Raw genomic sequence first — 115,343 nt, forward strand, 5'->3', positions numbered from 1 at the left:
ACCCCGAACCCTATGACCAACTCCCCACCCGCCCGCGACGCCCTCGACGACAAGACCAACCGCATCTTCGCCGGCAAGGTGGTTCGCAAGGATCTGGTCCGCAAGGTTAAAGTCGGCGCCAACGTCCCGGTCTTCGTCCTGGAGTACCTGCTCGGGAAGTACTGCGCATCATCGGACGAGATGGCGATCCAGATGGGTCTGCAGGTGGTCAACGACACCCTGGCCGACAACTACATCCGCCCGGACGAGAGCACGAAGGCCCAGAGCAAGGTCAAAGAGAACGGCCGTCACACCTTCATCGACAAGGTGAAGGTCCGTCTGGTGGACTCCCAGTACTGGGCCGACGTGACGAATTTCGGGCACAACCACGTCCATATCCCCGACCACTATGTGCGCGACTTCGATCGGCTTCTGACCGGCGGCATCTGGGCGCAGGTGGACATGCGCTTCGAATACGACGAGGAGACCAAGGGTAAGAACCCCTTCTGGATCGACAAGCTCACGCCGATCCAGCTCGCCAGTTTCGATCTGGATGAGTACCGTCGGCTGCGCGCGGAGTTCACCACCGACGAGTGGCTCGACTTCATCCTGCGCAGCATGGGTTACGAGCCGACGGCGATGGAGCGGCGGCTCAAGCTTCTGTTCCTGATCCGCCTGATCCCGCTCTGCGAGCGTAACTACAACCTGGTGGAGCTCGGTCCGCGCGGCACCGGCAAGAGCTATGCGGTGCAGGAACTCTCGCCCTACGCCGCCCTGCTCACCGGCCCGACGACCGTGGCCAACCTCTTCGGCCACATGAACGGCAAGCAGAAAGGCATGCTGATGATCTGGGATGTGGTCGGCTTCGACGAGGTCGCCGATCTGCAGAAGATGCCCAAGGAGGTCATCACGACGCTGAAGACCTTCTGCGAGTCCGGCCAGTTCCAGCGCGGCCAGGAGGCGATGGCGGGCTATGCCAGCATCGCCATGTTCGGCAACACCCAGCAGCCGATCGACGTCATGGTGCAGACCGGTCACCTGTTCGCGCCCATGCCGGACGTGATCCGCGACGACATGGCCTTTATCGACCGGCTGCACTTTTATCTTCCTGGTTGGGAAGTGCCCAAGATGCGCAACGAGCACTTTACCGACCATTATGGCTTCGTGGTCGACTATCTGGCCGAGGCCCTGCGGGAGCTGCGCAAGCACAATTTCACCGAGATCATCGACCACTATTTCGCGCTGGGATCACACCTGAACGCCCGCGATCGCAAGGCGGTGCGGCGAACTGTATCGGGGCTGGTGAAGATCCTCCACCCGCATGGGCAGGTGTCTCGCGAGGATCTCGGCGAGCTCCTGGAGCTGGCCCTGGAAGGCCGTCGCCGGGTGAAGGAGCAGCTCAAGAAGATGGGCTCCTTCGAGTACTACCAAACCTCCTTCAGCTATCTGGTGAACGACACGGGCGAAGAGAAATTCGTCGGGGTGGCGGAGCAAGGCGGTCGAGATCTCATTTCGGCCGATCCGCTGCCGCCGGGGACGCTCTACACCGCTTCGGTCAGCGGAGACGGCACGGTTGGTCTCTACCGCGTCGAGATCACGCTCTCGTCCGGAACCGGGAAACTGAAATTCGCCGGTGGCGTGAGCGGATCCATGAAGGAGTCCGTCAACCGCGCCTTCAGCTTTCTCTGTGCAAGCAAGAGCGCCTTCGGCGTGCCGCGCGAGCTGGATACCTCCGACTTCCACGTCGAGGTCATCGATCTGCTCGGCAACAAGGTCGAGGCGGAGATCGGCGTCGCCTTCTTTGTCGCGGCCTATTCCGCGTTGCGAAAGGCGCCGCCCCAGCCTGCACTGCTGGTGCTCGGAGACATGAGCATCCAGGGCAACATCAAGCCCGTGCGCTCCCTCACCGAGCCGCTCCAGGTCGCCATGGACAACGGCGGCAAACGCGCGCTGATCCCGATCGAAAACAAGCGGCAGTTCCTGGACGTGAACCCGGACGTGCTCGAGCACGTCGATCCGGTGTTCTTCGGCGACATGCGCCAGGCGGCGTTCAAGGCACTCGGGCTCACCTGACTGCGAGGGACTCGCCTTAAGGCGATTTCCGCAAAACTCCCTACCAGTAGGTTGTGCTGACGATAGGAAGCACAACTTGCGCCGACGGTTGGTTGTGCCTCGCACAGCTCGGCACAACCTACGCCCTTGGAATAAGGGTTCCCTGAATTCGCCTAAGATCGATCGGATGAAGACGAGATCAGCGCGGTCGTGGCTGAACCCTCAGTCCGGTCCGTTTTTTGATATTCTCACGAAGGGGAAGTACCCCTAAGGCTAGCGGCAAAGTTGGAGCATCGTTGCGAACGCCGAGCCACGGCTCGGCTTGGAAGCGTCTCTACCGACGCCGGTGGTGTCGGGCTGCAAAGCCACTTGCTGATCATTGTTCAGTGTCGATACCATTAATGAGCCGAAGCCGCGGCTGCTGAAGTATCGACGCTTCGGGGGCGACGCTAATAGTCGGCAGTGAGCTCGACTTTGTCATAAACCTCGGCCATCGACAGCTCGGTGGCGAGTTCTGTCAACGGGATGCATTCACCGGGGTTGGTATAGACGGAAAGCAGCCAGTCACCGCTCTGCTGGCGCAGGAAGAGCTCGGCGCTCACCCGGTGCTGGGAAAGCAACAGATAGGCTCGCAGGCTGGGGATGGACCTGTAATAGGCGAACTTATCTCCCCGATCATAAGCCTCTGTGCTGTCGGAGAGGACCTCGACGATGAGTGCGGGGTTCGTGATGATATCGCGGCGGTCATCCAAAAATTGTCGTTCTCCGCAAACCGCCATTACGTCCGGATAGGCGCCTAGTTTGGCGGACTCGACGCGGACCTTCATGTCGCTGGTGTAAACGTAGCAGGGGCGGCCCTTGAAATGATTCCCCAGCTCCCGAAGGACGTTTCCGCAGATTAGGTTGTGCGCCTCGGATCCGCCCGCCATGGCGAAGACCTCGCCATTCAAATATTCGGTACGTCCCTGATCCGATGCACGTTCGGCGGCGAGCCAGTCTGCGAAATCAAGGTGATGTTTGGGCTGAAGAGACATGATTGGACTCCGGGTCCGGACCGAAACAACGACTGAACGAGTTTGCACGCGGATCGTGACTGGGGACTGAACATACCCCGCAATGTCTGCTCGAACAAGCATCCGATCGGACTCGGCGGTCTTTTTCGATCAACCGTCGCCGGCGATCTCGACGCGAATCGACGGCGCAATCGATTCAATGGAAGGTACACGAACCTCGAGATCGTCCATCGCGGCGAGAACAAGCGCCATGACAAGCGCATGCGCGCGAGCAACGTCCTCGGCATCGAATTGGTGGAAGCCTTGGTAGTCCGCACGCAGTCGGTCGGCCTCGAGCTGTCCGAGCGTCTTCAGGTGCTGCCGATCGAAGGCTCCGGATCGGACGAAGTGGGCCGCAAAGAGCCGCTGCGTGCCTTCATGCGTCTTCGTCTCCAACCCATGGCTGAACAAAAGGGCGCGGACTGCGTGAAACGCGGCGTAATAAAGGTTGGAGATGCATTTACGATGGACGCCGACCTGACGATTCGCGCGGAAGCTGCGCAACTCGTCGAGCAGCAGCCCCAGCTCGTCGGTTACTGCACTTAAGCGCTCGTCTTCGCCCATAGCTCGATCCCCTCTCGCATGATGTCGTCCAGCAGTCGGCGGCTCGTCCCGTCGCCGTCGCGGATGACGATGGGCCGCAGGTGAGGAAGATCCTCCGAGCCCTCTTGAGCGGACTCGGCGATGTCGGTCAGGCCTCGCGCGATCGATCGGTGCGCATCGCGCGAGACGAAGACCGCGAGATCCAGGTCCGAGTCCTCGCCACCCTCGCCCCGAGCGCGGCTGCCGAACACCAGGATACGCTCGATGGCCGCGCTGCCGAGCCGGTGCAGACTGTTTGCGACGAAGGTCGCCAACAACTGCTGCTCGCCGGGTGTAAAGGGAGCGACTTCCGGGCGAATCGTCGAGTCGAAAAGGCTTGATCGGGTGGGCATTGCGAGATTCTGCCCTCGATCGGGCTCGTCGTCGACGGCGGTCATAATGGATGTGGCCGTCACGTCGCATGCGCGACATGACGGCATCCTTTGCGCTAGGCAGCGCTTGCTTGCGGTTCCGGGTCGGGCGGGTCGCGGCTCGGTGCGACACCTTTGAACCAGGTTACATAGAGGGTCGGCAGAAAGACCAGCGTGAGCAGCGAGGCGACGGCGAGGCCGCCCATGATGGCAAAGGCCATCGAGCCCCAGAAGACCGTGGGCGCAATCGGGATCATCCCAAAAATGGTCGAGAGCGCCGTCAGCATGATCGGCCGGAAACGCGACAGGCTGGCCTCGACCACCGCATCCCAGACGCTCTTGCCGGCGTTGCGCTCGGCCTCGATCTGGTCGATCAGGATGACCGCGTTCTTGGCGATCATGCCGACCAGGGCGAGGATGCCGAGGATGGCGACGAAGCCGAGCGGTTTGCCGGAGGCCAGCAGGGCGCCGACCACGCCGATCAGGCCCAGCGGCACCAGGCTCAGGACCATGAAGAGCCGCGCAAAGCTCTTGAGCTGGAAGATCAACAGGGACAGCATGAGCAGGATCATCACCGGCACCACAGCGAAGACCGAGGCTTGCGACTCGGCGCTCTCCTCGACCGCGCCCCCCAGCTCGATGCGATAGCCCTTGGGCAGGGTCGCGTTCAGCGCCGCGATCGGCTCGGCCAGATCAGCCACCACGGTCTCCGGCAGCATCCCCGGCGTGACATCCGCCTGAACCGTCAGCGTTGGAACCCGGTCACGCCGCCACACCAGCGGGTAGTCCTGACCGTACTCGAAGGTTGCGAACTGGCTGAGCGGGATGGTGCGACCGTTGGGCAGCGACACCGGCAGACTACGCAGTGTCTCGACCGACAGACTCTGTCCCCCACGTTCGCGCGCCACCACGTTGATCAGATAGATATCGTCGCGGACCTGGGTAATGCCGGTACCCGAGATATTGGCGTTAAGCGCGGTGGCGACCGCCTGAGAGCTCAGTCCCAATTGCCGCGCCTGATCCTGATCGATACGGATATGCAGCTCGCGCCCCGGCTCCATCCAGTCGAAATTGACGCGACGCGCACCCGGGTGGCCCGCCACGACATCCGCGAGCTGCATCGCGATGTCGCGCAGCTCCGTCGGACTCGGACCCATCACGCGGTATTGCAGGGGCCAGCCGACCGGCGGTCCCAGCTCCAGCGGCGACACCCGTCCAACTACCTCCGGAAAGCGCTCCGCCAGCAGTTGTTCGAGTCGCGGCTGGAGACGTTCGCGCGCCTCGATATCCTGAGTCACGATCACGGCCTGGGCGAAGAAGGGGTTGGCCAACTGCACGTTCAGCGGCAGATAGAAGCGTATCGCGCCCTGGCCAATGTAGGTGCTCCAGCGTTCGATCTCGGGTGCGAACTCGGGGTCATCGCGCAGGATCTGCTCGAACTCGTCGACCAGACGCTCGGTCGCATGGATCGAGGCATTTTGCGGCAACTGAAGGTCGACCAGGAGTTCGGGGCGATCGGAGGAGGGGAAGAACTGGCGCGGCACCTGGCTCAACCCCACGATGGCGACAACGAAAATCACCAGCGTCAGGCCGATAGTGAACCAGCGCGCACGCATCGCCGCCGTCAGAAAGCTCCGATAGATGGCGACCGTGCGGTTCGGCTTATCGCTCGCCCCGGCCTTGGGCGGGCGCAACAGCGTCATGCCGATCAAGGGGGCGAACATCATGGCGACAATCCAGGAGGCGATCAGCGCGATCCCGACCACCGCGAAGATCGAAAAGGTGTACTCGCCCGCGGAACTCTGGGCGAAGCCGATGGGCACGAAGCCGGCGATCGTGACCAGGGTGCCGATCAACATCGCGAAGGAGAGATGGGTGTAGGCATAGGTCGCCGCGCTCAGCTTGTCGTCACCGACCGCCAGACGCCGGCTCATGGCGTCGATGGTCGTCATGGCGTCGTCGACCATCAGGGCCAGGGCGATGATGAGCGCGCCGAGCGAGACCCGTTGCAGGTCGATGTCGACGATGTCCATCATCGGAAAGACCACGGCGAGCGTGAGCGGGATGGTGATGGCCACGACCGTGCCGGCCCGCGCGCCCAGTGCGATGAAGCTGATGACGAGCACGATCGCGATCGCCTGCCAGAGCGAGGTGGTGAACTCGTTGATGGCCAGATCCACCGTCAGGGGCTGATCCGCCACCAGTCGAGGCTCGATGCCGAGCGGCAGATCAGCCTTGATGTCGGCGATGGCCCGGGCAATGTTGCGCCCCAGCGCCAGGGTATCGCCGCCGTCGCGCATGGCGATCGCCAGGGCGATGGCGGGTTCTCCATTGATGCGGAACATGGGTTGGGGTGGATCGGAAAAGCCGCGGCGCACATCGGCGATGTCGCGCAAACGCAGCATGCGGTCGCCGACGGCGAAGGTGACGTCGGCGATATCCTGCTCGGTCCCGAAGGCGCCAGAGACCCGCAACGCGATCGACTCATCGCTGGTACTGAGAACGCCCGCCGGGCTGACGAGATTCTGGGCGCGCAATGCGCCGATCAAGGTCGCGGGGTCAAACCCCAAACCGGCGAGTCGCTCAACCGAAAAGTCGATATAGATGACCTCGTCCTGGGCGCCGAGGATGTCGATCTTGGAGACGTCGGGAACCGTGAGGAGCTGGGAGCGCACGTCCTCCACCGTGTCGCGCAATTCACGATGGGTGAAGCCATCGGCGGTGAAGGCGTAGATGATCCCGAAGGTGTCGCCGAATTCGTCATTGAAGAAGGGTCCGACGATCCCCTGAGGCAGGGTGTGTCGCATATCGCCCACCTTCTTGCGCACCTCGTACCAGGTGTCGGAGACCGCCCGGCCCTGTGTGCTGCCCTCCAGATCGACAAAAATGGTGGTGGTTCCGGCGCGGGTGAAACTGCGCAGGTTGTCCAGATTCGGAACCTCCTGCAGGGTGCGTTCGAGGCGCTCGGTGACCTGCGCGATGGTCTCGTCAAGAGTGGCGCCGGGCCAGATCGCCTTCACGACCATGGTCCGGAAGGTAAAGGGCGGATCCTCCGCCCGTCCGAGCTTGTAAAAGGAGCTCACCCCGGCAACGAGCACGGCGAGCATGATGAAAATGGTGACCGAGCGGTGGCGAATGGCCCAGTCGGAGAGATTGAACCGGCTCATGGCTGGTCTCCGATCGCGTCTCCGATCGGCTCCGGACTCGCGGCTGCAGCCGGCTCACCGAGCAGACGCACGGCCTGGCCGGGGCGCAGGGTCTGAACGCCCGCCGTCACCACCAGCTCGCCCGAGTCCAGACCCTGGGCGATCAGCACCCGATCGAGCTCAAAGCGTGCCACGTCGACATTGCGCAGGGCCACGGTGCGCGTCTCCGGGTCAACCGTCCACACCGCCGGCGCGCCCTGGGACCTGCTCAACGCCGAGGTCGGGACAGCGATCCCCGTAACCCCGCCGAGCTGGATGCTGCCGGTCACGGTGGAGCCGAGCCGCATCGCCTCCGGCGGACTGGCGAGACCCACCCGAACCTTGAAGGTCCGCGTCACTGGATCCGCCTGGGGCGAGACCTCGCGGACCCGGCCGGTGGTGCTGACCTTAGGATCGGAGCTCAGCGCAACGGTCACCTCATCCTCGGCGGAGGCCGCCTCGATCACCCGCGCCGGCACGTCGAAGACCGCATCGCGTCCACCCTCGCGGGCGAGCTGCACGATCATGCGCCCGGCCGCAACCACCTCGCCCGGCTCCGCCCCGCGGGCGGTGACGATACCCGGCCCGTCGGCGATCAGGGTCGTGAATCCAAGCTGGTTCTCGGCCGTCCTGACCTGGGCCTCGGCCGCCTCCACTTGGGCTTGGGCGGCGTCGCGTGCCTCGACGGCGCGGTCGAACTGGGCGCGGGCGACGAAGCCTCGTGGCAGGAGCGGTTCGTACCGCTCCACCGTATTGCGCGTCTCGACCAGGCGCGCCATGGCTGCGGCCAGATTCGCCCGCGCCGCGTCGATCGCGTTGCGCTCGTTGACCGCGTCGAGACGGGCGACGATCTGCCCCGCGCGAACCTGATCGCCCACGCTGACGGTGCGCTCGATCAATTGTCCGCCGACCCGAAAGGCCAGGGCCACGTCATCCTGCGCCTGGACGTTGCCGGTCAGGGTCACGGTCTCGCCGCCCGGCAGCTCCTCGGCCGTGATGACCCTGACCGGGCGGATGGGCTCGGGGATGGATTGCGACTCTTCGACAGGCTGGCATGCGGTGAGCAGCGCGAGGATCGCCGGGAACACGAGTGCACGGGGCAAGGAGGCGCCGGTCCCGAAGGCCAAGCGCGGCTTGTCGCCGCGCGGGGACGAGATCAAGTTTTCCACAAGAACATCTCCGGTTGAATGGTGAACGGCGATCCCGGACGGCATTGCCGAACATGGACTGATGATCAAGGATCGTGCGGGCGCGAACAAGCGCAAAGCATGATCCTCAAACGCATCCGAGAACGAAGGGTATTCAGGACTGACGGCGTGCCCAAGCCGCCAGACTGAGCGTCGCCGCGCCAATCGCCAGGACCGGCACGAGATCCCCCGACAGCTTGCGCCAGTCGAAGGCGCCGGACATCGCCGCCGCGACGGCCCCACCCCCGTCGATGCCCAGTCGGCCAATCCCCACCAGATCGAACGGCGCGGACGGCAGCAGTCCAAGCAACAGCGCGCAGAGTGCCAACCCCAGCACGACACCCTCTTGCGCCAACCCGGGGCGTTTGTCTGGCGTCAGTGGCTGCGCCGGACGGGCCAACGCATGGCCGAGCACCCAGAACAGATAGGCGGCGGTGAGCAGCCCGCCCGCCTGCATCACCAGCCCCCACCACCAGAATCCGCTCCCGTCGGCTGCGGAGGTCAAGAGCGTCTTGGTCAAATAGCCGCCGCTCGGTTGCAACCCAACCAGCGACAGTCCGGCCAGCCCAAAGGCCAGGACGGTGATCGGCAGGACGCGACCGATGCCACCGAGGCCCTGGATCCGGTCGTGACCGAGCGCCCCGGCGATGAGGCCGGCGGCCATGAACATGGCGGCCTTGGCGCAGGCATGCGAGACCACCTGGAGCATGCCGCCGGTCAAGGCGACGGACTCGTGGCTCGCGGCCAGCGGAAAGATCAGGAACAGATAGCCGATCTGGGCCACGGTCGAATAGGCGATGAGCAGCTTGAGCCGGACCTGCCGCAGGGCGACTAGGTTGCCGAACAGGATGGCACCCGCACCCAGGACGCCGAGAATCTGGGCCCCCGGTAACGATAGGAGTCCGGGCATCAGATCGAACCAGATGCGCAGGATCAGAAAGAAGGATGCCTTGACGACCAGCGCGGACAGGATGGCGCTGGCGGCGGGTGGCGCACCGGCATGCGCCGGGGGGAGCCAGAGATGAAGCGGAAAGAGGGCAGTCTTGGCCAGCAGTCCGACAGTCATCAGGGCGGCGGCCCCGATGACGGCGGGCGGCAGTTGGTCCGCATCCGCCATCCGGTGCGCCAGCAGGGCGATGTCCAGGGCGCCGTAGGTGCCGTAGAACAGCACCGCACCCAACAGGTATAGCACCGAGCCCAGGAGCGCGAAGAGCAGATAGCGCAGGGCCGCCGCCAGGGTTTCGGCCCGTCCGTCCAGGGCGACCAGGGGCACCGCGGAAAAGGTCAGGATCTCCAGCGCGACGAACAGCGTGAAGAGATCCTGTGCCAGAAAGACCGTGTTCATCCCACTCCAGATCCCCAGCAGGAGCAGCCAGAACACCAGCGATGTCCGTGTCTCGGATGCGCCTGCGGGAGGTCGGAAGGCCCGCTGACCGTAGATCCCAACCGCTAGGATCACAACCGCCGTGGTGACCAGCATCACGGCCGAGAGTCCGTCCGCCTTGAGCGCCACGCCCAGCGGAGGCGCCCAGCCCCCGAGCTGGTAGTGCAGGGCTTCGCCGCCCGTCAGCAAGACGGCGGCGATGGCGACGGCGACCGCGAGTCCCGGCAGCATCAACGCCAGGACGACACGGCCCAGGAAGCGTCCACCAAGGATGGGCGCCAGCAGCAGACCGATTACCGGAAACAGCAGCGGGAAGAGCAGGAGCGTGCCACCCAGATCAGTCAGATCAGTGATCAGGGTGGACAGGATGGAATGGATCTCCATTAGGGCGCTCGCTCGCTTGAGGCGGTCTGATCCTTGGCGAGCACCGGTGCCTGGGTGAGCGCCGGTGCGCGCGGCTCATCGCCCTCCAGGGTCCCGCGGCAACTCGTCTCGGCGAGCCGCACCAGCAGTGCGACGGCGATGGCGGTGGCCGCGAAGGCGACGACCAGACCGGTGATGATCAGGGCCTGGGGGACCGGGTCGCCGTCGCTGCCGCTGCCGGCCAGCGCGAGCACGCCCCCGCCCCGTCTGGCGATCACCCCGAACAGCAGGAAAACGCCGCTGCCGATGAGATTGAAGGCAAGGATCTTGCGCAGGACGCCCGGTTGGCAGATGAGACCGTAAAGCCCCAGTCCGATCAGCGCGGCGGCGCAGAGTCCATACAGGGTCGGGCCAGTCACGATCGCCTCCCGGCGCGCGATTCAGCCGCCGGCGGTCCGGCGAGCAGCAGCCCCAGAATCACCGCGACAGAGAGGGTCAGGACCGCTTCGATGATCAGGATCAGCGGTTTGGCGTATCCCTCCGGATAGCCCAGGAAGGCGTCCGCGAGCCAGACGCCGGCCACGCCGATGCCAATGAACACGAGGCTGCCGATCACAACCAGGACACGCATTGGGCGATTGCTCAGGGTCGGAGGCTCACGCAGGCCGGCCATCATGATCAGCACCCACATCGCCGCCAGCACCGTGGCGCCCTGGAACTTGCCGCCCGGATGGTCGGCCCCGTTCCACACGAGGTGGATGCCGACCAGGATCCCGAAGGGCGGCAGGAGCTGAGCCAGCAGGGTCAACGCCGGACCCGGACGCGGGCGGGGCAGGAACCCCGGTTGTTCGCCCCAGGCGGAATCGGTCGCCAAGGACCAGACGCCGATCAGGGCGAGCACCAGGACCACGGACTCCAGCAGGGTGTCGATGGCGCGATGGGCCAGCAGCACGCCGGTCACCGGATTGAGCATGCCGGTGGGGGGGAGGTTCTCCGCCACCAGCGGGGCCAGAGTCGGGCCGGGCTCCGGCAGTGTCAGCACCACGGCGGCGAGCGCGGCGGCGACGGCGGCGCATAGCAGGCCGATCAGAACCCGCAACCAAAGGGCGGGGCGGCGCGCCCGTTCCGCTGCCTCGAACGGGGCTAGACGCGCCGCCGCGCCGAGCAGCAGGAGTCCGGTGAGACCGGTTCCGAGGGCAGCCTCGGTCATGGCGACGTCCACGGCCGCCAGTCGCACCCAGACGATCGCCAACAGGAGTCCATAGGCGACGAAGCCAACCACGGCACCGTAGGCCGCGCGGGCGACCGTGACCCAGACAGCCAGACCCAGAACCAGGAGCGCCAGCGCCGCATCGACCGCCAGGGTGCTAATCATGTCGAGACCCTGCTCCATCATCCCGCTGCGGCGCGCGGACCAGATCGGGCCGGTCCCAGTCGGGTGGCCGCACCGCGCCCGCCAGGAGCTGACCAACCGTGGCGCCCGAGAGGAGGGCAAACAGCCAGACCGCGAGCAGACCAAGCGCGGCCAGCGGTGAGTTGACCTGGGGCAGCAGACCCAGGACCACCAGCCCCAGCCCCAGGTTGTCCGCCTTGGTGAGCGCATGCAGCCGGGTCAGCGTATCGGGAAAGCGCAACAGCCCGACCGTGCCGGCCAGAAAGAAGATCGCCCCCAGCGAGACGGCGACAATGGTGAACAGATCCAACGCCAGAGCCAGGTTCATCCGGCGTTGTCCCGATCCGGCGTCTGGAGGGCTGGTTCGGCCGTGTCGGTCGAGCCATCCGCTGCGGCCCCATGGCGGTCGCGGCGCGTCGCGCCGGTGACGAAGGCGACCGAGGAGAAGGCGGCGAGTAAGGCCAGCAGCAGGGCGACCTCGGCCACCGCCCCCACCCCGCTGGCGACGCCCAGCAGCAGCAGGGCAGCGACGCCGCCGCTGCCGAGGAGCTCGGCCGCCAGCATGCGATCCGTGTTGCCGGGACCGCGCAGGAGCCGAATCAGCCCCAATGCGACGGTACCCAGAATGAAGACGGCCGCGCCGAGCAGAAACTCACTCATCGACGGCGCCCCGGCTCACCCAAACCCGTCTCAGCAAGGCTTCGTCGCGTTCCAGCGACGCGATCACCGGCTGATCCAGATCGAGACAGTGATAGATGAGGTTGCCATCGAGATCCGTCCCCACCGGAAGTGTTCCCGGAATCGAACCGGTGACGGCCCCAAAGGCCGCGCGCCCGGTTCCCGGCGGGAGACGCGTTGGAAAGGCCACGTAGCCGGGTTTCAGGGGGAGGCGTGGATCGAAGGCCCGGCGGGCGACGTCGATCCCCGCGAGGACGGACTGCCACATGAAATGCCCGGCGAAGCGGGTGAGCGCCCCGGCGCGGAACCGCTCCGCTGATGGCGGCAGGAGGCGCAGACTGGCCAGGGTGGCCATCGCGGAAGCCAAGAGCCCGATGCCGAGATCGGCGGCGATGCCGGCCGCAAACCCAGTGGCGGCGGTCTGGCTCAGACTGGGTCCGGAAAGCAGCAGCCAGAAGCCCATGAATCCGCAGCCGCGCGCAAAGGCCACGCGAGCCACGAGAAACACCCCCGCATCGGATCTAGCCATCGGATCGGTTCCAGCGGACTGCTCGGCAAGTCGTCACGCCTTCAGTCTCCGAACCGTATTACTGGAAACTTCCGCGCTGATGCTCGTCCACCAGCACGCCGCCGAGTGCCCCGACACCGGAAACGAGGGATGGTGAAGGGAATCAGTTTCATGTCGTTCTCCTCTCGGTCGTTCTTAGGCGATTTCCGGGAAAGGATCGACCGCCGTGTAGGGGCGAATTCATTCGCCCCGACAGTTCCGACAGGCCTTCCCGGCATGCTCGGACGGGATACCAAGACCAGGGAATCGCCTTAGGTCTCAGAAGGATCCGAACAGCGTTCCCAGCACGATCACCGCCGCCAGCGCAATGATGGCGCCGACGATGGCCACCATGACGATGTCGAGATAGCTCTCCTTGTGGGTCGCGCCGCAGACGGCAAGCAAGGTTACCACGGCGCCGTTGTGCGGCAGGCTGTCCAGGGTGCCGGCTCCGATCACCGCCACCCGGTGCATGAGGGCCGGATCGATCCCAAGCTCGGCGGCGAGCTGCACGTAGGTCGGCCCCAGCGCCTCCAGTGCAATGGTCAGTCCGCCGGACGCCGAGCCGGTGAGCGCGGCCAGGACGTTCGTGGAGACCGCGAGAGACACCAACGGACCGCCCTCGATCCCGAGCACCCAGTCGCGCACCAGCTCGAAGGCCGGCATGGCGGCAACCACGGTCCCGAATCCGACCAGACAGGCGACGCTGATCACCGGCAGGACCGAGGCGTTGAGACCGGCATCCACGGTGTCGCGCAGCCGCGGCAGACGCTTCCAATTGAGTGCAAGCAGGGTGAGGATCGCGGCCAACAGGGCGACGATCACGGACCAGATCCCACCGACGGCTGACGGCGAAGTCGGACCCCAGCGGTCTTCGGCGAGATAACTCAGATCAAGATTGGGCAGGACCAGGAAGCTCATCGCCAGATTGACCATGACGACCACCAGCAAAGGCAGAAAGGCGACGAAGGCCGGGGGCAGATCCGGGCTGACCTGACCCTGCTGAACCTCGGGCGGATCGAAGGTACCGGCAACGGTGGCGCGCTCACGCACCAGCGGATCCCCAACCGCGACGGTCACGGGCTGATCCGGGATCGCGACCGCTGCCCCCTCGTATCCGACGCCGCTGCGGCGCGCCGACGCCTCGCCCCGCCCCAGCCACCAAAGCCCGAACAGCAGCATGATCGCCGCGGCGATCAGGCCGAGACCGGGCGCCGCGAAGGGTGTGGTGCCGAAAAAAGGCATGGGGATGGCGTTCTGAACCGCGGGCGTGCCGGGGAGCGCGGTCATGGTGAAGGTCGAGGTCCCGAGTGCAATGGCTGCGGGGATCAGGCGGCGCGGGATGTTCGCATCCCGGAACAGCGTCTGGGCCATGGGCACCAGCACGAAAAAGGCAACGAACAGGCTCACCCCGCCATAGGTCACCAACGCGCCGGCGAGCACCACCGCCAGGATGGCCCGGCGTGCGCCGAGACGCTCACCCATGAAACGCGCCACGGACTGGACCGAGCCGCTGTCCTCCATCAGCTTGCCGAACAGCGCCCCGAGCAGGAAGATTGGAAAAAACTGGGCGACGAATCCGACCGTGCCCGTCATGAAGGTCTGCGTCCAGTGCGCCAGCAGCGGCTCGCCCGCGAACAGGGCGGCAACCAGGGCGGCAACGGGGGCCAAGAGCAGGACGCTCCATCCGCGATAGGCGAAGCCGATGAGGAGCGCGAGCCCCAGCAGAATACCAATGAGACCCATGGCGAGAGCGCCCTCGAAAAGCTGATCGGATGTTCGTCGCGAGTCTATCATTCTTCGCGAATCGGTCGCCAGATGAGGCGATGGTGATTACGGAAGACGAGACGGCCCGAATACACCTTATCTTCATGGCATTGGCCATCAATGCGTTTACAGTAATCAGATCGTCACGAGCCGAGTATCGGTCAATTCAATCTTGATAATTGAAGGGCTGCGAATGATCGTCATCCCGCGCCACCGTTAGCTGTCTTTCGGCGCGTCCGACGCGTATCATCACTTCATAATCAATCAAGTCTCGACTCTCACCGTGACACAACCCCCAGCGAAAAAAATCGACCTCGGTCTCCAGGGCGGCGGCGCACATGGCGCCTTCACCTGGGGCGTGCTCGACCGCTTGCTTGCCGAGGAGCGACTCGAGATCGAAGGCATCAGCGGCACCTCGGCCGGAGCGATGAACGCCGTGGTTGTGGCCGATGGCCTGGCTGCCGGCGGACGCGAGTCGGCGCGCGAGGCACTCTCGCGTTTTTGGCGCGCGGTGAGCGACGCCGGACGGAACAGCCCAATTCAGCGCACCTGGCTCGACCAGATGCTCGGCCGCTGGACGCTCGACTTCTCGCCGGGCTTCCTCACCATGGACCTGTTGAGCCGGCTGGTCTCGCCCTACGAGATGAACCCGCTCAACATCAACCCCTTGCGAGATCTGTTGGCGGCCAATGTCGATTTTGATCGCGTCAACCGCTGCGATCCGCTGAAGATCTACATCAGCGCCACCAATGTCCGCACCGGCCGTCCGCACGTCTTCAAAAAGCCGAACATCACGGTCGATTCGGTCATGGCCTCGGCCTGCCTGCCGCTGATGTTCCAGGCAGTGGAGATCGACGGCGAAGCCTACTGGGATGGCGGCTTCATGGGCAACCCGGTCCTCTATCCGCTGATCGAGGAAACCGCCGCGCGCGATCTCGTCATCGTGCAGATCAACCCGCTGGTGCGCGAGACCCTGCCCCGCACCGCGCGCGACATCCTCAATCGCATCAATGAAATCGACTTCAACTCAAGCCTGATGAAGGATCTGCGGGCAATCCTGATGCTCAAACTGCTGGGCAGCGCCCCGGAGCACCAGGACGAGCGCCTGCGCGATCTGGCCATTCATCGCATCCATGCCGAGCAGGAGCTGATTGATCTGGGTGTGTCCTCCAAGATGAACGCCGAATGGGCATTCCTTGAGTACCTGCACGACATCGGCTGGCGCACCGCCGACGCCTGGATCACCGACCACTGGGACGACCTGGGTGTGCGCTCGACCTATCCGCTGGAGCATGTGCTCTGGGGTCTGGACAGCATCATGCGGGACGCCGCCGATGCGGCGACCGCTCCGCCCGATCACGAGGCTTAAGGCAATCGACGGGAAAAGTCATGCGGACTGTGCATGCCCGGAAGGCCTGTTGGGACCGTAGGGGCGATTTTTTATTCGCCCCTACACGACGGTAGATTCTTTCTCGGAAATCGCCTTGGTCCTCCGAGCGGAGGCGGATGGTCGCACGCCTCGGGGCGCGCGATAGGCCCACTCAGAGGATATCGTTCAGGGCCATACCGATCCCGATCGTATTCTGCTTCCAGTTGTAGTCAATCAGGCTGTCGCCGTAGCCGGTGAAGGCGCGGACGTAGACACGCAAGGGTCCGAGCACTTGCGGCGACATCCAGGTCAACTGGGCGGCACCCTTGTCGGTGCTCGGATTGCCGCGCCCCATGAGGGTGAAGCTGTGATCGCGCCACTTGTAGAAGGCCGTGATGTCGCCGTAGCCGAAGTAATCCGTGATGTCCGGGTTGTCGTCGTCCGAGTCGCCTTCGTCGATGCGCACCCAGGGCCATGTCTTTACCCACATCTCAAAAAGACAATTGCTCTCACGGAGACACGGAGACACGGAGACAAAAATGAAAAATATTGATTAACAATGGTTTCATCAATAGCGACCTGGCATCACTTCGTCGCGCCATGGACCGGCCGACCGACGTCCGGCCTTGGTCACGGGTCGATCAGGCGCTGGTGTCGAGTGCCTCTTCTCCGTGCCTCCGTGCCTCCGTGTCTCCGTGTCTCCGTGAGAGAATCTCGGAAATAGGGGTAACGGGATGGAAGACGCCCGCTGGCTCGGTCGTAACAGGCGAGCCGCGCCTGATCGGCCTGGATCGCCGCGCAATCGGCGATGCTCGGCGACGGGGTATCGGCGCGGACCGGACCGCCCGGCGTCAGGGTCGCCGCCATCAGCGCCGTTGCACCGAGCCCCTTGAGCTGCTGAAACCACATGATTCGGAAATCCTCTGAAACGTCGTAGGCGTCATCACGGTCGGCATCCGATCCGGATAACGAGGCCGTTCGACAGGGCGATCGATCCGCCGCCGCCCCGCGCGGAGTTCTCGTGGTCGTGTCTCGAATCGGAAGATGTCGACCTCGAAAAGGGACAACAACACAAGCCGGCTCAAATTCTGGTACGGCTCGATCTCGGAATGCTATGGTCACGGCGTTTTCATCCTCCGTCCAGCGATTATCCATTCAGGAGTATCTCCGATGTCTGCGCCTTGCCTCGCCCGTGTCACCTGTGCCGCCCTGCTGTCGACCGGGATTGCCGCGGTCTCCATGGCGCAAGCGCCGCCCGGCGTCAGCTTCTCGGTTGCCCCGGTCGTTCAATTCGATAGCGATCTGGACTCCGGCGGCGACGCCGCCTATGCCGCGCTGCTCATGTCGCTCGGCACAAGTTGGAGACTTGACGAGCAGTCGTCTTTAGGCGTGCGGCTACGCCTCGACTACGAGGATTGGCACTTCGACAAACCACTCGGATTCGGTGGCGAGCAGCCGTGGGACAGGCTCTACCGAGCGGGCGTCTCCGTACCCTACGGTTTCACGACCGAGGGCGGATGGCGGTTGGGTCTAAACCCGACGATCGAGTCCTCCGGCGAATCCGGCGCCAACTTCTCGGACACGCTCGAATACGGAGCCACGGCCTCAGTATCGCGTGCCGTGCGGCCCGATCTGACCCTCGGACTGGGCGTGGGCGTCTTCGATAAGATCGAGGAGACGAGCGCCTTCCCCTTCCTGATCATCGACTGGCGGATCAATGATCGCTTGCGCCTCACCAACCCCTTCCCCGCCGGCCCGGCCGGTCCGGCGGGGTTGGAGCTGTCCTATGCGCTCGATTCGGGCTGGACCGCAGGTGTGGGTGCGGCCTACCGCTCCTATCGCTTTCGACTCGACTCCGACGGACCTTTCCCCGACGGCGTCGGCGAGCACAGGTTCATCCCCGTCTTCGTCCAGCTCGGGCGCGACCTGACCGAGAGCCTGAGATTCAATCTCTACGCCGGCGCGGCGACCGGGACCACCCTAAGGGTCGAGGACGAGAAGGGTCGACGGCTGTACGAGGAGGATCAGGATCCGGCGGTGATGCTGGGGGTGTCGTTGATCGGGCGTTTCTAGGGCTAAACCTCGTCCGTTGGGATATGGGGGTGCCGATGTTCGGGTTGAGGTTTGTGGATCTTTGCTGCGTTTGTGAGGACGCGGTTTAGGAGATTTTCGGATTTGGTTTGGTAAGCTTTGAGCTCTGTTGCAGGGCGACATCCGCCGGAGCGGTCCGGCGATCCGCGTCGGCCGGAAGCCCTGTCCACCATGTTTACCGGACATCAACGAAGATGGATCGCGACCATGGAGACCAACCCGCGCGTGATCGTCATTGCCGGACCGAACGGCGCCGGCAAGACCACCTTTGCCCGAGAATTCCTCCCGAACGAGGCAGGCTGCCCGGTCTTTGTCAACGCGGACCTGATTGCCGCCGGCCTCGCGCCGTTTTCGCCGGAGACGGCGGCCGTACAAGCAGGGCGCCTCATGCTCGCGGAGTTACAGCGGCATTTTTCCACACGGGTGAGCTTTGCCTTTGAAACCACACTGTCGGGCCGTGGCTATTTGCGGGCCATCGATCGATGGCAGGCCGCGGGGTACCGCGTCAAGCTCATATTTCTGCAGCTCGCCAGCCCAGAGGAATCGATCGCTCGCGTGGCGGAGCGCGTCAAGCAAGGTGGTCATGACGTTCCGGAGGCCGTGATCCGAAGACGTTTCGCACTCGGGCGTGAGAACTTCGAGCGCCTGTATTCCCAGAAAGTCGACGGTTGGGCACTATACGACAACTCCGGCGCGCGACCTGCGCTGATTGGGTGGAGCGAGAAACAATGAATCATCAACCCATCGAATACGCACGCGATGCCGACCTGCGTCTCTCCGAGGTCGCTTTACAACGCGCTGCCCGGCGCGCGCGCGAAATTGCGGCAAGAACAGGCACAAGGATCGTGATCAGTCGCAACGGCGTCATCGAGCATATGAAGCCCGAGGGGGAAACCGAGTTGGACGACGCCGCTCGGGATGACAGACGGGACGCGTCGCACGACTCGAACGAACGCGATAGGCGATGACCATCTTCACTTCGAATGCCTACCAATCGCAGCGGCTCAAAACCCTGGAGACTACTTCCAGGCGTGTCACTCTCCCGGAGGGTCGCTGCCGATTTGTGATTGTCAAAGATAAGCGCTGGGACTGGATCGATCCGCTGTTGTCCTGATCCCGGACCCGGCATCACCCCCTTTCATCGCCCCGCAAGGCATCGCGATAGCCGCGGATCGCCTGTGAGGTGGTCGGCTCGTCGATGAAGCGCATCAGGAGCGCCAGCTCCAATCCGGGCAGGAGTTGGCTCTCGTTCACCGGCTCGTAACGCTCGCCGCGCAGACAGTAGGGTTGGATGAGGCCACGGCGCCAGTACCAGACCTCGGCGACACCGAGTTGGCGGTAGATCTCGAGCTTGTCGATACGGCCGTGGGTCCAGACGACCTCGATGGCGAGATGGGGACGCTCCGCCGCCTCGGTCCCGAACACATAGCACTCGTCCGGCTCGGCACCGCGGTTGCGCGCCTTGTCAATGAGTGTCCAGGAACCATAGGTCGAGAAGACGATGTCGCGCTCCAGGCAGTAGGTCTCGACCAGGCAGCCGATCAGGGACTTGATGCTCTCGTGGGTCTGCGACGGGCTCATGATCTCGACCTCTCCTTCCAGGTAGGCAATCCGCGGGGCGGAATGATCGCCGCGCATCACGAGCAGACGCTCGTAGTCATCCCAGCTCACGCCGGAGAAGCGGATGATGTCGTCATGGGTCGGTTGATGGTCGGATTGCTGATACCGGGCTTGCATGGCCAACATGGGTTTGGGTCTCCGGTGTCGATCGGTTCAGGCTGCGTATATCGCCCCTTTGTGCCGCAGTAAAAGCGAGATTCAGGGCTGATTCCGATAGGATAGACGTTTTTCGGGTCGGAGCGCAGGGCTCCGGGACCGAGCACCACCGCGCCGGGCCCGGTCACGGCTCGCGGCGCCCAAATGGAAACGGCATGTCGCAAGACCTCCTCATCGTCCTTCTCATGCTGGGCGCCGCGATCCTGATGTTCGCGCTCAACAAGCCGCGGGTGGATGCCGTGGCCCTCATCATGATGGTGGCCTTGCCCTTTACCGGCGTGATCTCGATGCAGGAGGCGCTCGCCGGGTTCAGCAATCCCAACATCGTTCTGATCGCGGCCATGTTCGTGATCGGCGAGGCGCTGGCCCGGACCGGGGTGGCGCGCGGCATCGGCGACTGGCTGGTCAACCGAGGCGGCCACAGCGCTTGGCGCCTGCTGGTGCTGCTGATGCTCGCGGTGGGCCTTCTCGGCTCGGTCATGAGCTCGACCGGAGTCGTCGCCATCTTCATCCCGGTGGTGCTGCGGATCGCGAGCCGGCGCCGCATCCCGGCGAGCCAGTTGATGATGCCGATGGCCTATGCGGCACTCATCAGCGGCATGATGACCTTGGTCGCCACCTCGCCCAATCTGGTGATCAACTACGAGCTCGTCCGCACCGGCGCGGAAGGGTTCAACTTCTTCTCCTTTACGCCCTTCGGGTTGCCGATCCTGCTGATGGCGACCCTCTACATGTTGATCACGCAGCGTTGGCTGCGTCCGAAGACGCCCGAGGCGCCGACTGCACGGATGCGCCCGAAACTGATGCAGTGGGTCGAGCGCTACCGGCTCGCCGATCGCGAGTATCGGGTGCGCGTGCGCCCCGACTCGCCCTTGCTCGGCAAGACGCTGGACGAGCTGAACCTGCCCGCAAAGATCGGTGTGCGGATCGTCCTGATCGAGCGGGGTCTCGGGCGTGCGCGTCAATTGCTCCCGCGCACGCCGCAGACCTTGCTGCAGGCACACGACATCCTCTTGGTCGACGTCGATCTGGAGGAGAAGCGCATCGATGTGACCGAGTTCTGCGAGCGCTACGGGGTCGAACTCCTGCCGCGGACTGGACGCTATTTCGTCGATCGGTCGCAGGATATCGGCATGGTGGAGATCATGATCGCGGACGAGTCGCGCTTTGCCGGCAAGACCATCGCGGAGGCGGAGCGGATGGTCCGCTCCGAGCTGACCGTGGTGGGGATGCGGCGCGGTCCGGAGGCGCATGAACCGCACGGTCTGCGCGCGGAGACCCTCAAGATCGGCGATACGCTGTTGCTCGTCGGACCCTGGAAGACGATCCGCCGCCTGCAGGAGGATACGCGCGACGTCATCGTGCTCAATCTGCCCAAGGAGTTCGACGAATACCTGCCGGCGGCCAAGCGCGCGCCTTACGCGGTTCTGACGCTCGTCGTCGTCGTGACCCTGATGGCGACCGGCCTTGTCCCGAACGTCCAGGCCGCGCTGATCGGCTGTCTCATGATGGGGCTGTTTCGCTGCATCGATTTGGACAAGGCGTACCGCTCGATCCAGTTGAGGAGCCTGGTCATGATCGTGGGCATGATGCCCTTTGCCCTCGCCTTGGACCGCACCGGCGGGGTCGACATCGCGGCGAACGCCTTGGTGGCCTGGATCGGGGGCGCCGGTCCGCATGTCGTGCTCGGTGTCTTGTTCGCGATTACGGTGCTGCTGGGCCTCTTCATCGTGAACACGGCCAATGCGGTCCTGATGATCCCGGTTGCACTCGCCGTCGCCGGAGCCTTGGGGGCGTCGCCCTATCCCTTTGCCATGATCATCGCGCTCGCGGCATCGAGCGCCTTCATGACGCCCATCTCGCCCATCAACACCCTGGTCGCGACCGCGGGCAACTATACCTTTGCAGATTTCATTCGCATCGGCTTGCCCCTGACACTGTTGGTGATGATCATGAGCGTGCTCCTGGTGCCTTGGCTGCTGCCGCTCTATTAAACCGCGCCCGGTGCGATAGGCGTCGTGTGTTGGATTGGCTTGGCCGCGCCGGCTCCGACAACTGTCGGAGCCGGCGCGGTTTAAGTTGTAAAAAGAGACTAAGCTTAAACCGCGTCTCCACTAAGGTCGGAAATATCCCTAAGCCCAAAATAAAATGAAAGTGACGCATTTCACTCTGGACGCGGTTTAACCGATGAAGTTCCGCCGACCATCTCGCTTGGCCCGTCTCGTTCCGAGGCGGCTGGCCTCGTTCCGGTTCGCCATCCTCCTCCTCTTCTTGGTCCCAATGATGGTCACTGTGATGGCCATCGTCTACAAGATGTCGGAGCGTGCCGAGTCGGTGGTGTATCAGCTGTCGAGCCGGATCGTCGAGGAGATCGGGGAGAAGGTGGTCGCACGCGCGAGCGGGATCGTGCGGACGGCGGAGGCCCATCTCCTGTCGAATGCCGCGGTCGCGGCCGGCACGCGGGTCATCCCCGGCCAGGCCCTCTTCTCCGACCTTTTCTGGCAACAGGTGGTCTTCACCCCGGAGCTGACCGGCATCTATATCGCCGATCAGGCCGGCAACTTCGTGCAGGCCAGGACGGAGCCGGAGCCCTCGACCCGGGTGATCGATCGCGGGGTCACGCCGCCGACGGAGCGCATCATCGTCCGCGATCGCGACTACCGCCCCCTCGCGCACCTCGAGCGGGAGCCGGCATTCGACCCGCGCGAGCGCCCTTGGTACGGCAATACTCGCCCGGAGCGGCGCTTGCAATGGACCGACGCCTATCGATTCAGCGGCTCTGGCCGCTTGGGAATCACGGTCACCTACCCGCTCTTGGACGACGAGGACCGCATCCTGGGCGTGCTGGGTGCGGACGCGACGCTCGACAGCCTCTCGGCGTTTCTCTCGCGCCAGGACATCGGACCCAACAGCGCGGCCTTCCTGCTCGACGACCGCGATCGCCTCGTCGCTTATCCGCATCGCTTGGAGATTGGCGTTGGCTCGGACACTGGCTCGGGAGTCGGCCCGGCCGATATACCCAATACGCGCCGGTTTTTCGGCTTCCAGGTCGCTAAGTCACCGTCAACGGATTTGTTTCCAGCCACTAACCACTCGCCACTCACCACTGACCAGGATACAAACGACCTGCCGACGACGAGCGAGATTGCGCTGCCCTGGGTCAGGAACGCCCTGACCTCCATCGGAGCCTTTGGCGCCTCGGCCCCATCCGACCATGCCTATCGGTCCGTCACGGACGGCCGGACCTATCTCACGCACGTGATCTCTTTCGGCGAGGAGCTCGGCCTGCCGTGGCGGCTGGTCATCGTCCTGGACGAGGCGGATCTCCTGAGCGAGGCGCAGCGCGCCCTGCAGGAATCTATCGTGGTCTCGGCGATCATCGTCATGCTCGCACTCTTCGTGGTCTATCCGATGGCGGCGACCTTCGCGGAGTCCGTCGAGCAGCTCACCCGCAACACTCAGTTGCTGCGCCTTTTCCGCCCCGGCGAGGTCGTCCCGGTCAAGTCGGCGTTTCGCGAGATCCGCGAGATGGACCAGGCGATCTGCAGCATGCGCGATACCATGGTGCTCGTGGAGAGCCGTTTGCCGACGGAGGTCGTCAGAGCGCTCGCCGCCGGGACCCTCGCCACCGAGGAGCCAGAATTCATCCGCTTGTGCGAGCGGGGTTTTTCACAGTACCGTGCAGGCGCTTGGGACGAGGCGATTGCGGCCTTCAGCGGGGCTCTGGTCTATGCCCCCGACGATCGGGTGTGCGTGCTCTTGATCGCGCACTGCGAGCGACTCCGGTCCGAAGGCGCCGCTCCGCTCGACGACATGAACGGCGCTCCGGTCGGTCCCGGTGATCCGAACGACCCGATCAAGACCCGAGCTTGACGAGGACCTTTTCCTTATGGCCGATGAAGACCGCATCGACGAGGCGATTGACCGCCTGCAACGGGTCATCCGCCTGCTCGGCGAGCGGCAAGAGTTTCTCGATCGACGGATCTCGGTGCTGTCGAGGTTGGCCTTGTTCGATCTCTTCGCCGTCGTCCTGACGATCTCCCTGCTCGTCATCATCCTGTCGGTCCAGGCACCCGAGCTGCGTAATGCCGTAGCGACCATGAACATCCACTTCGGGGTCATGTCGGACGACATGTACAGTATTCGCCGCAGCATGGCCCGGATGACCGAGGATGTCGCCAGCCTGCCCGGGATCATCGCTCAGGTCGACAACATCCACGGCAGTGTCGGGCAGATGAGCGGTAATATCGGGACCATGACGGGACGCGTGGCGACCATGAATACAAACCTCGGCCATATGACCCTGCAGGTGAACGACATGAGTCTCTCCTTTGCCGTCATGGACGACAGCCTCATGCGGATGATGCAGGACGTCAATCACATGTCCAAGCCGATGCGCTTCTTCAACCAGATGAACCCGTTTCGCTGAGCCCGCTCGGATCACGGATATGCTCGACAACGCACAGACCGATCGGATCAACGAGATCCTCAAGGGCACGGAAGCGGACCTGACCCGACGCATCCGCGACCAGAAGAAGGCCGGTCGCAAGGCGGTCGCGCCCCGCGTCTTCTTCGTGCTCATCGGCATTCTGGCCCTCGCCAATCTCTATTTCGTCAATCAGCTGACAATGGAGACCCGGTCTATCATCGCGAACATGAACGAGATGTACGGCCATTTCGCCACGGTCTCGGGGCGCATGTCCGAGATTCGCGACGACATGACCCGCATGGAGCAGCAGGTTCGTCTCATGCCCGTGCTGCGCGAGCAAATGGAGGCCCTCGCGGTGAAGGTCGAGCACATGAACACGGACGTCGGTGAGATGACCGAGAGCCTGGACGAGATGGATCGGCGCGTCGGGACCATCAACGCGAGCGTCTCCGACATGGCGCTCAGGTTCAGAGGTCTGAATCAAAAGGTCGGTCAGATGGGCCTGGATGTGGATCAGATGGCGCGGCCGGTGCCCTGACGGGGCGGGGTATCGGCTATCAAACCCGTAGGTTGTGCTGACGATAGGAGGCACAACTTGCGCCGATGGTTGGTTGTGCCTCGCACGGCTCGGCACAACCTCTGCCTCCGGCATAACGGCTTCCGGAATTCGCCTCAGGTGTTCCGGGCCTGCGCAGTCGGGGTGCTGATTCCCGGAAAGCAGTTTAGGGGCGACTGGGAGACTAAAGGGCGACTAAAGTCGCCCCTACGTCGCTAAAAGGCGCCCCTTGTCGCTAAAAGGCGCCCCTTGTCGCTAAAGGGCGACTAAAGTCGCCCCTACGTCGCCCCTACGTCGCCCCTACGTCGCCCCTACGTCGCCCCTTGTCGCCCCGTCGCCCGTACGGAGTGGTCGCTCCTCCGCAGGGAAGTACTTAAAAAGTGCGCAGGAAGAACGGAATCACCATCGCATTGGTCAGGTCGATGAAGAAGGCCGAGACCAGCGGGACGATGATGAAGGCCCGGTGCGACGGGCCGAAACGCTGGGTCACCGCCGCCATGTTGGCCATCGCCGTCGGCGTCGAGCCGAGCGTGACGCCGCCGAATCCGGCCGAGACGACCGCCGCGTCGTAGTTTTTACCCATCAACGGGAACAGTACAAAGATGGTGACGGTCACCGCCAGGACGAATTGAGCCGCCAGGATGGTGAAGATGGGGCCGGCCAGATCGATGAGGGTCCAGAGCTGCATGCTCATCAGCGACATGGCGAGGAAGGCACCGAGCGAGATGTCGGCGATCAGCGCGATCGCGGGGGTACGTGTCGGCCAGGTCACCCCGCTCCATTTTGAGAAGTTTTTGGGCACCAGATTGGTGATGAGGATGCCCGCGAAGAGGCAGGTCACGAAGAGCGGCAGCATGAGGCCGGCCTCCGCAATCGCCCTATTCAGCGCGTACCCGATGATGATGCAGATGTGGATGGCGAGGACGGCGCCCAGAAAGTCCATGTGATCGACGCCTTGCTTGCGCTGATTCTCGGTCAATCCGACATCCTGAACCTCTTCGACCACCTGGGGCGCGGGCGTGAGCTTGTGCCGCGTGATCAGGAACTTCGCGATCGGGCCGCCCATGATGCTGGCGAGGATCAACCCGAAGGTTGCGCTGGCGATACCGATCTCCATGGCGTTGGAGATCCCGAAGTTCTCGGCGATCGAGGGCGCCCAAGCAATGGTCGTCCCGTGCCCGCCGATTAAGGACACGCTGCCCCCGACCACGCCGACCGCCGCCGGCAGATCGAAGAGCGAGGCGACACCGATCCCGGTGAGGTTCTGCGCGAGCATGAAGGCGATCGTGATGGCCAACAGGATCAAGAGCGGGCGGCCTCCGGCGAGCAGATCTCGTGCGCTCGCATTGATGCCGATGGTGGTGAAGAAATAGACGAGCAAGATGTCGCGCGCGCGCAGCTCGAACTCGATCGCGTGGCCGGAGGCGAAATAGAGCAGCCCGAAGAGGGCCGAGAAGAGCAGTCCGCCGGTCACCGGCTCGGGGATGCTGAACTCGCGCAGAAAACCGACCTTGGTGTTCAGCAGCTTGCCGACGAACAGCACGACGATGCCGATCGTCACGGCCAGGAATGAATCGATCCGGATGATACCGTCCAACAGCTCCATACTCGTGCCTCTTGGTTGTTGAGTGAAATGCACGCACAGGCCATCTTCATCACTCCGGCCATTTTGGCACCTGCTGCAGAGCGCCTTCGGGCATGCGTGACACCGCTGAGCGGATGTCACGAGCTGAAGGTTTCGGTGGCCGATCTAGTGATCGGGCCGCTCGCACTTGGGCGCGGCTTCGTGTCTATCTGCAAGTCCGTGCATGTGCTTTGGGGTCTGAGCCCGGCGGTACGCGTCGATTCGAGCGCGCCAGCGCCGGACTCCGTGAGTGTTCCGAATACCCGACCAGCGGATGCGGACTCATTCGAATGCAGCGGGAGGATACCTGCTTGTCCGCATTCGATCCATTGCGTGTGGCTCGGCTTCGGCCGGCGGTTGACTGCCGCTACGACCCCGGAGCACTCCCCGCGCGGCGCCCGAGCGCCGAGGGCCGGGATCGTCGCGCAGCGGCCGGGGATCCTTCTCTCGCTGTCCTCGCCTAGTAAGCCGGGCCGTCCGCGTCGTAGCGAAGCCCCTTCGCGCCGGCCTGTTCACGGATCGCATCGTAGAGTCGATGATCCAGCGAGTCCTTCGCGCCGCCTTGCTCGGCGATCTGCTGTTTCAGATAGGTGTCGCGCTGTACCGCAAGCGACTGGATCTCCTCGGACAGTGCCTTGCGCCGCTCGGCCGTTTCGTCGATCAGGGTCTGCTGCTCCTCGGGCGCCATCGCCTGCAGAGGCGCCGGGAGCGCCGCCGGGGCGATCGCCGACAGATCCACCCGACCGCTTGCGACATCCTCCACCAGCTCCTTGTCGCCGAGCAGGTTGGACTTGCCCGCATCCGTTGCGTTGAATGCGGCGCGACGTGCTCTGGACTCGACGGAAGACCCCGCGTGGAGCTTGTCCGTCGCGGCCTCTTTGCGGGCCTGCGCCGCCTTCTCGTCGGCCGTGCCGTAGTAGAGCCGCGTGTCGTCGAGCTGCGCCGAAAGCTCGGCGAGCTTGTGGTCGAAGGGCGTAGCGATGGCGACGGCGCCGCCCGCTTGGTCGACACGAAAATAGGTGCCGCCGCCAAGCTGGGCGATCCGCTGCCAATGCACGGTGGTACCTATGTCCTCGCCGCATTGAACCGCGTTGACGGCAATGCCCTTCTGTCGAGCGACAGCGATGGATTCAGCGTATTGCACGTCGTCCCGATAGTCGAGGTGCGGCGGGGCATCGCCGACCAGGAACACCACCTTGTAGGCATCGGGATCGCGGCTCCAGGAGATCCGATGGATCGCCTCGTGGAGCGCCTGGTTGACGCTCTCCGGACCGTCTCCGCCGCCGCCCGCCTCGAAGTCCATGAGTGTCGCCTGGATCGAATCGATGTCTCGCGACAGGCCGACGATCTGCGTGACGTAGGCGTCGCCGCGATCCCGATAGGCCACCAGGCCGATGCGGATCTCAGGCGCGGGCTGCGCGGAGGCCATGGTCGAGGCGATGGACCAGATCTTGTCCTTGGCGGTCTGGATGAGGCCGCCCATGCTGCCGGTCGTGTCCAGGACGAACACCAGCTCCACGAGAGGGCGTTCGTTGGCCAGGCGATCGACAGACGGGAGATCGAGGGGCGGCAGGAGGACGGGTGTCGGATCCTCGGGCGGTGTGTCGACGGCGACCGCGCCTCGGTCGGTCGGGTAGAGCGCCACCGTGCCTGCGGTGGCCGCGAAGAGTGCGAGTGCAATGAGCTTGGTCTTCATGGTCATGTCTCCGGATCGATCAGTTGGATGAGGCGTGCTTGCGCAAAGCCGCCTCGGCGATGCGGTAGGCGCGCTCGAAGGCGTCTTCGTGCGACGGCGCGCGCCCGCGCCGTCGCGCGGCCGGACCGGGCGGGATCGCGACAAATCCGGCCTGCACAAGGAAAAAGCACCAGAGTCCGAGCAGCAGACTTCCGGTCTGCAGCAGCGCCCAGATACCCGCGGCGAGGGAGAGGAGCCCGAGCGCGAGGTCTGCAAGCGCCGGCACAAGGCTCGCATGGAAGAAGAGCGCGCGAATCAGCCAGAGCATTCCGACGTGGAGCAGGAGATAGAGCGCGAGCGGCGGGGCAGCGAGCCAGAGTCCGACCGCTGCGAGGCACCACGCCAGGAAGGCCGTGAAGCGCCCGACGCGCACGGGCGTACGGGCCAGTAGATAGACCAGGTAGCCGAGCGCAAGGCCGGCGATGACCGGGCGCAGCATGCCGCCGCCCGCCACCGCGGAGAGTGCCGTGTACGCGGACGCGCCCGAGAGGCTCGCTGCGAGGGCGACTCCGACACCTTCGAGAAAGGTGGGGCGGGTCATGACCCTGCCCTCCGACTCTGCTCGCGCAGGAAGGCCACCTCGACATCGGCGTCCCCCACCGCGACCGAGGCCGTGGTCCAGTCTGCATCGGCATCCTCACCGGTCTCATCCGTGACCAGCTCGGCCCTGTGCCGGACCTCCGCAAGTCGCTGTCGATTCTCGACGATCCGGTTCCGCAGCTCGGTCAGGGTGCGCGAGAGGCCCTCCCGACGGTTTGTCGCCAGCCTTTGAAACTGCTCGGTCTCGAGCCGACGCCGAATCAGCGCACGGGCGAGGTCTTCTCGGTCCGACCGGAAGCAGAGGTCGAGCTGCTCGTCGATCTCGCGCAGGGTGCGGTCGAGGTCCGTCAGACGGTGCGTCTGCTCCTGCTGCTCGGCCTCCAGACGCCGGGCCTGCTGCTCTTCGCGGGCGAGCGCCTCTTCCATGTCAAGGACTGCTTGGCGCAGCAGCGCGGCGGGCTCCTCGATGCGGTCAAGGACTGCGTTGACATCGGCTCGCAACAGCCGGGACATGCGGGTGACGAGTGTCATGATGGCCTCCTTCGGGGCTGAGTTGCTCGGCAACTGCAGTCTAGGAAGGCGGCCGGCCCGGCCATAGGCGCGCTTGGGTAAAGATTGGGGCGGCGGATTTACATGGATTTTACGTGCCGTCGGCGGGGCGCCTTGCTACCCTGTGGTCTGATATGCATAACAAGTTCAGCCTCTTGATCGTCGAGGACGAGCCGGCCATCCGCACCGGTCTCGAGGATCTGTTCGTCTATCACGGCTATAGGGTCGAATCGGCCGCCGACGGGCACGCGGGATTGCGCAAGGCACTGACCGGCCGGTTTGACCTGATCCTGCTCGACGTCATGCTGCCGGGCCTGAACGGTTTCGACATCTGCGAGCGCATCCGCGCCGCCGACCGCGAGCAGCCGATCATCATGCTCACGGCCAAGACCGGCGACGAGGACATCGTCCAGGGTCTTCGCCTGGGCGCCGACGACTATGTCGGCAAGCCCTTCTCGGTGACCCAGCTGGTCGCCCGGGTGGAGGCTGTGCTGCGCCGCGCGCGTCTCGGTATCGAGCGTGACCGCATCGCGCTCGGCGAGGAGGTCGAGATCGATGTCCGCAACCTCGCCGGTCGTCGCGGCACGGAGACCATCGCCTTCACTCGACGCGAGATGGAGGTTCTGCAGTATCTCGGCGCCAATCCGGACCGAGCGGTCTCGCGCGAGGAGCTGCTGAACAAGGTCTGGGGCTATGCGCGCGGCCTGGACATCGAAACCCGGACGGTGGACATCCACATCGCCAAGCTGCGGCGCAAGCTCGAACCCGACCCGGCACAACCGCGCTATCTGGTCACGGTGCGCGGTGCCGGCTACCGCCTGCTGAGCGGCTGACATGCGCAGGACCGGCCTCGCCGGCTGGAACCCGCGGCGGCTGCGTCTCGTGCTCGGCCTCTTCTTCGTCGCGCTCGCGATCCCGGCCGGTCTGCTCATTCACCAAGCCTTAGGACACTTGAAATGGGCGGCCTTCCGGCAGCACCAGTTGCTGGCCGAGGAGTTGGCTGCGCGTATCGACAGAGGTCTCCGGGATAGGGTGCGTGAGGAAGAGACGCGCGTCGTCACGGACTACGGTTTTCTCGTCGCGACGGAGGACGGGACCGGCAGCCTCCGGCAGCGTTCGCCGCTCGCTCGGTTCCCCGTTTCCGGTGCGCTTCCGGGGCTCGTCGGCCATTTCCAGGTGGACGCGGGCGGAACTTTGACCACACCTCTGGTCCCGCGGCGCAGCGAAGATGGGCGGGATCTCGGGATCGCGCCCGACGAGCTCGCCGGGCGGGAAGCGCTGGAAGCGCACATCCGCGGGATCCTCACGGACAACCGACTGGTTCAGTCGGCCCGGATCGAGGCCGACGCGGTGCCTGCGGGTCGTCGCGACAAGGACAGCCCGGGACCGGTCGTCAGTGCCCCGGAGCGCGCGACGACGGAGGATGCGCGGGCGCCGCCGCAGGCAGCCTTCGACCGACTCTCCGAGATCGTTGCCTCGCCGACGCGGGAGAAGACGCAAGCACGCAGCACACTCGGCCGAATCGAGGACCTGAATCTCGATGAGCGCTTTCAGCAGGCGGCACCGGTCGCGCCGCTCACCACCGAGGGTCTTCGCCTGCGCGAGCCGCAGGACGACAGCCGACCGGAGCAGGGCCTCGCGCGCAAGGACGGCCGCGTTCCGGCCATGGCGGGTTCCGCGGCGCCGGCGCCGACCGGTGTGCCCGAGCCGACGGCAAGCGCTGCCCCGCCCGCCGTCAGTCTCTTCGAAACCGAGGTCGAGCCCTTCCGGATGAGCCTGCTCGACAGCGGTCATTTCGTGCTCTTTCGTTCGGTCCGGCAGGACGGCCAGCGCCTCATCCAGGGCGTGCTCATCGAGCAGAGCCCGTTCCTGCGCGGCGGTATCGAGGACGCCTTCCGGGGCACGCTGCTGTCGCAGACGACGGATCTCGTGGTCGCTTGGGACGGCGATGTCTTGGCCGCCTACCCAAGCCAAGCCTCGCGCGGCTACCTTTCGAGCGCCGACGAGCTGCGCGGCGCCTTGTTGCTGCGCACCCGTTTGTCCGCGCCGCTTCAGGGCATGGAGCTGCTGTTCAGTGTGGGTCGGCTGCCGGCCGCACCGGGCGCCCACCTCTTATACTGGATCGGCGCGGCACTCGTCGCGATCCTTTGCGGGGGCATCTATCTCATCTATCGGCTCGGTCTACGCCAGATCGCGCTCGTCCGCCAACAGCAGGACTTCGTCTCCGCGGTCAGCCACGAGCTGAAGACACCGCTGACCTCGATCCGCATGTACGGCGAGCTGCTGCGCGAAGGCTGGGTGCCGGAGGAGAAGCGCACGTCCTATTACGCCTATATCCACGAGGAGAGCGAACGTCTGTCGCGTCTGATCGACAACGTCCTGCAGCTCGCGCGCATGACGCGCAACGACCTGCGTCTTCGCATGCGACCGGTTTCGGCGGGCGAGCTGATGGAGTTGACCCGATCGAAGGTGACATCGCGGGTCGAGCGCGCGGGCTTTACGCTGGACATCGATTGCACCGCGCAGGCCGCAGCAGCCGTCGTCTCGGTGGACGAGGACGCCTTCAGCCAGATCCTCATCAACCTCGTCGACAACGCCGTGAAGTTCTCGGCCAACGCCGAGCTGAAGCGGGTCGATATCGGCTGCCGGCTCGCCGATCGGAGCGCGCTGGTCTTTTGGGTCCGCGACTATGGCCCGGGTGTGCCGCCGGCTCAAATGCGCAAGATCTTTCGCCTCTTCTATCGGGTCGACGGCGGACTGTCCCGCGAGACCGCCGGAACCGGCATCGGCCTCGCACTGGTGCGCCAGCTCGCCGAGGCGATGGGCGGCACCGTGGAGGTCGTGAATGGAGAGCCCGGGGCGGAGCTGCGCGTCTCCTTTCCGCGCGAGGCGGACCCATCCGCCGGTCCTCGGGCGCGGCCGGCTGTGTCGCCTTGAGGAACGAACCGCATCGCGAACATCGCTCACTCGGGCACGCTTCCATGCTGATCCTGACACTGCAGGCGATGTCGAAGCCGAGCCCGTCCGCGGAGACGCCACCTGTTCGCCGTGTTGTCGAGCTGCTCCTAAATGCCTCGTGAAGCGCCTCGCTGCAGAACCGACGCCTTGTGCCGCAGACGCTGAAGCAGCGCGCTTTGCCGCACGAAGGCGTCGGCGCCTTCCGGATGAACATGGAGCGCCCGGGCAACGGCGTCCGTGTCCTCGTCCGTAGCCACCGCGATCGCATGGGCCAGCGCCGCATCGTCGAGCGCGCCGAGGTCCGGGCGGCGACGTCGCCAGAGCTCGAGGACCCGTCGGCGGGTGGGCTTGATCAGATAGTCGGCCTGTCCGTGTCGCCAGAGAAAGCCGCCGCTCGCGTCCAGATGTTCGAGGAGATCGCGCCGGTCACGGCTCGGGACGGGCTGGAGCGGTCCGAGCCGTGCGCCCGCCGACCAGGCCCAGGCGAGCAGACACAAGGCGCCGGAGATCACCGCATAGGGTGAGGCGGACCAGACCACCGCCCCGATCCAGGGCACTTCGCGGTCGTAGAGCAGCCAAACGGTACCGCCGGGAGCGGGTGCGACGAGGTACGCCATCAAGAGTGCGTGGTCGTGCTCGCCGATCGCTGCGTTGGTCATGAAGCGATCCTCGGCGAGTACCGTGAGTGATCCGTCGCCCACGGTCAGTCGAACCAGGCGCAGTCGATCGCCAGCGATGACCGCCATTGCGGGCTCGGCGACCGTCACCAGAGCACGTTCGGCCGAGAAGGCCGCCCGAAGCGGGCGCCCCGCGCCCTCGAACGGGATCTCGGCGAGAACCTCTGTTTGACCCTCGGCCGCAGGCCGATCCGCGTCGTCGGTGCTCCTGCGGACCCCGTACCCGGCGATGATGTCGCCGTCCTCCGCGTCCCCCGTACCCGACTCGCTCGCCGTGACCACCAAGCGCCCGCCGTCCGTCATCCATTGGTCGAGTGCACGAAGCCGCTCGGGCGCGAGAGACCCCGGGTGGCGCACGACCAGCGCGTCGGTCGGGGGCGGAAGCTTGCGCAGACGCGCGCGCCCGCTTTCGCTCGTCACCGGGATCTCAAGACGCGCCAAAAAGCGCTCCGCCGCGAGGAAGGGGTTGCGCCTGGCCTCTTCCGAGGCGCCGACCTCGATCTCCAGGGTCCTCCGCTCGAGCTGACTCAAGAACACGCCGATCAAGGCGGCGACGACCACAATCAGCCCGACGACCACCAGCCTGAGAACGCGATGCTCAGGCGTCATGAGACACTCCCGGATCTCGGGTCGGCCGATGCGTCAGATCCGGTGCACGACACCAGTCGTCGAGCAGCGTGATGAGCTCGGCACCGGACGGCTGCCGATGCGCGTACGCAACGCGGCTCCAGTGCCCGGTCAAGCGGGTCATGAGACTGACGCGCGGGGCCGGCAGGGTCTGCGCCGCCAATGCCAGACAATCGCCCTCGGTCGCACCCACCGGGATCGCGACGCCCTGCCGAGCCAGCTCGGCGAGACTCGCGCGGTACAACAACGCGAGGGCCGCACGGTGCTCCCCCCGGCCGATCAAGCGGCGGACGCTCGCCGGGATGTCGTCGGGAAACGGCTCGGCGCCGAGAGGCTCGAACAGGACCGGTGGTCCGTCTCCCTGGCCTCGCGAGCCGGGTCTTGGCCCGCGTCGTCGATGCCGGTTCTGCGCCATCCCTTGAATGACCTTGAGCGCCAGCCAAACGAGTGCTGCAAACGCCAGAACAAGCAGCGACCACTTGAGGATCTCGGCAAGCAGCACCGCCGGCGCGCCGAGGTCGCCCGGCCAAGTCCAGTCCGCGACGGACTCGGCCTGGCCGAGGTCGATCGGCAGCCAGAGCGTCACCTCGCGCGTGCCTCCGAAGTCCTCGTTCGCCAGGATCTCCCGGATGAGAACCTGTGCCTCGCCCCGATCGAGCGCGACATCGAGCGCGGAATCGCGCGCTGCGAACGCCTCGGCACTGGGGCTCGGCGAGGACAGGACCAGTCCGACGGCCAAGAGACCGGCCAAGGTCAGACTCAAGGCCCCGCGAGCGGCCGCATCCTGCTCGTCGCGGGCGCGGCGAAACGCAAGCTCCAGATCCCATGCCTCCAGCTCGGTGCGACGTGTCAGATAGAGGCCGAAGCCGGCGCAAACGTAGAAGGGCGCAATCACCGAGAAGGCGACCAGATAGACCGCGGCGCTGATCCAATAGACCGGGGAATCGGACTGGGTTACGGCCGCGGTCAGATCGAGACGGGGCAGCTCCTCGGGGACCATAAAGACCAGCGCGAGCAGCACTCCGCCCCAAAGGATGGCCTCGAAGTGATAGCAGATCAGGGTCAGCCAGGTCGGCGTGCCGATGCCGTTGCTCAAGACCGCGCGACGGTGCCGAGCCGGGACACCGCTCAGACCCTCCAGAAGCGTGACCGGCATCAGGAAGGATCGGCGCAGTCCGAGTCGGCGCCACAGGAACAGGGGTAGGAGGTGTCGCGTCAAAGCGGCGCGGATGATGCCGATGCGCTCGGCGGGTTCCGGGCGCTCGCCGAGTAGGGCACGGCCTGCCCAACCCTGTAGCGGTGCCTCGAACAGCGGCTTGCACCACCAGACGGCGACCAGCCAGAGGTCCGGCCGTCCGCCGGTCAGAACCGCCAGGAGTACGGCGACCGGCAGCGCTGTGATCCACCAGAGGATCCAGAGCGACACGAACCACTGTCGCCCCAGCGCAAATCCCAGATCCACCCCCTCCCAGGGGCGACGCGGACGCAGACGCGCGCCGATGGCGTCAAGGCGCATCGTCGTCCGCTCGTCCGGCCAGCGCGAGATAGACTGCGACCAGGCCCCAGCCTATGACGCCGACGCTGTATTTCAGGCCCGCCGGAGCAGGGCCGGCCGACCAGAATGCCTCGATCACCGCGGCAAACACCAGCAGAACCGCTGCACCGCCGACGAGGATCACGGCATCGCTTGCATTCGCTCGGAGTGCGGCGAGTCGGGTGCGCTTCCCGGGGGCCAGGAGTGCCTGACCGAGCAGCAATCCGGCCGCGCCGCAAATCGCGATCGCGGTTAGCTCGTAAGGTCCATGACCGCTGACGAAGGGCCAGAAGGTGGCTCCGTGTTCCAGACGGGTCAGGTGTCCGGCCACGGCACCGATGTACAACCCGTTCACGAGCAGGATGACCAGGCTGCCGAGACCCAGGATCAGGCCGCCGGCAAAGGTGCGGAAACCGATCCCGACGTTGTTCATGACGTAGAAGCCGAACATGGCCACGTCCGTATCCGCCTGCCGCTCGCTGCCGCGTCCCGGTGTGTGCTGACCGGGGTCGTAGAGCGATTCGAGATCCGCGACCTGATCGGCATCGAGCAGGCTGTAGACGAGATCCGCATCCTGATGAACGGCGATCCCCATCCCGATCATCGGCAGAAAAAACAGCGCCGCAGCGAACCAAAAGACCGCCGAATGGCGACGCAGGGTCCGGGGAAACTGCCCGGCCATGAAGTCGAGCATCGCGCGCAACGGGGCCGATCGTCGCCGATAGAGCTGGCGGTGACCCCGCCGCACCAGCACCTCGAGCTCGGCGATCAACCCCGGGCTGTAGCGCCGACTGCGGGCCAGCGCATAGTCGCTGCACAGACGTCGGTGCAGCTGCGGAAAAGACGTCAAGGTCGGGACATGTGCTCGCCGCTGCCGCGGGTTCTCGAGTGCGTCGAGCATGGCGCGGTAATCGCTCCAGATCGGCGACGCGGCGGCCTCGAAGGCGTCTTGTTTCATCTGCGCCCGTCCGGCGCCCCGCGGGCGAGCCATGCAGCCCAGGCGTTGACCTGCGCGACGGCGGCCTCGCCCTGCCGGCTGCGCTTGTCCGCAAGGATCTCCGCAAGCTCGACCCGGCGTGCCTCCGAAAGGGCATGACCACGCTCGGCGAAGGCCAGGATCGCCTGTTGCGCCTCGACCGACAGACCCGCGGGCGGGGCTTGCGGCGCGATCTGCGGGATGGTCGGTTTCGGCGGTGGCGTATCGGCATAGACCACCAGGGTGCCGGCGGCCAGATCGCCGAGGCGGCGGAAATCGCGGTCCACCAGCATGCTGACGAGTCCGGCGCCGTAGAGCATCGGGAGAAAGTCCACGGCACGAAGCAGGTTGCGGATCAGGGAGGCTGGCAACCGTACGGGCGTTCCGTCGTCGTGCACCACCATTAGGCCCATGACCCGCTTTCCCGGCGTGGCGCCGCTGCGGACCTCGAAGACCACGGGATAGAGCCACTCAAGCCCGAAGACGGCAAGGAGGATCAGCCCGGTACCGAAACCGGTCAAGGCCGCCAACGGCAGGACGACGAGCAGGAGTGCGAAGCGGACGACGACGTCCAGGAGGTAGGCAATGGCGCGCGGAGCCGGTCCGGCGACCCGCAGCGCAAGGTCGACGCCTTCCGGGGTCTCGTGTAGCCGAACGGTATCGATGGGAGTCGGCATGATCCATGCGGGGTGAGGGCCGAGGGCCGTGAAGGCCGGATCCGGTTAGGCAAGCTCGCGCTCCCCGGCATAGAGCGCGAGCGGGAAACACTCGGTAATCAAGATCACCGGGCGTCGCTCGATGATGATGCGATAGGTTCGGCACACGGCGCGGCTGCCGTCGGAGCTCACCTCCATGCCGACGTCCAGAACCTCGCGATAGCTCTCCAGACCACTGTCGCGAATCAGTACGCCGATGCCGATCTCGCGGTCGATCAGGCGCTGGCGAAAGCCGCTCGGAATCCACTCGGTGCGAATCAGCGAAAACGCCTCGGCAAAACTCCGCCCCGAATCCGTGCCGCGCAACCGCGCATCGCGGATTAGACAGCGATCGCCGGGCACGATCTGGATCGCGGGCACGGCCTCCTCGGCCGTCTCGAAACGTTGCTCGAGGGTATCGACCGTGACGGGCTCCCAAAAATAGGCTTCCAGGATCTTGGTCACGGTCCCGTCCGTCACCAGAAGCGCACGCAGGAAGGCGGGAAGCGTCTTCAGAGCAACCGGGTCCCCGGCAGGTGCGGCGATGACGCCGTCCCGGACGAACCCGTCGCAGCGGAAGGATGCCTGCGCGGAACGTGCCTCCGGTTCTTGGGATGAACAACCGTAGTAACGGCGCATCGACATCTCCTTCGGGTCGACAAGGGCGGTCGCCCGACGGAACGTCCGCGTGATCGACCGAGCGCGATTCTGCCCCATGAGGGTGGAGTGTTCCAGTGCCGACCTACGGCAACATCGCATCTCGATCGACCGATCGCCCAATTTGGCGCTCCGGCGAGCGATGTCGATCCGCCGCCGAAAAAAACTGGCGCGTCCCGTCGTTGCGGACTTGATACGTGGCTAAATTTGCCTCAATCTGTACAGCGACCCGCGTCTGGCGCCGGCGCATTGCACTCCTCGGAGTGAGGCAAAAGCAACAAGCGCGAGATCAGTGACCTGCCCCGGCCCCGAGCGTCCCGGCACCTTCGGGCGGGGCGGGGCCGGAGGTTCGGAAAAACCCGTGATTATGTGTTATATACATAGGGCCTAGTGGCCAACTTTTGGAGATATAAATCGATGACCAAGATTGTCAAGCTCGCTTCCCTGTCCGCTGTTGCCGTTCTCGGCGTTTCCTTGCTGGGTGGTTGCACCACCGACCAGACCGCTCGCGACATGGCTCAGCAGGCCATGGACACTGCCAACAGTGCCCAGGCTTGCTGCAACGCCAACACCGAACGTCTTGACCGCATGTATCAGAAGATCATGGGCAAGTAAGACCCTCCCGAGGGACTGCGCCGGCTTCCCACGAGTTGTGGGATGCCGGTGTCCTCTTTAACCGCACGCTCTACCGCCTCCCAGTCGATCGTCACACCTTCGGTGTCCTTCACCCACTGAGGGATCGCGTCCCCCGCGCTCCGCCGCACGCTCTTCTCGCCGGTCTGGACCTCCAGGTAAAGCTCGTCTCCACGCCATCCGACCTTATAGGGTTGATCGATGATGTTCACCTGCGTGGAGATGTCGGTCAAACCATATAGTTCCTCGATTCCCTCGGGGTACATGCGGATACAGCCGCCGCTGACTTCCATCCCGAGGCCCCAGGGCTGACTGGTCCCGTGGATCAGGTAATCCGGATTGCTCAGACGCATGGCATACTCGCCCAGCGGATTGTCGGGGCCCGGCGGTACCGTCGGCGGCAGGATGTGGCCGCGGGCGGCATGGTTCGCGCGCGTCATCGGGCCGGGTGTCCAGGTCGGCTTCTCGCGCTTTTCGATCACCTTAAAGCTGCCCAGCGGCGTGCTCATCGCGTCCTTGCCGACGGTGATGGCGTAGATGCGCACCTCGTTGGGGTCATTCGGCGGGAAGTAATAGAGGCGCTTTTCGGCACGATTGATCACGATGCCGGTCCGCGGTGCATCCGGAAGCACGTAGAAGGACGGAACCATCACGGGCGTGCCCTCGCCGGGCAACCAGACATCGATTTTGGGGTTGGCTTGACGCATGTCGTCGAACCCGAGCCCGTTGTGGCGTGCGATGTCCAGCAAGGTATCCTGGGCACGCGCCTTGAAGTAGAAGGGGACCCCCACCACCGAGTCGTTCGGGTTCTCGATGCGGAAGGTCTCGGCCCCGGCACCGTCGATGGCCCCGACGCCCAACACGGAGGCGCAGACCGCTGTGGCGATCCACACGCGTTTGCGTCGGCCAAGATCAAAATCGCTCATAGACTCTCTCGCTTCTGTATCGGTTGAAATCGGATGAAGAAATTGTCGCGATTGTCTCACGTTCGCAACATCGGCGTCGCGGCCCACGTCGATGCGGGCAAGACCACGCTGACCGAGCGCATCCTCTTCTACACCGGCGCCTCCTATAAGATCGGCGAGGTCCATGACGGCGCCGCCCATATGGACTACATGGCCGAGGAGCAGCAGCATGGCATTACCATCACCGCCGCCGTGACCAAGGCACCCTGGCGGGAGCACCTGCTGCAGGTGGTCGACACCCCCGGTCATGTCGACTTCACGATCGAGGTGGAGCGCGCCATGCGCGTCCTCGACGGCTGCATCCTGGTGCTCGACGGGGTGCGGGGTGTGGAGCCTCAGACCGAGACCGTCTGGCGTCAGCGCATGCGCTTCAATCTGCCCGCCATCTTCTTCGTCAACAAGATGGATCGTCCCGGGGCGGATTACCGGCGGGCGCTCGACGCGGTCAGGCGACGCCTGAAGATCGAGCCGGTCGCCATGACCTTTCCGCTCCCGGACGAGGGCGCGGTCGTGGATTTGATCGAGCGAAGGCGAATTGGTTTCCTCGGCGAGCAGGGGGAGGCGCTCGGCATCGAGCCGTGCCCGGACGCGCTCTGGGGCGCGATCGCGGATCTGCGTGAGTCCCTGTATCTGGCCGCCGCGGAGATGGACGAGGGTTTGGCCGATGGCGTCCTGGCCGGCGAGGAGCCCCCACCCGCGGCCCTGCGCGCCGCGATCCGTCGCGGCACGCTGGCGGGCCGTTTCTGCCCCTGCTACGGCGGCAGTGCGCTTCGGAATCTCGGGGTTCAACCGCTGCTCGACGGGGTGGTTGATTTCCTTCCCGCTCCGCTGGACCGACCGTCCGCACATGCCGTGCTACCGGACGGGACCGAGGTCGAGATCGCCATGGGCACCGAGGGTCCGCTGGCGGCCCTCGCCTTCAAGGTCCAACTCTGGGACGGACGCCGCCATGTCTTCGCGCGAATTTATCGCGGGACCTTGGCGCCGGGCGATGCGGTAGAGGTGCCGTCCCCGACCGGCGGTGCTCGGTGCGAGCAGGTCGCACGTCTCTTCGACGTGGATGCCGGCAAGAAGACCCGCATCGATCGCGCCGAAGCCGGCGAGATCGTCCTCCTGGCCGGACTGCGTCACGTCTCGACCGGCGATACGCTCTGCGCCCCCGGCCATCTGCTCAGTCTCGAACGGATCGAGGCCCGCGCCCCGGTGCTGGGGCTGGCGATCGAGCCCGCCGCCGGCACGGATGAAGAGAAGCTGCTCGAGGTCTTGGACAAGGTCCAGCAGGAGGACCCGACCCTGCGCGTCGAGGAGGACCCCGAGACCGGCCAGCGACTGCTGCGCGGAATGGGGGAACTCCACCTTCAGATCGTGATCGAGCGCATCGAGCGCGAGTTCGGCGTACGGATCCGCAGCGGCCGACCGGCCGTCGCCGTGCGCGAGACCATCCGCCGGCCCGCGATGGCGGATATGGTCTTCGCACCGCCGCCGACGCCCGATCCGCGCCAGCAGGCCCTCATGGCGCGCGTCGCAGTCGCGATCGAGCCACTCCCGCGAGGGGACGGCGAGCGGATCGAATGGGCCGCGCACGTCATCCCCGAAGGGGCGGAGCCGAGCGCTGCGCAACGCGAGGCGATCGAGCAGTCGCTCAAATCGACCCTGGCGGCCGGACCTTTGCTCGCCGCCCAAGTCCAAGACATCCTGGTGCGGATCACCGAGATTGAGCTTTTCGGCGCGGCCTCGACCCCCGAGGCGCTCGGCGCAGCGGCATCCAAGGCGCTGCGCCAAGCGCTCGAACGCGCCGAGCCGGCGGCGATGCATCCGGTCATGCGGGTCGAGGTCGTCATCCCGGAGCCGAGCCTCGGCACGGTCTTGGGCGATCTACAAGCACGACGCGCCCTGATCCAGGGCACCGACTCCGCCGGCGAGGACATCGCCATCCGCGCGGAGGCTGCCTTAGAACCCCTGCTGGGCTATGCCACCGCGCTGCGCAGCCTCACGCAAGGCCGGGGGCAGTTCAGTATGGAGTTTGACCGGTTCGACGTTTAAACCGCGTCCGACAGGACATGCAATGATCGAGGATCGCTGTGGCTTTGGCGGACACATGCGGGCTTGGTGAGACGCGGTTTAGGAGAGAAGATGCAAGAAGGGGATACGAACGGGCGCCGCACAATCGATGCGAATGGACGAGATCCTAATGGGATCAGCCTTTGAGGTTGCGCGGGCGGGTGATCGAGATCAGCTGAGCGCTGCCGCACGGCAGCGCGCTCCAGTCGTCCGGCATCTCCAGTCGGGCGACCGTGGCGGTGGGGAGGAGCTTGCCGTCGTCCGGGATCTCCAGATCCTCGCCGACCAGATGAGCGAGGAGCTCCTCTAGGCCCGGATTATGGCCGATCAGCAGGACGGTCGCCGCCTCGGGGGAGCAGCGTCCGAGCACGGATAAGAGCTTCGGGACCTCGGCCTCGTAGATGTCGGCATCCCAGAGGATCTGCTTTTTCTTGATGTCGAGGCACTTGCAGACCTTTGACGCGGTCTGTTTGGCGCGCTCGGCCGGTGAGCTCAGGACCAGGTCCGGGACCAAGCCCTCACGATAGAGCCAGGCTCCGACCTTTGGCGCATCGCTCTTTCCGCGTTTCGCCAAGGGACGGTCGAAGTCGCTCGTGACGGCCGAGTCCCAGTCGGACTTGGCGTGTCGCAGGATGAGGAGCTCTCTGGGCATGGAGAAGAAAGGGTCGGCGTAACTCAAGCAGAGATCGGACAAATCTTGGTCGCGGTACGCGGCTTTTTAACATATTCGTCATCTTCAAGGAAATGACGATTCCCCGCGCGGCACCCGACGCCCCTCAACGCACCGCCGCCAGCAGCCGATCCATCATCCCTTTGGCCTGGGCGAGATAGCCGCCGCCGAACAGGTTGAAGTGATTCAAGACATGGTAAAGATTGTAGAGGATCTTCCGCGTGCCGTACTCCGGCGGCAGCGGCCAGGTTTCCCGATAGGCCGCGTAGAAGTCGGACCCGAAACCGCCGAAAAGCTCGGTCATGGCCAGATCCGTCTCTCGATCACCGTAGTAGACGGCTGGATCGAAGATAACCGGCTCGCCCTCGCGGGTTGCGCCGATGTTGCCGCCCCAGAGATCGCCGTGCAGCAGAGAAGGGGCGGGGCGGTGGCCGATCAGGTCGTCGAGCACCGACATCAAGCGCTCGCCCGAGTCCGACAGGGCCCGGCCGTGGCCGTTGCCGGCCGCCAGATCCAGCTGAAAGCCGAGCCGATTCGCCCGCCAGAAGTCGACCCAGTCGGAGGCTCGTGCGTTGCGCTGGGGGGTCGAGCCGATGGTGTTGTCGCGATGCCAGCCGAAGTCGGGCGCGGTGCATCGATGCAGCTGCGCTAGTCGGCGACCCGCCTCCGCACCGTTCAAACGTCCGGCGAGATCCAGATGCTCGATTGCCAGATAGCTCTGGGCACCCGCGATGCCGGTACAGACAGGCTCTGGAACCCGGATCGCATTCGCCGCACGCAAGGCGGCGAGACCCTCGATCTCCGCCTCGAACATCGCCAGCCGGTCGGCGCTGTTGAGCTTGACGAAGTAGGCCCTCGCACCGTCGGCGAGGACAACCGCTCGATTGATGCAACCGCCGCCGACCGAGCGCTCTCGCTGGATACGGAAAGACCGGCCGGTCGCACTCGCGATATGGCGCGCGATCGTTTCGCGATCATTCACCGGGATTGCTCACCTGATCGGGTCACCGGATCACGTCACCGGATCACGTAGCGGGCTCACTCGTCGGGCTCGTTCGTCGGGGTCTCGTCGCTACCCCGAGCGGCACGCCGATGCAAGGGGCTCGAGCGCGGAAAGTGGGCGCGCAGGAAGGCCATCTGATCCGCTAGGACGTGGCGCCCCATCAGGAAGATGTACTCGGCGTGGGTCGGCGTGAAGGGTACGGCCAACAACTCCATGCCCGCCGCTTCGGGCGTGCGCCCGGCCTTAAAGTTGTTGCAGCGCACGCAGGCGGTCACGACATTGTTCCAGACATCCTTGCCGCCGCGACTGGTGGGACGCACGTGATCGCGCGACAGGGTACGCCCCGAGAAGCGGCTGCCGCAATACATGCACATGTGGTCGTCGCGGTGAAACAGGGTGCGGTTCGACAGGGGTGGTGCATAATCGTCCTGAAGCTTGTTCAGGGCGTGATGCGTCCCGTAGGTCGCGATGATGGAGTGGATCTCCAATCGACTTTGTCGGTGGGTGCTCGAGTTGATGCCCCCGCGCAGCTCGAACAAGGCATCGCCGCAGGCATAGGCCACCTGTCCGAGGAAATACAGCCGGGCGGCAACTCGGTAGTCCACCCATTCCATCGGCATACCCGCCAAATCCGTTCGCAGTACCTGTTGATTCAGTGACAACATAGCGGCGTTACGGCTCGGAATTTGCGAGCATGATACACAGTTGCCCTTTTCGCGCAACCCGGCGCCGTCATGCGTTTTTAGGTGCTTTCCGGAAGATTTGCTGCCCGTAGGTTGTGCTGACGATAGGAAGCACAACTTCCGCCAACGGTTGATTGTGCCTCGCACGGCTCGGGACAGCCTCCGGGGCTCTCGGCGCGGAGCACTCCGGTGCGCAGCTTGGCATAAGCATTTACGGAATTCGCCTGACGATCGGCCGTGGCGAACCCGCGCTTCAACCCACTGATCATTCACAGCCGCCGTGCATGCCCGCGAAGGCGCTCGGCGAAGTTTCGCGCCGCTCTGGACGAACCGCCGGCGCTATATGCAACACATTGATTAATTGAGTGTTTGCAAAATGGCTAAAAAGTTTCCAAACGAATAGAACCGTAACAATGACGCCTGCTCGCATCGGCTTTGCACCAGTCATCCCCAGACTTATCCACAGAAATTGTGAGTTGCTCGGGTTTCATGTTCCGCGACAAGCGATTGCCGGTGTTTCCTAGCCGAGCGCGGACGTCCCGCGTCTAATCGACGACTGCCGTCCGTCCTCACGAACCGTCCTCGGAACAAGCGCTCAACCAACGTGCCGCCCGCCCCGATCAGAAAGCCCGGCTCGATCCTGCGTGTCGCTGTCGCGGCGCCGCTGATGGACGCCTTTGATTACCTGCCGTTGCCTCCGGCATCGGACGGCTGCTCGGCAACGCAGCCACCGTTGCCCGGTCAGCGTGTGCTGGTGCCCTTCGGCCAAGGTCGGCGCGTGGGCATCCTGCTCGAGCTGCGCGAGAGCTCCGATCAGGATCCCGCGCGCCTGAAGCCGATCGAGCGGCTCCTCGACCCGCACCCGGTCTTGAGCGCGGCCGACCTGACCCTGATCCGCTGGGCGGCGAGCTACTATCGGCAACCGATCGGCGAGGCCCTCTTCAGTGCACTCCCCGCCCGTCTGCGCCAGGTCAAACCCATCCTGGACGAGCAGGTCCCGGGCGTCTCGGCGACGCCCGCCGGCCGGACCCTGGACCTCGAGACGCTGCGCCGGGCGCCGAGGCAGCGCGAGCTTCTCGCCCTCCTCAGGACCACGCCCGAGGGGATCGCGGTGGCCGATCTGACCGCATGCGTGGGCCACTGCGCCGCGACGCTTCGCAGCCTGCGTGCACGCGGGCTGCTGGAGACCTGCCGCCTCGCGCCGGCGGGGTCCGTCACGCACGCGCCCCGTGCCGAGCCCGCCTGCGGTCCGGAGCTCAATGCCGATCAGGCCGAGGCGGTTCGTCGGGTCGCGGCCCGGCTCGGCGGGTTCAGCCCCTTCCTGCTCGACGGCGTGACCGGCAGCGGCAAGACCGAGGTCTATATCCGTCTGATCGAGGCCGCCGCCGCCCGCGGCGCCCAAACACTCCTGATCGTTCCCGAGATCGGCCTGACCCCGCAGTTGCGTGAACGCTTGACCTCGCGACTGCCCGACCCGCCCGCCGTATTGCATTCCGGGCTGGCTGCCGGAGAACGCGAGCGGGCCTGGCACCGCGCCGCCTCCGGGCGCGCAGGCGTCGTGCTCGGGACACGCTCGGCGGTGTTCGTGCCGCTGCCTCGCCTCGGGCTGATCTTGGTGGACGAGGAGCATGACGCCTCGCTCAAGCAGCAGGAGGGCTTTCGCTACTCGGCTCGCGATGTCGCCGTGAGACGCGCCCAACTGGTCGGTTGCCCGGTCGTTCTCGGTTCGGCGACACCCTCGCTCGAAACGCTCAACAACGCGCAGACCGAGCGCTACGGCTGGCTGCGTCTGCCGCAGCGCGCGGGTGCGGCCTGCACCCCACGGACCTCGTTGCTGGACATCCGCAATCAGCCGCTCCAGGCCGGGCTCTCCGCCGTCCTGCGCGAAGAGATGCGTACCGAGATCGCCGCCGGCAACCAGGTGCTCCTCTTCCTGAACCGCCGCGGCTATGCCCCGGTGCTCACCTGTCACGGCTGCGGCTGGGTCGGCGACTGCCCGCATTGCGACGCGCGGCTCACACTCCATCTGGCCCGCCGACGCCTCTGGTGTCACCACTGCGGTTGGACGCGGCCTTTGCCCGACGCCTGTCCGGACTGCAAAGGGACGGATCTGCGGATGCTCGGACGCGGCACCGAGCGACTCGACGAAGAGCTGCGCCCGCTGTTTCCGGGCGTCGGCATCGCCCGGCTCGACCGAGATACCACCCGACGTCGCGGCGAGCTGGCCCGCCTCCTCGACGAGGTCCGGCGCGGCGAGGTGCAGATCCTGCTCGGCACCCAGATGCTGGCCAAGGGACATGACTTCCCCGGCGTGACCCTGGTCGGCATCCTGGATCTGGACCAATCGCTCTACGCAAGCGACTTCCGCGCACCGGAACGCACCGCGCAGCTGATCGTGCAGGTCACCGGGCGCGCCGGACGCGCCGAGCGCCCCGGACGGGTCGTCCTGCAGACCCGCCACCCCGAGCATCCTCTGCTCCAGAGCCTCTTGCGCGAAGGCTACAGGGGCTTCGCGACCACGGCCCTTGCCGAGCGACGCGAGGCCGAGCTGCCGCCGTTCAGCCATCTCGCGCTGCTGCGCGCCGAGGCCCCGACCGCCGAAACCGCAACGGCCTTCCTGAATCAGGCCCGCCTGATTGCAGAGGGGCCTGACGAAGGCCGAGCCGAGCGGCTCACCGAGACCGGAGTGCTCTGCTACGGCCCGGTCCCTGCCCCGATGGAGCGCCGCGGCGGGCGCTACCGCGCGCAGCTTCTGATCCAATCGTCTCAACGCCCGCGGCTCCAGCGATTTCTCGCCGGCTGGAGCCTCGCCCTACGCGCCTTGCCCAGGAGCAAAGGGCTGCGCTGGTCGCTGGACGTGGATCCGCAGGAGATGAGCTGATCTTCGAGCCGTTAGGGCAAAACGATCTGCACGGTCTCGGAAGGCCGCAGCAGCTCATTCGGGCGGCGGTCGAAGATGATGTCGAGGTAGTAGACGGCGCCTTCGAGCTCCACGCGCACGGCCTGGACCCCGAGGCTGTAGACGCGCCCGTCGCGCATCGCCCCGTCGATCTTGATGCGCGCCGGCTGGCCCGGTTTGAAGCGCCGCAGCGTGCCGGCGGTCACCAGAGCGCGGGCGAGCATTTGATCGTCCGGCGCGATCACGATCAGGGGCTCCTGCTGGATGGTCTTGTAGATCACCGCCCCGTTCCAGACCTTGCGCGAGACCAGGATCCCGTCGAAGGGGGCGCGTAGCTCGGTGTGCTCGAGTGCGACCAGGGCCGTGGCCTCGGCCGCCTTCGCGGCTTCCTCCTCCGCCGTGGCGGCGAGCTGCTCGAGCTCGGCGTCCTTGAGCTCTTCGATGGCGATCAACCCGCGATCGAACAGCTCTTGGCTGCGCACGAGATCGCGCCCGGCCTTTTCCACCTCGACGCGCGCTCGGGCGACGCGCGCCTTGGCCTCCAGGAGCCTGGCTTGGGCCTCGCGCTGATCCATCCTCAAGAGGAGATCGCCTTTCACGACATGCTGACCGGCGCTGACGAGGACCTCGTCGACCACGCCGTTCTCGAGCACGCGCATTTCGACCTCATGCACCCATTCGAGCCAGCCCTTAAGCTCCTCGGCGGCAAAGGCCTCCGTGGCGAGCATGAGCACGCCGAGTGCGATGATCCATGCCTGTTTCGTCATTGATTCTGTTCTCCGTCTGCCGCTTCGGCGAGGGGCTGCCCGGCAAGGGCCTCGAGCTCCGCCCACACCAGTGCACGGCAGAAGCTCACCCGTTGGCTCTGCTGCCGGGTCTGGGTCTGTTGACTCATGGAGTAACCGAGGTCGGCGGTCACCTCCTGCTCGTAGAGTGTGCGACTCTCGTCGAGCTTCAGATCGCGCCAGGCCAACTCGGTGCGCAGGTTGCGCTCCGCCGCGCTCAGTGCGCGCAGACGCAGCAGCAGCTCGAGCGCCTGCTGGCGGATCTCCATGTGAATGAGATCCCGGTCGGCCTGCGAGCGGCCGGCAATCAAGTCACGCACGATCGGGGTCTCGACCGCCTGTGCGAGGATGGTCTCCAGCGTCGGCGGGGTCTCCGGCGGCATCGTGAGCGTGGGCTGCAGCAGGTTGCGCGGCAGGTCGGCTGGATTGCCGAGCGCCTGTGCGAGCAGTGCGCGCGTCAACTGCTGGCTGATCTCGCTTGCGGAGCGGCGGTGCAGGATCTCCTGATAGACCGACTCCAGCTCCAGGACACGCAGCGGCGAGATCTGGCCGAGCTCGTTGCGCACGGAGGCGCGGTCGAACTGGATGTAGGCGACCGCCATGGCCTCGCTCTCGGTGGAGAAACTCAGATCGGCGAGGAGCACGTCGAAGAAACGCTCCATGATCTCCAGGCGCTGCGCGTCCCGGGCGCTGATCAGGGGTTGGAGCGGCCGGTTCCGCTCGGGGTCGGCGACGCTCGAGCTGCGAAAGGCCAGCCGTTGACAGTCCAGGTAGAGCGATTGGCGACGGGGCAGGAGACCGACGATCTCCGGCGAGGCCGTAACCCGCGGGTGACCGGTAACGGTCTCGAGTGCCTCCTCCAGGCCGAGCGGGTCGGAGATGGCGGCCGCCGGGACGGTCAAGGTGGCTCCGGCGAGCAGGACAAGGATTCGGCATCCGAGCGCATATCGGCGCGCCGCGGTCCTCATGGGTATGGATCCGTGCGTGTCGGCGTCTCGGACGTTGGCCCTATCATGGAGCGGATCAACCTCGCGTATCCTGTTGCCGGCCTGCCTTCTCGGGGCGGGGTTCGTGAGCCGGGATCTGTGAGCCCGATCCCGCGAACCCGGAGATTAAGCCGATTCCGGGTCGCGGCTCAAGCGATTCGCTCGGGTTTCCCGCAACGTTTCCGGGCGACGGCTCGGCAGGTGTTTCGGGCGGGGTTACACTGCCGGGGTTACGCCGCCCCCCGGCAGCTCGACGGGGAATGCGCCACGTCGGCACGCGGTATTTCGAGCTCCCTGCGTCGATAGCCAAACCCGTGACCCAACCCACCCGCATTCAAGAGGATTTTGTGCATGTTAGCCCTTCGAACCCTGGTCCTTCTCGGCCTGATCGGCATAGTAGCTCCGTCCTTTGCGACCGACGAGCCGCCCGCGGACGGCGGCGAGACGGCCGTGCCCGCCATCGACGCGACGCCGTGGCGCATCCTCGCCTATCGATCCGACGCCGAGGCCGATCTCGTCTCCATCGAGCCCCGCGAGCTGCCGCCGCAACTCGCCTTCGGCGAGGGTCGCGTTTCGGGCAACGTGGGTTGCAACAGCTTCTCGGGCGGCTACACCCGCGACGGCGATCGTCTGACGATCGACCCGCGCATGGCCATGACCATGATGGCCTGCGAGGAGGCGCTGATGGCCTTGGAGCAGGCGATCACGGCGCATCTCGCCGCTGTGGCCGGCTATCGGCAGGCCGGCCAGACGTTGGAGCTGCTCGATGCCGACGGCACCGTTTTGATCCTGCTCGAAACGCTGGCAGAAACCCCGTTGGTCGGCGTCACCTGGCGCCTGGACACCTACAACAACGGCAAGGAGGCGCTGGTCTCGACGGTGAAGGGCACCGAGATCACCCTGGCCTTGACCGCGGAAGGTACCCTCTCCGGCTCCGACGGCTGCAACCGATACATGAGTGGCTATGCCCTCGACGCGGGTCGGCTCTCGATCGGACCCATCGCCACCACCCGCATGGCCTGCCGGGGCCCGCAGGCGGTTGCCGAGCAGGCGGCGGCCTATGCCGCGGCGCTCGGGATGGTGCGAGGTTACCGTATCGAGGGCGAGCAGCTCTGGATGACGACCGAGGACGGCGCGACCGCCGCGCTTTTCCGGGTTGTTCGCAAGGCGGCGGAGTCGACCGCCGAGCGCTGAGTCCTTTTGGGGCGTGTCGGGGCGTGTAGGGGCGTGTAGGGGCGACTTCAGTCGCCCCGGGACGTTTAGGACAACCGACGGCAATCGACTCTTTCGGCAATTGTCCCGTTCCTACTGGGGCGGCTTTGGGGGACCACCGGGCGACTAAAGTCGCCACTACATGCCCATGTATGTCGGGCGGCTTCGGCGGAAGCCGCCCGACCAACATCAAGTCCGGACCGGTTATACTCCCGCTGGTCATGGGACCGACCCACACGAGGCACGCATGCACTGCTGGGCCAGAACAGCCTTCTACCTCCTCGTCACTGTGCTCGGCATCGCGAGTATGATCGGTGCCTGCGGTCAGAAGGGACCGCTCTATCTGCCCGAACCGCCGGTCGTCGTGGTGCCGGCGCCCGCAGCCGATATCGGCTCGGATGTTCCGAGCGCGGTCGTTGCGCCGCCGGAATCGAACGCACCTCCCGACACACCCTAGTCGAATCGACCCCAATCACTTCACGCCGAGAGCCTCCCGAGACCGCATGGATCACTTCAACTATCGCGACGATGGCCTCTACGCCGAGGATGTCCCGCTCGCCGACATCGCCGCGCGTTTCGGTACGCCCTGTTATGTCTATTCCCGTGCGACGCTGGAGCGCCATTGGCGCGCCTTCGACCGCGCCTTTCGCGAGCATCCGCATCTGGTCTGCTTCGCCGTCAAGGCCAACTCCAATCTGGCGGTGCTCAACGTGCTTGCGCGCCTGGGCTCGGGATTCGACATCGTCTCGCTCGGGGAGCTCGAGCGCGTACTTGCCGCCGGGGGCGACCCGTCCAAGGTGATCTTCTCCGGGGTCGGCAAGCGCGAGGACGAGATCCGCTTTGCCTTGGAGGTCGGGATTCGCTGCTTCAACGTCGAGTCCGAGTCCGAGCTGGTCCGGCTCGATCGGATCGCCGGCGAGATGGGTGTGATCGCGCCCGTATCGCTGCGTGTGAATCCCGACGTCGATGCCCAGACTCATCCCTATATTGCCACCGGCCTGAAGGAGAACAAGTTCGGGATCGATATTCACGCGGCCGAGGAGGTCTATGTCCGGGCCGCAGCGCTGCCGAACCTGCGGGTGACCGGCATCGACTGTCATATCGGCTCCCAGCTCACGGATCTGGCCCCCTTCATCGACGCACTCGGGCGCGTGTTGACCCTGGCCGAGCGTCTCGGCGAGATCGGTATCCCGATCGCGCATCTCGACATCGGCGGCGGACTCGGCATCCGCTACACCGAAGAGCATCCCCCGGAGCCCGCCGCCTATGCCGCGGCCATGAGCTACCTGCTCGGCGATCGTCCCTACGAGATCGTCTTGGAGCCCGGCCGCGCCATCGCCGGCAATGCCGGCGTGCTGCTGACCCGCGTGGAATATCTCAAGGAGAACGGCAAGCGTCACTTCGCGATCCTGGACGCGGCAATGAACGACCTGGTGCGCCCCGCGCTCTATCAGGCCGTTCAGGACATCGTACCGGTGAGGCACAACACGGACGCCGAGCCCGCCCGCTATGACCTGGTCGGCCCGGTCTGCGAGACCGGCGACTTCCTCGGCAAGGGCCGCCAGCTCGCCTTGAGCGAGGGCGACCTGCTCGCCGTGCGCGGATCGGGCGCCTACGGCTTCACCATGAGCTCCAACTACAACAGCCGCCCGCGCGTGCCCGAGGTCATGGTCGACGGCGATCAAGTCCATCTCGTGCGCGAGCGCGAGACCGTCGCGAGCCTCTTCTCCGGGGAGACCGTTCTACCGTCATGAAACGCCGTCCCGAACCCGAGTTGATGGACAGCGACGAGCAAGCGCTCGCCTATGCCCAAGCGGATTTCAAGGAATCCAACACGCTCTTCATCGAGCTGCTGCGCCGGCTCGATCCCGGTCCGCTCGAGGGCGCGCGCGCACTTGATCTGGGCTGCGGACCGGCGGACATCAGCATCCGCTTCCTGCGCGCCTGGCCCGGGGCGTCCTGCGATGCGCTCGACGGCTCGCAACCCATGCTCGATCTCGCCCAAACCGCGCTCGATGCGCTGCCCGGCGTGGCCAAGCGGTGTCGACTGATCCGCGACCAGATCCCCTCCGCGGCCCTGGATCGCGGCGGCTACGACCTGATCATCTCCAACAGCCTGCTGCACCATCTGCACGACCCGCAGGTCTTGTGGCAGACCCTGATCGAGACCGGCAAGCCCGGCGCCTTGGTGCTGATCATGGACCTGATGCGCCCGGCCTCGGCCGGTTGGGTCGAGGCACTGGTGGCGACCTATGCCGACGGCGAGCCGAAGGTCTTGCGCGACGACTTCCGCAACTCGCTTTTCGCCGCCTTCGAGCCGGCGGAGGTCGCCGAGCAACTGGCCGCCGCGGGGCTCGACGGGCTCGAGGTCGGCGTGGTCAGCGACCGCCATCTGGCCGTCTCGGGGCGCCTGCCCGGGTGAGCGAAGGGATGCGACTCGCCTTTAGCAAGATGCAGGGCCTGGGCAACGACTTCGTCGTCCTGGATGCCACCGAGCACCCCATCGCGATCGACCCCGCGCTCGCCCGCCGGCTGGCCGACCGGCGCTTCGGGATCGGCTGCGATCAGATCCTGCTGGTGGAGCCGCCGCGCCTGCCCGGCACCGAGTTTCACTACCGCATCTTCAACGCCGACGGCTCGGAGGTGGAGCAGTGCGGGAACGGTGCGCGCTGCTTTGCGCGCTTCGTGCGCGACCGTGGCCTGACCGAGCACGACGAGATCCCTGTCGGAACGGCCGCGGGACCGATCCGACTCTACGTGTTGGAGGACGCAGGTCAGGTCCGTGTCGACATGGGCGCACCCGAATTCGAGCCCGAGCGGATCCCCTTTCTGGCGGATCGTCAAGCGCTCACCTATGACCTGGATGTCGCGGGCGAGTCGCTGGTCATCGGCGCGGTCTCGATGGGAAACCCGCACGCCGTCATCCTGGTCGAGGACCTGGACACAGCTCCGGTCGCGCGCCTCGGCCCCTTGATCGAAGCCCACCCGCGCTTTCCGCAACGGGTCAATGTCGGTTTCATGCAGATCCTCGCCCGCGATCATCTGCGCCTGCGCGTCTACGAGCGCGGCGCCGGCGAGACCCTGGCCTGCGGCACCGGCGCCTGCGCGGCCATGGTCCACGCCCGGCAACGCGATCTGGTGGACACGCGGGTCCGGGTCAGCCTACCCGGCGGCGATCTTCTGATCGCCTGGAACGGTCCCGGCGAATCCGTCTGGATGACCGGACCGGCCGTGCTGGTCTTCGACGGCGAGATCACGCTATGAGAAGCCACGGCAGGTCCGGCCGCGCCCACGAGACCCGCTCTCCCGCCGTCGGTCGGGCCGAGCTCGCGAGGTCCGACATTACCCCTGCAGGTAAATATCGCGCATGACTCCCCTCGAACCCGCGCCCGTCGCGATCGAAGACCCGGATCTCGAATCCAGGGTCATCGACTATCTCCTGAGCGATCCGACCTTCTTCGCTCGCAACCCGAAGCTCCTAGCGGCGCTCGAGATCCCGCACGACTCGGGGGCCGCGGTCTCGCTGATCGAGCAGCAGGTGCGCCTCCTGCGCAAGCAGCTCGAGGCCGAGCGTCACCGCCTGACGCATCTCATCTCCCGTGCCCGCGAGTACGAGGCGCTCTCGGGCCGGCTCCACCATCTGGTCCTGAAGGTCATTGCCGCGCAGGATTCGCAGCAGATCTGTGCGCTGCTCAAGGACGGCCTCCTGACCGAGTTTTCGGCCGAGGCGATGACGCTCAAGCTCTTCCAGACCCTGGACCAAAGCGGCACACGACCGGATCCGCTGACCCTGGCGTTTCGCGACTTCGTCGATCGCCACCACGCCTTGTGCGGTCCGCTCAACAGCGAGAAGGCGCAGATCCTCTTCGGCGCGGCCGGGGCCGAGATCCGGTCCGCCGCGCTGGTGCCGATCCGCGCGGACGGACATGCCGGCGTGCTGGCGATCGGCAGCCACAACAGCGAGCGCTTTCGCCCGGACATGGGCACCGAGCTGCTCGACCGGCTCGGCGAGATCCTCGGACAGAAGTTGCGCGTCGTGCCGTTGGGGCACTGCGACGAGACGAGCTAAATCGCGTCCGGAGCCATGTGCATCGTTTTTGGATTGGATGGGCCTCGGCCAGATCCTTGAGCGTCGGAGCTGACGCGATTTAAACCGCGCCCGGTGCGGTATGTGATTTTTTTGGATGGGATCGGCCCCGGCAGACTTGACGATCGCTGGAGCTGGCGCGGTTTAAGATGGTGAAAAACTGAGAACTTTAAACCACGCCCCCGCCGAAGCTCGGATCAGCACTCACTACTCACTACTCACTACTCACTACTATGAGTACATCGGGCGACCTGATCGAATCCTTCCTCGGCCATCTCGCCCACGAGAGACGGCTGTCCGAGCAGACCCTGATCGCCTACCGCCGCGATCTCGAGCGGCTGAACGCCTGGCTGAGCGAGGCCGGCTCGATCGCGATCGAGAAACTCGACGAACAGGCCGTGCGCCAATATCTCGCCTGGCGGCACCGCCGCGGGGCCTCCGGAAAGACCCTACAACGCGAGCTCTCCAGCCTGCGCAGTCTCTATCGCTGGCTGCTGCGTGAGGGTCTGGCCGGATCCAATCCGGCGGTCGGGGTGAGGGCACCGAAGAGTCCGCGGCGCTTGCCGGGGACACTCGATGCCGATCAGCTATGCAGTCTGCTGGATCATCCGGCGGAGGATGATCTGCTCACAATCCGCGATCAGGCCATGATCGAGCTGTTCTACTCCTCGGGCCTGCGGCTCGCCGAGCTGGTCTCGGTCAACCTCGGCGACATCGACATGGCCGAGGGCGAGCTCGGCGTGCTGGGCAAGGGATCCAAGACCCGGCGCGTACCGGTGGGCATCAAGGCCCGCGAGGCCGTCCAGCGCTGGATGCTGGTGCGCGCCAATCTGGCCGCGGACAGCGAGCCCGCGCTTTTCGTGAGCAGCCGCGGGACGCGCATCAACCCGCGCACGGTCGAGCTGCGCATCGCCCGATGGGCCCGCTCGCAGGGCGCGACGCGCGACCTGCATCCGCATCTGCTGCGTCACAGCTTCGCGACCCATTTGCTGGAGTCATCGGGTGATCTGCGCGCGGTGCAGGAGCTGCTCGGTCATGCCGATATCGGCACCACTCAGATCTACACTCATCTCGACTTCCAGCATCTCGCGCAGGTCTACGACCAGGCTCATCCTCGTGCGAAGAAGAAACCCCGTCCGGCCGATTAGCGCCGAAACCCAGATCGCGTAGGTCGGATCAGCGCAGCGTCATCCGACGTGAAACCTTTCCATCCCCGCTTATCGACGACGGTTGATCCGAGACCATGCTGCTCTCACCCAAATACCGCTTTCTCTTCGTCCACATCGCCAAGACCGGCGGGACCAGCGTGCGCGCCGCCTTGGAAGGGCTGCGCTGGCGCGATCCCTGGTACTGGTCCATGTTTCTGTGCAGCCGACTGAGCCATCTCAGCGGGCACCGCATCGCTACCAAGCTGCCCCGACATGCCAAGGCGATCGCCGCGAAGGAGATGTTGCCCAAGGAGGTCTTCGATGGGCTGTTCAAGTTCGCCTTCGTGCGCAACCCCTGGGACCTTCAGGTCAGCTCCTTCCACCACATCCGACGCGAACGACCCCAGTACCTCGGCGGCCACACCGAGTTCGAGCCCTTCCTGCGCTGGAAGCTCGACCCCGAGCGGCCCTACCAGTATCACGTCGACACCTCGATCGAGCTGCAGAGCGATTACCTGATCGACCTGCACGGGGCCGTGATCGTCGATTTCATCGGTCGCTACGAGCGTCTGCACGAGGATTTTGCCATCGCCTGCGAGCGCATCGGGATCCCCGCGCCGGCACTGCCGCATGCACGCAAGGCCACAGATCGCAGCAAGGACTATCGGGGTTATTACACGGATACCACAGCCGAGCTGGTCGCGAGACACTTCGCCGCGGATGCCGAGCTGCTCGGCTATCGATTCGAGCCGGGCTAGACCGCGTCCGTTGCCTCATGCGCGCCCTCGGGGTTGAATCGGCGTCGCAGACATCAACGAGATCATCGCCGACGCGATCTAGGAGGGTTAAGGTAAGATGGTCCAAGGAACGATCCATAATCCGCATGAACACGAACACGTAGGTTGGGCAAAGCGTAGCGTGCCCAACGGCTCCCTGTGTTGCGGGCGCTGGCTCATTAGAGCGGCCACCGAAACGTTCAGGCGCTCGTGACACCGCTCCGCGGTGTCACGCATGCCCCGTGGCGCTCTGCGCCACGTGACGGTGGCCGGAGTCACTCAGTCTCTGGGCACCATATCCCGATAGGCATACCAGGTCGCATGCCCCACCAGGGGGACGGCAAGGAAGAGCCCGATATAGAAGGTCAGAAGTCCGATCCCCACGATCCCGACCAGCAGCACCGCCCACAGCAGCATGGGCAACCAATTGAGTGCCACTGCACGGACGCTGGTGCGCATCGCCGTGAACCCGTCGATCGGGCGGTCGATCAGCATGGGCACCGAAATGGCGCTGATGCAGAAGGCACAGATGGCGAAAAAGGCGCCGACCAGGATCACCGCGAGCATGAGTCCCATGTAATCGCCCGAAAGGACGACGATCGGAATAAAGCGCGAGAATGGCGGAAAGGGATCGTTGAACATCATGATGAAGAGAAATATGGATGCCAGGATCCAGAGCTGCATCGTCATCATGAGGAACCCCATCGCGATTCCCAGCTGACCCTGATTGCGTTTGAACGCCTCCAATGCCTGACAGTGATCGACCGGCTCTCCGCGCTCCAGGTGCGCGCTCATCTGATAGAGCCCGATCGCCAAGAACGGGGCCATCAGGAAGAAGCCCGCAGTCAGGAAGGGGATCAAAAAGGTCAAGTGCCCGATGACCGTCAGCCCGACGATCAGGCCGCTGAGCAGCACGATCATGGCACCGTACCTCAGACTGTGGACAGGTGCTGCTTTGATGTCATGCCAACCCTTGGCAAGCCATTGCCAGGGGTGATCCAGGGTGATCTTGTTGACGCGAGGGTCCACGTGGCGCGGTTCGTCCGCGACGGCGGTGTTGTCCATCCTGATTCCTCCGATATTGTTATGGAAACCGGCGAGAGGGCTGCCCGGATCTGCGGTATCGGCCGACCCGCAGGTCGGCAATCCTTCAGCTCCCGAGCAAGACGACCCCAAGCGAAGGTTGAGTGAGGCACTAAGATTCTACAAGGTTTCCGCAAAAGGCAAGCGGGTTGAACCTGGATTCGGTACGAAGGCCGAGGTTCCAACTGATACGCCTCGGGGCGATCCCGAGATGCCGCAGTCGCGACCTTGTCCGGGGTGGGCGAACGATGAATGTCCGGCGCCATTGCATCAACGCACGAAGCGGGAAGCGGCCCCGGCGCCGAGAGACCAGAGTCTACCTCATGCAGGAGGCGGTATATACGGAAAAACTCGATGGAATTTCTGGCGTTACCCGATAGAACCCCGCGCTCTCAATGGGTGCCGCCCTGCACCAAGAGGGCGCTTGGTTTAGACTCGAGCCTCATCCAAAACACGCGATTCGAACCGGAGCACGCAAGCGCATGTCCACCGTACCCGCCCCCTACCAACAGATCGACGACGGCATCTATTGCCTCGAAACCGGTCTCTACCGGCACGGCCTCGCCGCCTGCTATCTGGTGCGCTTCGCGGATCGGCTTGCCTTCATCGACACGGGCGCCGCCAACTCCGTGCCCGGTTTGCTGGGCGTGATCGCCGACCTGGGCCTGACCCCGGAGCATGTGGACTACGTCATCCCGACCCACGTCCACCTGGACCACGGCGGCGGTGCCGGCACCCTGATGGCCGCTTGCCCGAACGCGCGCCTGGTCATCCATCCGAAAGGCGCGCCACACATGATCGACCCGAGCCGCCTCGTCGCCGGCTCCACTGCTGTTTATGGGGAGGAGGCATTTGAGCGCGACTTCGGCGCGCTCACCCCGGTTCCCGAGGAGCGAGTCATCATCGCAGAAGACGGCGAGACCTTCGAGCTCGCCGGCCGAACCCTCACGTTCATCGACACGCCCGGACACGCCAATCACCACGGCAGCATCTACGACGAGACGAGCCGCGGCTTCTTCACCGGAGACACCTTCGGCATCTCCTACCGCGAATTCGACACCGCCGCCGGCCCCTGGCTGTTCGCCCCGACCACCCCGGTTGCCTTCGATCCCGACGCCTGGCTCGCCAGCCTCGACAAGCTCATGGCCCACGCACCTCAGGCCATGTATCTCACCCATTACGGCCGGGTTACGCAACCCGCAGACCTGCTCGACGACCTGCGCGCCAGCATCCGCGCACTCGCCGACATCGCACTCGCCGAGGAGGGAAACGCCGACTCGGACCGGGAGTCCCGCATCAAAAGTGCCGTGCGTGCCTATCTGATCGCCGGCGCCCGCGCCCACGGTGTCGTTCTGTCGGACGACGCCATCGCCGAGCTGCTGAGCCTGGACACCGAGCTCAATGCTCAGGGGCTGGAGGTTTGGTTGAAGCGGCGTGCGAGGGGTCGATAGAGGTCATGGCGGCTGGAACCGGCGTTGCTCTGGCGTTCAACGAGGAGTCGACCGAACCATGGCGCATCTCACCGGACGCAGTTCGCATCCGGCGGACAGCGCCGACTGCTACGCCATGGCTCAAAAGCTGTAGCTCGCCGTGATGCCGATCAGGTAATTCGTGCCGGGGCCGGGCGCGTAGAACCGGCCGTTCGCGTCGTTGACGCTCACCGCGGCGATGTAGGGCTCGTCCAGCAGATTGTCGATCCGCACGAACTGGGAGAGCCGGAGTCCGTCCAGGTCCTGGGTGAAGCCACCGCGGAGGTTGGCGAGCAAGTATCCGCCTGCCGTCTCGCTGTTGCGGTCGTTCACGTAGACCTTGTCCTGTCCGGAAAGGCTGATCGCCGCCTCGAACCCCAGGGGCTCGTAGGCGTAGGAAAGCTCGCCGAAGAGCGTGAACGCGGGTACGCCCGGGATACGGTTGCCCGCCTCGACGGTCGTGACATTGAGGGTCGGCGCGACCGTGCGGCAGGGAATGCCCGCGCAGGCCGGAAAGCCCTCGGTGAATTCGCTGTCCAGATAGGTCGCCGCCAGATAGCCGACAAAGCCCCGACCGAGGGGTGACTCCAGCAGCAGCTCCACACCTCGGCGACGCGACGCGGGCGCATTCCGGTAGGTTGCCCGTCCGCCCCCGTTGGTCGCCACGGTCAGCTCGTCGTCGGTGTCGATCTGGAAGAGTGCGAGATTCAGCCGAGCGTCCGCGCCGAGCAGAAACTTGGCGCCGATCTCGTAATGCCGGCTCACGGCGGGATCCAGACCCAGGTTCAGGCCCGCGCCGCCGTCGGGGCGATAGGCCAGCTCGGTGAAGGTCGGCGTCTCGAAGGTCTTGCCGAGGTTGGCGTAGAGATTGATGGAGTGCGTCAGCTTGTAGAGGAGCCCGAGGGCCGGCGTCCAAGCGCCGTAGGTCAGGTTGCCGCTGTCGTCGGGGTTGAGGTTGGTGGCCGTGATCGGGGCGGTCGAGCCGCTGCAGGTGCCCGGCCGTGTGCCGGGTGCGGTCACGCGATCGGGGGAGCAGATGAAGCCGTCGTCGGAGTCGAAGCGGACCTCGGTGTACCGCAAGCCCAGGTCCAGACTCCAGCGGGGTGCGAAACCCCAAGTGCCTTGAAGAAAGGCTCCCCAACTGTCCAGGGTGTTGTCTTCATTACGCTTGAGCGCGGCGCGCTCGCCCAAGGCGCTGAGATAACCCTTGCGCTCCTCGGCCGACCGATCGTATTCCCCGCCCAGGATCAGCGTCAGTGGGCCGTCGGCGAGTGTTGTCGAATGGGTCCAGAGGAGGTTGCCGCCCGCGAAACGCCGATCGAAAGCGCTCACGCCGCCCGAGGCCGTGATGGCGTTCTGGTTGGCGAGCGGGATGGCGAGATACTGCTCGTTGCTGCGTGTCCCGGTGTAGGCCATGACGCGCAGGTCGTCCGCAGCGCTCAGCGGCTGATCCAGGACGACGCCGCCCTGGAGGTTGTCGAGCGTGCGCCGGGTTTGAAAGGTCAGCGCGGCCGGCGATGCCTGGCGGCGATTACGCTTGACCTCCTCTGCGGTCAGGCCGAGCGGATCTCGGGCCTCGGGCAGATTCAAGGCGTTGGCGATCAGGCTGATGGTGCCGCCGCCGTCGAGCGCGATCCTGAGCTTGCTGTTGGCCTGCTCCTTGGTGGCACGACTCCAATCACGGTAGCCGTCGGTCTGCGCGCGGGAGAGATCGACGACATAGTTGAGGCGCCCCGTCTCGCCGCCCAGCTTGGTCCCGGCGATCCAGGTAGCATCGCTGCCGCCCATCAGACGGACGGTCAGGGTCGGCTCGGGCGGGCCGTCTTCGGTAAAGATCTGCACGACGCCGCCCGAGTGGTTGCCGTAGAGGGCGGAGAAGCCACCACGCATCACCTCGATGGACCGCGCCGAGCCCAGATCGAAGAGCCCGGGTCCGCCCTGGCCGTCCGGCGTGCTCGCGGGGATGCCGTCCGCGATCAGCTTGACCCCGCGTGTCCCGAACTGGGAGCGTCCCCCGAAGCCGCGGATCATGATCTGCTCTTCCTGCGCATAGGTCCCGCGGTTGGTCACGACCGTTCCGGGGACGCGCGGCAGATCCTCGGAGATCAGCACCATCGGCTTTTGGTTCTGGATGATCGCCTTGTCCAGGACGTCGATGGCGACCGGCAGGTCGAACGTGCTTTCGCCGGAGCGCGTGGCGGTTACCACCAAAGGGGCCAACTTGATCGCCTCCTCGTCGGACTCCGCTGGCTGGAGCCCCTGCGCAACCGCAGCCCCGCAGTGGAGAGCCGCGAGGGCGGCCGCGAGGCCGCCGAGGGTCGGCCCGGCCTTGCGCACGTCGCGACCGATGATCGAGCCGACTGCACGCGTCACACGGGCATCCCGATCAGGATTCGCAGCCCAACTCGTCGTAATGCGCACAGATCCGTGACCAGGCGTCCTCTGCGGTCTCGACGAAGCTGAACAGATCAAGGTCGGCGCGACTGACCACCCCCTCATCGACCAGCGCCTCGAAGTCGATGACGCGCTCCCAGAACGCCTGCCCGAAGAGCATCACAGGCATGGGTCGAATCTTCTTCGTTTGAATCAAGCAGAGCGTCTCGAAGAGCTCGTCGAAGGTGCCGAAGCCGCCGGGGAAGACTACCAGCGCCTTCGCACGCATCAGGAAATGCATCTTGCGCAGGGCGAAATAATGGAACTGGAACGACAGCTCCGGGGTGATGTAGGCGTTCGGGGCCTGCTCGTGCGGGAGCGTGATGCTGAGACCGATCGAGACGGCATCGACGTCGGCGGCGCCGCGATTGGCCGCCTCCATGATGCCGGGGCCGCCACCCGTGACGATCACGAAACAGCGTGATTCCGCGTTCTGCTCCTGCTCGGAGACGATCCGCGCGAAACGCCTCGCCTCCGCATAGTAATGCGAGCGGTCGAGCGCCCGCCGGCAACGCTCGACCGCGGCTTGCGCCAGCGCCTGCGCATCCGCCGGCGCGGCACCCCGCGCATGCTCGGCGTCCACAAGGTTCCGTGCAGCCGTCTCGGGATCCGGAATCCGGGCGCTGCCGAAGACCACGATGGTCGACTCGACCCGCTGATCCTGAAGCTCCAGCTCGGGCTTCAGCAGCTCGAGCTGCAGGCGCAGCGGACGCGCCTCGTTGCGCATCAGAAAATCGACATCCGTATAGGCCAGACGGTAGGCGGACGATCGGGTCTGTGGCGTCGAGCGGGTCTCGGCCGCCCGCGCGGCATCCTCGCGGGCGGTCGGCAAGGTGACGTGATCGCGGTCGGTTGGTGTGCGCATGCGTGATGGGTCCTCGGGGTCGGTTGAGGAGAGCGGGTCGGGGACGGCGGGTCGGGGCGTCGGGGACGCTCGGATCAGGGTCGCCGACCGCGGTACTCGTTTTCGTGTACGAGGGAAACCCCATCGATCATGCGATCCGTCGCCTCGCGCTGCGCGGCGCCACCCTGGAGCTTGATGACGAGCCGCACCTCGTTGGCCGAGTCGGCATAGCGCAGCGCATCCTCGTAGCTGATCTCGCCCTCTTGATAGAGATTGAAGATGGCCTGATCGAAGGTGATCATGCCTTGCTCGTTGGACTTCTTCATCAGCTCTTTGAGCTTGTGCACCTCGCCCTTGCGGATGAGATCGGATGCCAACGGCGTGTTCAACAGGATCTCGACGATGGCCCGACGGCCCTGATTGCCCTTGCGCGGTGCGAGCTGTTGCGCCACGACGGCCTTGAGATTCAGCGAGAGATCGAGCAGAAGCTGGTTGCGCGAGTCGTCCGGAAAGAAGCTGATGATGCGGTCCAGTGCCTGGTTGGCGTTGTTGGCATGCAGGGTTGCCAAGACGAGATGGCCGGTTTCGGCGAAGGCGATGGCGTATTCCATGGTCGCGCGTGTGCGGATCTCGCCGATCAGGATGACATCCGGGGCCTGACGCAGGGTGTTCTTGAGCGCGACCGCGTAGGACTCGGTATCCACGCCCACCTCGCGCTGAGTGATGATGCAACCGTGATGCTCATGGACGAACTCGATCGGATCCTCGACCGTGATGATGTGGCCCGAGCTGTGTCGGTTGCGATACCCCACGAGCGCGGCGAGCGAGGTCGATTTCCCGGTCCCGGTGCCGCCGACGAAGATCAACATTCCGCGCTTGGTCATCGCCAACTCGCGCAGGATCGAGGGAAGCCTGAGCGCCTCGATGGTCGGAATATCGGTCTCGATCCGACGCAGGACCATCCCGGTCGCCTCGCGCTGGACGAACGCACTGATACGGAACCGCCCAAGATGCGGGCGATCGATCGCAAACTGACATTCCTTGGTCGTGCGGAATTCCTCGCGCTGGCGATCGTTCATGAGGCCGAGCACCATGTCGTGTGCCTGCTCGGCCGACAAGGGATTCTTCGTCGCCGGATAGATGGCCCCGTCGATCTTGACGCTGGGCGGCCAGCCTGCGGTGATGAAGAGGTCGGACGCCTTGCGCTCGACCACCATGCTCAGCAATTGCTCGATCGCACGATTCAGGTCCATACGAGACCTCGACTATTAAGAAAGACGCTCCCGGGCGGCGGCCATCCTTAGCTTGGCCGGAACCTGGATTCGCAAACGATCTACATCCTCCGACATCCGCATCGTGCGGGGCGGCACCATCGACGAGCGCTCGGCCCGGCAAGGTTCGGCGGATCCGGATCAGCTAAAACCGTCCTTGTTTTGGGCCTTCATCCGCGCGTCCTTGCGCGACACCAACCCCTGTTGGACCAGCTCCTTGAGGTTCTGATCCAGGGTCTGCATCCCGTGTGCCTGACCGGTCTGGATTGCCGAGTACATCTGAGCCACCTTGGCCTCGCGGATCAGGTTGCGGATGGCCGGCGTACCGATCATGATCTCGTGCGCGGCGACCCGTCCTCCGCCGACTCGCTTCAAAAGCGTCTGCGCGATGACCGAGCGCAGAGACTCCGAGAGCATCGCCCGGATCATCTCCTTCTCCGCCGCGGGAAAGACGTCGATGATGCGGTCGATGGTCTTGGCCGCCGAGGTCGTGTGCAACGTCCCGAAAACCAAATGCCCGGTTTCGGCCGCGGTCATCGCCAGCCGAATGGTCTCGAGATCACGCATCTCGCCGACCAGGATGATGTCCGGATCCTGACGCAGGGCGGAGCGCAACGCCTCGCTGAATCCCAGCGTATCCTTGTGCACCTCGCGCTGATTGACCAGACATTTCTTGCTGGTATGCACGAACTCGATCGGATCCTCGATGGTGAGGATGTGCGCGTACTCGGTCTCGTTGAGATGGTCGACCATCGCGGCGAGGGTCGTGGACTTACCCGAGCCGGTCGGCCCGGTCACCAGGATGAGGCCGCGCGGAACACTGATGATCTCCTTGAAGCTCTCGGGTGCGTTCAGCTCTTCGAGCGACAAGACCTTGGATGGGATGGTCCGAAAAACCGCACCGGCGCCGCGTTTCTGGTTGAAGGCGTTGACGCGGAACCGTGCCAGACCCGGAATCTCGAATGAGAAGTCCGTTTCCAGAAACTCCTCATAGTCCTTGCGCTGCTTGTCGTTCATGATGTCGTAGACAAGCGAGTGCACCGAACGATGTTCGAGCGGCGGGACATTGATGCGGCGCATATCGCCGTCGACACGGATCATCGGCGGCAAGCCGGCCGAGAGGTGCAGGTCCGATGCGTTGTTTTTGACGCTGAAAGCCAGTAGTTCGGCGATATCCACGAATCACTCCCGATTGAACCGCGGCCGGCATGCCATGGTAAATACCGAGCGCACGTGGGTTTTCCGCCGCATTGCACGCCCCGCGCCCTGCTGACCGAAAAACCCACGTGCGCTCGTTATAGCATAGCCCGAAGAGCTGGCATCGGTCTCGACGGATCCATCGGTGGCGCGTTTCGTCCCCACGAGGTTTATGCCGAGCGCACGTGGGTTTTTCGGAACGCAGGGAACGACTCAAACAACAACCGAAACATGTAGGATGGGTAGAGCGTCAGCGAAACCCATGCGGCCCGCACCAAGGGCATCAGACCGAAACCCGGCAGCGCGTCGGTTTGGAGGATGGTACCGGATCGATAGCGTCCACGGATCACGTTCAAGACCCACCGGAGCCCCGTCCGATGAGCGATACCCCGAAGACCTCCCCGCGGGTCGGCCTGTTCGCAACCTGTCTCATGAACCTCTTCCGGCCGAACATCGGCTTTGCCGCCGCGAAGCTTCTCGATGACGCAGGCTGCATCGTCAGCGTGCCGCAGAGCCAAACCTGTTGCGGACAACCGGGCTACAACTCTGGCGACAACGACTCCGCGCAAGCACTCGCCAAGCAGGTGATCGCCGCCTTCGAGGACTACGATTTTCTCGTCGGTCCCTCGGGCTCCTGTATGGCGACCATCCGGCACGACTACCCCATCCTTTTTGCCGCAGACCGCGACTGGCGCGACCGCGCCGAGGCCATTGCGGCAAAGAGCTGGGAGCTGACGTCATTCCTGGTCGACGTCCTCGGCATCACAGCGGTTCAGGCCAGATTCGACGGCATCGCGACCTACCACGACTCCTGCTCCGGCCTGCGCGGACTCGGCATCAAGGGCCAGCCGCGACAACTGCTCGCGGGCGTCGAGGGGCTTACCCTGCGCAAGATGGTCGACAGCGAAGTCTGCTGCGGGTTCGGCGGGACCTTCTGCGTCGGATATCCCGAGATCTCGGTCAAGATCGTCGACGACAAGATCCGCAACATCCTCGCCACCGGGGCCGATACGCTGATCGGCGGCGATCTGGGCTGTCTGATGAACATCTCCGGGCGACTGAGCCGAATCGGCTCGCCGATGCGGGTCTATCATGTTGCCGAGGTGCTTGCCGGGACGGCCGACGGGCCAGGCATCGGGGACGGGCGAGGTCATGAGTGACCGCTCCGGACGCATTGCGACCCTTGGCCGAAACGACACCAATCTGGGCAAGCATCTGGAAAGCGGACGCCGGGCTACAGTGCTGCGCAGGCGGCTACACGCTGGAAGCGGCCAGATTCGCCAGGATCTCCGGCGCACAAGAACCTCAAATAGCCGCCCCCCAGGATTAGGTATCCCATGTGCCGCGGCTCCATCGGATTTCCGGAGATAAAGCTGTCCCCGAAACTCGCTGGAGGATGCTCAGCACCTCCGCGGAAGTGCGTCTGGCTTCGCCGGAACAGTGCGGCGCTGCGGATTTCATCGATCAGATAGATTAGCCCCCTGCTGGGGGGCAGTCCTGCATGAAGCGAGACTCCAGGGCGATCAGGTTGCTCACGTAACGGGAGCGCAGGTTTGGATCCCCAGGCTGTCTCTAACCCCACGATCGACCAACCAAAGCCCTACACGCTATGCGTTCCGAGACTCCGCGCACCCCGCATTCTTCGCGACTCCCGCTGATTCTTATTCTTAAATCTTGACAAGGATAAGAATAGAGCTATTCTTATCCTTACGAACAAGCAAGCAAAAGGATGCATCCGTGAGACAGATCGAGATCGATGATGAAGTTTATGGCTACCTTCAAAATCAAGCCCGCGCTTTCGTTGACACACCAAATCTTACACTGCGTCGTCTTTTCCAGCTGGAAAAGACTCCACCTAACTCCGCGCCATCTACGCCAAGCCAACAAAAACCAAGAGGAAAACTTCCGAAGGCAAGTCTGCAAGCTCTGAAATCTAGTGGGCTTTTACATGACGGACAGTCACTATTCCTTGTGAACTACCAGGGCAACAAACTAGCCCAATACCGAGCCGTCATCGCTGGCTCGTCTCTGAAGTGGCACGGCCAGATTTATTCAATGAGCGATCTGGCTCAAGAGTTGCTCAAAAAAGAGGGGTACAGCAGCACTTCAGTCCGTGGTCCTGCACACTGGTGCACTGAAGATGGAATTTCGATCAAGACTCTGTGGCAACAATACCTAAGCAATTCTTCTGGACAGGCGAACTAACAACCGCCTCTAAAGGGATCCCAAACTGCGCACAATTTTTTGGCGCAGATTCTAAGCCTCAGCGCGGCGTAGTTTGGGTGATTTAGGCCGGCACGTTAGGGAGAGATAATCGTGCTAAGAAAGTTACTTTCAGTTTTTGGTTTTATTGTCGCTCTAATTGTATGGATACTCATTGGACAATTAGGCAGGGAGATTGGCAGGGACGCTGGAGAAGCTGTTTTCACGCCTTCGAAATCAAATCAGCAAGAACTCGAAGAAAATTTAATTGAAGGTTTTGAAGAGGCGGCTAGGCAAGTTAATGCAACCTTGCCAATAATGATTGATGACGACACGCGCATGGATAAAGCAACCGTCGGCCCTGGCGCACTCGTAACCTATCATTACACATTCCCAAAATATTCATCTAAGGAGATTGATCCAAACTGGATACGTCAAGACCTTCGCGTCACTGTAAAAAATGATGTGTGCGCAAGCACAGAAATGAAGCCTTCACTCCAGTTGGGAGGTGCGTACGCTTTCTCGTACTCAGGTAGGGATGGGGTTAAGATCGCCACTTTTCAGGTAAACGGAAACGATTGCGGATTTTCCGAACTCACCTCTTCACCACAGTCATTTCTTACGCACAATGAACCTAGTCATCAAACCGATCAACCTAGTGGGGCCACTGCTTCACCGCAGCTAACAACACAGCAGATAAAACGGATGCAGACGCTTTTTACTCAATTGGGCTACCATCCTGGGCCGATAGATGGCGACGTAGGTCCGCGCACTCGGCAAGCTATAAGCGATTTCCAAAGGCACAATAGTTTGCCACGGACAGGTGAACCAAGCCAGCAACTCTTATCGCTCTTGGAGTCCCGTGTTTCGCGTGTGGCCTTGGATAACACTGAGAATTCCGATTGTGTTTTTAAGTCGGTCATGTCTGATGCAGACTATCGTGCTTGCGGGGTGAACCCTCCATCGAGCCAATACTAGTCGAAAATTGGGGAACCATTCTTTTGTTAAAAAACGCGATCCGCAATGCGAAATCAATGCAGCCTCCGAGGCTCGCACGCCCGCGCCCCCGGTACGTCGCCCGCTTCCTAAACAGCCTCGCAAGAACCTAGGGCGAAAGCGATCATCGGCCTCGCGTCGCTGATTCCTCCCGCTCCGCTCATTGTCGACCGACCGGGGAATGTCGGGGACAGGAGATGGGACGTATTAATAGGGCGAGCGTCCGGTGTCCACGCGACTGCGAGTTCTGGCCCACAAGACTCCAGTGACCGATGGGGCATAGCGCCCGCTCGCCGCTGTAGATCGAGTGTCCGCTTCCTGCACCAGCGGCCTGCGGACTCTCACGGGCGTGAGTGACGGCTAAGCGCGTCAAGCCGCCACTCCGACGGGACCGGGTTGAGCGGCAGCTTCAGGTCGATTCCGGGCTTAAGGAAAACCGCAATCCGAACGAGAATCGCGGATCCACTCGCTGGATTCGCAACGTCGGAATCGTCCGAAAGAATCGGCGGGGACGACGCCGAGGGCTTTTTGTGAAATAAGGTGAGCGGCAACGCAATCGCGAAACGGTACGGCGGATGACCCTGCACCCATCCGACCGACATCCAACCAGGGGCTTCGAGGGCACGCTCATTGGACATCCGCTCACACGAGTTTCAGCCGCGCGCGGTCGCCGCGCTCCATGACGCCAGCCTCCAGCAGGCGTTGGACAAAGCGCGCGACGGCTTCGTCGCCAAACGCGCGGTCCAGGTCGCCGAGCTGTCCGAGTTCGAGGCCCTGCGCGAGGCGGCCAAGACGCTCAAGGACCATGTCCTCGACCATCTCGATCACTACCTGGAGCGCTACGAGGCGGCCGTCGTCGCGGCCGGCGGTCATGTCCATTGGGCCCGCGACGACGCCGAGGCCCGCCGGATCATCCTCGACATCTGCAAGCGCGTGGATGCGCGGACCGTTACCAAGGGAAAATCGATGGTGTCGGAGGAAATCGGTCTCAACACGGCACTGATCGATGCCGGCCTCGTCGTGGTTGAGACCGATCTGGGCGAGTACATCATTCAGCTTGCGGGCGAGGCGCCCTCGCACATCATCGCCCCGGCGGTGCACAAGACCCGCGAGCAGGTCTCCGACCTCTTCGAAACGGCCCACGGCGGACCGCGCCTCACCGAGATCGCGGACCTGGTCGACGCGGCCCGTCTGGCGTTGCGCGAGCGCTATTTCCAGGCCGATGTCGGCATCACCGGCGGTAATTTTCTGATCGCCGAGACCGGCTCCAGCCTGATCGTCACCAACGAGGGCAACGGCGATCTCACCCAGACGCTGGCGCGGGTGCACATCGTCACCGCCGGCATCGAGCGCGTCGTGCCCACGCTCGACGACGCGACACTCTTCCTACGCCTGCTCGCCCGCAGCGCCACCGGTCAGGAGACCGAGACCTACACGACCCTCTCGACCGGTCCCAGACGGGCGGACGACCTCGACGGGCCGGAGGAATACCATGTCGTCTTGGTCGACAACGGCCGCTCCCGCATGCTCGCCGGACCCTTCCGCGAGATGCTGCGTTGCATCCGTTGCGGCGCCTGCATGAATCACTGTCCGGTCTACGGCGCGATCGGCGGCCATGCCTACGGCTGGGTCTATCCCGGCCCCATGGGTTCGGTGCTGACCCCGCTGATCAAGGGGCTGGACGCCGCCTACGACCTTCCCAACGCCTGCACGCTGAACGGCCGCTGCGCCTCGGTCTGCCCGGTGAAGATCCCGTTGCCGGATCTCCTGCGCCGGCTGCGCCATGAGCAGCTCAAGCAGGCGATTACCCCGCGTCGCAAGCGCTATGCGCTCGGCGCCTGGCGCCTTCTGGCGACCCGACCCAAGCTCTACCATGCGCTGGAGCGACTGGCCGCGCGTGCGCTCGCCGCGATCGGCGGTCGTGCGGGTCGCATCCGCCGCCTGCCGGGGGCCAGCGGCTGGACCGAAGGTCGCGACCTCCCCGCCCCGCCGGGTCGAACCTTTCTTGAACGCTGGCACACCGAGCGAGGGCAGTCATGAGCACCGCACGAGAGGACATTCTGGGTGCCGTACGTCGTGCAGCGGGGCGCGAACCGCTCGATGCACCCACCCGCGCAACACTGGATGCACGCATCGACACACCGGTCCGGCACCTCCGCCCGGCCTTCGATGAAGATTTCCTCGCGCGCTTTATCCGCAAGCTCGAAAGCCGCTCGGGCACGCTCGCGCGCGTTGCCGGCCGAGCGCAGATCCCGGCCGCCGTGGAGACCTTCCGATCGGCACACGGCCTCGCGCCGCACGCCGCCGTCGGCGCCGGGTTGAAGGACCTCGACTGGCCCGCCGACTGGACCATCCACCACAACCGCGCCGGAATCGAGGAGACCCTGTCGGTCACACCCGCCTTCGCGGCAATCGCCGAGACCGGCACCCTCATGCTGCTCGCCTCGCCGGAGAGCCCGACCACCCACAACTTCGTCCCGGATAACCAGATCGTGGTTCTGGAGACCACGCGGATCCTTCGGCACTTCGAGGACGGCTGGGCGGCGTTGCGCAAGCGGAACGGCGGCATGCCGCGAGCGGTCAACCTCGTCTCGGGCCCCTCGCGCACGGCCGACATCGAGCAGACGATCCAGCTCGGCGCCCATGGGCCGCGGCGGTTGCATGTGGTGCTGGTGGATTGACTGATTACCGCGGCCGGTCGACGCCTCGACCGATGTCGTTTTAGGGTCGCCGACACCCGCGATCACCAACAGCTCAAGGAAGCGACACAACGCATGGCAAAGCGCAACGGACCTGAGTTTCTGAGATTCTGTATCCCCATCGTCGAGGTCCTGCGTGAGCTGGGGGGGTCCGGACGCCCCGCGGAGGTGACGGATCTCGTGATCGACCGCATGCGCATCCCGGAAGCGGAGCAGGAGGTCACCAACAAAAACGGCGGCTCACGGATCCGCAACCAGATTGCCTGGGCACGTTTTTACATGGTCAAGGCGGGTCTGATCAACTCGTCTCAGCGAGGCATTTGGGACCTCACCGAAAAGGGGCGCGCAAGCGAGCTGGATCGGGAGTTCGTTCTCGCGCTTTTCCGGGGCGCGCAACGGGAGTCTATCTCGGAGCGCAAAACGGTTCAGGATGTAGAGCCAATCCCAGCGGATGATCAGATCAATCTCGACAGCGTCGACGAGCACCTCGATTACAAGACATTGCTGCTTGCAACGCTCCAAGCGCTCCCGCCTGAAGGATTCGAGCGGATCTGCCAGCGACTTTTGCGCGAATCGGGGTTTCAACAGGTCGCAGTGACCGGTCGCTCGGGTGATGGCGGAATCGACGGGCATGGAATTCTGCAGATCAACCCGCTCGTATCCTTCAAGGTTCTTTTCCAGTGCAAGCGTTACCGCGGATCCGTACCCGTATCCGCCATTCGCGATTTTCGCGGCGCACTTCAGGGTCGCGCCGACAAGGGGATCGTCCTGACAACCGGTACCTTTACGACAGATGCCAAAAGGGAGGCGATCCGCGACGGGGCGACGCCCATCGAGTTGGTTGACGGGGACAAGCTGGTCGAGATGTTCGAGGCACTCGGGTTGGGGCTCCGCCCGAAAAAGGACTACGACATTGACCAACCGTTCTTCGACCAGTACCGATGACCTCGACATCTCGGGCCGCGATCAATGGAACACTCCGGCACGGCCGGCGACCAAACACCGCACTTACGCCCTGCCGAGGAATTACCATTCTTGGATCGGACCAAGGCAATTCCCGAGCGATTCGAATCCTGTAGTCAGTTGTGCTGACGAAAGGAAGCACAACTTGCACCGATGGTTGGTTGTGCCTCGCACGGCTCGGCACAACCACGGCCGGCAGGAACCAAACCCCACGCCTGCGTCAGGCCGATCGTTTGGCGTTCCTAAACGCCGGACCCACTCCCGCCGAAACCTCATTCCAGGTCTTCGCGACCCCTTCCGACCACGATCTGCTCGATATTCAGGTAGTCGCGTAGCCGTTCGATGACCCGGGTCAGCGCAGGCACCACATCCGGATCCTTCATACGCACGCGATCGATACCTTCGCAGCGGCCGAACAGGGCTTGGATGAGGTGCTCCTCGGTTTGGACGTGTGCACTGAGATCGTCGAACAACCGAGCAACCTCGCTGCGTGTCGGTGAAGCGTCAACGGCGACGAAGAGGTCGTTCAGGGCATCGAGCAATCGCGCCGCATCGACACCGAGCCCCAGCTCCGCGGGACTCAAGGTGACCCGCCGTTCGGACACGCGCCCGACCCAAACCCGGAAGCTCTCCCGCTGCAGCGAGTGGTAAAGGGGCGCCTCGCTGATCAGGAACAAAAGCAGGTTGCGCGGGTTGGCGTAATAGGGCGCGTCGCGCACCAGCCAGCGCCGTTCGCGGATCAAGCGATGCACCCTGATATGCTCGCGGAAATCGGCCGCCTGCAACTGGTCCAGGATCAGCACCGTGGAGTCGGCCTCGCTCAGAGCACAGGCTTGGCTTGCGATGTCGTCGAGCGGGTCGACCGCAGAGGCCTTGCGTCCGAACTCGTCGGTGCCCGGCGGCAGGATCACGTCCGGCGTGGGCGGCTCTTCGTCCGAAAAGTCGTGATAGAGGATGTGCGGGGTATCGAGTGCATGGGCGAGCGCGGTCGCGAAGGCGGTCTTACGGCGCTCGCCGTCGCCTTGGATATTCAAGGTGCGAATCCGGTTCGGCGCCCCCTTGAGCAGACAACGCACCTGAAAGTCGTAGTCGTCGTTGGACTCGAAACCGTGCTCGGCCATGGACTCGCGCAGTGTGCTCATGGCCCGATGATAGCGCCGACACGACGACGATGCCTGATATGCACCGCGCTCGGGAACTTGTTCTCCAGTCTCCCGGGGCGGGCCTTGAACGCCGCTTGTCGGCATCGCTCCCGTGGGCTGCCTACTGCCGAAGAACGACTTGCTCCCGAGCTCTCTACTCTCCTCGGGCAATGCCGACAATCTTCATGTCTGTCGGGCGATCTGCGTGCTCTGCCCTTTGGTCGGCCTGGCGCCGCCGATATCCGCCGGACCGGTGAGCACTGATGCGGCGAGCCCCGACTCGCCGAGCGCTGATGTAATGTCGGCAGGCCGCCGGGATCCGATCCTCCTGGGGCCGCGGTACCAGATGCTGGAAGACCCTGCGGGGAACCTCGACTTGGCTGCCGTCATCGCATCCGCGGGTTTCGCGCCGCTTGACCTTGGCGAAGATCCCAATCTCGGGTACTCGCAGTCCGCATGGTGGTTCAAGACTGTGGATGGCGGCGATTCCACCGGTGGCCAATTGGTCGATGACATCGATTGGATGGACAGAGGGCTCGCTCGGCGTGTGCGCTAAGGGCGGGCGGCGTATCAGGTTACCCTTACCGATCGATGTTGGAGAGGCGATCGTCGCCTATCACCGGCACGGGCGACCACACAGCGGCAGCCGGCGCCTATTGTTGCGCCACAAGGCCCCCGGTGCGCGGTTTCTTGAGCCAGTGCGCAGTCGGCTCGGTCGTTCACCATGCGATCGAGCGCGCACGCGTTCAAGCGCCGACCCACGGCACCCATCAGTTTCGCCACGCGCTGGCCACCGGGATGCGACTCGGCGATCCGCTCCTTTCTCCGCTACGCCGCCTTTGAGCGGCCGGAGCATGCGGCGCAGATCCAGCGCGTACTCGCCATCCCCTCTCAGCGCTTCACCCGAGCTGTGGTCGCGTTTATCACGCGCGCGGAGGTCGATGCCTTACTCGGCGCACCGAACCGCGGTACTTGGTTCGGCCGACGCGATCACGCCTTCCTCTTGGTGGCCGTGCAGACGGGCCTGCGTCTGTCGGAAATGACCGGACTGACACGCGAGGACATGACCCTCGCTACCGGCGCTCATCTTCGTGTGATCGGCAAGGGTCGCAAAGAACGGTGCATACCGCTCGCCAAACATTGCGTCACAGCGGCAAACGGGGTTAAACAGGTATTGTGTACGTGAATTCCGTCCGGATTGGCCGCCCGGATCGGTTCTGGAAAAAATCCTGTCGAATCCGCTACCCTGTCGATGTGCGCATCAACAGGTCTGAGTGCCGGGCGACTCGCGACCTCATCGCCCGTCGGCAGCTGTTGGATCAGGATATGACCGACCTCGACACACGCAAGCACCTGAACCCCGCCGCTTCGTCTGCGATACCTGACACTCGACAGAGGTTTCCACCATGCCCGAGCTGCATCCGCAATTCGTCACCGACCCGGTCTTCAGCTCGACCGCTCACGGGCGATCGCCCGATAACCGATGTCGCGCCGGAACTGACAGCCCTCCCACCGAATCGTCTCGATGGCTTGGTAGGCTCGGGATTGGGCCTCCGAAACGCTGTTTCCGAGTGCGGTGACGCAGAGGACGCGTCCACCGTTGGTGAGGATCGCCGCTCCATCCGCCCGGGTGCTGGCCTGGAAGACCTTGACGTCCGAGGCCAGAGCGGTGTCCAGCCCGCTGATCGGGTGGCCGGTTTTGTAGCCGTCCGGATAACCACCGGCCGCCATGACCACGCCCAGCGCGGGTCGAGCATCCCAGACGGCCGTGACCTGATCGAGACGACCTTCGGTCGCGGCCAGGCAAAGCTCGACCAGGTCCGACTCCAGACGCATGAGCAGCGGCTGGGTCTCGGGATCGCCAAGCCGGCAGTTGTATTCGAGCACCTTGGGCGTCCCGTCGGCGGCGATCATGAGCCCGGCGTAGAGGAAACCGACATAATGGATGCCCTCGGCGGCGAGCCCGGCGACCGTCGGCTCGATCACCTCGCGCATGACGCGATCCTGGATCGCCGGGGTGACGATCGGCGCCGGTGAATAGGCGCCCATACCGCCTGTATTGGGTCCGCGGTCGCCGTCATCGCGGGCCTTGTGGTCCTGCGAGGTGGCGAGCGGCAGGATGTGCGCGCCATCGACCATGACGATAAAGCTCGCCTCTTCGCCGGTCAGGAATTCCTCGATGACCACGCGGTTGCCCGCGCTGCCGAAGCGCCCTGCACTGAGCATGTCCTGCACCGCCGCCTCGGCGGTCGCGAGATCCTGGGCGAGGATGACGCCCTTGCCGGCAGCGAGCCCGTCGGCCTTGATCACGATGGGCGCGCCGACCCGGCGCAGATAGGCAAGCGCGTGCTCGGTCTCGGTGAAGACGCCGTAGGCAGCCGTCGGGATGCGATGGTGCGCGAGGAAGTCCTTGGCGAAGGCCTTCGAGCCCTCGAGCTGAGCGGCGTTTCGGGTCGGTCCGAAACAGCGTAGACCGGCCCCCTTGAAGGCGTCGACGACGCCCGCAACCAGCGGTGCCTCCGGGCCGATGATCGTCAGGTCGATCGCCTGCTCGGTTGCGAAACGCACCAATGCCGGAACGTCGTCCGAGGGGATCGGCAGATTTTCCACCTTGGGCTCGTGCGCGGTTCCGCCGTTGCCGGGCGCAACGTAAACGCGTTCGGCCAGCGGCGATTGTGCGGCCTTCCAGGCGAGGGCGTGCTCGCGCCCGCCATTGCCGACGATCAGGATCTGCATACCTGTCTCTTCACCTTTTAAACCGCGCCTAGTGCGGTATGCGATGTTTTTGGATGGGAGCGGCCCCGGCAGATTCGACGAGCGCTGGAGCCGGCGCGGTTTAAACTATTAAACAATAAATTATTTTAAACCACGTCCCGGCTAAGGGTCGTAGATGCAGCAAATGTCGATCTCACTCACGAATCAGCATTTCGTTCTGGACGCGGTTTAAAACGAGACGACGCCGCGTCGGCTCGACTGGATGAATTGGACGATGGCTTGGGTCTCGGGTCCGGGGTACTCCTGCTCGGCACGGGCCAACGCCTCGCCCGCGCGCAGACCCGAGCGAAAGACCAGCCGATAGACGGCCTTGATGCGCGTGCGCTGCTCCTGCGAAAAACCGCCGCGGCGCAAGCCGACCACGTTGAGCCCCACGATGCGCGCTCGATGGCCATCGACCAAGGCGAACGGCGGCACGTCCTGCGCGACACCCGTCACCCCGGCGACCATCGCATAGGCGCCGATCCGACAGAATTGATGCACGGCGACCTGACCCGAGAGGAAGGTCCGATCCGCCACCTCGACATGGCCGGCGAGCGTGGCCGTGTTGGCGAAGATGTTGTGATCCCCGACGATGCAATCATGGCCCGCGTGCGAGAAGGCCATCCAATAATTGTGACTGCCGATCAGGGTCCCAGCCTCGGATTTGATGCCGCAACTGATGTTCACCCCTTCCTTGAAGTGATTGTAATCGCCGATTACCAGCGGCCGCGCCAGCTCCGGCTTGAAACCGAGATCCTGAGGCTCCGAGCCGAGCGTCGCCCCGTGACAGACCCGGTTGTGCGCACCCATCCGCGTCGCGCCGTAGATCCGCACGCAGGACTCGACCCGACAGCCTTCGCCGATGACTGCCCCGGACTCGATGATCGAATAGGGGCCGACACTGACGGAGGGATGCAGCTCGGCACCCTCTTCGATGATGGCACTCGCATGGATGCCCATTGAACCGCGTCCTGTGTGAGTCTTGGAGTCCGCCCCTAATGTGTAGTCGCTCATCGTCCGTGACTCGCGCCGACACATTCCGGATGAGTTCGCATCTCAACGGGCGCCAGCATTCCACAACCACTGTTGGTAAAAAAATTAAAATATCTTAAACCGCGTCGACTCCGGCGTGGATCAGCCGCTCCGAGGGCGATCCGAAACGAAAACCGCGTTCGTGAGGCCGGACGCGGTTTAATGCCTGAAATGACGCATCCCGGTAAAGACCATCGCGACCCCGTGCTCGTTGGCCGCGGCGATGGTCTCCTCGTCGCGCATCGAGCCGCCGGGCTGAATCACGGCCGTGATGCCTACCGCCGCGGCCTGGTCGATCCCGTCGCGGAAGGGGAAGAAGGCATCCGAGGCCATGACGGCACCGGCGACCGCGAGGCCCGCCTGCTCGGCCTTGATGGTGGCGATGCGTGCGGAGTTCACACGGCTCATCTGGCCGGCGCCGACACCGATGGTCATGGCGTTGCGGCCATAGACGATGGCGTTGGATTTGACGAACTTGGCGACCCGCCAGGCGAAGAGCAGGTCGGCCAGCTCCTGCTCGCTCGGCGCGCGCTCGGTGACGGTCTTCAGCGACTCGGTCAGACGCAGGTCCGCATCCTGGACCAGGAGTCCGCCGTTGACCCGCTTGAAGTCGAGTCGATGCACCAGCTCGCTGTCCCACTCGCCGCATTCGAGCAGCCGGACATTCTTCTTGGCCGCGACCGCTTCGCTTGCCTCGGCGGTGACGCGCGGCGCGATGATGACCTCGACGAACTGACGCTCGACGATGGTTCGGGCCGTCTCGCCGTCGAGCTCGCCGTTGAAGGCGATGATGCCGCCGAAGGCCGATTCCGGGTCGGTGCTGTAGGCGCGCTCGTAGGCGTCGAGCAGGTTGGCGCCCAGGGCGACGCCGCACGGGTTGGCGTGCTTGACGATGACGCAGGCCGGGCCCTCGGAGAACTGCTTCACGCACTCGAGCGCCGCATCCGTATCGGCGATGTTGTTGTAGGACAGCTCTTTGCCTTGGATCTGGCTGGCGGTGGCGATGCTGGTTTCCAGGTCGCCGTGCTCGACATAGAAGGCCGCGTTCTGATGCGGATTCTCGCCGTAGCGCATGGATTGCTTGCGACCGAGCTGCAGGCTCAGGGTGCGCGGGAAGGCGCCGGGGACATCGGTCGCGAGCCGTGCGCCCAGATGGTTGGCGATGGCGCCGTCGTAGCGGGCGGTGTGCTCGAAGGCCTTGACCGCCAGATCGAAACGCGTTGCCTCGCTCACGCCGCCGTGCGCGGCGATCTCGGCGGCGATACGCGGGTAATCGGCCGCATCGACCACCACGGTGACGCTCCCATGGTTCTTGGCCGCGGCGCGCAGTAGGGTCGGGCCGCCGATGTCGATGTTCTCGATGGCCGTGGCGAGATCACAGGCCGGATCGGCCACCGTCCGCTCGAACGGATAGAGATTCACGACCACCAGATCGATCGGCTTGATCTCGTTCTCGCGCATCACCCGGTCGTCGACACCGCGACGCCCGAGGATACCGCCGTGGATGCGCGGGTGCAGGGTCTTGACGCGACCGTCCATCATCTCGGGGAAACCGGTGTAGTCCGCGACCTCGGTGACGGGGATGCCCTCTTCGGTCAGGAGTCGGGCGGTCCCGCCGGTGGAGAGGATCTCCACACCTTTGGCGGCCAAGTGGCGGGCGAAGGCGGCCAAGCCGGTCTTGTCGGACACGCTGATGAGGGCGCGATGAATGGATGGCATGTGGGTCGATCCAGTTCTGATGATCTGAGGGGGGCGGCGTTAAGTCCGGCGATACGGTTCAGCGTGCGCGCTCGATCCCGTAGGCGGCGAGTCGTTTGCGCAGCGTGGCGCGCGTCAAGCCGAGGATCTTCGCGGCCTGGCTGAGATTGCCTTTGGTGTGGTCCAGAACGGTCTCGAACATGGGGCGCTCGACCTCCTCGAGCACCAGGGCGTAGAGGTTGACCACATCATGGCCGGCCATGTTCTCCAGATAGAAGCGTAAGGCGTCCTCCACGCATTTGCTCAATGGATCGGTGCGACCCGCCTCCACCACTTGCAGCCCCGTCGATGTCGGTTCGGATACGCTGTCGAAGGCGACTGAATTCATGCTGCTTGATTCTCCGTTTCGGGGCATTGCTCGAAGAAGGCGGCGACCCGCGACAACTGCTCCGCCGGGGTTTCTGTCCCGTTGACGATGTCTCTGAAGGCCGCTGCACCCGGTAAGTGACGGCAGTACCAGGAGATGTGTTTGCGTGCGATCCGCACGCCGGCATGGGCGCCGTAAAACCGATACAAGGCATCGAGATGCTCGCGCAGGAGCGCATGGATCCAGTGCCGTTGCGGCTCGACCGGCAGGGTACCCGAGGTTAGGTAGGCCGCGACGTCGCGGAAGATCCAGGGACGCCCCCGGGCCGCGCGTCCGATCATGATAGCATCGGCGCCGGTACAGTCCAGAACCTGTTTCGCCCGTTCGGGGCTCGCGATGTCGCCGTTGGCGATCAGCGGTATCGTCACGGCTGCACGGATGGCAAGGATCGTGTCGTACTCGGCGGGTACCGCATAACTACAGGCGCGCGTGCGCCCGTGAACGGTCAAGGCGGCGATTCCGCACGCCTGCGCGATCTGCGCAATGCGCAGGGCATTGCGGGTCTCGGGCGACCAGCCGGTGCGGATCTTCAAGGTAACCGGGACAGGGACCGACGCGACCACCGACTCCAGGATCCGCCCGACCAGGACCTCGTCGCGCAGCAGCGCGGAGCCCGCCGCGCGTTTGCAGACCTTCTTCGCCGGACAACCCATGTTGATGTCGACGATGTCGGCGCCCAGGTCGACATTGATCCGGGCCGCTTCGGCCATGTCGAGCGGATCCGCGCCGACGATCTGCGCCGACACCGGACCGGCCTCGCCCGCGTAGTCCAGACGCCGCACCGATTTGCGCGTACCCCAAAGCGCGGTGTTCGACGAAACCATCTCGGCGACCGTGAGCCCCGCACCCAAACGCCGACAGAGCGCACGGAACGGCCGATCGCTGATCCCGGCCATCGGCGCGAGGATCAGATTGCTCTCGAATCGGTGTGGGCCGATGGTGAAGGTGGGGTGCATGGGATGACTCGAAACGATCCGAAACGGACCTGTACGGGGCCGGGATGATCGGAGCGCACTCCGGCATTGGCGCCGCCCCGGGTTCGCAAGCTCCCCCGGCCTACGAACAATCACCCGTACCTAAACCGCGTCCAGAGTGAAAAGCGTCGTTTTCATTGTGTGTCGGGCTTAAGGATTTTTCCGACCTTTGTGGAGACGCGGTTTAGAATTTAATATCTTTTAATATCTTAAACCGCGCCGACTCCAACGGTCGTTAAGTCTGCCGGGGCCGATCCCATCCACAAACATCGCATACCGCACCGGGCGCGGTTTAGATGCGCGTCCCGCAGATGAGCGCCCAATCCTCGCGCAGGCGTGTCGGTGTGAGCGCGAGGTGCTCGGAATAGGCCGCGCGGACCGTCTCGACCTGTTCGGCAAGCACGCCCGAGACGGCCAGCGTGCTGCCCGGTCGCAGCGACGCGACGAGCCGAGGCGCCAGCGCGATCAGCGGCCCGGCGAGGATGTTGGCGATGGTCACATCGACCTTCAGCTCGGGCACCTCGTCGGGTCCGTAGATGGCGAGCCGGTCGGCCACCCCGTTGGCGAGTGCGTTGTCCCGCGTCGCCTCCAGGGCCTGAGGGTCATGGTCGACGGCGATTGCACGTGCAGCGCCTAAGCGCAGCGCGGCGATCGCCAGGATCCCCGAGCCGCAACCGTAATCCAGAACAGTCTTGCCGTCGAGGTCGGTACCATCGATCCACTCAAGGCAGAGCGCGGTGGTCGGATGATGCCCGGTCCCGAAGGCCAGCCCCGGATCCAAGGCGACCACGACGGCCTCGGCGATGGCCTCGGGAGCATCCGGATCCTGCCCGTGCGGACAGACCCAGAGACGCCGACCGAAGCGGGTCGGCTTGAAGGTGTCGAGCCAGACGCGCTCCCAGACCTGATCCTCAATCCGTTCGACGAGAGGCGGGCTAGTCACGCCGGCGCGCTGTTCACGAGCCAGCTGCTCGGCCAAGCGGCCAACCAGTGCCTCGCTCTCGGGCTCCGCATCGAACAGCGCCGAGACCTTGACCAGCGACCAGAGCGGCGTCTCCCCCGGCCCAGGCTCTAGCTGAGGCTCGTCCGCCGCATCCGCGAGCGTCACCGAGAGCGCCCCGGCATCCTCCAGGAGCGCGATGACCCCCTCCGCCTCCGGCTTCGATGCCTCGATCGAAAGCTGCAGCCAACCCATTTAAATCGCGTCCCGCAGAATATGCGCAGTGTTCATTCGCCCTCGACCTCGCACGAGTCCACAAGCGCTGGAGCGGACGCGATTTAAGTGATTAATAGATTAAATGAATTGCGTTGCACGATGGCTGCGCGGAGTCCGATCCGGCCCCGAGATTCGACCTGCCTCGAAGCCGGTCCAAGTCACTCAGTGTTCTTAATTTCCTGAACCGCGCCCAGTCGAGGCATCAAATCGCGCCGAGGCCGGCTTTACCTCCAACATCGCATGTCGCTTGAAACGCGGTTCAGTCCTACATGCCGAGCTTTTTCTCCAGATAGTGGATATTCGCCCCGCCGGCGAGGAACGCCCCATCACTGAGGATCGACCGCTGCAGCTTGATATTGGTGTTGATCCCGTCGATCACGGTCTCGCGCAGCGCATTGCACATCCGCGCAATCGCGGCCTCGCGGTCCTCGCCGTGGGTGATCAGCTTGCCGATCATGGAGTCGTAATAGCGCGGCACCGTGTAGCCGGTATAGATGTGCGTTTCGAGCCGCACGCCCGGGCCGCCCGGGGCGTGGAACTCGGTGATCTTGCCGGGGCTCGGCATGAAGGTCTCGGAGTCTTCGGCGTTGATACGGCACTCCACGGCATGTCCGCGGATCACGATGTCGTCCTGCTCATAGCGCAGGGGTTCTCCGGCGGCGATTAGGATCTGCTCTTTGACGATGTCCACGCCCGTGATCATCTCGGTGACCGGGTGCTCGACCTGCACGCGCGTATTCATCTCGATGAAATAGAAGCAGCCGTCCTCGTAAAGAAACTCGAAGGTTCCGGCGCCGCGATAGCCGATGGTGCGGCAGGCCTCGGCACAGCGCTCGCCGATCTCGCGGCGTTGCGCCTCGGTGATGCCGGGCGCGGGGGCCTCTTCGACGACCTTCTGGTGACGGCGCTGCATCGAGCAGTCGCGCTCGCCGAGATGGATGGCGTTGCCGTGCTGGTCGGAGAGCACCTGGAACTCGACATGACGCGGGTTTTCCAGATACTTCTCCATGTAGACCATGTCGTTGTTGAAGGCCGCGGCGGCCTCCGCCTTGGTGAGGGAAATGGCGTTCAGCAAGGTCGCTTCCGAATGCACGACCCGCATGCCGCGACCGCCGCCGCCGCCGGATGCCTTGATGATCACCGGATAACCGATCTGACGGGCGATCTCCAGGGTGCGTTTCTTGTCGTCGTCGAGCGGGCCATCGGAGCCGGGCACGCAGGGCACACCGGCCTTGTTCATGGCGGCGATCGCCGAGACCTTGTCGCCCATCAGGCGGATGGTTTCGGGTCGCGGACCGATGAAGATGAAGCCGGAGCGCTCGACCCGCTCGGCGAAATCGGCGTTCTCGGAGAGGAAGCCATAGCCCGGGTGGATGGCGACCGTGTCGGTTACCTCGGCCGCGCTGATGATGGCCGGCACGTTGAGATAGCTGAGCAGCGAGGCGGCCGGGCCGATACAGACCGACTCGTCGGCCAACAGCACATGCTTGAGGTCGCGATCGGCTTCGGAGTGCACCGCGACCGTTTTGATGCCCAGCTCGCGACAGGCGCGCAGGATCCGGAGCGCGATTTCGCCCCGGTTGGCGATCAGGACCTTCTCGATCATTGCAGGCATGGTGGCGATGTCTTTGCTGGAGGAGGCGCGGCGCATCGAGGATCGCGCCGGCGCTTGACGACGGGGGCAGCGCCCTCCGCCCTTATTCGATGACGAACAGCGGCTGGTTGTACTCGACCGGCTGACCGTTCTCCACCAGGATCCGTCTGATGATGCCGCCTTGCTCGCACTCGATCTGGTTGAGGATCTTCATCGCCTCGATGATGCAGAGCGTATCGCCGGACTTCACCGTCTGGCCTTCCTCGACGAACGACTTGGAGCCGGGAGACGGCGCACGATAGAAGGTGCCGACCATCGGCGAGCGCACGACCTCGCCTTCCATCTCCTCGGCATCTTCTTCATCGGATGCCTTTACGGCTGGCGCCGCAGCCGGCGCGGCGCCGAAGGCCATCGGCATCGCTTGAGGCATGTACATCGGCATGGCGCCGCTGCCGTGCCGGCTGATGCGGACCGATTCCTCGCCTTCGTGGATCTCGATCTCCGCGACGTCGGATTGCTCCAACAGCTCGATCAGCTTCTTTACCTTGCGGATATCCATGGTCAGTGATTCTCGTTGGAAAGGTCCGGCGCGAGCCGACCGGCCGCCGCGCGCAATGCTGAAAAGTAGCCTTCGGCCCCGAGTCCACTGATCACCCCGACGGCGATGTCGGAGAAATAGGAGTGGGCCCGAAACGGCTCCCGGGCGTGCACGTTGGAGAGGTGCACCTCGATAAAGGGAATCCCGACCCCGAGCAGGGCATCGCGCAAGGCGACGCTCGTGTGGGTGAAGGCGGCGGGATTCAGGATGATGAAGCGAACCCCGTTGTGCGCGGAATGGTGGACCGCCTCGATCAGGACATGCTCGGCGTTGCTCTGGATGCATTCCAGCGTGAAGCCCTGAGCCCGTGCCGCATCCTCCAAGCCCTGGTGGATCTCCGCCAGCGTGATGCGGCCGTAATGCTCCGGCTCGCGGGTTCCGAGCAGGTTGAGGTTCGGTCCGTTCAGGACCAGGATCGCCGCCATCCGGTCAATGTGCTCCAACGCGTCCGAGACTCAGTGTACCCGCCGGTCCCTTAGGGATCGGCAGCAAACCGGCGCGAATTGTGCGGATTTTACGCGATGTTGTCCAGCTAAGACGCGTCCTTGTCGGGCGCCGGACGATCCTCCGACTTGACCAGCGCGTCGAGCTCGACCTTGAGCTCGGCGGCCGTGACCTCGCCGATGCGACTGAAGACGCGGCGCCCGCGGCGGTCGAAGATGACCGTGAAGGGCAGTCCTTCGACCCGGTTGCCGAGCCGCTTCGAGAGGGCCACAGCCTCCGGGGTGGCCATCAGGATGGGGTAGTTGACCGGGTACTGGGCGACGAACGCCTCGACGTCTTCACGGCGATCCACGGCGATGCCGACGACCTGCACGCCGGCCGCGCCGAGTGTCTCCTGTGTCTGGATGAAGAGCGGCATCTCGCGGATGCAGGGTGGGCACCAGCTCGCCCAGTAGTTGATCACCACGACCTTGCCGGCCCATGCCTCGCTGCTCGCCTCCAAGCCGGTGAGGTCGGTCAGGCCGAAGTCGGGCAAGGTCTGAAGGGGCGCAGACTGGCGGACCGACAATCCCGCCTCGGGTTTCGGGGCGTCGATCCAGCGTTGGCTGACGACGGCGACGCCGATGCTGATCCCGCCCGCAAGCAGAATGACCATCCCTACTCGAACGGCGTTCATGGCACGGCCCGGCGCAGGTGCTCGACGAAGTCCTTGGCGGGCTTGAAGCCGACCAAGCGATAGTTCTTGAGCTCTTCTCCTGCAGTGTCGAAGTAGAGGATGGCCGGTGGCCCGATGATGCCGAAGTGTTTCATCAGGGCCTGATCATCCGCGTCGTTGGCCGTGACATCGGCCTTGAGCAGGACGAAGCGCCCCATCTCCGCGATCACCGCCGGGTCGCTGAAGGTGTAACGTTCCAGCTCTTTGCAGGTTACGCACCAGTCCGCATAGAAGTCGAACATGACCGGTTTGCCGAGCGCCCCTGCCTTGGCGACCTCGCGATCGAGGTCCTCGACCGTCTTCACGGTGGTAAAGACCGCCTCCGCGGCGCCACCACTACCGCCACCGCCCAGGGCGAGCCCCCGCAGCGGTTGGACCGTGTCTTTGCCGCCGGCCGCTGCACCGAGCAGCATGAGCGCGCCGTAGATGAGCAGGAAGACGCCGAGCCCCTTCCAAAGCTTGCTCCAGCCGCTTGCACCCTGTGGCAGCTGGGTCAGTGCGCCCATGTAGACCGCGGAGCAGATCAGGAGCAGCCCCCACAGCAGCATCGCGACCGCCGGCGGTAGGATCCGCTCGAGCATGAAGATGGCGACGCCGAGCAGGGCGACGCCGAACACCGCCTTGACCGCATCCATCCAGCCGCCGGCGCGCGGCAGCAGCTTGCCGGCCGAGGTGCCGATGGCGATCAGAGGCACGCCCATGCCCATACTCAGCGCGAACAGGGCGATACCGCCAAGCACCGCGTCCCCGGTCTGGCTGATATAGATGAGTGCGCCGAAGAGCGGCGGAGCCACGCAGGGTCCGACGATCAGCGCGGAGAGCAGGCCCATGATGGCTACACCGATCAGGGTGCCGCCTTCCTGCTTGTTGCTGATCTCGGCGAGCTTGGATTGGAAGCTCGACGGCAACTGCAGGTCGTAGAAGCCGAACATGGACAGCGCAAGCAGCACGAAGATCAACGCGAAGGAGGTCAGGACCCAGGGGTTCTGGAAGGCGGCCTGCAGATTCGCGCCGAAGAGCCCCGCCAAGACGCCGACGACCGTGTAGGTCAAGGCCATCGCCAGGACATAGACCAGCGACAGTGTGAAGGCCTTGCGTGTGGTGATGTTCGGGCCCTGTCCGGCGATGATGCCCGAGAGGATCGGGATCATGGGGAAGACGCAGGGCGTGAAGGCGAGCAAGAGGCCGAACCCGAAGAAGGCCGCAATCACCACCCAGACGCCGCTGTTGGCGAGGACGGAGGCGATCCGGTCTTGCTCCGAGACCGTGTCGTCTAAGACTGCCGGCGCGCTTGCCTGCGCCGCATCGGCCGTCGTGGCCGCGGTTGCTGCCGTCGGCAATACGGCCGTCACCAGCGCCTCCGGCAGGCTCAAGGTCACCCTTTGCGTCTGCGGCGGATAGCAGATGCCGATCTCGGCGCAGCCCTGATACTCGGCGATCAGGGTCACCTCGGTCGGCTCGCTCGACCCGCGCAGCAGGGGCAGGGTCAGATCGACCCGGTCGTGATAGACCTCGACGTCGCCGACGCTGCCGTCGGGAAGGACCGAGTCCTTCTTGATGTCTCCGGCGGGGCGCTCGAAGGGCCCGATGGCGACCTCGCTCCCGTCCTCGAGCGCGAGCTCAAGCATGTGGCTGTAGAGATACGTCCCCTCGGCGATGTCCCAGGTTAGTTGCAGCCGGTCCGGGCCGGCGACCTCGGCCGAGAAGAGGAACGCCTCCTCGGCGGGGAGGATGTCGTCGTCAGCACCCAAGCCGAGCGATTGGCCTAAGCCCGGCAAGGCCTTCGCCGATTGCTCGCCCTGAATCGGCGACCGACTCTCGGCGGCGGGTGTGGTCTCGGCCGCAGTCGTGGATGGTGTCTTGGCTGCGGCTGGCGTCGCGGCAGCCATCTCCGGCAGTTCGAGCAGCAGGCGCTGGCGATGCGGCGGGTAGCAGAGCCCGGCATCGGCGCAGCCCTGCGAGGTGGCCTCGAGGGTCAGAAAGTTGCCCGACCCGGTCGAGCGCGTCACCGGCACCCGGATCTCGACGCTGTCGCGATAAATCTGGACCTTGCCGAAGAACTCGTCCTCCTTGGTCTGCCCGGCGGGCATCTGCGGGCTGCCGGTCGAAATCCCGACGGTGTCCGTCTGGAACCCGAACTTGCTCTGATACATGTAGTAGCCGTCGGCGATCTCCCAGCGCACCCGAACGGTGTCCGGGCCGTCCGCCTCGCCCGAGATGCGGAAGGCCTGATCGGGCATCAGGAACTCGTCCTCCGCCAGCGCTGTCGGCGCCGCCGCGGCGACGAGCAGCCAGGTCAAGGCGACGGCCAAGAGCCGTCCCGCCGCAAACCCTTCGGGCGATGGCCGATGTCCCGGATCCTGTTGTTCGGTGGCGGTGTCGTCGATGGCGGTTTGGCGCCGTTCGACGGCGGCCCCGATTCCGGGGCTCAGTCGTTGTGGTCGGTGCATGTCGTTACCCAGCTCAGATAGTCGGGGAGTCCCTCGGTGACGGGGACCGCGATGATTTCCGGAATCTCGTAGGGATGCAATGCGCGCAGGCGCTCGGTCAATGCGGCGACGCGCGCGGTCGTCGTCTTGATCAAGAGCAAGACCTCGGGATCGCGCTGGATCTGACCCTCCCAGCGATAGATTGAGGTGACGCCCGGCAGCAGGTTGGCGCAGGCAGCAAGCCGCTCATGGACCAGGGCCTCGGCGATGCGCTCGGCCGTGGTCTCGTCGGGACAGGTGCAGAAGATCAGGCGATGGTCTGCCGTCATGCGGTGGCTCGGCGGCGTTTCATAAGGTTCGGGGTTCCACTATCCTGCAACGGACCGGCCTTCTTCTACCACAATGTTTGTCGGTTTAACCCAGGTTTAAGGGATCTCGGTCGACCGAGCGCGGACCGACCGACCACTTCGGGAGACTATTATCGTGCCTTTTTTGTTTCTGCTGATCATCATCGGAATCCCGATGATCGAGATCTACATCATGATCCAGGTCGGTTCCGAGATCGGGGCATTTCCGACCATTGCCCTGGCCATTTTTACCGCCGTCGTCGGGATCTGGCTGGTCCGCCACCAAGGCTTCGGCCTGCTGATGCGGGTGCGCGAGGTGACCGACCGCGGCGAGGTCCCGGCATTGGAGGTCTTGGACGGCGCACTGCTCCTTGTTGCGGGACTCTTTCTGCTCCTTCCGGGCTTTCTGACCGATACGATCGGGTTTTTGTTGCTTGTCCCGCCCCTGCGGCATTGGATCGTCGGGCGCTATGTCCGGGTGATCCCGGTCCGACCCGGCGCGCCCCCCGCAGGTGATGAGGGTCCGAGGGTGATCGAAGGCGACTACCGCCGCGAAGATTGAGGCCCGTCTAACCCTCCGGCGCTTGACAGACGAGGATAAGGCTCTACTATTAGCACTCGTTTGAGATGAGTGCTAACAGAGCGGGCCGCAACGGGCTGCTCACCCGCGCTCCGAACCCGTCAACCGCACGAGGAGACCACCACATGAAGATTCGTCCGCTGCATGACCGCGTTGTTGTCCGTCGCATGGAAGAAGAGCGCACGACCGCCGGCGGCATCGTGATTCCGGACTCCGCCACCGAGAAGCCGATCCAGGGCGAGATCATCGCCGTGGGTAAGGGCAAGATCCTCGACAACGGCGAAAGCCGCCCGCTGGATGTGAAGGTCGGCGACCGCGTCCTGTTCGGCAAGTATTCCGGCACCGAAGTGAAGCTCGACGGCAACGAGTTCCTGGTGATGCGCGAAGAAGACATTATGGGCGTCATCGAAGGCTGATGCCGAGTGCTTCCCTCCGGGAAGCCCGCATCCATGCCGACCGTAAGCCCCGCGAGCGAGCCGCGCAGGCTCAATCCGCGTCCCTTAAAGCATCGAATCCCAAAGAATCGAATCAAGGATCATCACTAATGAGTGCAAAAGACGTCAAGTTCGGCGGTGAAGCCCGTGCCCGCATGATGGATGGTGTCAACATCCTCGCCAACGCCGTGAAGGTCACGCTGGGTCCCAAGGGCCGCAACGTGGTCCTCGAGAAGTCATTCGGTGCCCCGACCGTCACCAAGGACGGCGTTTCCGTCGCCAAGGAAATCGAGCTGAGCGACAAGTTCGAGAACATGGGCGCCCAGATGGTGAAGGAAGTCGCTTCTCACACCTCCGACATCGCCGGCGACGGAACCACCACCGCGACCGTTCTGGCACAGGCCATGGTCCGCGAAGGCCTCAAGGCCGTGGCTGCCGGCATGAACCCGATGGACCTGAAGCGCGGCATGGACAAGGCCGTCGAGGCGGCTGTGGAAGAGCTCAAGAACCTCTCCAAGCCCTGCACCGAGTCCAAGGCGATCGCCCAGGTCGGCACCATCTCGGCCAACTCCGACGAGTCGATCGGCGAGATCATCGCCGAGGCGATGGAGAAGGTCGGCAAGGAAGGCGTCATTACTGTCGAGGACGGCACCTCGCTGCACAACGAATTGGATGTCGTCGAAGGCATGCAGTTCGATCGCGGCTACCTCTCGCCCTACTTCATCAACAACCAGCAGAGCCAGAGCGCCGAGCTGGAAGACCCCTTCATCCTGCTGCACGACAAGAAGATCTCCAACATCCGCGAGCTGCTGCCGGTCCTCGAATCGGTCGCCAAGTCCGGTCGTCCGCTGCTGATCGTTGCCGAGGATGTCGAAGGCGAGGCGCTGGCCACCCTGGTGGTCAACACCCTGCGCGGCATCGTCAAGGTCTGCGCCGTCAAGGCACCGGGCTTCGGTGACCGTCGCAAGGCCATGCTGCAGGATATTGCGATCCTGACCGGCGCGACCGTGATCTCCGAAGAGGTTGGCCTGTCGCTCGAGAAGGCGACCCTGAACGATCTGGGTACCGCCAAGCGCGTGCAGGTCGCCAAAGACGAGACTACCCTCATCGACGGTGCCGGCTCCGAGATCGACATCAAGGCGCGCTGCGAGCAGATCCGCGCCCAGGTCGAAGAGACCAGCTCCGACTACGACAAGGAAAAGCTCCAGGAGCGTCTGGCCAAGCTGGCCGGCGGTGTTGCCGTCATCAAGGTCGGTGCCGCCACCGAGATGGAGATGAAGGAAAAGAAGGCACGCGTCGAAGATGCACTGCACGCCACCCGTGCTGCGGTCGAGGAAGGCATCGTCCCCGGCGGCGGTGTCGCGCTGGTCCGTGCCCAGACCGCGGTCAAGGGTCTGGTCGGCGCCAACCACGACCAGGACGTCGGCATCACCATCGCGCGTCGCGCCATGGAAGAGCCGCTGCGTCAGATCGTCGCCAACGCCGGCTGCGAGCCGTCCGTCATCCTGCACAAGGTTCTCGAAGGCTCGGGTAACTTCGGTTACAACGCCGCCAACGGCGAATACGGCGACATGGTCGATATGGGCATCCTGGATCCCACCAAGGTCACCCGCTCGGCGCTTCAGAACGCTGCGTCGGTTGCCGGCCTCATGATCACCACCGAGGCCATGATCGCCGAAGAGCCCAAGGACGACGCCCCGATGCCTGGCGGCGGCGGTATGGGCGGCATGGGCGACATGGGTGGCATGGGCATGATGTAAGCCCGGCCTTCTGAGTCTAGCCCTAAACAAAAGCCCCGCCCCGAGTCTTCTCGGGGCGGGGCTTTTTTGCTGGGTGCTGGTTGGATCAGCGCTTGCGCGGCATGATTTCGATCACTCGTATCCAGTCGCTGCCGACAAAGGCATCGCCGTCCGTCGTGGCACCGATCAGAATCAGCTCGTTGTCTCCGCCGATCACGAGACCGTCAAGCGACTTGACTGCGGCCGAATTGAACTTGGCAACGAAATTGCCCCGATCGTCAGCCTTCCAGCTCTGGATCGGTACCCCGTTGAGCTGAACCGAGTAGGCGACGACATCGCCATAGGCGATGTCGGTGTGGACGGTGACCACCTCGCTGGAGCTGCCGATATTGAGCGTCCCGGGCGCGATCTGGATCACTGCCTCGAATGCCGGTATCTGAGCCGTCACGGCCAACAGACATAGGCCGAGCGCCATGCCGGAAACACGCGAAATCTGATTCAAAAACATGATTATACCCCTTGGGTGCTACGAACACTTCCGGACGCCGTCGCGGCGGCGTAGGCTCGTCACGGTTTCTATGCTCCGTATTTGACCCTAGAATGTCCGTGGCTATCAGTGAGTATAGACCGCCATTTCCGGCGCGCTTGTCGCGGTCGCGCGCGAGCGTGGGGTCGGGTCTTGCGGCGCGCACTTAGGCGAATTCCAGGGACCCTTACACAAAGGGCGTAGGTTGTGCCGAGCCGTGCGAGGCACAACCAACCGTCGGCGCAAGTTGTGCCTCCTATCGTCAGCACAACCTACGGGTACGGAATTTTGCGGAAATCGCCTTAGGAGCGGGGCGTTCCACGAACCTATTGCTTCAAGACGAATTGGTCGACCATCCGGACGTCCGAATCGGGGCTGCCGGTGTCGAAGGCGTAGCTGGTGACCGACCCGTCGGCGGTGTCGAGGATCGAGAAGAGTGTGAGCCGATCGCTCGCGATGTAAGGCAGAACCCGGTCGCCGTCGGTTTCGGGGTCGATGCTCGGCGGGATGGGCTCGAGTCCGTTCGGGTCGCCCTGAGCGGTGGCGTTTGCGGGGTCCCAGGGTGGCGGCGGCACCGGACGCGTTTGGCCCCCGAGCGCATGGAAGGCACCGAAGCTGTTGCCGACATTCGAGGTTTCGAGGTAATGCACCCCGCGATCGAAGAAGCGGTTCCAGAGGTGGGAGTGTCCGTTGACGACGAGCTGCACACCGCCCTCTCGAAGCAGCGGCTCCAGGTCCCGGACCAGATGATCGTCGGAGCGCGGATACTCGTAGCGCACGCCCGTGAGTGCCCCGTTCGTGTCGCGCTCTTCGATGCGCACCGGATCGGTAAAGGGGGGCGAGCTGTTGGCGCCTAAGCCGTGGATGGGGTGATGCATCAAGACGACGCGGTACTTGGCGTTGCGGAACGCGGGACTCGCCAGCTCGCGCTCGAGCCACGCGAGCTGGTCGCTGCCGCGGTCGATCCGCTCGAAGATGTGCTGCCCCCAGCCTTGGTCGAGCGGGTCGTGCGGGAGCGGATCGACCTCCCGATAGCGGCCCGGTCGAGCGGCGTCCAGCTTGGGCGTACGCCAGATCTGGGTGACGTAGAGCCCGACGACGCGGATGTCGCCGAAGGTCTCGGCCCAGTAGGTCTCGCCGCCGGGTGAGTCGGCCGGCAGCGTGAAGAGCTCAAGATAGCTGTCGAGGTTGAAGCTGTTGTCCTTGATCCAGCGGGCGCGGATCTCCGGATCACCGCTCGGATTGATCTCTCCGGCACGCCTTTCGTAGGCCGTTTCGGCGACGGTGCGCGGGACCGCGGCGTTGTATTCGTCGGCGAGACCTCGGCCGGGCCGCGGCCGCCCCATGACTTCGTGGTTGCCGATGACCGTGTAGAGCGGCGCATATTGGATCAGGCGCCCGCCGCGATAGCGGGTCTCGCGTCCGTCTTGGCCTTTGATGATGGCCGCAGCGCGACCCTGCAGGGCCGGAAAAAAGGCGGTCCCGCGGGCATCGTCGAACCACTGGGAGGCACGATCCGGATGATTGACCAGATCGCCGACAACGAAGACGGCATCGACCCGTCCGACCGTCTCCTCGACCTTCTGAAGGTTGGCGGGCGTCATAGGGAGCGTCTGGTGATCCGATGTCAGAAGGATCTTCAGGGCCTGGCCGGGCGGCGGTTTGGGCGCGAGTGTGTAGACGTCGCTCGGCACCCCCCTGCCCGAGTCGTCGAGGCTGAGCACCCGGTAGGGGACGCGCTCGCCCGGCCGAAGCCCGTCTGCCCGCGCGACGTGCCGCCAGAGTGGTCGTTCGACCGGACCGTTCGGCGAATCCGCCGGAGGACGAGAATCGTCGTCCTCGCGCATGCGCGAGAGTCGAATGGTCTCGGCCTCGGACACCCGGACAGCGCGATGAGCGCCGACGGCGCTGCGCGGATCCTCCGCGAGGCGAACAAGGTCTGCTACTGCGAGGTCCGCGACGTCGGCACCGTACAGGAGCCAGTGGCGACGCCCCTGGAACTCGGTAATCCAAGCGACCGCGACCGAGTCGTCGGTCGGGTGCTGCAGATAGGGGTCGGTGAGGAGCTCGGAAGTGATGGGCTGATCCTCGGCGGGTCCGGCGATCATGGTCGGGGCGCTTGTCAGGAGCAACCCGAACAGACTAGATCGCAATAGAAGGACGAGGGTCCGAGAGCGCGCGCAGGGTTCTTGCTCTAAGACTCTCGGAAGCATCGCTCTTCGGCTCATGATCACGTCGACCTCATGCACTGTCGTTCTCCTTGGACCTCAATCTAACGGCTGCCAATGACGTTTCGGTGACACTCGATGATTGGCTCCGCCACCCGGACCTCGCATCCCTTGATTCTGCTTCGCGGTTCTCTCGACGGTCTAACCAAGCCGGGCCGGGTCTCTCTCCTGCCGATGGGAACGCCGACCCCGAGGACGGGCTGATCGATGTGAGACGCCCGTGAACGATCGCGTTGTACTTCAAACTTGAAAACGTCAGCCCTTGCTGCGACCTTAATCGCGTATGGCGCCCCGCTCTACCGGCCTTATGGCGATTCTCGATGAAAAGACCGTTCACCGCCGTTCTTACCCTTGGTCTGCTCTTGATGTCTAATGCCGGAGCGCTGGGTGCAGACCCCGTCGACGACCCGGCATTCGACCGTCACCGGTTCGCGAAGCACTACATGTATGGCACGCTTACCCGGCAATCGGCTGCTGATGTGTTCAAGGGAACCGAACAGCCCTTACTGAAGTTTGAAGTTCTCGACGACCCGCCCTCGCTCTTTGTCAACTTCGAGATCAGCCCCGACAAGGTCGACGACCTTGTCGAGTTTTTGGCTTTACCGCCAGGCTTTGCCTTGACGCCGATCGCCATCCTCGAAGGTGAGACTCCTCGCCTCTATCTCTCGTTGAACATCTATGCGGTTTATGGGCTGCGAGGACTCCTGTCGGGGAATCGGGCGGAGTGGTCCGTCTACGTGACCAAAAATGGAGGCCGCCCGTCTTACATGGTCGTGGATGCCAGAGCCAGTGAGTTGACGCTGGATTCCGTCAATTGGTTTACTCCTGGCACGGAGCTGATACACGGCAAAACCAACGACGGGCTAAGCAGTGTTGTCGTCGCCGATGAGGGCACATCCTTCAGATCGTTGGTGACTCAAGCCGGCATTTTGAATGCCGGGCGCGTCTATCCGGAGCCCTCCTGGGTCTCTGCCAATGATCGGATCTACTGGCGTGACGGCGTCGCTGACCGGACCTACTACGATGGGGATTTCGTCGACACGCCGATCCTTTCCGTGGATCCCGATGACATGACAATGCTGGATGATACCCTGTGGCGTCAGTTCGTGATTCCGCGACCAGTCAGCGTTCTGGTGTACGAAACCGGCTTCGAGCTGGTCATCTCCCCGTGGTACAACCTGGATCCGGAATAGGGGGCACGGCGTTCAGGCTCGGTTGTTGTCAAGGAAAATGTTGCGTGCAGCAGTCGTCGCTCGGCGAGGCCCAATGGCGCGTCGCAGCTCAACAAAACAACGGGTGGCCTGGCAATGGTTGCCCGCTGTGAGAGAGCCGCGCAAGCGGGAATCGGCGATCGTTTGGTCACTCACGCTCGGAGCCGCGATCACGACGGCTACTGCCGGTCCAAATGAATCGTAGCAGCCGGCGGCGCCCACACGGCCGTTTTGATGTCCCAGCCCCCACCTGTCGTCGACATGCCTTCATCGTCCCGGCCATCCGAAGCCATACCCGCCGGCCTGTATCTGTTGCAGGTGGATGCCGACGGCTACCCCTCGTTCCGGTTTGTCACGGAGCGGCTCCTCGCCATGCTCGACCTGCCCCGAGAGGTGGTCCTCGCCGACATCCCGACATCGCAGGCGGTGCTCGCTCTTGAAGATCAGCGTCTTGCCGGCGAGATATTCCTCCAGCGTTGCCAAGACGGGATTCATGTGGTCGGGATGGATACGTTGGCGCCACTCCTCGTCGCTGTCGTCGATACTGGCCTTGCCATAGGCGAGCATCCGCTTCCAGCGCGGGGAGAACAACACCTTTCCCGAAGCCAGGTTCCAATCCCAGGGCCCGTCACCAGGCCCTTCGATGGTGAACCTGCAGCGAAAATCACTTGCTTGGAGCGCGGTTTTCTCCCGGTCGCTTAGATCCGAGCTGATGGCATCGGACTGCATCGGGAGCTCCGCCCTGATCCTATCCGGGATCTGTCCGAACAGGTTGGCGATGGACTCCAACCGCTCCGAGAGCAGCTCATGGACGCGATCCTCGACGGACCCGGCGTAACGCATGTTGTAGACATCCACGGTGTCCCGGAGCTGACCGATGCGCTGGATGCGGCCTTTGCGCTGCTCCAGACGCGACGGATTCCAGGGCAGGTCCAGGTTGATCAGGGTCCCGAGTCGTTGCAGGTTGAGGCCCTCAGAGGCAGCGTCGGTGCCGATCAGCACGCGGATCTCGCCGGTGCGCACACGCTCCTTGATCAGCTCACGCGCAGCACCGGTGAAGACGCCTTTGTGCATGATCCCCGAGCGCCGGGCGCCGGCGTAGATGCCGATCTCTTCCTCGGGGATCTCCGCGGTGAGCTGGTTGGCGAGCCACAGGACCGAATCGAAATACTGGCTGAAGATGATGCAGCCGAGCTCGCGCCAGCCCTGCTCAAGCAGCAGAGAGCGCACGATCCGGTATTTGGGGTCGCGTTCCTGGTTCGCTTCCAGCGCCTTGAGGAAGCGCTGTAAGAGGGCGCGCTCGGCCGACGTCAGGGTGCGCAACTGGCTCAGCGTGCCCTCGTCGTCTTCGTCCTCGTCCAGCGTGGCCCACTCGGTCAGGAGTTTTTCCACGGTACGGCGTCCGGCTTCGATCGTGCTGCCGACACGCCGCAGCAGGAGGGTGCGAAAGAAACCGGCGTTGGCCCGTTCGGCGAGCAGTCCGCAGAATGCTTCGGCAAGGTGATAGGCATCTTCCAGGAAAGGCGGCAAGGCGATGGCGTCCTCGTCACGCTCGCCATGCAGTCGGACCTCGACCGGCTTCAGGAAGGGTTCGCCCGATTCCGGATCGATGGTGGTTTCCAGGTATTCGCGGGTGCGCAGCACGATATGCCGGATGAAGGGATTCGCCTGTTCGAGGAAACGCGGGAAGAGACGCCGGACCCGCGCGCGGTCCGGCGGGCGCAACTGATCGAAGCTGCCGCCGGTCGCCATGAGGTCAGCATCGGTGAGGCGCAGCGCCCGTCGCAACGCACTGTAGTCCGGTCCCTCGGCGGCCGGAGGAAGTGGATTGCGCATCCAGGCCCAGCGATCGGCATCCTCGGTCGGTGGTTCATCGCGACCCAGCAGCAGACCCAAGGCATGACGCGGTTTGCGCCATAGGCTTCCGTAGCCGCCGAGCACCGACTCGGAGCCGCGCGCCAGCGCATCCAAAAGATCCCACGCCTCGATCGGATGAATCTGCACCGGTGTCGCGGTCGCCAGCAGCAGACTGCGCGTACGCGGCGAGATGTCCCAGAGAAAGCGCAGCAGGTTGTTCGGCTCGGCCGGATCGTATTCCTTGCCCGGACCCAGGTTGCGGCGGCGCGCGCGGTGCGCCTCGTCGAGGATCAAGCACGCGTATTGACCGTTGACGAGCCAGTCTCGGATCTCCGAGCCCGCAACGATGAGGCCGGTGGAGACAATACCGACACGCCGCGGACAGGTGCGGATGGATTCCGGACCGGCACTCGGATACTCGATGCCGTTCTCGTCCACCCAACCGCGTCCGTCCCAGACCGCCGAGGGCATGTCGAGCAGCGTGTTCAGCTCACCCTGCCACTGCCAGATGAGTGGCTTCGGCGCCAGGATCAACACCGGCTTGTCGCCGGCAAGGGCCATGAGTTGGGCCGCCATGGCGAGCTGGATGGTCTTGCCGAGCCCGACCTGGTCCGCCAGGATAAAGCGCGCGCCGTGAGGCCCCCCGTTTGCGCCTAAGTGCGCGTCGAAGGCGATCTTCACGAAGTGCTTCTGATGCTCCCAAAGCCCGACCTCCTTGCGATAGACCGGCGATTCGATCACGGCGGCCGCCGGATCGGGCTGGCCACGCCATGCATCGAGGTCCGGAATCACGGAGCGCACCGCGAGCCGCTGGATATCCTGCACGACGGCATCGGCCAGCTCGACCGCAAAGGGCGAATGCCAGAGGCTGTCGAACTCCTCCCGCACCCAGGCCACCGCGTTATCGGAGTCATCCTCCCACAGCAGCTCGTAGTTCAGACGCCAGGCCGTGAGCGACTCGTTGACGCTGCCGAGAAAGGCGGTGCTTGTCCCATCCGCCAAGGTGATCACGCCGGCCTTGCCGTGAATCAGTCCGAAGATCGCATCGGGCAGCACCCTGACCTGCAGCTTGCCGCTGGCGAGGAAGTCATAAAGACGCTGGAACCGCGGTTTCGCCGCATCCGGCAGACGCTCCGGCCGCGCGTCGCATCACTCCCGGCGCATCGCGGCCTGGGCCGCCTTCTTGGCGGTCTCGATGTCCTTGGGGTCGATGATCGAGTTGCAGACCAGGCGGACCGGACCGGAGACGGACTCCAGCTCCTCGCCCGCAACCTCCATGATCGATGAGGAGAAGAATCCGGCGATGCGGTCGTAGCCCTGCGCGCCGCGCAGACGCTCTGCAAGAAAGCTGTGATCGAGCCGGCGGCGGCGCGAGGAGAAACGGTTGATCATGGTGGCTGATTGGCGCTGTTACGGTCGTAGGCAAGCCTGTTTTTGCACGACAGCAAGTGCCTCGGCATGCGAAAACCGCTGTCACATGTACATACAAATGTGCATACTTTAGGCATGAGTGATGTCATCGCCGGATTCGATTGGGATGATGGGAACTGGCCGAAATGCGGCAAGCATGGTGTCTCCCGCGCAGGGATCGAAGCGCTGTTATCCGGTGACTGCGCAGTCTACCCGGACCCGGCGCATTCACGGACAGAGGGTCGCTCGCTGGCCATCGGCCAAGTCGGGAATCGCCATGTCCTGGTCGCTTTCACCTTCAGGCGGCTTGGTACCAAGACCCTGATCCGTCCCATCAGTGCCCGCTATATGCACCAGAAGGAGGTCGACCACTATGAGCGTCAACGACAGTCTTAAAAAGCTGCCTGTTCTCATGAGCGACGAGGACGCGGAGCGGTTCCTCGACGAAGCCGATCTGACCGAGTATGACCTGAGCGATTTCAAATCTGCCGGGTTCGAATTCGAGAAGAAGTCGGCGAGGGTGAACATGCGCCTGCCGGGACCACTCTTGGATGCGGTCAAGGCACGCGCGCAGGCTCGCGGCATGCCGTATCAGCGTTTCATCCGCGAGGCGATCGAACGCGCGCTGGATAAACGGGAGTCTTGAACACGGCGCACGCATTGTCTTCAAACATGGCCGTTGTGGTCATTGGTCAAGGCGAAAAGGACGATTTTGCCCTCGGCCATCATCGAAACGACTCCCTCAAGTCCGCTCGGGTGTAGATGTCCGGTTCGTTTTCCATGTCACGCAGCGCGGACGCCAGCCCCCCATCGGACCAGGAGACCTCCTCTTCACGGGCCGACTGGGCCTTGAGTCGAATCGCTAAGAACTCCATGAAATCCAGGACCTCGCGGCGCGCTGACTCAGGCAAGGTTTGGATTCTTTCAATAATTGCTTGTTCGGTCGTCATACCTTCAACCTCTCTTGCAATGTCATTCGTCTCCGTTTCGGAATCGTCCGGCGGGATCTCATCCTCCGTGGAGATCAGACATGGTCATTCGCCAAGGCCCCCGCAAGCAGGCGCGCCGCCTCGGCGTCGCCCGCCCAGGGCGGCATCTGCAGACGGCCCAGGAAGCCGATCATCTCGACGAGGATCTCGCGCTGGGTCCAATAGTCGCGGATCTCGGTCTTGAGATAGTTCAGACCGACCTTGGTGCTGTCTTGATCCGCCGCCTGGTAGACGGCGAAGAGCGCATGGCGCAGCAGGGATGAGCCGAAGCCGTCGGTGCCCCATTCGCGACGCTTGAATTCGGTGGCGGTCTTCAGGCGTGTCTGGTTGGCCTTGCCGCTTTCGAGCATGAATCGATAGTCGCGCACGCCGAAGCCGCGGGCGAATTCCTGGAAGACACCGCTGCGAGAGTCACCGTGCGATTCCACCTCCAGACACTTGAGATAGAGTTTTTCCTCCGGCGTGAGACGCTTCCAGAGCTGGGCTTCGATGCCGTTCGGGACCAAGACATTGCTCGCGGTGCGCACGGCGTCCTTGATGATGCGCTTGATGGGCGACTCGTCGTCGCGTGTGCGCTCGCGGGCCAGCTCGTAGGCGACATCGATGTCCTCGATGCCTCGGTACTGGGTCAGCACACGCAAGGCGGCGGCATAGGCGGCGAGCTGATAATCGGCATCGGAGAAATTGGGATCCTCCTGATCGTCCAGATCCAGCATGGACTTGAGCTGGTGCTCAACCTCGATCTCGACCTGCGGGACGATCTCGTCCAGGAAAGCGACGGCATCGGAGGTCTGCTTGCGCAGCACCATCAGGACGGTCCCCTGCACGTAGTTTCCCTCCTTGAGCGCCGATTCGGTCTCGGTGGCGATGGTCCAGGCCGCGGTCACCCGTAGGCCGGCGGCCCAGAGGATGAGGGCCAGGTCCGCCCAGACGCCCGCGTCCTGATGGGTGAACATGACGATCTGCATGCCGTTGTCCGGCATGTGGGCGGCGAGGTTGCGGTAGGCGTCGACCATGCCCTCGCGGAAGGGCTTGCCTGAGCCGCGGATGGCCAGGGCGCGTTTGCTGTCTGCGTACCAGTCGGGAAAGAGCCTGGGCAGGTGTTTTTCATACCAGGCGAGGAAGAATTCGGAGAGTTCGTGGTAATTGATGGCATCTGCGTAAGGGGGGTCCGTTATCCAGATTTCACATCCGGGAAGATCGCTGATTGCGTTAGCAGGACGAGCAGATGCGGTTGCAAAGATCGAGGAAGAACATAGAGCATAGTTGAAGCTCGTTCCCAACAACAACATTGGACGAGTATAGTAGTTTAATAGTGCATTGAGTGCTTGATTTGTAAACGTTTGCCCGCCGTTCTCTTTCGTAGCGTCAGGTATCCATTGGCACAATTTCGAATTCCAGTTTGCGCACTTACCGATCCCAAACAGCAAGCCGACTTGTAATTCATTACCTTGCTTACTTGCCACCTCGGATGCTAGAGATCCATGTTCCAATAATTGCCTTGGCGTAAACAAATGATGCCAATGTGTCCACCCCCGCGTCCGAATCGGCTCGTCGGTCTTGTCCCCCGGTGTAATCGATCGGCTCGGGATGTCACCCTTGGCCTGCCAGTCGTCGAAGCGCTCGCGCAGCAGGCCCAGTACCAACGCCTCGCGCTGCAGATCATCCGGCTCGACCGCTCGGTAAAGGGCGCCCGGCAGCCGATCGGCGAGCGTCTTGATGTCGGCGGCGCGCTCTGCTTGAGCGGTGATCAGCGCAATCAGCACCTTGTTCTGGGCATCGATCCGCGCCTTGGGGGCCTTGGCTGCCCGTAAGGCGGCAAGCTCGGCGCCGGCCGCGTCCAGCCGCGCATCCTCGGCCAGCCAGTCGCGCGCACGCAACGCGTCCAGGTCCAGCCTGTCGCTTGCGTCCAGGAGCGCCGCGAGCCCATCGATGGCCCGGTCGAGCGGGACCCAATCCGGAACGGGCCGGGCATCGAGCTCGCCCGAACGCTCACGCTGTTCCGCCCAAAGAAGGTCCGCCAGATCGGGCAGGCGCCAGCGGACGCAGTAGAGTCGCTCCTGAAAGGTGTCGTCCGGCCGAGGGACCAGATCGCTGTTTTCCCACTGTCGCAGACCGTAGTCGGAGGCGCCGCCGCCGCGCCGGTCGCCCCGGATGGCAGTCATGGCGGTGGACTGTCCACAATGGGGGCATTCCAGACGTGAGCTGCGGACCGTGCCGGTCTTGGCCGCCTTCAGCTCGGCGGCACTGACGCCCTGGTGGATCTCGATGCCAAATGCCCCCTCCCCCCGGCCCCCGCCCGCGAGGGGAGGGGGAGAAGGCACCAGGCGTGCAATCGTCATGGTCTTCTCGCCGATCACCCACGACGGGGCCAGCGGCACCATCCAGCCACACTCGGGACAGCGGGTCTCGGTGCAATAGAGATAGGCATCTGCTCGCCAGCCCAGATCGTTGTGCTCGATACGCCAGTCGGTGATCTGGCGATCCACGGCCGCGTAGACCTGCTCCTGCGCTTCCCGGACCTGTTTGGCAACCGCCTCGCCACCGCCGACGATATTGAGCGCGCCCCAGGTCAGCAGCGCGGCGACCGGATTCAGATCCGAACCGTAGGCTTCGCAACCGATGCGCGCGGCCTCGAAGGGCACGCTGCCCCCGCCGCAGAAGGCGTCTCCGACCCGTGGGACATGACCGAAGCGACGCTCGCCGAGCGCGCGGACCAGCTCGGGGACGCTGCGCGCATCCGTGCCGAGGTGGGCGTTGATCGCCTCCCAAGCCGTCTCGGACGGCCCTTCGATCTGCTCGGGTCGGTCGCAGTAGACCAGCTTCTCGTCATAGCCCATCCGCTCGAAGACGAGACGCTGCAGGCTGGCCCTGTCTTCGCCAGAGGTGCCGGGGCGGTATTTCGGCTTCGGGGCGTCCAGATCGAACCAGTCGGCACGCTCGTCGGGGCGCAGTCGCGCAAACAGCTCCGCCAGCGGGATCGCCTTGGTCTTGCGCCGCCACAGACCCTCCGGGTCCATGGTCAGGAGCATCAAAAAGATCTCGCGGTCTCGCTTGGGGTCCCGGCTCGCCGGGAGCAGTAGCCCGAGGATCGCTGCCCGAACCATGATGAGCGGCTTGCGTCCCCACCACTTACCGAGTCCGGTCAGGGTCTGGCTGTAATTGGCCTTGCGTTCCTTGTAGCTCTCCTTCGAGAGCTTGGAGACGGGGAACTGGGTCTCGACGAAGGTGATGTCCGTGTTCAAGGTGTCTCACCAGCGGTCGGAGGAACTGACCAGTCATCGATGCTCAGGCCCTGTGCAGGCCGGCCCTTGAAGGCAGCGCGGCGCCGATCATCGATGTCGGACAGCAAGGCATGAAAATCCTCATCGGACAGATCGGCCCAGATGCCGGCAAAATCATTCGGCTGTTCAGTGTCGATCTCGATGGCTTGCATGGGATGTCTCCAGGGGCGCAGCTTGCCGATCCGTGCGTGCCGGTCGTGGGAACGGGGCTTGGTGGTCATGGTGTCGTCGTCCGCTGCGATCACCGTTCAGCGGTATTCGGTTAAGCCGACTTGGTCCTCGGACGCGTCGTCCGTTTTGCTTTGACCGATTCCGGCGCGGTCTGTCCGCGTCCCGCCAACTCAAACACAGGCAGGGGCTCATGGTGTGAGTCCGTGACCGGGTTCTCCGTCAGCGCATAACGCACCGCCTTGCGCCAGCCCTTGTTGCGTCCCTGGATGGCATGTCCGGTGGCCGCGCAGGTCATGGTGTAGAGCCACCAGCGCTCCTCCGGAACCAGGCCGAGCCAGTTCTTGATCGCGGTCGCGGTGAGTGCGGGATCCGCCTCTTCGATCGCCCACGCGAGGAGCACCAATTCTTTGCCGAGGAGGCGTGAGACGGGGTTGGCACCTGTCTTCCAGCTCCCGGATTTGCGCCCGTCCCGCTTGAGGCGTTGGTTGAATTCCACGCGGACATCATCCGCGACGGCGTCCCATTTGACGCGGGGCAGGAGGACGCGCAGCTTGCCCTCGGGCTCACCGATGGCGAAGGTCGGGGGCGTCGCAGCGCTGATCTCGTCCCAGGTGAAATGCTCGGAGATCAGCACGTCCTCGCGGTTGCTCGCCGGGATGGTGACCAGAAAGTGGTGCGTCGATTCGTCGGGGCAGAAGCCAAAGCCTTGGCAACCTGGCTTTTTAGGGTTCGTCAATGGCGGTTCCGCAGGCTGTCAGGCGTCGCTGCTCGCCAGATCGAGGCGCTGCTCGATGCGGCGAGCCAACGAACTCAGGGTTTCCCGGTCACTGCCCGAGAGGACGTAGAGGCTGCCGAGGGTCTGCTCCATCGCCGAGAGACGCAGCTCGATGCGGCCCAGCCGTTCGCCGTGGTCGCTCAGGGTGCCGCGGATACTGCGCAAATGTTCAAGAACCAGATTGTCGGCCTTGTCGCTCATGGATACCTCCGATCAAGACACGGGATGGCGGTTGGCTGCCCCATGGATGCAGCAAGTCTAACCTCAGGGTTCCACCTCGTCGCGCGGAAGCTCGACGGCAATCTCATGGACGTAGTCGAGGAGCTGCTGCCCGGTCGGGAACCACAAGGCGGCCGCCTCGATGGTCACCTCGCCTTCGCTGACCAGGCCGCGCAGATGCTCGACCGTCGCGCGGATCTGCTCGCTGTCCAGAAGCAGATCGTCGGCAAGCTGCAGATCCGCCCAGCGGCCATCGAGCACGGCGATACGTTGGGCCGCGGCCTTGCCGGCGTGTTTCTTGATGCGCTCGATGAATCCGTACGCGGCCTGGGTGGTATTGAAACGGAAGACCTTTTCGGGGTGACTGACGGGCCTCCAGGTCGAGGGCGCGGTGATGTCGATGGGTTTGGTCTCGATCGGCCTGTCCCAGTTCACCGCAACCTGGTGGACCTCGGAGGGCGTGCCCTTGTCTTCCGCGACCGCCAGGACGAACCGGGTACCGGCGGGGAGCACGACGGGTTCATTGTAGGCGCCGCCCGCCAGCTTCGGATCCGATCCGTCCGTGGTGTAGCGCAGCGGGGCCGGCGGTGCCGTGCGCAGCTCCACGACCTTCTCTGCGCCATGGTCGTAGACCCGACTCTTGATGGTGATGCGGTTGTGCCAGGTCAGAGGCTCTCCGGTCTCATGCTGACCGGTGGAGTCGACGGCGAGGAAGGACACCACCATCTCGGCGGTTTCATAGTCCCGTCCCGAGAGCCGTTGCGAGGCGGTGGTGGCCGGGGCGCCGATCTCGACATAGATGCTATCGCCGTTCAGCGGGGTGGCGCGCAGCTTCACCCGGCCCGTGTCGTCGTCGCGCAACAACTCCTGGAGCTTGACCTGCGTGGCGGGCTGGGGGAACGGCCCCTTCTCCACATAACCCCCGTCCTCGCGCCAGGTGTCCTGATGCACGCACTCGGCCTTGAGCCTCTCCAGTGCGTCCGCGCGATGCCACTGCCAGGCCGGGTTGGTGGCCGCACGGCGTTTGATCTCGTTCCAGGGCATCGCCTTTTGGGTGAAGAGGCGCGCTTCGACCTTTTTGACGAAGGTCTCGCCTGTGACATCGTCCGTGTACTTCATCTTGGCCTTGAGGGTGCGGATGACCTGGTCCTCGCCGTCGTAGCGGTTGGCCGTGAACTCCATGGGGAAGTCGGCCGACATGAGACGCTGCGCGCTCGGGTAATAGAGCGTGGAGAAGGTCTCGCGCAGCGCGCTGCCGAACTGGTTCTGGATGCGGTCGAGCAGGTCGCGGGCCTGCACGAGCTGGGGGTCGTTGTCCGGGGTGCCTTCGGATTTCAGCTCGTCGATGATGTGGCGAATCGCTTTGAGCTCCTTCGCCGCGTTGAGCAGGCTGTCCGCGCTGCGCTGGCCGGTGAGGAAGCAGACGCGGTTCTTGAAGTCGATGTTGTCGTATAGGGTTTGCAAATCCGGGTGAAGACCGCCGGGGTGCGGGTTGGCGACCACCAGAACCGTCTTGTCCTGCGCGATGTCGATCTCATCGACGGCGGGTAGAACCTGGACCTTTTGGTAACACCAACCGTTCTCGGGTTTGAACAGCTCGCCCAGGCGCTCGCGCAGCTCCTTGACCGACTGGTCGTGCAGATAACTTTCGGCGGTGGTGCGCAGACGGGCGACCAGGTTCTGAACATTCTTGATGAAGAGCCGCCCGTCGCGCCCGGTATGGAGATACCAGGCGGTGGTGACGAGCCGGTTCAGCACCTCGTTCTTGAGCTTGGAGATGTCGCGCCCCGGCGCGCAGAGATTGGCGACCAGCTCGGGCAGGGTCAGGCCCTTGGCGGCGCCCGCCACGGTCGAGAGCGAGGCGACCAGGAGCAGCTTCATGGCATCTTGGGCGTCGCTGCCACCGAGGTTGGTATCCAGGATTTCGGCGACCGACTGACCGCTCGATGCGATGTCGTGCGAGACCGCGTTGTCCAGACTGCTGTTGATCTGGTTGATCTCGGAGAGGGTCTCGCGATCGTTGAGGTCGATATCCTGAGCCGTCAGAAGGTAGAGGTTTGCAGCTTGTCCGCTGCCCCAGAGGCGCGCGGCGACGATACGCATCAGTCTGATGAGGCCGCGTGTCTGCTGGAACCCCGGGTTTTCCTTGAAGCGTGCGTAGAGATCGCGGATCGACGGGTGAAACGGGTAGGACTCTTTGATGCGGGCCGCGACTTGCTCGGGCGAGGCATTGGTCACATCCATCTGACGGGCGTCGCGGATGGCCTTGGCGTAACCCTGAGCGACCTCCTCGATGACTTCCGGCGACGGGAGCTGTGCAAAGATCCGCTGACGCAGGATGTGGAAGAACTCGTCCGTATTCATCCGCACCGGCTGCAAACGCAGCGCTGTGCGCCCGGTTTCTTTCTTCAGATCGTTCAATGCCTGCACGATCTGCTCATTGCCTTCGGCATACGAGGCCGTCAGGTCGGTCATCACCAGACACACGTTGGACAGCTCGTCTCTGCCGATCGCGACCAGGAGATTCGCGAGCGCGGTGGCGGTCACGACGGAGAGATCCGAGTTGCCGATCGTCCTGGATTTTGCCTGCTGGAAGTAAGGCGGCAGCTCATCCAGCATGATGATCAGCGGGTCTCCCTTCAGCAGGTTGACCCAAGCGGTCTGGCCGGGGGCCGACAGCGGTGAGTAATAGTCCGCGAACTGCTCCTTCTTGCCGAGCTGGGTGGCGATCGAGCCCCAGATGCCGAGCGGGGCGTCGCTCTCCCTGCCGGTGAAGGCGACGACACGCACAGGGCCGATGTCGCCGGGGGTGTAGAAGTCCCCCATCACCAGGCGGCGATAGTCGGGATAACGCGCCAACAGGCCGAGGGCGTTGAGCAGATGCGTCTTGCCGCCGCCCATCTCCTGGGTCAACTCGAAGACCCCTTGCGTGCTGTTGCCTTCCAGGCGTCTGAATGCCTCCGTCAGCAGGATGCGCATCCCCTCGGTGACATAGTTCTCGCCGAAAAATGCCGCAGGGTCGATGCGGTCCTGGATCAGGTCCGTGAGGTCCAGGACAGTGTCCCGGCGCGACGGGTCGAAGATGCTGTCGCGGGGTGTGCAGGCGTGAGCGAGAGTCTGCATGAGCAATCCTTGTTTCGTCTGGCCCTGGTCTTCCCGTATCGATGCTCGATCGCGTCGACACAAGCAGCGCGGAGTGTATGACAGGCTTTTTTACAATGGTAGCGTCGAGCCGTTCATGCTCCATCGGCGGAGCGTTACGGCCCGATCGACAGGATGACGCCTCCGTAAAGATGCCGAAACGCCTTGTTTGATCGGTTGGTTTAGGGTACGTCGATCGGCGGACCTGATAGGCTTATGAGAGTCCCAAACCCCTTTCGCGGAGGTGCGTTGCCTCCGCCCGCCAGACCGCGCTGACCACCTGGTTGCGTCCGCGCGCCTTGGCCTCGTAGAGGAGCGCGTCGGCACGCGTGTAGATCGCGTCCCAGTCGGGGAGCGGTGGTTCGCCGTCGCGGACATCCACTGGACAGACCATCAGGAATCCAATCGACAGGGTGACGACCGGCGCGGTCTCGCTGGCCGCGTGTTGGATCCAGAGCGCCTCGACGGCCGCGCGCAAACGTTCCGCGTAGCCCTCGCTGGCTTCCGTGAACATCACCGCGAATTCTTCGCCGCCGGTGCGAAAGGCCAGATCGCCGGCGCGCCGCGTCAGTTGGATCAGCAAGGCTCCGACCTGTCGCAACACCTCGTCTCCGGCCGGGTGGCCGTAGTGGTCGTTGTACTGTTTGAAATGATCGATGTCCGCGAGCAGCAGGTACAGCGTTCGCTGCTCGCGCACGGCGCGCTGCCACTCGGACGGCAGCCGCTCCTGGAAGTGCCTACGATTGTGGAGGCCGGTGAGATCGTCGGTGATGGTCAGCCGTTCGATCCGTGTATTGGCCGCGCGCAGTGCGGCATTGAGCCGTTGCAGGCGGCGGTTCCAGACCAAGACGCCAAGGACCGCCAGGGCGAGCACGAGTGCCCAGGGCCAGAACCGCACAAGGTCGACTGGCTGCTCGTAGCGCACCGAGATCCAGCGGTCGCGCACGTTATGGATTTGCTGCGGCGACATCGCGGCGACTGCCCGCGACAGGCTGGAATGCAGCAGCGGGATGTCCTTACGCACGCCGATCGCCAACGCGTAGCGCTGCGGCAGATCGCCGGCGACCTTGACGTTCAGGATGCCATGCTCACGGGCGGCGTAGGCGACTGTCGGCAGCAGGTCGATGTAGCCGAACGCATGCCCGAGGGACACCGCGCGCATCGCCGTGACCACGTCCGGCACCGCTGCGATGGCGAGCGCCGGGTGCGCGCGGCGCAACAACTCGATACCGGCGTGTCCGTCCACCATGACGAACCGTTGATCCGTGTGCGCATCCAAGGTGCCGCTAAATCGCACACCTTCGCGCACGACCACGACCATCGGCTCCGACAACAGGGGGCCGGTGAAGTCCAGGTACTCCGCACGCTCCGGGGTGATGGCGACTGCGGAGACGATGTCGCAGCGCCCGTCGCGCGCGAGCTGGAGCGTCTCGCTCCAGCTCGCGGTGGTCACCAACTGCGTCGTGCGGCCGAGCCGTTCGACCGCCAGATTCAGCAGATCCGACATGATGCCCTGGCTGCGGCCGTCCGCCGTCAGGCCATCGAAGGGCATCCAGTCGGGATCGATGCAGAGTCGGATCGGCCCCAAGCGGGCCAGGAAAGACCGTTCCTCGTCACTCAGCACCAGCTCGTCGTTGTCGGTCGGGGTGTTCAGCGGTGCCAGGAACCAGCGCGCCTGCAAATGTGTGCGCTTGGCCTCGCCCATCGCTGCCAGCCCCTTGTCGATGATGGAGATGGCTTCCGGCCAGTCGCTGCGCACGGCGAACACCAGGTCCAGCGGCGCGTTGAGGTCGAACGCAAATTGCAGGAAGGGCCGGCCGAGACGGTTGGCTCGATACAGCAGTGAGCCGTTGTCGAAGGTGGCATCGGCGCCGCCGGTGGTGACCGCATCGATGATCTCATCGACCGTGTCGAACCGCAGGATGCGGGCGTGCGCAAAGCCGCGGGCGACCTTTTCGTCGGACAGATTGCCGCGATGGAGCGCGATCGTGCGCCCCTCGAGGTCGTCGCGGGCACGGAGGTTCAGCGGGTTGCCTTTCGGGACCAACAGGTATTTGTGCAGCCGGATATAAGGTGTGGAAAAGCGCAAATGCTCGGCGCGTTCCGGGTGCACGGCGCCGGTACTGAGCCCATCGATGGCGCCGCTGCGGGCCTGCTCCTGGCGCTCACTCCAGTCGCCTGGCAGGAGCTGAACGCGCAGCCCGGTCAGCGCCGCGATGCGGTCAAGCACATCGGCGTCGTAGCCGCTGACGGCGCCGTCTTGACCGACAATCACGTAGGGGTCCCAGCTATCACCGGTGCCAAGCGTGATGACGGGATGGGCGCGGAGAAAGTCCTGCTCGGCCGGCGTCAATTGGACCGGGGGCGCTGACTGCGTTTGGATGTCGGCGAGCTGCGCCTCGGGCGAGGTTGACGCCGGGGCTGCGGCGGTCGCCGCGATCAGCCACAGAAGACAGAGTGCCGCCCGGCCGGGGCGCCATCCGCTCGACACTGTACCGCGAAGCGCCTGATCCATCGTTACTGCTGCGGTTTATGACTGCTCAGTGCACTAGCCTGCGCTTTCAACAGCCCTTTGCCTAGTTCTAATTGCCGACAGTCGAGCAAGGTGAGGGGTCACCGACACCGACACCGACACCGACAGTGGCACCGGCTCCGGGTTGAAAAGCGCCCGGCGCCATCCATTTCGGCCTTAAACCTTGAAAGAGCAGTTGAACCGCCAAGAATGCAATGACCGCGAAGGCGTTCAATGCTTTGCCTCAATGACAATGCTCACCCAAGGGGTGAGCATCATTCGTGTTGCAAATTTCTGTTTTCCTTCGCGTCCTTTGCGCCTTTGCGTTTCCAAATGCCGGATTCAGGTTCAAGGTCAAGGTGGAGCGACCGATGCGACAACCCGGTAGGCTCGGCGATGCCCCGCAGGCCGAGACGCCGACGCGGACCGCCGGCCTTGCGCGTCTGGTGTCCTTCGTCCCGTACGCGGCGGCCTATGCCCGCGAGCGCAATCGGGCCGTCCCGCCGTATGATCGGGTCTCGCGGCTCTCGCCTTATCTAAGGCATCGTCTAATTCTGGAGCGCGAGGCGGTCGCCTCGGTTTTGGACGCCCATCCGCGGGATGCCGTCGACAAGTTTGTTTCCGAGGTGCTGTGGCGGGTTTATTGGAAGGGGTGGCTTGAGCACCGCCCGCACGTCTGGGATGTCTATCTCGACCACCTCCGGCGCGACCGCGACGGACTCGCAGGAACCGCGTCGATCGGCTATGCCGAGGCGATCGCGGGCCGGAGCGGGATCGCTTGTTTCGATGCCTGGGCCCGGGAGCTGACCGAGACCGGCTATCTGCACAATCATGCTCGTATGTGGTTCGCGAGTATCTGGATCTTCACCCTGCGTTTGCACTGGACGCTCGGTGCGGCCTTCTTCCTGCGTCATCTGCTGGACGGTGATCCAGCTTCGAACACACTCTCGTGGCGCTGGGTCGCGGGGCTCCACACGCGCGGCAAGCACTATCTGGCGCGGGCCGATAACATCGCCCGCTACACCGACGGGCGCTTCGACCCCAAGGGTGAGCTCGACGAGCAGGCACTGCCCCTGACCGAGTCGCCACTCGATCTCACGCCGCGTGCGCTCCCCGCGTTGGCCGAGATGGACACGGAACTTCCGAGCGGGCTGCTGTTGACGCCGGAAGATCTCGCCCCGGAGGTCTCGCACCTGTCGAAGCTCGGATTTCGAGGCGTGGCCGGGGGCTGGGACGAGACGGTCGGGGATGACCTCGACCTGGCACCTCCGGTCGTCGACTTCTCGCGGGTTGCGACTGCCGATGCCTTGTCTCGGGCCGAGGCACATTTCGCGGCCCCGTCATGCGCCTTGGACGAGAGCGATTGGCTGGCCGCGACAGAGGCGTGGGCGCGCGGCCTTGGGGTGCGCCAAATCGTCACGCTCGAAACACCGGTCGGCCGATGGCGGGAGCGCCTCGAGCAGCTTGACGGGCGACTCGCCCGGCACGGCATCGCGCTCGCCCGCGCTCGCCGGACCTGGGATGGCAGTCTTTGGCCCGGCGCGATCCGCGGCTTCTTCCCGTTCCGCGAGCACGCCCGCCGCCAAGTCCGCCGCGATGGTCTTACGCGCATCGCCCAGCCTCAACCCGGATGAAGCCCATGCAACTTGTCTGGTTTAAGCGCGACCACCGTGCCTACAATCACGTCGCACTCGCCGAGGCCGCACGGCACGTCCCCGTCTTGCGGCTCTCTATCGTCGAGCCCGGATACTGGTCCTAGCCGGATGCCTCCGGCCGGCCCTGGGCCTTCATCGCCGAATGTCCCGAGGTTCTACCCGATGTCGCCCATGGCGATGACCGTTTTGTTTGCAGCGTCGATGACCAACACCGCGCTATCATTTCCGTTCGTGATGTCGCCAACGGGTGCAGCTACGGGCCAAGCCGGCGTTAGCACAAGCATTGTGACCGCGTGAATCAGTCAATCAATCGGACATGATTCTCGGGCGTGCGTTGACGAACGGTAATTCAATTGACAGAATCACGACCCAATCAAACTATTTCAAATCGACAGGTTTAAACCAGTGAACAATAAACGGCAAAAGAAAGTACTGATTGTCTATTTTCCCAGACCGGTCAGCTTGAGCGGGTCGTCCGGTCCGTTACCGCGCCGCTTGAGCTTGCACCCTCCATCTCGGTAAATTTCGAGCGGCTCGAGCCGGTCGCGGCCTTTCCGTTCCCCTGGCCGTTTCTGCAGTTCTTCGATGTATTCCCTGAGTGTGTCTACCTCGATCCACCCGAATTGTGCGCCTTGTCAGTGAATCCGGGGGAAGACTATGACCTTGTCGTATTGGGATACCAGCCATGGTATCTCTCGCCATCGTTGCCGATGACCGCCTTTCTGAAGTCTCCTGCCGCGCTGGAGATCCTTCGCGGAAAGCCGGTTATAACAATCGTCGCTTGCAGGAATATGTGGTTGATGGCGCAAGAGGAGGTCAAAAAGCTTGTCGCTGAGAACGGCGGTCACTTGATCGACAACATCGTCCTTATCGACCAAGGTTCGTCGGACGAAAGCTTCGTGACAACTGTGCGGTGGATGTTGACCGGGCGGCGCGATCGCTTTCTGGGGCTCTTCCCACCGGCCGGAGTCGCCGATAGCGAGATCGAGCGCGTCCGGGCTTGTGGCGAGCGGATTCGCGACGTTCTCGCGGCAGATTCCAAGCCGCCGGGCAAGCCGTTGCTCACTGATCTCCACCCCTTCGAGATCGACCAAAGAAACCTGCTTCCGGAAACGCTCGGCCGGCGTAGCTTTCGCGTCTGGGGATGGCTGCTTCGCCGGCTGGGACCACCAGGTCATCCAGCCAGAAAGCCGATCCTTGTCTTATATGCGCTATTCCTCGGCATTTCGATCGTCACGGTCGTACCCTTCTCCGGCGCTGTGCGTTCCGTTCTTGGGCGTTTACCGGCCTTTCGCCGACGCATGGATCGATGGGCAGAGCGCTTTGCATCTCCATACTAGTCATGATTTCGGCGCAAGTTCCGCGCTCTACTGTCATCTTCCCTCGGGTCTAATGGCGAACAGAGTCTGAGGACTCACTCGCGAGGTGTTGGCCACGACGGCATTAGAGCAGGTTCTGCGCGGCGCATGGGCAGTGTCGCATCACCGTGGCGTCCATTTATGGGGCTACTGCGTCGCGGCGTGCCTGGGGCGTTCGGACTGGATGGGGCTGCATTCCCGGAGATGCTCGCCTGCCCGACCGCGGATGAACGGTGCGACCATAGATCATCTATGATGGGTAACCATGATACGACGTGATCACCTATGATTCGCCGCACTCACATCGACGCCTTTATTTTGTGAATGTGATCATCGTGATGGAATTGATCACTCTGGCGGCTAAAGCCGAATCGCTCGAACGTGTCCGAAAAGCGTTCCAGGATCCACTCGGGGCTCAATCCCATTTCCGCTAGTTGATAATGATGCTCGCTCCTGTATGCTTTCGCCCTCCGTTCGGCGACTTCGAGGTGGTTCTCGAAATCCTCTCTGATCTCAATCTGAAATTTGGCATACAGATCTGTAACGACCTGGCTCGGATGAGCTACCAGATCGTCATACAACATGATCTCGTAAGTCGCCTTGGGGTAGGCTTCAAGCGCTTCGAGTGGATAAGTATACCAATGGCCGATGGCGTCGATGATCGTCTCTGTCTCGAAACGGCTTTCGGTCTTATGAAACGTAGCGCTGTTATGAGACATCCAGCTGATTGCAGATGGCACGGCGTCGAAGGGTGTTCTTACTGCGCAAACGATTTTGGCGTCCGGGAAAGCGGCATATAGAGAATGAATCTTGCAGGAAAAAGCTGGGTTCTTCGATAAATAATATTTGTCTGGCCCGAATACATAGAGGTGGCGGCGGATCAAGTTTTTATAAAAGCTCATTACCTTGCTGCGGTAGGTTTCGGAGAATGCAGTGTCGAAATGAGTAAATCGTAGCATTTCCTCAAAAGGGAACATTTGGATCTGGAATGCGGATGCAAATATATGCAGCAAGCTGATTTCATCTTCCTCCGGTTCGAATAGACTGATGTGGTGCATTTTTCTTTCCTCGGCGAATCGCCGATCCTCGATCCGAGAGATCAATCGGTAAAGCGGGCTGCCAATCTGCTGGTCAATTATACCAAGCCATAGTATGAACTTTTTCTGCAAGATCGATGGCGCGAAAAGAATTTCCCACAAATACATCGATGTGCATTGGTTATCCTTGACGAGCAAGCGGTGCAGGTGGGTCGTGCCGCTTCTCGGGAATCCGACGATAAAAAATGGTGACTTAACGTCGATTTCGCGGTATCCGTGATAGAAAAGCTCGTCCAGCAAGAAACAAAGCCGATTGAAGAGTTCAAGCGAGATGAATACAGGTGGGAATACAATGAGAAAGACAACATGCCTCACCGACCATTTTGCGCCGGCAGAACGATAGGCAAAGATCGACTTGAAATATACGCGAATAAATAACCAGGCCTGAGCGAACACAAAGAACCTCTTATCGGATAAAAGACATGGGTTTGCGCCACCGGTGATGAGGTCGGGGGGCGTTGAAGTGATCAACATTGTCGATACGGCTCCTAGGCTACCGTGGGTCTCTGGTCGACAATCGCCGCTCGAGCTAGACCGATGGGTGGGCTATGTTGATCTCCGGCATCCATCCAGCCATCGGACTCGACCATGATCGAGATCGAGTCCTTCGTCAAGGACGGCCCAGGCCGGTGGCCCTGGCGAGAGAAGGATGGCTCATGCAACGCTGGAGTACGACTAAACGCCGGGCTGTTCTTGTATGGCAGTCTCATCTGAGTTTCACGCTCAGGAGTTTGGCGCAAGGATTTTAAAGTCTCGACATCATTTCCGTCATGTCGACTGCCGGTTCACATCGGCCGAGCGAACGCAGTTGCGTGCTGCGTAACGTCGGTCGCGCGAACTTCGCGAGGCCGATCGGATCAAGGCCGTGATCCTGCTCGCCTCCGGCTGGCGAGCCGATGACATTGCTGTGGCCTTGCTGATCGATCCCGGTACGGTGCGCACTCAGTACGAGCGCGATCGGGCCAGTAGGTCAAATTTAAGACGACGTTTTATAAAGGACTTTCTGGTAGCTGTTGGAGCGTTCGATGGTCTTGACGCCCGAGCCCTTTCCGGAGCAGTTCTTTACGATGTCGAAAGCGATAAAGCAAGACGCCGACAGCAATCTGAGCGGGCACTGACAGCGGATCCGCGTTGAAAAGCGCCCGGCCTCATCCATCTCGAAGGCCGCGACCAACACCGAGAGATCGATGCGACGATCTTCGATGCGACGAGCCGGCTGGTCCGGCGACACCCCGAAGGCCGAGACGTCGACTTCGGGGCCGGCGGTGCGCGTTTGGCGTCCTTCGTCCCGCGGGCGGCCGTACGTGCCCGCGTATCATCCGCGTCCCGGCTCGCCGAACCCGGGACAGCAGTCTGTGGCCCGGCGTGACCCGTGGCTTTTTCCCCTTCCGCGAGCAGGCCCGCCGCCAAGCCCGACTCGAAGGTTTTACGCGCATCGCTCAGCCTCAACCCGGATGAAACCCATGCAACTTGTCTGGTTCAAGCGCGACCTCCGGGTCTAGGACCACGCCGCACTCGCCGAGGCCGCACGGCACGGCCCCGTCCTGCCGATCTATATCGCCGAGCCCGGATACTGGTCCTAACCGGATGCCTCCGGTCGGCACTGGGCCTTCATCGCGGAGTGTTTGGGCGAGCTGCGAGCGGATCTGGCCGCGCTGGGACAACCCTTGGTTATCCGAGTCGGCGAGGCCGTCCCGGTCCTGATGGAGCTGCTGAATCGTCTGCCCATCCAGGCCGTCCGGTCGCACGAGGAGACCGGCAACGGCTGGACCTATGCGCGGGACATCGCCGTCGGCGATTTGCTGCGCGGCCGCGGCATCACTTGGCATGAGCTGCCCCAGAACGGGGTGGTCCGCTGCCTCGAAACGCGCAACCAATGGTCGAAGATCTGGGAGCAGCGGATGCGCGCCCCATTGGAGCCGCCGCCCATCCTGTCCCCCTTGGGCTCGCTGTCGGAGATCGGCGGCCTTGGCACCATTCCCGAGGCGCAGGATCTCGGGATCGCCGACGACCCCTGCCCCGGTCGCCAAACCGGTGGCCGTCGTGCCGGTGTCGCCACACTCGACGGCTTCCTGCGCGTGCGCGGCGAAGCCTATCACCTCGAGATGTCGAGCCCCTTGACCGCCTACGATGCCTGTTCGCGCCTGAGCACCCATCTCGCCTGGGGAACGCTCTCGATTCGCGAGCTGGTTCAAGCGACACGCCGTCGCCGCGAGCAGGTGGCCGCGCTGGCTCGGAGCGGTGGGTCCGCGGGCAGTTGGTCCAGAGCACTCTCGGCCTTCGAGGGCCGGCTCCACTGGCACTGCCATTTCATGCAGAAGCTCGGGTGCGAACCCCGCATCGAGCTCGAAAACATGCACCGCGCCTGCGACGATCTGCGCGATCCGACACCGGATCTGCAGCGGCTCGACGCCTGGCGCCAAGGCCAAACCGGCTTCCCCTTCGTTGATGCCTGCATGCGCGCCCTGATCCATACCGGCTGGATCAACTTTCGGATGCGCGCCATGCTGGTGTCCTTCAGCGCCTACCATCTCTGGCTGCATTGGCGCGAGCCGGGCCTGCATCTGGCGCGTGTCTTCACCGACTACGAGCCCGGTATCCATTGGTCACAGGTTCAGATGCAATCCGGCTCGACCGGCATCAATAGGCTGCGCATCTACAACCCGGTCAAGCAGTCGCAAGACCAGGATCCGGATGGCCTCTTCATCCGTCGCTGGGTGCCCGAGCTGGCGACTGTTCCGGACGCCCGAATCCACACCCCTTGGATGATGTCCCGCGCTGAGCAAGGTGCCTGCGGATGCCTTATCGGCCGGGTCTACCCCGCGCCGATCGTCGATCACGAGGCGGCCGCCCGCGAGGCCCGACGACGTATCGGCGGGATCCGTCGTGCCGCCGAATCGCGCGCCGAAAGCCGGGCCATCTTCGAGACCCACGGCAGTCGTCGTCGCGGTGGCGGCTCGGGCCGGACGCGCACGAGAACCGCGGAGAGTGGCGGCAAAAGAGGACGGCCCCCGAGCCCCGAGTCGACCTCATGAGCCACAAGAAGCCCCACCTCCCGACCAAGATCTGCGCGACCTGCGCTCGCCCCTTCACCTGGCGCAAACGCTGGGCGGCCTGCTGGGAGTCGGTCCGCTATTGCTCCGATGCATGCCGCGGTCGACGTCGCAGGTCCAACGCCGAGACAACGGGGATCGAAGAGCGCCCATCGAAGCAGACAAACGTCCAGAGTACGCAAGACTAAGTTCGGTCTAAACTTGCGCATCGGACCGCGTGCGCCGGGGCGGGATTCCGATCGAGACCCGAACGGGTTTTGTCATTGTGCAGTGGAGCGGACTCTTTCTATAACCGGTTCGCTGTTCTACTTTCTTCGATCCTCACCACAGAGATTCCAAAGATGCACCTGTTCTCCACACTGGCCGCGGCCACCGCCATCACTCTGGCACTCGCCGGGGCGCACACCGCCACGGCTGCCGAACCCGCTCCTCAGGAGGCAGCTCCGGCGGCAGTGCCGGCGGGCGAAATCCCGGCCGAATCCGGCGACCCCGCGGATGTCGTCGTCAGGATCAACGGCGTCGCGATCCCTCGCGCAGAGCTGGATCGCAATCGTCGCCCCTTGTTGGCCAGGATGGGCCCCGCGGACTCCATCACTCCCGATCAACGCAAGCTCGTCGAGGAGACCGCGAAAGAGAACCTGATCCGCTCCGAGCTCCTATATCAGCTCGCGATGAAACAGGACATCCCCGATCTTGACCGGCAGGTCGATGAGCAGTTCGCCCTCATCAAGTCGCGTTCGCCGAGCGAAGAGGAGTGGAACGTCGCGCTCGCAAAGAATGGCATCACCTCGGATGGGCTGCGTGAGCAGATCAAACGCGGGCTCATGATCAATAGGTTCGTCCAGAACGAGGTGTTGTCTAAGATCGAGATGACCGACGCACAACTCAAAGCCTTCTACGACGAGAATCCCGAAACCTTCAGTAAGCCGGAATCGATGCGCGCGAGCCACATCTTGATCGGTGTCGATGCGGGTGCCGGCGCCGAGGAGAAGGAGATCGCCAAGCAGAAGGCCGACGCGATGCTCGAAAAGGTGAAGTCCGGCGCCGATTTCGCCGAGCTGGCCAAGAGCGAGTCGACCTGCCCCAGCGCCGCGCAAGGTGGCGATCTCGGCGAGTTCGGGCGAGGGCAGATGGTCGCACCCTTTGAAAATGCCGCGTTCGCTCTGGAATCGGGCGACGTGAGCGAAGTGGTGGAGACCCAGTTCGGGTATCACATCATCAAGGCGACGGACAAGAACGAGGCTTCAGTCGTGCCCTTTGAAGAGGTGAAGGGACGCATCGAGAAACAGTTGAAGACCCAGCAGGTGCAACAAGATCTTATGGCCAAGATCGA

At 64.2% G+C, this 115,343-nt stretch carries 102 protein-coding genes and 1 pseudogene (1 of these 103 running past the window's edge); 43 read left to right on the forward strand and 60 right to left on the reverse strand.

Annotated features, from left to right (window positions below):
• A partial coding sequence (gene brxL / locus AADX97_RS01415) for a protease Lon-related BREX system protein BrxL (protein ID WP_374239267.1) occupies positions 1-2,052 on the forward strand: 2,052 nt, incomplete at its 5' end.
• Positions 2,053-2,480: 428 nt separating this feature from the next.
• Here brxL and AADX97_RS01420 read toward each other — a convergent pair.
• The 12 genes from AADX97_RS01420 to AADX97_RS01475 all read right to left on the reverse strand — a co-directional run bounded on the left by AADX97_RS01420 (position 2,481) and on the right by AADX97_RS01475 (position 14,519).
• Positions 2,481-3,065, reverse strand: coding sequence for a Uma2 family endonuclease (locus AADX97_RS01420; protein ID WP_374231786.1), 585 nt, complete (start codon positions 3,063-3,065; stop codon positions 2,481-2,483).
• Between the two features lie 129 nt (positions 3,066-3,194).
• On the reverse strand, positions 3,195-3,647 hold the full coding sequence (locus tag AADX97_RS01425) for a HEPN domain-containing protein (RefSeq protein ID WP_374231787.1): 453 nt from the start codon (positions 3,645-3,647) through the stop codon (positions 3,195-3,197).
• Complete coding sequence (locus AADX97_RS01430; protein WP_374231788.1) at positions 3,626-4,018, reverse strand: nucleotidyltransferase family protein; 393 nt, start codon at positions 4,016-4,018, stop codon at positions 3,626-3,628. The genes AADX97_RS01425 and AADX97_RS01430 overlap by 22 nt, the downstream gene beginning before the upstream one ends.
• Positions 4,019-4,113: 95 nt before the next feature.
• Positions 4,114-7,203 carry an efflux RND transporter permease subunit gene (locus AADX97_RS01435; protein ID WP_374231789.1) on the reverse strand — a complete coding sequence of 1,030 codons (3,090 nt, stop codon included), beginning with the start codon at positions 7,201-7,203 and terminating at the stop codon, positions 4,114-4,116.
• Entirely contained in the window at positions 7,200-8,390 is a 1,191-nt protein-coding gene (locus AADX97_RS01440) for an efflux RND transporter periplasmic adaptor subunit (protein WP_374231790.1), read from the reverse strand. The genes AADX97_RS01435 and AADX97_RS01440 overlap by 4 nt, the downstream gene beginning before the upstream one ends.
• 133 nt (positions 8,391-8,523) lie before the next feature.
• Positions 8,524-10,176 carry a complex I subunit 5 family protein gene (locus tag AADX97_RS01445; protein ID WP_374231791.1) on the reverse strand — a complete coding sequence of 551 codons (1,653 nt, stop codon included), beginning with the start codon at positions 10,174-10,176 and terminating at the stop codon, positions 8,524-8,526.
• A complete protein-coding gene (locus AADX97_RS01450) occupies positions 10,176-10,574 on the reverse strand; it encodes an NADH-quinone oxidoreductase subunit K (protein ID WP_374231792.1) in 399 nt (132 codons plus the stop codon). Before AADX97_RS01450 ends, AADX97_RS01445 begins: the two co-directional genes overlap by 1 nt.
• Positions 10,571-11,530: an MnhB domain-containing protein gene (locus tag AADX97_RS01455; protein WP_374231793.1), complete on the reverse strand. Its 960-nt coding sequence runs from the start codon at positions 11,528-11,530 to the stop codon at positions 10,571-10,573. Before AADX97_RS01455 ends, AADX97_RS01450 begins: the two co-directional genes overlap by 4 nt.
• Positions 11,523-11,864, reverse strand: a complete 342-nt coding sequence (locus tag AADX97_RS01460) for a monovalent cation/H(+) antiporter subunit G (protein WP_374232033.1) — start codon at positions 11,862-11,864, stop codon at positions 11,523-11,525. Before AADX97_RS01460 ends, AADX97_RS01455 begins: the two co-directional genes overlap by 8 nt.
• Positions 11,865-11,872: 8 nt before the next feature.
• On the reverse strand, positions 11,873-12,208 hold the full coding sequence (locus tag AADX97_RS01465; protein ID WP_374231794.1) for a monovalent cation/H+ antiporter complex subunit F: 336 nt from the start codon (positions 12,206-12,208) through the stop codon (positions 11,873-11,875).
• Positions 12,201-12,755, reverse strand: coding sequence for a Na+/H+ antiporter subunit E (locus AADX97_RS01470; protein ID WP_374231795.1), 555 nt, complete (start codon positions 12,753-12,755; stop codon positions 12,201-12,203). The genes AADX97_RS01465 and AADX97_RS01470 overlap by 8 nt, the downstream gene beginning before the upstream one ends.
• 297 nt (positions 12,756-13,052) lie before the next feature.
• The gene (locus AADX97_RS01475; protein ID WP_374231796.1) at positions 13,053-14,519 is read right to left on the reverse strand and encodes a GntP family permease; all 1,467 of its coding nucleotides are present in this window, start codon (positions 14,517-14,519) and stop codon (positions 13,053-13,055) included.
• A gap of 304 nt (positions 14,520-14,823) precedes the next feature.
• On the opposite strand from AADX97_RS01475, the gene AADX97_RS01480 reads away from it, so the two are divergent.
• Positions 14,824-15,909, forward strand: a complete 1,086-nt coding sequence (locus AADX97_RS01480; RefSeq protein ID WP_374231797.1) for a patatin-like phospholipase family protein — start codon at positions 14,824-14,826, stop codon at positions 15,907-15,909.
• A gap of 172 nt (positions 15,910-16,081) precedes the next feature.
• Here AADX97_RS01480 and AADX97_RS01485 read toward each other — a convergent pair whose 3' ends face one another.
• Positions 16,082-16,399: a phospholipase A gene (locus tag AADX97_RS01485; protein WP_374231798.1), complete on the reverse strand. Its 318-nt coding sequence runs from the start codon at positions 16,397-16,399 to the stop codon at positions 16,082-16,084.
• A gap of 140 nt (positions 16,400-16,539) precedes the next feature.
• A complete protein-coding gene (locus tag AADX97_RS01490; protein WP_374231799.1) occupies positions 16,540-16,818 on the reverse strand; it encodes a hypothetical protein in 279 nt (92 codons plus the stop codon).
• A 261-nt stretch (positions 16,819-17,079) separates the two neighbouring features.
• Between AADX97_RS01490 and AADX97_RS01495 the strand changes: the two genes are divergently transcribed.
• The gene (locus AADX97_RS01495) at positions 17,080-17,982 is read left to right on the forward strand and encodes a DUF6268 family outer membrane beta-barrel protein (RefSeq protein WP_374231800.1); all 903 of its coding nucleotides are present in this window, start codon (positions 17,080-17,082) and stop codon (positions 17,980-17,982) included.
• Between the two features lie 225 nt (positions 17,983-18,207).
• Positions 18,208-18,732: a zeta toxin family protein gene (locus tag AADX97_RS01500; RefSeq protein ID WP_374231801.1), complete on the forward strand. Its 525-nt coding sequence runs from the start codon at positions 18,208-18,210 to the stop codon at positions 18,730-18,732.
• Between the two features lie 396 nt (positions 18,733-19,128).
• On the opposite strand, the gene AADX97_RS01505 is transcribed toward AADX97_RS01500, so the two are convergent.
• On the reverse strand, positions 19,129-19,746 hold the full coding sequence (locus AADX97_RS01505; RefSeq protein ID WP_374231802.1) for a Uma2 family endonuclease: 618 nt from the start codon (positions 19,744-19,746) through the stop codon (positions 19,129-19,131).
• A 92-nt stretch (positions 19,747-19,838) separates the two neighbouring features.
• Between AADX97_RS01505 and AADX97_RS01510 the strand changes: the two genes are divergently transcribed.
• The 4 genes from AADX97_RS01510 to AADX97_RS01525 all read left to right on the forward strand — a co-directional run bounded on the left by AADX97_RS01510 (position 19,839) and on the right by AADX97_RS01525 (position 24,743).
• Positions 19,839-21,770, forward strand: a complete 1,932-nt coding sequence (locus tag AADX97_RS01510; RefSeq protein ID WP_374232034.1) for an SLC13 family permease — start codon at positions 19,839-19,841, stop codon at positions 21,768-21,770.
• Between the two features lie 301 nt (positions 21,771-22,071).
• Complete coding sequence (locus tag AADX97_RS01515) at positions 22,072-23,649, forward strand: cache domain-containing protein (protein WP_374231803.1); 1,578 nt, start codon at positions 22,072-22,074, stop codon at positions 23,647-23,649.
• A gap of 16 nt (positions 23,650-23,665) precedes the next feature.
• Positions 23,666-24,205 carry a hypothetical protein gene (locus AADX97_RS01520; RefSeq protein WP_374231804.1) on the forward strand — a complete coding sequence of 180 codons (540 nt, stop codon included), beginning with the start codon at positions 23,666-23,668 and terminating at the stop codon, positions 24,203-24,205.
• A gap of 19 nt (positions 24,206-24,224) precedes the next feature.
• Complete coding sequence (locus tag AADX97_RS01525) at positions 24,225-24,743, forward strand: hypothetical protein (RefSeq protein WP_374231805.1); 519 nt, start codon at positions 24,225-24,227, stop codon at positions 24,741-24,743.
• Between the two features lie 391 nt (positions 24,744-25,134).
• On the opposite strand, the gene gltS is transcribed toward AADX97_RS01525, so the two are convergent.
• The 4 genes from gltS to AADX97_RS01545 form a co-directional block, all read right to left on the reverse strand.
• Entirely contained in the window at positions 25,135-26,367 is a 1,233-nt protein-coding gene (gltS, locus tag AADX97_RS01530) for a sodium/glutamate symporter (RefSeq protein ID WP_374231806.1), read from the reverse strand.
• Between the two features lie 478 nt (positions 26,368-26,845).
• The gene (locus tag AADX97_RS01535) at positions 26,846-28,081 is read right to left on the reverse strand and encodes a VWA domain-containing protein (RefSeq protein ID WP_374231807.1); all 1,236 of its coding nucleotides are present in this window, start codon (positions 28,079-28,081) and stop codon (positions 26,846-26,848) included.
• Between the two features lie 19 nt (positions 28,082-28,100).
• Entirely contained in the window at positions 28,101-28,661 is a 561-nt protein-coding gene (locus tag AADX97_RS01540) for a hypothetical protein (RefSeq protein WP_374231808.1), read from the reverse strand.
• Positions 28,658-29,191, reverse strand: a complete 534-nt coding sequence (locus AADX97_RS01545) for a PspA/IM30 family protein (protein WP_374231809.1) — start codon at positions 29,189-29,191, stop codon at positions 28,658-28,660. Before AADX97_RS01545 ends, AADX97_RS01540 begins: the two co-directional genes overlap by 4 nt.
• Before the next feature lie 152 nt (positions 29,192-29,343).
• Between AADX97_RS01545 and AADX97_RS01550 the strand changes: the two genes are divergently transcribed.
• A complete protein-coding gene (locus tag AADX97_RS01550) occupies positions 29,344-30,042 on the forward strand; it encodes a response regulator transcription factor (protein ID WP_374231810.1) in 699 nt (232 codons plus the stop codon).
• Between the two features lies 1 nt (position 30,043).
• Positions 30,044-32,146, forward strand: a complete 2,103-nt coding sequence (locus AADX97_RS01555; RefSeq protein ID WP_374231811.1) for an ATP-binding protein — start codon at positions 30,044-30,046, stop codon at positions 32,144-32,146.
• A 128-nt stretch (positions 32,147-32,274) separates the two neighbouring features.
• Here AADX97_RS01555 and AADX97_RS01560 read toward each other — a convergent pair whose 3' ends face one another.
• From AADX97_RS01560 to AADX97_RS01580, 5 genes are read right to left on the reverse strand one after another with little or no spacing between them, the layout of a single operon-like run.
• Positions 32,275-33,453, reverse strand: coding sequence for a DUF4350 domain-containing protein (locus AADX97_RS01560; RefSeq protein ID WP_374231812.1), 1,179 nt, complete (start codon positions 33,451-33,453; stop codon positions 32,275-32,277).
• A complete protein-coding gene (locus tag AADX97_RS01565; RefSeq protein WP_374231813.1) occupies positions 33,443-34,987 on the reverse strand; it encodes a DUF4129 domain-containing protein in 1,545 nt (514 codons plus the stop codon). Before AADX97_RS01565 ends, AADX97_RS01560 begins: the two co-directional genes overlap by 11 nt.
• On the reverse strand, positions 34,977-35,963 hold the full coding sequence (locus AADX97_RS01570) for a stage II sporulation protein M (RefSeq protein ID WP_374231814.1): 987 nt from the start codon (positions 35,961-35,963) through the stop codon (positions 34,977-34,979). Before AADX97_RS01570 ends, AADX97_RS01565 begins: the two co-directional genes overlap by 11 nt.
• Positions 35,960-36,658, reverse strand: coding sequence for an RDD family protein (locus tag AADX97_RS01575; RefSeq protein ID WP_374231815.1), 699 nt, complete (start codon positions 36,656-36,658; stop codon positions 35,960-35,962). Before AADX97_RS01575 ends, AADX97_RS01570 begins: the two co-directional genes overlap by 4 nt.
• A 45-nt stretch (positions 36,659-36,703) precedes the next feature.
• Positions 36,704-37,315, reverse strand: coding sequence for a chorismate pyruvate-lyase family protein (locus AADX97_RS01580; RefSeq protein ID WP_374231816.1), 612 nt, complete (start codon positions 37,313-37,315; stop codon positions 36,704-36,706).
• Positions 37,316-37,750: 435 nt separating this feature from the next.
• Between AADX97_RS01580 and AADX97_RS01585 the strand changes: the two genes are divergently transcribed.
• Positions 37,751-37,948 carry an alanine-zipper protein gene (locus AADX97_RS01585; protein ID WP_007192175.1) on the forward strand — a complete coding sequence of 66 codons (198 nt, stop codon included), beginning with the start codon at positions 37,751-37,753 and terminating at the stop codon, positions 37,946-37,948.
• On the opposite strand, the gene AADX97_RS01590 is transcribed toward AADX97_RS01585, so the two are convergent.
• Positions 37,927-38,892: a L,D-transpeptidase family protein gene (locus tag AADX97_RS01590; protein WP_374231817.1), complete on the reverse strand. Its 966-nt coding sequence runs from the start codon at positions 38,890-38,892 to the stop codon at positions 37,927-37,929. The two genes, AADX97_RS01585 and AADX97_RS01590, sit on opposite strands and share 22 nt — an antisense overlap.
• A 33-nt stretch (positions 38,893-38,925) precedes the next feature.
• On the opposite strand from AADX97_RS01590, the gene AADX97_RS01595 reads away from it, so the two are divergent.
• Positions 38,926-40,974: an elongation factor G gene (locus tag AADX97_RS01595; RefSeq protein WP_374231818.1), complete on the forward strand. Its 2,049-nt coding sequence runs from the start codon at positions 38,926-38,928 to the stop codon at positions 40,972-40,974.
• A gap of 154 nt (positions 40,975-41,128) precedes the next feature.
• On the opposite strand, the gene AADX97_RS01600 is transcribed toward AADX97_RS01595, so the two are convergent.
• The 3 genes from AADX97_RS01600 to AADX97_RS01610 all read right to left on the reverse strand — a co-directional run bounded on the left by AADX97_RS01600 (position 41,129) and on the right by AADX97_RS01610 (position 43,330).
• Positions 41,129-41,644: a histidine phosphatase family protein gene (locus AADX97_RS01600; protein ID WP_374231819.1), complete on the reverse strand. Its 516-nt coding sequence runs from the start codon at positions 41,642-41,644 to the stop codon at positions 41,129-41,131.
• A 124-nt stretch (positions 41,645-41,768) separates the two neighbouring features.
• On the reverse strand, positions 41,769-42,644 hold the full coding sequence (locus AADX97_RS01605) for a fructosamine kinase family protein (protein ID WP_374231820.1): 876 nt from the start codon (positions 42,642-42,644) through the stop codon (positions 41,769-41,771).
• Between the two features lie 56 nt (positions 42,645-42,700).
• A complete protein-coding gene (locus AADX97_RS01610; RefSeq protein WP_374231821.1) occupies positions 42,701-43,330 on the reverse strand; it encodes an HNH endonuclease in 630 nt (209 codons plus the stop codon).
• Positions 43,331-43,952: 622 nt separating this feature from the next.
• Between AADX97_RS01610 and AADX97_RS01615 the strand changes: the two genes are divergently transcribed.
• On the forward strand, positions 43,953-46,229 hold the full coding sequence (locus tag AADX97_RS01615) for a primosomal protein N' (protein ID WP_374231822.1): 2,277 nt from the start codon (positions 43,953-43,955) through the stop codon (positions 46,227-46,229).
• An 11-nt stretch (positions 46,230-46,240) separates the two neighbouring features.
• On the opposite strand, the gene AADX97_RS01620 is transcribed toward AADX97_RS01615, so the two are convergent.
• Both AADX97_RS01620 and AADX97_RS01625 read right to left on the reverse strand, forming a co-directional pair.
• The gene (locus AADX97_RS01620; RefSeq protein WP_374231823.1) at positions 46,241-47,014 is read right to left on the reverse strand and encodes an efflux RND transporter periplasmic adaptor subunit; all 774 of its coding nucleotides are present in this window, start codon (positions 47,012-47,014) and stop codon (positions 46,241-46,243) included.
• Positions 47,011-48,000 (reverse strand): TolC family protein, encoded by a 990-nt coding sequence (locus tag AADX97_RS01625; protein WP_374231824.1) that lies wholly within the window; start codon positions 47,998-48,000, stop codon positions 47,011-47,013. The genes AADX97_RS01620 and AADX97_RS01625 overlap by 4 nt, the downstream gene beginning before the upstream one ends.
• A gap of 369 nt (positions 48,001-48,369) precedes the next feature.
• Between AADX97_RS01625 and AADX97_RS01630 the strand changes: the two genes are divergently transcribed.
• From AADX97_RS01630 to AADX97_RS01665, 8 genes are all read left to right on the forward strand, one after another.
• Entirely contained in the window at positions 48,370-49,212 is an 843-nt protein-coding gene (locus tag AADX97_RS01630) for an META domain-containing protein (protein ID WP_374231825.1), read from the forward strand.
• Positions 49,213-49,477: 265 nt separating this feature from the next.
• A complete protein-coding gene (locus AADX97_RS01635) occupies positions 49,478-49,687 on the forward strand; it encodes a lipoprotein (protein ID WP_374231826.1) in 210 nt (69 codons plus the stop codon).
• 46 nt (positions 49,688-49,733) lie between these two features.
• The gene (gene lysA, locus AADX97_RS01640; RefSeq protein ID WP_374231827.1) at positions 49,734-50,984 is read left to right on the forward strand and encodes a diaminopimelate decarboxylase; all 1,251 of its coding nucleotides are present in this window, start codon (positions 49,734-49,736) and stop codon (positions 50,982-50,984) included.
• Positions 50,981-51,652, forward strand: coding sequence for a class I SAM-dependent methyltransferase (locus AADX97_RS01645; RefSeq protein WP_374231828.1), 672 nt, complete (start codon positions 50,981-50,983; stop codon positions 51,650-51,652). Before lysA ends, AADX97_RS01645 begins: the two co-directional genes overlap by 4 nt.
• Positions 51,653-51,660: 8 nt before the next feature.
• Positions 51,661-52,494 carry a diaminopimelate epimerase gene (dapF, locus tag AADX97_RS01650; protein ID WP_374231829.1) on the forward strand — a complete coding sequence of 278 codons (834 nt, stop codon included), beginning with the start codon at positions 51,661-51,663 and terminating at the stop codon, positions 52,492-52,494.
• 103 nt (positions 52,495-52,597) lie between these two features.
• Positions 52,598-53,299 carry a DUF484 family protein gene (locus tag AADX97_RS01655; RefSeq protein ID WP_374231830.1) on the forward strand — a complete coding sequence of 234 codons (702 nt, stop codon included), beginning with the start codon at positions 52,598-52,600 and terminating at the stop codon, positions 53,297-53,299.
• Between the two features lie 251 nt (positions 53,300-53,550).
• Positions 53,551-54,465 (forward strand): tyrosine recombinase XerC, encoded by a 915-nt coding sequence (gene xerC / locus AADX97_RS01660; protein WP_374231831.1) that lies wholly within the window; start codon positions 53,551-53,553, stop codon positions 54,463-54,465.
• A gap of 95 nt (positions 54,466-54,560) precedes the next feature.
• Positions 54,561-55,223: a sulfotransferase family 2 domain-containing protein gene (locus tag AADX97_RS01665; RefSeq protein ID WP_374231832.1), complete on the forward strand. Its 663-nt coding sequence runs from the start codon at positions 54,561-54,563 to the stop codon at positions 55,221-55,223.
• A 297-nt stretch (positions 55,224-55,520) separates the two neighbouring features.
• Here AADX97_RS01665 and AADX97_RS01670 read toward each other — a convergent pair whose 3' ends face one another.
• Positions 55,521-56,306: a DUF2189 domain-containing protein gene (locus AADX97_RS01670; RefSeq protein ID WP_374231833.1), complete on the reverse strand. Its 786-nt coding sequence runs from the start codon at positions 56,304-56,306 to the stop codon at positions 55,521-55,523.
• Between the two features lie 500 nt (positions 56,307-56,806).
• Here AADX97_RS01670 and AADX97_RS01675 point away from each other — a divergent pair, with 500 nt between their 5' ends.
• The gene (locus tag AADX97_RS01675) at positions 56,807-57,775 is read left to right on the forward strand and encodes an MBL fold metallo-hydrolase (protein WP_374231834.1); all 969 of its coding nucleotides are present in this window, start codon (positions 56,807-56,809) and stop codon (positions 57,773-57,775) included.
• A gap of 120 nt (positions 57,776-57,895) precedes the next feature.
• Here the strand turns inward: AADX97_RS01675 and AADX97_RS01680 are convergent, their stop codons facing one another.
• The 4 genes from AADX97_RS01680 to AADX97_RS01695 all read right to left on the reverse strand — a co-directional run bounded on the left by AADX97_RS01680 (position 57,896) and on the right by AADX97_RS01695 (position 63,520).
• The gene (locus tag AADX97_RS01680) at positions 57,896-60,166 is read right to left on the reverse strand and encodes a TonB-dependent receptor family protein (RefSeq protein ID WP_374231835.1); all 2,271 of its coding nucleotides are present in this window, start codon (positions 60,164-60,166) and stop codon (positions 57,896-57,898) included.
• Between the two features lie 13 nt (positions 60,167-60,179).
• Entirely contained in the window at positions 60,180-61,091 is a 912-nt protein-coding gene (locus AADX97_RS01685) for a TIGR00730 family Rossman fold protein (RefSeq protein ID WP_374231836.1), read from the reverse strand.
• A gap of 74 nt (positions 61,092-61,165) precedes the next feature.
• On the reverse strand, positions 61,166-62,323 hold the full coding sequence (locus AADX97_RS01690) for a PilT/PilU family type 4a pilus ATPase (RefSeq protein ID WP_374231838.1): 1,158 nt from the start codon (positions 62,321-62,323) through the stop codon (positions 61,166-61,168).
• A 159-nt stretch (positions 62,324-62,482) separates the two neighbouring features.
• Complete coding sequence (locus AADX97_RS01695) at positions 62,483-63,520, reverse strand: type IV pilus twitching motility protein PilT (RefSeq protein ID WP_374231839.1); 1,038 nt, start codon at positions 63,518-63,520, stop codon at positions 62,483-62,485.
• A 395-nt stretch (positions 63,521-63,915) separates the two neighbouring features.
• On the opposite strand from AADX97_RS01695, the gene AADX97_RS01700 reads away from it, so the two are divergent.
• The 6 genes from AADX97_RS01700 to AADX97_RS01725 all read left to right on the forward strand — a co-directional run bounded on the left by AADX97_RS01700 (position 63,916) and on the right by AADX97_RS01725 (position 70,380).
• Entirely contained in the window at positions 63,916-64,698 is a 783-nt protein-coding gene (locus AADX97_RS01700; protein WP_374231840.1) for a (Fe-S)-binding protein, read from the forward strand.
• Positions 64,699-65,275: 577 nt separating this feature from the next.
• A complete protein-coding gene (locus AADX97_RS01705; protein ID WP_374231841.1) occupies positions 65,276-65,743 on the forward strand; it encodes a hypothetical protein in 468 nt (155 codons plus the stop codon).
• A gap of 111 nt (positions 65,744-65,854) precedes the next feature.
• A complete protein-coding gene (locus tag AADX97_RS01710) occupies positions 65,855-66,718 on the forward strand; it encodes a peptidoglycan-binding protein (RefSeq protein ID WP_374231842.1) in 864 nt (287 codons plus the stop codon).
• A gap of 648 nt (positions 66,719-67,366) precedes the next feature.
• Positions 67,367-68,776: a LutB/LldF family L-lactate oxidation iron-sulfur protein gene (locus tag AADX97_RS01715; protein WP_374231843.1), complete on the forward strand. Its 1,410-nt coding sequence runs from the start codon at positions 67,367-67,369 to the stop codon at positions 68,774-68,776.
• A complete protein-coding gene (locus tag AADX97_RS01720; protein ID WP_374231844.1) occupies positions 68,773-69,417 on the forward strand; it encodes a lactate utilization protein C in 645 nt (214 codons plus the stop codon). Before AADX97_RS01715 ends, AADX97_RS01720 begins: the two co-directional genes overlap by 4 nt.
• 93 nt (positions 69,418-69,510) lie before the next feature.
• Entirely contained in the window at positions 69,511-70,380 is an 870-nt protein-coding gene (locus AADX97_RS01725) for a restriction endonuclease (protein WP_374231845.1), read from the forward strand.
• Positions 70,381-70,670: 290 nt separating this feature from the next.
• Here AADX97_RS01725 and AADX97_RS01730 read toward each other — a convergent pair whose 3' ends face one another.
• Positions 70,671-71,540, reverse strand: coding sequence for a hypothetical protein (locus AADX97_RS01730; RefSeq protein ID WP_374231846.1), 870 nt, complete (start codon positions 71,538-71,540; stop codon positions 70,671-70,673).
• A 298-nt stretch (positions 71,541-71,838) separates the two neighbouring features.
• Between AADX97_RS01730 and AADX97_RS01735 the strand changes: the two genes are divergently transcribed.
• Positions 71,839-72,096, forward strand: a complete 258-nt coding sequence (locus AADX97_RS01735; RefSeq protein ID WP_374231847.1) for a 7TM-DISM domain-containing protein — start codon at positions 71,839-71,841, stop codon at positions 72,094-72,096.
• 168 nt (positions 72,097-72,264) lie between these two features.
• Positions 72,265-72,726 (forward strand): tyrosine-type recombinase/integrase, encoded by a 462-nt coding sequence (locus AADX97_RS01740; RefSeq protein WP_374231848.1) that lies wholly within the window; start codon positions 72,265-72,267, stop codon positions 72,724-72,726.
• A gap of 260 nt (positions 72,727-72,986) precedes the next feature.
• Here AADX97_RS01740 and purD read toward each other — a convergent pair whose 3' ends face one another.
• The 12 genes from purD to cutA form a co-directional block, all read right to left on the reverse strand.
• Positions 72,987-74,276, reverse strand: coding sequence for a phosphoribosylamine--glycine ligase (gene purD, locus AADX97_RS01745; RefSeq protein ID WP_374231849.1), 1,290 nt, complete (start codon positions 74,274-74,276; stop codon positions 72,987-72,989).
• A gap of 207 nt (positions 74,277-74,483) precedes the next feature.
• The gene (gene lpxA / locus AADX97_RS01750) at positions 74,484-75,257 is read right to left on the reverse strand and encodes an acyl-ACP--UDP-N-acetylglucosamine O-acyltransferase (RefSeq protein WP_374232035.1); all 774 of its coding nucleotides are present in this window, start codon (positions 75,255-75,257) and stop codon (positions 74,484-74,486) included.
• A 231-nt stretch (positions 75,258-75,488) separates the two neighbouring features.
• Positions 75,489-77,048, reverse strand: coding sequence for a bifunctional phosphoribosylaminoimidazolecarboxamide formyltransferase/IMP cyclohydrolase (purH, locus tag AADX97_RS01755; RefSeq protein WP_374231850.1), 1,560 nt, complete (start codon positions 77,046-77,048; stop codon positions 75,489-75,491).
• Positions 77,049-77,106: 58 nt separating this feature from the next.
• Positions 77,107-77,415: a helix-turn-helix domain-containing protein gene (locus AADX97_RS01760; protein WP_374231851.1), complete on the reverse strand. Its 309-nt coding sequence runs from the start codon at positions 77,413-77,415 to the stop codon at positions 77,107-77,109.
• Positions 77,412-78,410, reverse strand: a complete 999-nt coding sequence (dusB, locus tag AADX97_RS01765; protein WP_374231852.1) for a tRNA dihydrouridine synthase DusB — start codon at positions 78,408-78,410, stop codon at positions 77,412-77,414. Before dusB ends, AADX97_RS01760 begins: the two co-directional genes overlap by 4 nt.
• 310 nt (positions 78,411-78,720) lie before the next feature.
• The gene (gene prmA / locus AADX97_RS01770; protein WP_374231853.1) at positions 78,721-79,623 is read right to left on the reverse strand and encodes a 50S ribosomal protein L11 methyltransferase; all 903 of its coding nucleotides are present in this window, start codon (positions 79,621-79,623) and stop codon (positions 78,721-78,723) included.
• A 286-nt stretch (positions 79,624-79,909) separates the two neighbouring features.
• On the reverse strand, positions 79,910-81,250 hold the full coding sequence (gene accC, locus AADX97_RS01775; RefSeq protein WP_374232036.1) for an acetyl-CoA carboxylase biotin carboxylase subunit: 1,341 nt from the start codon (positions 81,248-81,250) through the stop codon (positions 79,910-79,912).
• Between the two features lie 91 nt (positions 81,251-81,341).
• On the reverse strand, positions 81,342-81,797 hold the full coding sequence (gene accB, locus AADX97_RS01780; RefSeq protein ID WP_374231854.1) for an acetyl-CoA carboxylase biotin carboxyl carrier protein: 456 nt from the start codon (positions 81,795-81,797) through the stop codon (positions 81,342-81,344).
• Positions 81,798-81,799: 2 nt separating this feature from the next.
• Positions 81,800-82,261, reverse strand: coding sequence for a type II 3-dehydroquinate dehydratase (gene aroQ / locus AADX97_RS01785; protein ID WP_374231855.1), 462 nt, complete (start codon positions 82,259-82,261; stop codon positions 81,800-81,802).
• A gap of 107 nt (positions 82,262-82,368) precedes the next feature.
• Complete coding sequence (locus AADX97_RS01790) at positions 82,369-82,935, reverse strand: TlpA family protein disulfide reductase (RefSeq protein WP_374231856.1); 567 nt, start codon at positions 82,933-82,935, stop codon at positions 82,369-82,371.
• A gap of 17 nt (positions 82,936-82,952) precedes the next feature.
• Complete coding sequence (locus AADX97_RS01795; protein ID WP_374231857.1) at positions 82,953-85,445, reverse strand: protein-disulfide reductase DsbD; 2,493 nt, start codon at positions 85,443-85,445, stop codon at positions 82,953-82,955.
• Positions 85,424-85,753 (reverse strand): divalent-cation tolerance protein CutA, encoded by a 330-nt coding sequence (gene cutA, locus AADX97_RS01800; protein ID WP_374231858.1) that lies wholly within the window; start codon positions 85,751-85,753, stop codon positions 85,424-85,426. The genes AADX97_RS01795 and cutA overlap by 22 nt, the downstream gene beginning before the upstream one ends.
• Before the next feature lie 154 nt (positions 85,754-85,907).
• Between cutA and AADX97_RS01805 the strand changes: the two genes are divergently transcribed.
• From AADX97_RS01805 to groL, 3 genes are all read left to right on the forward strand, one after another.
• Entirely contained in the window at positions 85,908-86,333 is a 426-nt protein-coding gene (locus tag AADX97_RS01805) for an FxsA family protein (RefSeq protein WP_374231859.1), read from the forward strand.
• A gap of 143 nt (positions 86,334-86,476) precedes the next feature.
• The gene (gene groES, locus AADX97_RS01810; protein ID WP_374231860.1) at positions 86,477-86,767 is read left to right on the forward strand and encodes a co-chaperone GroES; all 291 of its coding nucleotides are present in this window, start codon (positions 86,477-86,479) and stop codon (positions 86,765-86,767) included.
• A 128-nt stretch (positions 86,768-86,895) separates the two neighbouring features.
• A complete protein-coding gene (gene groL / locus AADX97_RS01815; protein WP_374231861.1) occupies positions 86,896-88,545 on the forward strand; it encodes a chaperonin GroEL in 1,650 nt (549 codons plus the stop codon).
• A gap of 85 nt (positions 88,546-88,630) precedes the next feature.
• Here the strand turns inward: groL and AADX97_RS01820 are convergent, their stop codons facing one another.
• Positions 88,631-89,032, reverse strand: coding sequence for a hypothetical protein (locus tag AADX97_RS01820; RefSeq protein ID WP_374231862.1), 402 nt, complete (start codon positions 89,030-89,032; stop codon positions 88,631-88,633).
• Between the two features lie 344 nt (positions 89,033-89,376).
• Positions 89,377-91,158: a metallophosphoesterase gene (locus AADX97_RS01825; protein ID WP_374231863.1), complete on the reverse strand. Its 1,782-nt coding sequence runs from the start codon at positions 91,156-91,158 to the stop codon at positions 89,377-89,379.
• Between the two features lie 440 nt (positions 91,159-91,598).
• Here AADX97_RS01825 and AADX97_RS01830 point away from each other — a divergent pair, with 440 nt between their 5' ends.
• Positions 91,599-92,471 carry a hypothetical protein gene (locus AADX97_RS01830; protein ID WP_374231864.1) on the forward strand — a complete coding sequence of 291 codons (873 nt, stop codon included), beginning with the start codon at positions 91,599-91,601 and terminating at the stop codon, positions 92,469-92,471.
• Between the two features lie 285 nt (positions 92,472-92,756).
• Here the strand turns inward: AADX97_RS01830 and AADX97_RS01835 are convergent, their stop codons facing one another.
• Together AADX97_RS01835 and AADX97_RS01840 are read right to left on the reverse strand one after the other, a co-directional pair.
• The gene (locus AADX97_RS01835; RefSeq protein ID WP_374231865.1) at positions 92,757-95,402 is read right to left on the reverse strand and encodes a helicase-related protein; all 2,646 of its coding nucleotides are present in this window, start codon (positions 95,400-95,402) and stop codon (positions 92,757-92,759) included.
• A 93-nt stretch (positions 95,403-95,495) separates the two neighbouring features.
• A complete protein-coding gene (locus tag AADX97_RS01840) occupies positions 95,496-95,738 on the reverse strand; it encodes a hypothetical protein (protein ID WP_374231867.1) in 243 nt (80 codons plus the stop codon).
• 114 nt (positions 95,739-95,852) lie between these two features.
• On the opposite strand from AADX97_RS01840, the gene AADX97_RS01845 reads away from it, so the two are divergent.
• A complete protein-coding gene (locus AADX97_RS01845) occupies positions 95,853-96,152 on the forward strand; it encodes a BrnT family toxin (RefSeq protein WP_374231868.1) in 300 nt (99 codons plus the stop codon).
• Positions 96,130-96,402: a CopG family antitoxin gene (locus AADX97_RS01850; RefSeq protein WP_374231869.1), complete on the forward strand. Its 273-nt coding sequence runs from the start codon at positions 96,130-96,132 to the stop codon at positions 96,400-96,402. The genes AADX97_RS01845 and AADX97_RS01850 overlap by 23 nt, the downstream gene beginning before the upstream one ends.
• 79 nt (positions 96,403-96,481) lie before the next feature.
• Here AADX97_RS01850 and AADX97_RS01855 read toward each other — a convergent pair whose 3' ends face one another.
• From AADX97_RS01855 to AADX97_RS01885, 7 genes are all read right to left on the reverse strand, one after another.
• Positions 96,482-96,706, reverse strand: coding sequence for a DUF2281 domain-containing protein (locus AADX97_RS01855; RefSeq protein WP_374231870.1), 225 nt, complete (start codon positions 96,704-96,706; stop codon positions 96,482-96,484).
• A gap of 74 nt (positions 96,707-96,780) precedes the next feature.
• Entirely contained in the window at positions 96,781-99,990 is a 3,210-nt protein-coding gene (locus AADX97_RS01860) for an anti-phage-associated DUF1156 domain-containing protein (RefSeq protein ID WP_374231871.1), read from the reverse strand.
• Positions 99,987-100,181 carry a hypothetical protein gene (locus tag AADX97_RS01865; RefSeq protein ID WP_374231872.1) on the reverse strand — a complete coding sequence of 65 codons (195 nt, stop codon included), beginning with the start codon at positions 100,179-100,181 and terminating at the stop codon, positions 99,987-99,989. The genes AADX97_RS01860 and AADX97_RS01865 overlap by 4 nt, the downstream gene beginning before the upstream one ends.
• Before the next feature lie 110 nt (positions 100,182-100,291).
• Positions 100,292-100,936 carry a DUF3780 domain-containing protein gene (locus AADX97_RS01870; RefSeq protein WP_374231873.1) on the reverse strand — a complete coding sequence of 215 codons (645 nt, stop codon included), beginning with the start codon at positions 100,934-100,936 and terminating at the stop codon, positions 100,292-100,294.
• Positions 100,937-100,954: 18 nt separating this feature from the next.
• Positions 100,955-101,176 (reverse strand): hypothetical protein, encoded by a 222-nt coding sequence (locus tag AADX97_RS01875; RefSeq protein ID WP_374231875.1) that lies wholly within the window; start codon positions 101,174-101,176, stop codon positions 100,955-100,957.
• 63 nt (positions 101,177-101,239) lie between these two features.
• Positions 101,240-104,317: a DUF499 domain-containing protein gene (locus AADX97_RS01880; RefSeq protein WP_374231876.1), complete on the reverse strand. Its 3,078-nt coding sequence runs from the start codon at positions 104,315-104,317 to the stop codon at positions 101,240-101,242.
• Between the two features lie 232 nt (positions 104,318-104,549).
• Positions 104,550-106,850 carry a diguanylate cyclase domain-containing protein gene (locus AADX97_RS01885; protein ID WP_374231877.1) on the reverse strand — a complete coding sequence of 767 codons (2,301 nt, stop codon included), beginning with the start codon at positions 106,848-106,850 and terminating at the stop codon, positions 104,550-104,552.
• A 368-nt stretch (positions 106,851-107,218) separates the two neighbouring features.
• Here AADX97_RS01885 and AADX97_RS01890 point away from each other — a divergent pair, with 368 nt between their 5' ends.
• Together AADX97_RS01890 and AADX97_RS01895 are read left to right on the forward strand one after the other, a co-directional pair.
• On the forward strand, positions 107,219-108,481 hold the full coding sequence (locus tag AADX97_RS01890) for an FAD-binding domain-containing protein (RefSeq protein WP_374231878.1): 1,263 nt from the start codon (positions 107,219-107,221) through the stop codon (positions 108,479-108,481).
• 731 nt (positions 108,482-109,212) lie between these two features.
• The gene (locus tag AADX97_RS01895) at positions 109,213-109,842 is read left to right on the forward strand and encodes a hypothetical protein (protein WP_374231879.1); all 630 of its coding nucleotides are present in this window, start codon (positions 109,213-109,215) and stop codon (positions 109,840-109,842) included.
• 317 nt (positions 109,843-110,159) lie between these two features.
• On the opposite strand, the gene AADX97_RS01900 is transcribed toward AADX97_RS01895, so the two are convergent.
• The gene (locus tag AADX97_RS01900) at positions 110,160-111,431 is read right to left on the reverse strand and encodes a sulfotransferase (protein ID WP_374231880.1); all 1,272 of its coding nucleotides are present in this window, start codon (positions 111,429-111,431) and stop codon (positions 110,160-110,162) included.
• 391 nt (positions 111,432-111,822) lie between these two features.
• On the opposite strand from AADX97_RS01900, the gene AADX97_RS01905 reads away from it, so the two are divergent.
• From AADX97_RS01905 to AADX97_RS01925, 5 genes and pseudogenes are all read left to right on the forward strand, one after another.
• On the forward strand, positions 111,823-112,092 hold the full coding sequence (locus tag AADX97_RS01905; RefSeq protein ID WP_374231881.1) for a hypothetical protein: 270 nt from the start codon (positions 111,823-111,825) through the stop codon (positions 112,090-112,092).
• A gap of 469 nt (positions 112,093-112,561) precedes the next feature.
• Positions 112,562-112,822 (forward strand): annotated as a pseudogene (locus tag AADX97_RS01910) (deoxyribodipyrimidine photo-lyase); the annotation flags it as partial.
• 36 nt (positions 112,823-112,858) lie between these two features.
• Positions 112,859-113,992: an FAD-binding domain-containing protein gene (locus AADX97_RS01915; protein ID WP_374232037.1), complete on the forward strand. Its 1,134-nt coding sequence runs from the start codon at positions 112,859-112,861 to the stop codon at positions 113,990-113,992.
• Positions 113,989-114,198 carry a DUF2256 domain-containing protein gene (locus AADX97_RS01920; protein ID WP_374231882.1) on the forward strand — a complete coding sequence of 70 codons (210 nt, stop codon included), beginning with the start codon at positions 113,989-113,991 and terminating at the stop codon, positions 114,196-114,198. Before AADX97_RS01915 ends, AADX97_RS01920 begins: the two co-directional genes overlap by 4 nt.
• A 153-nt stretch (positions 114,199-114,351) precedes the next feature.
• On the forward strand, positions 114,352-115,343 hold the 5' portion of the coding sequence (locus AADX97_RS01925; protein WP_374231883.1) for a peptidylprolyl isomerase. It continues 49 nt past the right edge of the window; 992 of the gene's 1,041 nt are visible here — the first part of the coding sequence; it begins with the start codon at positions 114,352-114,354; its stop codon lies beyond the right edge, outside the window.

It is taken from the genome of Thiocapsa sp. C2-2m (assembly GCF_041903745.1).
In the GTDB taxonomy this organism is placed as follows: Bacteria; Pseudomonadota; Gammaproteobacteria; order Chromatiales; family Chromatiaceae; genus Thiocapsa; species Thiocapsa roseilacustris.

Excerpts from the sequence above, each read along its gene's own strand:
- AADX97_RS01825 (WP_374231863.1), bottom strand. The coding sequence starts at position 91,158 with ATGATCGCCGGACCCGCCGAGGATCAGCCCATCACTTCCGAGCTCCTC.
- AADX97_RS01865 (WP_374231872.1), bottom strand. The coding sequence starts at position 100,181 with ATGCAAGCCATCGAGATCGACACTGAACAGCCGAATGATTTTGCCGGC.
- AADX97_RS01830 (WP_374231864.1), top strand. The coding sequence starts at position 91,599 with ATGAAAAGACCGTTCACCGCCGTTCTTACCCTTGGTCTGCTCTTGATG.
- AADX97_RS01595 (WP_374231818.1), top strand. The coding sequence starts at position 38,926 with ATGAAGAAATTGTCGCGATTGTCTCACGTTCGCAACATCGGCGTCGCG.
- AADX97_RS01555 (WP_374231811.1), top strand. The coding sequence starts at position 30,044 with ATGCGCAGGACCGGCCTCGCCGGCTGGAACCCGCGGCGGCTGCGTCTC.
- groL (WP_374231861.1), top strand. The coding sequence starts at position 86,896 with ATGAGTGCAAAAGACGTCAAGTTCGGCGGTGAAGCCCGTGCCCGCATG.
- AADX97_RS01730 (WP_374231846.1), bottom strand. The coding sequence starts at position 71,540 with ATGAGCACACTGCGCGAGTCCATGGCCGAGCACGGTTTCGAGTCCAAC.
- AADX97_RS01855 (WP_374231870.1), bottom strand. The coding sequence starts at position 96,706 with ATGACGACCGAACAAGCAATTATTGAAAGAATCCAAACCTTGCCTGAG.
- AADX97_RS01625 (WP_374231824.1), bottom strand. The coding sequence starts at position 48,000 with ATGAGGACCGCGGCGCGCCGATATGCGCTCGGATGCCGAATCCTTGTC.
- AADX97_RS01505 (WP_374231802.1), bottom strand. The coding sequence starts at position 19,746 with ATGTTGGCCATGCAAGCCCGGTATCAGCAATCCGACCATCAACCGACC.
- AADX97_RS01880 (WP_374231876.1), bottom strand. The coding sequence starts at position 104,317 with ATGCAGACTCTCGCTCACGCCTGCACACCCCGCGACAGCATCTTCGAC.
- AADX97_RS01840 (WP_374231867.1), bottom strand. The coding sequence starts at position 95,738 with ATGATCAACCGTTTCTCCTCGCGCCGCCGCCGGCTCGATCACAGCTTT.
- AADX97_RS01485 (WP_374231798.1), bottom strand. The coding sequence starts at position 16,399 with ATGTGGGTAAAGACATGGCCCTGGGTGCGCATCGACGAAGGCGACTCG.
- cutA (WP_374231858.1), bottom strand. The coding sequence starts at position 85,753 with ATGACGGCAGACCATCGCCTGATCTTCTGCACCTGTCCCGACGAGACC.
- accC (WP_374232036.1), bottom strand. The coding sequence starts at position 81,250 with ATGATCGAGAAGGTCCTGATCGCCAACCGGGGCGAAATCGCGCTCCGG.
- AADX97_RS01875 (WP_374231875.1), bottom strand. The coding sequence starts at position 101,176 with ATGAGCGACAAGGCCGACAATCTGGTTCTTGAACATTTGCGCAGTATC.
- AADX97_RS01585 (WP_007192175.1), top strand. The coding sequence starts at position 37,751 with ATGACCAAGATTGTCAAGCTCGCTTCCCTGTCCGCTGTTGCCGTTCTC.
- AADX97_RS01665 (WP_374231832.1), top strand. The coding sequence starts at position 54,561 with ATGCTGCTCTCACCCAAATACCGCTTTCTCTTCGTCCACATCGCCAAG.
- AADX97_RS01635 (WP_374231826.1), top strand. The coding sequence starts at position 49,478 with ATGCACTGCTGGGCCAGAACAGCCTTCTACCTCCTCGTCACTGTGCTC.
- AADX97_RS01525 (WP_374231805.1), top strand. The coding sequence starts at position 24,225 with ATGCTCGACAACGCACAGACCGATCGGATCAACGAGATCCTCAAGGGC.
- AADX97_RS01425 (WP_374231787.1), bottom strand. The coding sequence starts at position 3,647 with ATGGGCGAAGACGAGCGCTTAAGTGCAGTAACCGACGAGCTGGGGCTG.
- AADX97_RS01500 (WP_374231801.1), top strand. The coding sequence starts at position 18,208 with ATGGAGACCAACCCGCGCGTGATCGTCATTGCCGGACCGAACGGCGCC.
- AADX97_RS01675 (WP_374231834.1), top strand. The coding sequence starts at position 56,807 with ATGTCCACCGTACCCGCCCCCTACCAACAGATCGACGACGGCATCTAT.
- AADX97_RS01590 (WP_374231817.1), bottom strand. The coding sequence starts at position 38,892 with ATGAGCGATTTTGATCTTGGCCGACGCAAACGCGTGTGGATCGCCACA.
- AADX97_RS01535 (WP_374231807.1), bottom strand. The coding sequence starts at position 28,081 with ATGAAGACCAAGCTCATTGCACTCGCACTCTTCGCGGCCACCGCAGGC.
- AADX97_RS01565 (WP_374231813.1), bottom strand. The coding sequence starts at position 34,987 with ATGCGCCTTGACGCCATCGGCGCGCGTCTGCGTCCGCGTCGCCCCTGG.
- AADX97_RS01890 (WP_374231878.1), top strand. The coding sequence starts at position 107,219 with ATGCGACAACCCGGTAGGCTCGGCGATGCCCCGCAGGCCGAGACGCCG.
- AADX97_RS01885 (WP_374231877.1), bottom strand. The coding sequence starts at position 106,850 with ATGGATCAGGCGCTTCGCGGTACAGTGTCGAGCGGATGGCGCCCCGGC.
- purD (WP_374231849.1), bottom strand. The coding sequence starts at position 74,276 with ATGCAGATCCTGATCGTCGGCAATGGCGGGCGCGAGCACGCCCTCGCC.
- AADX97_RS01545 (WP_374231809.1), bottom strand. The coding sequence starts at position 29,191 with ATGACACTCGTCACCCGCATGTCCCGGCTGTTGCGAGCCGATGTCAAC.
- AADX97_RS01495 (WP_374231800.1), top strand. The coding sequence starts at position 17,080 with ATGTCTGCGCCTTGCCTCGCCCGTGTCACCTGTGCCGCCCTGCTGTCG.
- AADX97_RS01735 (WP_374231847.1), top strand. The coding sequence starts at position 71,839 with ATGTCGGCAGGCCGCCGGGATCCGATCCTCCTGGGGCCGCGGTACCAG.
- AADX97_RS01455 (WP_374231793.1), bottom strand. The coding sequence starts at position 11,530 with ATGATTAGCACCCTGGCGGTCGATGCGGCGCTGGCGCTCCTGGTTCTG.
- prmA (WP_374231853.1), bottom strand. The coding sequence starts at position 79,623 with ATGGGTTGGCTGCAGCTTTCGATCGAGGCATCGAAGCCGGAGGCGGAG.
- AADX97_RS01760 (WP_374231851.1), bottom strand. The coding sequence starts at position 77,415 with ATGAATTCAGTCGCCTTCGACAGCGTATCCGAACCGACATCGACGGGG.
- dusB (WP_374231852.1), bottom strand. The coding sequence starts at position 78,410 with ATGCACCCCACCTTCACCATCGGCCCACACCGATTCGAGAGCAATCTG.
- AADX97_RS01655 (WP_374231830.1), top strand. The coding sequence starts at position 52,598 with ATGACTCCCCTCGAACCCGCGCCCGTCGCGATCGAAGACCCGGATCTC.
- AADX97_RS01850 (WP_374231869.1), top strand. The coding sequence starts at position 96,130 with ATGAGCGTCAACGACAGTCTTAAAAAGCTGCCTGTTCTCATGAGCGAC.
- AADX97_RS01515 (WP_374231803.1), top strand. The coding sequence starts at position 22,072 with ATGGCCATCGTCTACAAGATGTCGGAGCGTGCCGAGTCGGTGGTGTAT.
- AADX97_RS01580 (WP_374231816.1), bottom strand. The coding sequence starts at position 37,315 with ATGCGCCGTTACTACGGTTGTTCATCCCAAGAACCGGAGGCACGTTCC.
- AADX97_RS01795 (WP_374231857.1), bottom strand. The coding sequence starts at position 85,445 with ATGCACCGACCACAACGACTGAGCCCCGGAATCGGGGCCGCCGTCGAA.
- AADX97_RS01720 (WP_374231844.1), top strand. The coding sequence starts at position 68,773 with ATGAGCACCGCACGAGAGGACATTCTGGGTGCCGTACGTCGTGCAGCG.
- AADX97_RS01610 (WP_374231821.1), bottom strand. The coding sequence starts at position 43,330 with ATGTTGTCACTGAATCAACAGGTACTGCGAACGGATTTGGCGGGTATG.
- aroQ (WP_374231855.1), bottom strand. The coding sequence starts at position 82,261 with ATGGCGGCGATCCTGGTCCTGAACGGACCGAACCTCAACCTGCTCGGA.
- AADX97_RS01490 (WP_374231799.1), bottom strand. The coding sequence starts at position 16,818 with ATGTGGTTTCAGCAGCTCAAGGGGCTCGGTGCAACGGCGCTGATGGCG.
- AADX97_RS01790 (WP_374231856.1), bottom strand. The coding sequence starts at position 82,935 with ATGGTCATTCTGCTTGCGGGCGGGATCAGCATCGGCGTCGCCGTCGTC.
- AADX97_RS01915 (WP_374232037.1), top strand. The coding sequence starts at position 112,859 with ATGCGCGCCCCATTGGAGCCGCCGCCCATCCTGTCCCCCTTGGGCTCG.
- dapF (WP_374231829.1), top strand. The coding sequence starts at position 51,661 with ATGCGACTCGCCTTTAGCAAGATGCAGGGCCTGGGCAACGACTTCGTC.
- AADX97_RS01475 (WP_374231796.1), bottom strand. The coding sequence starts at position 14,519 with ATGGGTCTCATTGGTATTCTGCTGGGGCTCGCGCTCCTCATCGGCTTC.
- AADX97_RS01740 (WP_374231848.1), top strand. The coding sequence starts at position 72,265 with ATGCGATCGAGCGCGCACGCGTTCAAGCGCCGACCCACGGCACCCATC.
- xerC (WP_374231831.1), top strand. The coding sequence starts at position 53,551 with ATGAGTACATCGGGCGACCTGATCGAATCCTTCCTCGGCCATCTCGCC.
- AADX97_RS01895 (WP_374231879.1), top strand. The coding sequence starts at position 109,213 with ATGACCGCCTTTCTGAAGTCTCCTGCCGCGCTGGAGATCCTTCGCGGA.
- AADX97_RS01445 (WP_374231791.1), bottom strand. The coding sequence starts at position 10,176 with ATGGAGATCCATTCCATCCTGTCCACCCTGATCACTGATCTGACTGAT.
- AADX97_RS01900 (WP_374231880.1), bottom strand. The coding sequence starts at position 111,431 with ATGTTGATCACTTCAACGCCCCCCGACCTCATCACCGGTGGCGCAAAC.
- AADX97_RS01845 (WP_374231868.1), top strand. The coding sequence starts at position 95,853 with ATGAGTGATGTCATCGCCGGATTCGATTGGGATGATGGGAACTGGCCG.
- AADX97_RS01630 (WP_374231825.1), top strand. The coding sequence starts at position 48,370 with ATGTTAGCCCTTCGAACCCTGGTCCTTCTCGGCCTGATCGGCATAGTA.
- AADX97_RS01570 (WP_374231814.1), bottom strand. The coding sequence starts at position 35,963 with ATGAAACAAGACGCCTTCGAGGCCGCCGCGTCGCCGATCTGGAGCGAT.
- AADX97_RS01540 (WP_374231808.1), bottom strand. The coding sequence starts at position 28,661 with ATGACCCGCCCCACCTTTCTCGAAGGTGTCGGAGTCGCCCTCGCAGCG.
- AADX97_RS01520 (WP_374231804.1), top strand. The coding sequence starts at position 23,666 with ATGGCCGATGAAGACCGCATCGACGAGGCGATTGACCGCCTGCAACGG.
- groES (WP_374231860.1), top strand. The coding sequence starts at position 86,477 with ATGAAGATTCGTCCGCTGCATGACCGCGTTGTTGTCCGTCGCATGGAA.
- AADX97_RS01600 (WP_374231819.1), bottom strand. The coding sequence starts at position 41,644 with ATGCCCAGAGAGCTCCTCATCCTGCGACACGCCAAGTCCGACTGGGAC.
- lpxA (WP_374232035.1), bottom strand. The coding sequence starts at position 75,257 with ATGGGCATCCATGCGAGTGCCATCATCGAAGAGGGTGCCGAGCTGCAT.
- AADX97_RS01575 (WP_374231815.1), bottom strand. The coding sequence starts at position 36,658 with ATGCCGACTCCCATCGATACCGTTCGGCTACACGAGACCCCGGAAGGC.
- AADX97_RS01430 (WP_374231788.1), bottom strand. The coding sequence starts at position 4,018 with ATGCCCACCCGATCAAGCCTTTTCGACTCGACGATTCGCCCGGAAGTC.
- AADX97_RS01550 (WP_374231810.1), top strand. The coding sequence starts at position 29,344 with ATGCATAACAAGTTCAGCCTCTTGATCGTCGAGGACGAGCCGGCCATC.
- AADX97_RS01820 (WP_374231862.1), bottom strand. The coding sequence starts at position 89,032 with ATGTTTTTGAATCAGATTTCGCGTGTTTCCGGCATGGCGCTCGGCCTA.
- AADX97_RS01435 (WP_374231789.1), bottom strand. The coding sequence starts at position 7,203 with ATGAGCCGGTTCAATCTCTCCGACTGGGCCATTCGCCACCGCTCGGTC.
- AADX97_RS01920 (WP_374231882.1), top strand. The coding sequence starts at position 113,989 with ATGAGCCACAAGAAGCCCCACCTCCCGACCAAGATCTGCGCGACCTGC.
- accB (WP_374231854.1), bottom strand. The coding sequence starts at position 81,797 with ATGGATATCCGCAAGGTAAAGAAGCTGATCGAGCTGTTGGAGCAATCC.
- gltS (WP_374231806.1), bottom strand. The coding sequence starts at position 26,367 with ATGGAGCTGTTGGACGGTATCATCCGGATCGATTCATTCCTGGCCGTG.
- lysA (WP_374231827.1), top strand. The coding sequence starts at position 49,734 with ATGGATCACTTCAACTATCGCGACGATGGCCTCTACGCCGAGGATGTC.
- AADX97_RS01700 (WP_374231840.1), top strand. The coding sequence starts at position 63,916 with ATGAGCGATACCCCGAAGACCTCCCCGCGGGTCGGCCTGTTCGCAACC.
- AADX97_RS01690 (WP_374231838.1), bottom strand. The coding sequence starts at position 62,323 with ATGGACCTGAATCGTGCGATCGAGCAATTGCTGAGCATGGTGGTCGAG.
- AADX97_RS01670 (WP_374231833.1), bottom strand. The coding sequence starts at position 56,306 with ATGGACAACACCGCCGTCGCGGACGAACCGCGCCACGTGGACCCTCGC.
- AADX97_RS01560 (WP_374231812.1), bottom strand. The coding sequence starts at position 33,453 with ATGACGCCTGAGCATCGCGTTCTCAGGCTGGTGGTCGTCGGGCTGATT.
- AADX97_RS01420 (WP_374231786.1), bottom strand. The coding sequence starts at position 3,065 with ATGTCTCTTCAGCCCAAACATCACCTTGATTTCGCAGACTGGCTCGCC.
- AADX97_RS01470 (WP_374231795.1), bottom strand. The coding sequence starts at position 12,755 with ATGGCTAGATCCGATGCGGGGGTGTTTCTCGTGGCTCGCGTGGCCTTT.
- AADX97_RS01620 (WP_374231823.1), bottom strand. The coding sequence starts at position 47,014 with ATGACGAAACAGGCATGGATCATCGCACTCGGCGTGCTCATGCTCGCC.
- AADX97_RS01465 (WP_374231794.1), bottom strand. The coding sequence starts at position 12,208 with ATGAGTGAGTTTCTGCTCGGCGCGGCCGTCTTCATTCTGGGTACCGTC.
- AADX97_RS01725 (WP_374231845.1), top strand. The coding sequence starts at position 69,511 with ATGGCAAAGCGCAACGGACCTGAGTTTCTGAGATTCTGTATCCCCATC.
- AADX97_RS01645 (WP_374231828.1), top strand. The coding sequence starts at position 50,981 with ATGAAACGCCGTCCCGAACCCGAGTTGATGGACAGCGACGAGCAAGCG.
- AADX97_RS01685 (WP_374231836.1), bottom strand. The coding sequence starts at position 61,091 with ATGCGCACACCAACCGACCGCGATCACGTCACCTTGCCGACCGCCCGC.
- purH (WP_374231850.1), bottom strand. The coding sequence starts at position 77,048 with ATGCCATCCATTCATCGCGCCCTCATCAGCGTGTCCGACAAGACCGGC.